This window comes from Vibrio harveyi NBRC 15634 = ATCC 14126 = KCTC 12724, from assembly GCF_001591145.1.
GTDB lineage: Bacteria > Pseudomonadota > Gammaproteobacteria > Enterobacterales > Vibrionaceae > Vibrio > Vibrio harveyi.
In genome coordinates this window covers 1-92,314 of sequence record NZ_BCUF01000020.1, presented here as the reverse complement: position 1 = coordinate 92,314, position 92,314 = coordinate 1, and the positions used below count along the sequence as shown (strand labels likewise).

Sequence of the window (92,314 nt, the reverse complement as noted above, 5' to 3'; positions counted from 1 at the left end):
GGGTATAGAAATAGTTTTTACACTTTATACGCTACAAAGAATAATCATAGCGGGTTACCCTGATACTAATGGGTTTCGGTGGGATAAATTGGAGAATCGAGACGGCGATCGGGTTTTCTCTGAAGCGATAAAAGAAACAGAGCCCAATGAATGAACATTGGGCTTTGGATATGCGAGTAAAGGTAGGCTAGAAGCCTTTAATGATTGGTTAAGCCGTTTTAAATTGACTTACAATTTCTTGTAGACCAACAGCCAGCTCACTTAAGTCACGACAAGCAACTGCGGTTTGGCGAGAGCCCGTTGCCACTTCACTAGAGAACTGATTGATGTGTTCTACGTTACGATGCAATTCTTCAGTGACTGAGCTCTGCTCGCTACATGCGCTTGCAATTTGAATGCTTTTCTCTGCAATGTTGTCCACGCTTTGCTCGATTTGACCAATGGTTGCACCTGCGTTTTGTGCTTGTTCAACACACACTTGAATCAAATCATTGCTGTTGTTTGTCGCAGACACTGCGCTTTTAGAGCAGTTTTGTAGCTTGCTAATGATGGAGACGATCTCTTCTGTGGATGATTGCGTGCGACTTGCTAGTGTACGTACCTCGTCTGCAACAACCGCGAAGCCTCGACCTTGTTCGCCAGCGCGTGCTGCCTCGATCGCTGCATTGAGAGCCAGAAGGTTGGTCTGCTCAGCAATATCTTGAATCACGTCGACGACAACGCTGATGTTTGATGCGTCTTGCTCAAGCTCGCTGACCATGGTGCCAACAGATTGGATCGCAACAGATGCTTCATTGATTTGCGAGATACACTCTTGAACGACTTCTAAACCTTGTTTCGCATCGTTCGACGCACCATTCGCGGTTTCAGATGCGGCTTCGGTGTTGTTGGCGACATCGTTAACTGTTGCTTGCATCTCGTTCATTGCGGTTGCAATCAGATTAAGCTGTTGTTGCTGCTCGTCCATACCAGATGAAGTTTGTTCTGAAATCGCGCTCACTTCTTCTGTTGCTGTACTTACTTGTGCGGTAGTTGAAGAAATGCTGTCAACCAGACTTAAAAGCTTCGCCTGCATATCGATACATGCATCGGCAAGGATACCAAGTTCATCATTACCAATCTTATTGCGTGGCAGTTGGTAAGTAAGATCACCAGAGGCAATCTTAGACGCCATTTCAACAACATAGTTAAGTGGCGAGCAAATTTGCTTGGTAAGGAATAGCCCTAGAGAAAAACCCAAAGCTAACAAGGCTACAATAGCAATGATGCCGTAAGTAATCGCATCGGTTACCACGATATGCGTGCTGTCGATGTCTTCTTTAATGAAGGTTTGGTTTAGCTCAACAAGAGCGATGATAGCGTTTTGTAGCTCTTGGAAAGCAGGGAAGCCATCAAGCAGCATTGCGTTGGCTTCATCAACTTGCTTGGTTAGAAGCAGTGCGGAGTATTTTTCATTGAAGCTACGGTATTTTTCCCATGCATCGTTGACACGGTTGAAGGCATCACGGTCACGTTGATCCCATAACGACTGACCATACTTTTTAATATAGTTGTCAACTTTACTTTCTGATTCATCTAGACCTTTCAACCATGTTTTAAACTCAGCATGGTTTACATTCGTCAATAAAGAAAATTCATCTTTTCTTAAAATGCCGACTTCGATTTCAATGTTTTTAACTAACAAAATACTCGGAACTGTGGTGTCAGAAAATTCCGACATCTTTCCGTCGATTAATTTAATTTGAGAGTTAAAGAAGAAAGAGAGTGCAATTACGGCGGCGGAGATAATTAATATCAACGCACTAATTTTACTTTTAATACTTAAGTTAGAAAGCTTCATAGACTCACTGCAAATTTGGGGGGCTTGAAAAGTCCGGAGTCTAAGGGGGAGAATAGATATATTGTGTGATGAATGTCGCAAAAAATTTTATCGCAACCTGAATTAAGTTGGAAACTTAATGTTCATCTTTCGTTTGAAAATAAGTTAATAATTAATCGATATTGATGAGGGTGATTATTAATTAAATAATAAATTATTCTAATTCCCAATATGTATTATTGTTGATAACTAAATGGCAATTCAGAATTTACCTATTGTTCAATTTAGTTATTTGTGTATCCAAAACATTATTGAATGATTAAAACAGATTAGACTCGGAAATTTGAGTGTTATTTAGGCAAAATAAAAGCCCAATATTGAACATTGGGCTTTGTTAGGCATGAATCGTTTGGTTAATCGATAGAGGTTATGCCGCAGCGTGAACTTGTGGGAAATCCAACGTAGGGTGTTTGGTCACAATGGAGTGATAGCCGTAAACCTGTTCTATGCGTTCCGGTGTTAATGCGTTCCATGGCGTATCGTCACAGACAAGTTTACCGTCGTGCAGTAGTACAAGGCGATCTGCATACTGGGAGGCCAAATTAAGGTCGTGTAATACGACTACAACCGCTGCGTTGTGCTCTTTTGCTGCTTGACGAGCGATTTTTAATGTATTGTGCTGGTGAGCTAAATCCAATGCAGAGGTAGGCTCGTCCAGCATTAAGATCTTCTTATCACCGGATAGATGAAGTTGTGTTAACACGCGAGCCAAATGTAAACGTTGTTTCTCACCACCAGAGAGAGCAGGGTAGAGGTTATCAGCCAAATGCAAAACATCGGTTTGCTTCATGTATTGCAGAGCAAGCTCTGTGGTCTCTTTATTAGAAATGGACAGAGGAATCGCACCTAGTTCGACCACTTCTCTCGCTAAGAACGGGAAGGTCAGCGTGCTGTGCTGCGGCAACATCGCCACGTGTTTGGCGCTCTCTGAAGGCTCCCAGTCGTTTTTTTGTTTACCAAAGAACTGGATATCATTCTGAGACGGAATCTCGCCACACAATAACTTCAGCAGCGTACTCTTACCCGCGCCATTAGGACCTAATAATGCGGTGACCTCGCCTGCACGAATATCAATACTGATGTCGTCTAGTACCACTCGGCTCCCATATCTCATGGAGATGTTTCTGCCAGACAGAACGATGTCATTCATTACAGAATCTTCCCTTTTTGTTGGAACAGTAAGTAGATAAAGAATGGCGCGCCAATCAATGCGGTTACAATGCCTACAGGCAACTCTGCGGGTGCAACAACGACTCGTGCAAACATATCAGCAGCGGTAAGAAGTAGTGCGCCCATAAGCGCTGAAATAGGCAGCAGCGTGCGATGGTCTGGACCGGCAAGCATACGACCTAAATGCGGAATCACCAGACCGATAAATCCAATTGCACCACAGATACTCACCGTAATACCCACACCAACTGCAGACAACAGGATAAGTTGGCGTTTGAGCTTCTGTACTGGCACACCTAGGTGTTTGGCTTCTGATTCTCCCAAAAGCAATGCATTTAATGACATGGCTTTTCTCTGGAACCAGAACATCAAGACGATGAGAGTCACCGCAGCTAAACCAATCCCTGACCAGTTTGCCCCAGCCAGCGATCCCATCGACCAAAGAGTTAAGTCTCGCAGCATTTGATCATCGGCGATGAAGTTCATAAAACCAATCGCAGCGCCCGAGAGTGCGCTGATTGCAACCCCCGCAAGCAACATGATGGTGACTGACGTACCAAACTTATTCGTACCTAACCAGTAAACTAATACCGTGGTAATTGCACCGCCGAGGAAGGCGAAAAATGGCAAGGCAGCTAAGTTCATTAGTGTCGGGTAGTTTTGACTGAAATCGGCAAATACGACGATTGCAAATGCGCCACCAAGCGCCGCGCCAGCGGAAACACCGATGATGCCTGGCTCGGCTAGAGGATTTCGGAATAACCCCTGCATCACAACACCACAGATAGCGAGGATCGCACCAATAAACATACAAAGAATGGTGCGTGGAAGGCGGATTTCGTTGATGACTAACTGAATATGAGGAGCAAGGTCTGAACCTGCTCCTGTTAAGCTTCTCAGACTGTCTGAGAAGCTAATATTCATTGGGCCTACTGTAATGGACGCTACTGCGATAAAAGCTAAAATGCCAGATAACGCGAGTAGGGTAGTAGATAAAGGAATTCGTCTTAACAGCATTGAATCTCTCTACGGGTAAAGCAACTCGTTTAGGCGCTTCGCCTCTGAAAGGCTCTTAAGTCCTAAACCACCAACAAGCGCATGACCGTCAATTGTCACTATGTTTTTGTTCATACCTGCTGGAGTCGCGGCAAGGAGAGGCATTGCTTTCAGAATGGCATCTGCACCGCCCATTGTTTGATAGCTACGCCCACTCACAAGAATCACGTCTGGTTGCATCTCGACCATAGCTTCTGTTGACAGTGGCTTGTATGAAGAGAGTTTGCTTGCTGCTGGGTTTTCTCCACCTGCAAGTTGAATGATTGCGTCTGGTGTTGTTTCTGACCCCGCTACGTTTGCTGGGCGACCTTCGTGAATCAGTAGGAAAAGTACTTTCTTTTTGTCAGCTTTTGCTGGTTGGTTGCCTTCCAGTGCTTTCACTTGTGCTTCAACTTCAGTTTTTAGCGCTGTCGCTTGAGCTTCGCGATGCATGATGGTCGCAATTTGGTCGATACGATTAACCAAACCTTCCACGTTTGCTTCTGTATTGACGACTTCAACATCAACACCTGCTGATTTCAATTGGTCTAGCGTGGTGTTTGGTCCCATTTCATCTGATCCAATCAATTTAGTCGGGCTTAATCCCAGTAGACCTTCAGCAGAAAGACGACGGTGGTAACCAACTTTTGGTAACTCCATACCTTCCGGTAGTTGGCTTGTTACGTCGACAGCAACAAGGCTATCTTTTGCATCAAGAGCAAGTAACAGTTCAGTGACAGCGCTGCCGGCACTGACCACGCGTTCATTTGATGGAGCTTCGTTGGCAAATAGGCTCGCACTAGCAAGCATAGTAATGGCTGCAGTCAATGCGGTACGAACGGGCGAAAGTGTTTTATTCATTAGTGTGTTCTCAATCTTGTGTTCTTCTATTGCGACTCTTCAGTGAGCAGTTGAGTCGCTTGAATTCCGTTTTCTTGTAAAAAGCCAAGAAGCTTAACCAGTGACTGAATGTCTGCGGTTTTTTCCGCACCAATCACAATAGGTTTGTCGGTTGATTTGCTCTCTTCTAACAGAGCCATCGTAAAGTTTTCCCAATCGATGTACGCCTTACCGTTGATCGCCCAGTGTGGCTCTTCTTTAAGGATGTTCACCGTGATTGATTGTTTGTCCACCTCAGCCACAGCTTGGGAATCGGTGCTTGGTAGGTTCACATCTAGGGAATCTAACTTCACTGCTGCAGTGAGCATCAAAAACACCATTACGATGAAAATGATGTCGAGCAGTGGCGTTAAGTCTGGTGTTAAGCCATGACTGTTGTTGTCTTGTGGTGCCTTAATCATGAACTTCTCGCTTCAACATGATTTGCAACAGTCGCGACTTCTTTGCTGTTTTCCGGAGATACATGCTGTAGAGAAATGCCTTCGAGCCACAGATTTACATAGTTCAGAGTGTGTTCAAGCTTAGCGATAACACGATCTGCCCAAAGACCAATCAGTTGCGCGCCAGAAATAGCAGGTAACGCAATGATCAAACCAGCTGCAGTCGTACGCATCGCAAGACCCAAGCCATCTGCCAAGTCGTTTGGCGTAATGTTACCGGTAGAAGAAGCAATACCTTTAAACATGTCGATAAGACCAAGAACTGTACCTAATAGACCAATCAGGGGGCTGATCACGCCAATCAAGGTCAACAGACGCAGACCTGAGTGCAACTGATGACGTTTTTCTTGAAGCCAAATACCAGCCGCATCTTCACGCAGTGATTTAGAAAAAGAGTGATGCGCAAGCAGCATTGCAACACCACGATATAAAAGAGGTCGTTTACCCGAAAACTCATCCGCTAGTGCTTCGATGTCTTTGTTGTTGGTTGGGTCAAGCTTGGTCAGCTTTTGGCGAATCGCGCGTTTACCGACTCCTAGGCTAATGAATACTTGAAAGAGTCTTTCCGCAATGATCATGACTGTAAGTGCAGAGCAAATAAGTAAAGGCCAAGTCATAAGACCAAATTGGGTTTGTAAATGTTGTAGCTGTTCCATTATCCATCCAACTTAAAACGAACTGGGATTTGAACTCGGTGAGCGACTTTGTGCCCGCCAGAAATATGAGGTGAAAACTGCCATTGTTTAATGGCACGTAGAGCAGAAAGATCGAGCATTTCTGCACCAGATGATTCGATAAGTACTTGTTTAATCTGGTTGCCGTTTTCGTCAAGCCAAATTTCATACAGCGCAACCCCTTCAATACCACGCTTTTGCGCTGAACGTGGGTAACGAGGTTGTACTGGTTGAGAAACAAACGTCGGTTGGTCAATCATCACTGGCTGTGATGTCGCCCCTTTCGATTGATCAGTAGGAGCCGCTTGTTGTGGTTGAGGTTCTTTTGCGACTTTCTCTTCCACTTTTTCTTTTGGTTGCGGATCTTTCTTTGCAACGGGTTTTGGTGGTTGAGGTTTTTTAACCGGTTCAGGTTTCTTTTGGACTGGTTTTTTCTTCACCGCTTCTTTTTTTACGATCGGCTTTTCTACCGTCTTTTTAATCGGCTCAGGCTTTGGTTTTGGCTTCGGAGGCTCAGGTTGTTTCTTTGGCTCCGGGTGCTTCTCTTCCACCACTTCTTGTGGCGTAGGAGCCGCTTGTACCGGTTTTGGCGCTGAGACTAAATTCAAGCTTACCGAGCTGGTGGGATTGCCTGCTGGCATTGCAAACACTTTTGTCTCTTGGGAGACAAAAAGAAGCGCTGCGTGCACCACTAAAGAGGCGCCACCGGCAATGGCATATCTTTTTACGTTCACGGGTAAATCTCGGTAGTAGGAATCATTATCAAGTGGGAAGATTATTGCTCGAAAAGGAAATAAGATCAATTATCAATTGCATTATCATTACGTGCAAATTATGATCTTTACAGTTTTTTTGAAATGAGCCTCAATCCTTTGTGTGGTGGGCTTTAAGTGAGTAAATATGAGCGTCGACATTTATAAATTTGACGAATCAATTCTCGGGAGTGACAGCCCCGATCCGCTGCGTTTTGCGTTTGTGAAAAAACACTCTGCGCACGCGGGTGGTAGCAGTATGCCTGTGCCACCGCCACAACAAGGTGAAATCCTGTCACGGATCACTTCTGAAACAACGCAAAAGAACAATAAGCGTTGCCTGTACATTCATGTGCCATTTTGTCGTGTGCGCTGCACTTTTTGTAACTTCTTCCAAAATGCTGCGAGCCGTAAGCTTGTTGATGAGTACTTTGAAGCGCTGATGAAAGAGCTGAAAGAAAAAGCAGCACTGCCATGGACACAAAGTGGCATTTTTCATGCGGTTTATATCGGTGGGGGCACGCCTACAGATTTATCTGCAGATCAGGTTCGTATTCTTGGTCAGGCAATTCATGACTATTTCCCTTTAGCCGCCGATTGTGAAATTACCCTAGAAGGACGTATTAACCGATTCTCGGACGAGCTGTATCAGGGAGCGCTAGACGGAGGTTTCAACCGTTTTTCATTTGGTGTGCAAAGCTTCAATACCAAAGTACGTCGTAGTGCTAAGCGTTTAGATGATCGTGAAGATGTCTTGAACCGCGTTGCTGAGCTCGCTAAAGAAGACAAAATTCCCGTCATTATAGATCTGCTATATGGCTTGCCTTATCAGACAAAGGAAGTGCTCGAACAAGATTTGCACGACTTTATGTCTACTGGTGCGCACGGTTTGGACCTATATCAACTGGTTGTTGGTGGGACAGCCCCAATGTTGAACCTAGTTGAGAAGGGTAAGATGCCGCCACCGGCAACCACGCCTGAAAAAGCTGGTATGTACGAGCTCGGTGCGAAATTCATGTCGAAACATCATATGAAGCAGCTCAGTGTAAACCATTGGGCGATCGATAACCGTGAACGCAGCTTATACAACAGCTTAGCGAAGACGTATGCAGAAGTGCTTCCGGTTGGTTGTGGTGCCGGCGGTAACATCGGTGGTTACGGCATGATGCAACATCGCACGCTAGACACTTATGTCAAAGCCGTCAATGAAGGGCAAAGCACCATCGCGATGATGATGAAACAGAGCCCGCTAGAGCCACTCTTTGCTGCGCTAAAGTCAGGTTTCGACCGTGGCATTGTTCAAGGGAACAAACTGACAAACTTCATGGGTGAAGACACCTTTAACTTCCTAATGCCGTTGTTCAAAGTATGGCACGACAAGGGCTTGGTCGAGCTTCAAGAGCGTAGCTTAGTGCTAACCCTTGCAGGGAGCTTCTGGGCTGTTTCTCTCGCACAGGCATGTATTCAGGTACTAACGTCGGAAATGAACGAAAACGTACCAAAAGTATCTAACATCTAAAAGAAATGGAAAAACCAATGGAATCAATTAAGCAACAGGTTGAAAGCCTACTAGAACAAGAACCGCAACTGCTACCTGCGGCGATGGCAGAGCGCCTTGGCGTATCGGAATTTGATGTGGTTGCAGCACTACCTCAAAAAATGGTAGCGGTGGCTCCGGGAGAGCAAGCTCAAAGCATTTTAGAAGGTCTTGTAGGCTTTGGTCCTGTAACGACGATTGTTCATTCTTTCGGCTCAATCTTTGAAGTGAAAGCACCGTTCCCGAAAGGCAAAGTGGCACGTGGTTACTACAACTTAATGGGCAAAGAAGGGGAGCTTCACGGTCACCTTAAACTGGATAACGTGAAAAACATCGCGCTAGTAAGTAAGCCGTTTATGGGGCGTGAAAGCCACTACTTTGGTTTCTTCTCTGAGTGCGGTAGCAACATCTTTAAGATCTACCTCGGTCGTAATGAAAAGCGCGAACTGATTGAAGAGCAAGTAACGGCATTTCGCGCAATGCAAGCTGAGTTCAATCAGTAGTTCCAACATAGAATTAATAATGTTAAATGCATACGACGCTTGCTCCATCCGCCAACAGGTGGGGTGGCGTCGTTTATCAAAGAATAACCGAGTTTAAATTCGGAAACACAAAACAAGTAAAGTTAGGTATCAAAATGGATCAGCAAGTTAAACAAGAGCGTTTACAAGGTCGTCTAGGACCAGAAATTAAGGAATTTCGTCAGGAGCGCCGTACGATTCAACTAGCAACAGTTGATGCAGAAGGTCGTCCAAACGTAAGTTACGCTCCATACGTACAAAACCAGGAAGGTTACTTCGTTCTTATTTCTCAGATTGCTCGTCACGCGCGCAATCTGCTTGAGAATCCAAACGTATCTTTGATGATGATTGAAGATGAGGATTCATCTAAGCAGTTGTTTGCTCGCAAGCGTCTAACGTTTGATGCGGTTGCGACAGTTGTAGAACGTGACTCTGAAATGTGGCAGCAAGTTGTTGGTCAAATGAAAGATCGTTTTGGTGAAATCATCGACGGTCTAAGCCAACTAGAAGACTTTGTTCTATTTAACCTAAAAGCAGAACAAGGTCTATTCGTAAAAGGTTTTGGTCAGGCTTACCAAGTGTCTGGTGATGATTTGGTTGATTTTGTTCACCTTCAAGAAGGTCACAAGAGAGTCGAAAAAGCGTAAGCTGGCTTTCTAACTTATGATCGTCTAAACGGATGTGAATGCCCAAAGGGAGTTAGGTTATAATGACTCCCTTTTTATTAGACCAAAAGTACAGAGAAAGAGCATGAGACCAGTAAGTAAGGAACTTGGCGAGATTTGTTACCCATTCATTTATGAAGACAGTCCGGTCTGCGATTTTGAAATTACGGCAGACGAGTTGTGCAGTCGAATTGGGCTTGTGCTATCGATGGAATTAGATGATTTTAGTCGCGACGTCCTAACTCGCATGCAGCCAAACGTGTACCATGTGAACGGCTCTATCCGCGGCAAGCTCGCAATCACAGAAGCGGAAGTTGATGAGTTAAAAGCTGATTACGACGCAATCAAAGCGCGCATTGACGGTGGTTTTAAGGGGTTTGTACTTCCCGGTGGTCACCCAACTTCCAGCCAATTACATTTGTGTCGCTGCCAAGCCAAGAAGGTCGTTCGCGCATTGGTTGCGGTAGAGCATTCAGGTAAGAAACAACCCGCCCCAATTTTGTTCCGCTATTCAAACCTGCTAGCTAACGTGCTTTACAGCTTGGCTTCCTATATCAATCACATTTATCAAGTGGAAGAAACGGAGTTTGTGTCTCGCAGCTACACGATGCCAAGTAAATAACGAGACAAACTAAAGTCGTTATGATGCCATCGCTTTTGCTTCTAGCTCTTTTGCACCGCGCAGCATAGCTTCAATCAATTCTCCTGCATTGAACTTCTCTAACGCTTCATGAGCGCCAACTTGGTGAGCTCGGTCAACACAAATCTCGCTAGAGAGAGAGGTGTGAAGAATACGGTAAGAGTTGTTCAGTGCGGAATCGTTTTGAACTTCAAATGCAAGTTCATAACCGTCCAATCCTGGCATTTCGATATCACTTACTAGAAGATCAATAGGGCGGTTTTCTTCTGCTTCTCGCTTCATTAAATCGAGTGCATCAGAGCCATTTTTGCAAATTTGATAAGGGATATTGATGCGATCCAACGCGTCACTTAACTGTTTGCGTGCAATCGAAGAGTCGTCAACTAAAAGGATACTCAAGGCTTTCAGGCGTTCACGCTCAATGTCTGTCAGCATAGGAATCTTAGTGTTTTCATATTGAGGGTAGATCTTCGAAAGCAGAAGCTCGACATCTAACATTTGGACGATTTTCTCTTCATAGCGAGTAATGCCAGTAACAAAGATGTTGTGACCTGCACTTTCTGGTGGCGTTTCAATTGCTTTCCAGTCACATTCGATGATTTTCTCGATACTTCGTACCATGAACGCAACCACCGTGCGCAAGCAATCTGTCACGATCAGATAGCAGTTTTTGTATTCCTCTTCTTGAATCGGACGGAATCCAATCGCTGCTGCCATATCAATCACTGGTACCGTTAAGTCACGAATCGTGACGGTCCCAATCACGTGGTGATGAGAATATGGAATCTTGGTCGTTGGCATGTAAGGAACAATTTCACGGACTTTAAGTGTGCCAATTGCGAAGTTCTGTTGCAGGGTGAGTTTAAACACCAACATGCCTTGAGATTGGTTCGCTTTACTTGCGACTTTTGCCATGAAAATAACCTTATCAATATCACTGATTTATGTAACTAATCTAATCTTATAAGGCGACAGCTTCAACCGTAGAGCGTGGAAAAATGAGCTTTTTAGGAAATAGAACAAATAAAGAGAGAAATAACGTTCAATAATGGGTAACTTTTCATCAACTTGTCCGCGAGTTCCGATCATTAATGGATGAAGATAGAGCCTGAATTTGAGAAATCATTGCGATATTAAAGCGTTTCGGTAAACTTGCGCCACCCGAACAGTGAGAGACAAACACATGGCAAATACAGCAGCCGCTTTACACATTCTGGTAAAGCACAAAGAACAAGCTGAAGACATCATTAAGCAACTTAAGAAAGGTGCTAAATTCCAGACGTTGGCAAAGAAATACTCAACTTGTCCATCTGGTAAACGTGGTGGCGACCTAGGTGAGTTTCGCCGTGGTCAAATGGTGCCACAGTTCGACAAAGTTTGCTTTTCAGGTGAGGTTCTAACTCCGCACCTAGTAAAAACTAAATTCGGCTGGCACGTTGTAAAGGTTCTTTACCGTACTTAGTTTGAATCGCATTTAAAAAGCACCTTGTTAGGTGCTTTTTTTGTGCCTAAAACGACTCGTTTTGTTACCTCTCTAACAATTAACCGTCATTCATATTGAATGTTGAACTGTCAATGATGTATTAAGTATGCATCTAGTTGTTTATTTTGGTGAAGAGCATGACTGTAAAAGACTTGAAGCACTTGGATGACCACGCACAACCGCAAAGCATTGCCTTTAATTATAAAAGAAATAAAGCAAAAGCTATTTTGACTCTAAAAGGGATTCTAGATGGAATTCATGCTGATAAGCACTTAAACCCTATTGAAGAAATCTATTTGAGAGCGTGGAAAGACAATGACATTTTCAACTTCAGAGATGGGGACTTCGTTGATATTCATGAGCAAATTGAAGACATTTTAGAAGATGGCGTGATATCAGCTTCCGAGTTGAAAGACATACAACAAATGCTTCAAGATATTCTCGACTATGGAGATTTAGAGGATGGAGGCTACGAGAGTACCGTTAATCATCTTCTTGGCTTTTTAAGTGGAATTAGCGCGGATGACACCATTTGTGATATGGAAATTGAACGCCTTTCGAGTTTACTTGAAAAAGATAAAACTCTATCAAGTATCTGGCCCGCTAATGCGATTAAAAAGAGATTAGATGCTATTTTAGCTGATGACTTGGTTGATGAAGACGAAAGGAAAGAACTGTTAGATCTAATAAAAGCAGTCTCTGGTCAATCAATGCTTGATACTGGCTTAGCTTATGGAATGACTGCCGATTTTTCCACTACGCAAGATGGTCGTTTGTGTATCAACGGTAAGCGAGTCTGTTTTACAGGTAAATTCTTGAGTGGTACTCGTAAAGTTCAAGAACAGCGAGCTAATGCTCTTGGTGCTGAAATAAAAGGGACCGTTTCAAAAAGTATAGATATTCTCGTATTAGGATCTATTGCTAGTAGGGATTGGCGCTTTACTAGTTACGGAAGAAAGATCGAATCCGCTCTCTCATTGCGAGACGAAGGAGTAAGCGTGGAAATTATTAACGAGGAACTATGGAATGCGTTAGTAGGCTGTTCAAATTAAGCTTTTACTGCATTCATAACGCTAGTGCTATATCTGACATGGTCTACTTTTACTAAAAGCCAAGCATCACTTGGCTTTTTCTTTAGCTAGTACTCATTGCATACTGAGTTCCTGAATTGAAGTCCTCTAACCGTAGCGATGATTGTTCTGGCTCTTCGACAAAGACAAAGATTTCACCGTCTTTCTTGAGGACCTTCACGCCCATTTGCGATAACTCTAGTGCTAATTGGAATGGGTTGACGTGATAAAAGTGTTCTACATAACTCCATAGTACATAGTTCGTCAGTATTTCCTGCTCACCAAATAACCCTTCTAATGCATATTGCAAAAAGATGTGCGCATCGATCATTGTCTCGCCCGAGTTGTTGGATATCGTGACGATGGCAATTTCATTTAGAGCATCCAGTACTTTCGAAACTTCGTCTTCAAGGTCTGGGTAGGTATCTTTGTTCCCTCTACGGACATTACGTTGAAAGGAGTGAGATTCGTCATTCTTGAACCCAAACGCATGACTTGCTTTGTATGAGAGGCGATACACTGTTGAAACAGAGGCTTCAAACTCTTTTAGCTTATTGAGCACCATCTGGTCGCCTGCTGGTACTTTGGTTGCCGCCAGTGCTTTTGCTTGTTGAACCCGCTGATAGACCTCTTCTCCTGCAGGTAAAATATCGAGACAAGAGGCTTGCTTTTCTGAGCTTGCTTTCCAAGCGCCAAATCGAATGACATCGTCAAGTTTGAACTTAGATAAATCCTCATCGGTTTCTATTTCTAACGTTTCATACCAGTGCTCGCGCCACATTTGCATTTCCTTCATGCGGTATGCTTTGTTGTACCTTAAATGGCAGTATATGTGGTACGAAAAACCAGTCAGAGCAAAAAACCAAGGCAGCCCTAGATATTGATAGTAATGAGATGAGTCACTAAAAATAAGACCGTAGATTAATAACCCGACAGAGGCAAATAGCGCTAGGATAAAGCAGATAAAATTAACGAGGAAAAACATATGTTGGTAATCGTTTTTATCATAAGTTTCTGCTTTAAAAGCAATCCAAGCCGCTACGACCATTCCAAAAATGCCTGCAGTAACCAGCTGAATGCAGATCGCGAATGTAACTCCCCAAAAAGACATGTTTTTCCTCATGCACTCAAAAATAAGCACAAATTGTTGCATATGTAATTTTAAAAGGTGACCACCCTATAACTAGGTGACGACGCGCTTCATAGTTTCATTGCTCTATGTATTGTTGTGTAGTTCTAAAGTGTTGAACTTGATGGATTCTTTTTCCATCTAAAGGGTGATTAAAGGGATAGGTTTCACTTTGAGCGTTTTATTATTCGCACCAACTGTGACGTAAGCAGCAGTTTCACTTTCTTAAATATTTGTTACATATGGTCTTGTTGCGCTCTTTTCTCTCATTCTTATTGAGAAAAGGCGTATTAGCTCGATTAAGCATGGGTTATGATGAGTTCAAAAAAGTATTTATAAAACAGATGCTTAGTGGTTCATGTTTTCATGTCTAGTTATCTCTATGGTGTTAAAGTGCTTTTAAACACACGTTTAACCCTTAACAAGGGATGAGCTACGCCTTGTTTTTCCCCCTAGCAGAAACACAAAAGGGGTGAGGGCGACGCGTCAATAGTTCTTATAATTTCGGCTATTAGATTCGCTCACGACGAATTTGAGTAACAATAGGTGAGCGAACGCGACGAGGAGAGAAACATGAGTGGCTTACAGGAAACACTATCAACAGGTGCAAATGTTATCTTGCACGCTTTTGATTGGAAGTATGCTGACATTGCCCAACGCGCATCGGAAATCAGCGAGCTAGGTTATGGCTCGGTGTTGGTTTCTCCACCGATGAAAAGCGCACAAGACGAACGCTGGTGGCAGCGTTACCAACCTCAAGATTATCGGGTTATCGACAATGCACTCGGTAACACAGTCGATTTCAAAAACATGATTGAAGCACTCAATCATGTAGGCGTACTGGTTTATGCCGATGTCGTTTTTAATCATATGGCGAACGAAGCGCACCTTCGTCCGGATCTACAGTATCCACGTCAAGGCGTGATGGACGACTACCAACAAAATGCGAGCAAGTATCAAGACCTGATTCTATTTGGCGATTTATCTGAGCCGCTATTTGACGAAAATGACTTTGTTGAAGCCTTTGGGATCAAAGATTGGAAAGACAAATGGCAAGTGCAAAACGGTCGAATCACTGGTGGTCCTACCGATCCTGGCTTACCAACTTTGCGTGTATGCAAGCACGTTGTTGAGCAGCAAAAAGCGTATTTAAAGGCGCTTAAGTCAATGGGTGTGAAAGGTTTCCGTATCGATGCTGCGAAGCATATGACCCTAGAGCACCTAAAGCTGGTTTGGACAGAAGAGATCACGCGAGATGTGCATATCTTTGGTGAGATCATCACCGATGGTGGCGCAACAGAAGAAGAGTATGAGCTGTTCTTGGAACCGTATTTGAAAGAGACACGATTGGGTGCATATGACTTTCCGTTGTTCTCAACCATCTTTAAGGCGTTCTCAAAGAAAGGCAGCTTTAAGTCTTTGATCGACCCGTACTGTTTTGGTCAAGCGTTGTCGAACCGTCGAGCCATTACTTTTGCCATCACTCACGATATTCCAAATAACGATGTGTTCTTGGATTTAGTCATGGATGAAGAGAATGAGTGGCTAGCGTATGCCTATATCCTAGGCCGCGATGGAGGTGTACCACTTGTTTACACAGATTTGGATACCAGTGGCATAAAGGGCGCAGATGGTCGACCAAGATGGCAAAATGCGTGGCAAGATGCGCGTATGGCGAAGATGGTAGCGTTCCATAACCTAGTGCATGGTGAACCGATGACGGTGCTTGAAGGTAACGACGATATGTTGGTGTTGCAACGTGGTGAAAAGGGCATCTTAGTGCTGAATAAATCTTCACGAGCGCAATCACTACAACTTACCTTGAATAAAGCCTTGGTAGACATGATGACAGGCGAAGAGATGCCTTGTACTGAAGAGATTAAAGTGGCAGCAAAATCGGCGATGCTGCTTGTAGAGAAATAATACCCCTTGAAGCGCAAACTGCTTTGGAGTTTGCGCTTCCTTTTCCTTTTTGTCGCTTGGGATTGAGTGCTTAGTCGATGAGCTTCGCGACGATTTTTCCGACCGTTCGTTGCTGACGAATACAGACTAGAGCTTGAGCGACGTTTTTTAGTTCTACCACTTCCAATTTTGGCACCATAACCTCTCCGCGTTCTAACATATGCGAGAATTCCACCCCAGCGTTAACCATAGAAGCAAAGCCTTGTTCACCATGAACATGCCCTGAGCCTAGACTCAACTGATGAAAAGTGAGCCCTTGCAGGAAAGCGCCTGGGTATTCTGTTGCGCGAGTTGTTCTTACTAGTTCAACCATTTCACCTTCAAAGCCAAGCACAGAGGCGCATAAGATGTCGTTGTCGCCACCAACGCAATCCAAAGATACTTCCACTCCTAAGTCTTCAGTAATTGACATAACTTGCTCACGTACATTCTCTTGTTTGTAGTCAATTACGTGTGTTGCACCCAACGAACGTACGAAATCATGGTTTGCAGCAGAGCTTGTGGTTATGATGGTTTCTACGCCGAAGAAGCGAGCTAACTGAATAGCAAAACTACCAACGCCACCAGAGCCGCCCGCAATAAAGATACTCTTACGGGTAGAAATGTTCAGCTTGTCGACAAGGGCTCGATAAGCCGTCCAACCTGCACATGGAGAAGCGGCTGCGATTTCTGGATCAACATCAGGATGCGTAACCAGCGTGCGCGAGTCCTGAATTGCGTATTCGGCAAAGCCACCGCTCATTCGACGCATGTTGCCATGGTAGAGTACGCGATCGCCCACCTGCCAACCTGATACCTTGTCGCCAATGGCAACGATTTCCCCCGAAACATCGAGACCACCAACGAATGTATCATCTATCCCGTCGACCATCTCGTGCCAAAGGTTTACTTTTGCATCGACAGGATTGAGCCCAACGGCATGAACTTTCACTAGTACATCGAAGCTGCCGTTTATCTCTGGCGTATCGATGTCAGTATAGGTAAAGGTATCTTGATCTTTTTGATAGGTGATTGCTTTCATTCGTTTCCCCAGAGGGTTTGGAACCCAGATTTATGCAGCCCAACAAAGTTAGAATAGTTGGAAATTTCCATGTTGTTCGATGCGTATTCCCACGCACCTTGAAGTCATTTCGATATGTTAGCCATCACATAAGTGAGCTAAAAATTATCATTTGTTTTGAATGTAATAAATTTCTGTAATCAGAGGTCTCTTAATGAGTGGCACGATTGGCGAGCAAGATGGCATCTTTTGCCAGTGTGTGGCGTGATTGGATTGCATAAACTGTGTCCATACCAACTACGCTGTGACCAACAGCGAATCAGTCAGAACATTAAGAGGACAAGCACATGGCAAATACAGCACTTATTACGGGCGCATCAGGTGGAATTGGTGAAGCGTTAGCACGTATCCACGCAGAGAAGGAGGGGGACTTAGTACTCGTCGCTCGCTCTCAAGATAAGCTCGAGGCGTTGGCAGCAGAACTTCGCGACAAACATAAGGTACAAGTTTTTGTCATTGCAGAAGATTTGACTGAAGCTGAATCTGCTTCACGTGTGTTTGAACAAACCGAAGCGCAAGGGTTGCAAATTGATATGCTCATTAACAACGCTGGCTTTGGTGGTCACGGAAAATTTCATGAACGTGATCTCGTGGCGGACCAAGCCATGATGCAACTTAATATGGTGACGTTAACCAATCTGACTCACTTGTATCTGCAAGGTATGGTGGCACGCAATCATGGTAAGATCTTAAATGTGTCATCAACGGCGTCGTTTATGCCAGGTCCATTGCAAGCGGTGTACTACGCAACTAAGGCTTATGTTACTTCGTTTACCCAAGCGATAGCAGAAGAGCTTAGAGACACCAACGTAACTGCCACAGCTTTGTGTCCGGGTGCGGTAGCGACGGGTTTTGTTGCCGCAGGGGATTTACAAGGAGTGGAAGTCTTCAAAAATGCTAAGTCTCCTCGTTCTGTTGCTGAGTGTGGCTATAGCGCTATGGAACAAGGCAAGTTGGTGGCCTTCAACGAAGGTGGTTTGAAGTTCATGCTTGAATGGATTGTGCCTTTCCTACCAAGAAAATTGGTGCTAAAAATATCGCGTCAAACCATGGAAAAAAGTGCTTAGGAATCAGATATGATCAAGCGAGCGAGTCAGTTCAGCGTACCTCAGAGTTGGAAAGTGCTGCTTAACGATATGGATATCGACCCGCAATTGGTGCTGGCATACGCCAAGTTACCTGTCGACTTATTCAATCGAGAAAAGGCAACGCTTAGCCCAGACGAGTACTTTCAGCTTTGGGTTGGGGTTGAGCAAGCCTCTGGTGAGCGCGAGATGCCGCTACTCCTCGCTGAACATATGTCGGTGGAGGGGTTTGATGCTCCAATTTTTGCCGCTATTTGCAGTCCGAACTTGAACACCGCACTCAAACGGATTCAGCAATATAAGCCGTTAATTGGACCTATGGTAATGACGCTGAACGTTACCGATAAAGAAACAAAACTCAGCATTAGTTGCTATGGCCAACGACAAGCGCTGCCTAAATCTTTGGCTTTGACAGAAGTGGTATTCTTTACTCAACTAGCACGTTTAGCGACGAGAAAGCGGATGCAACCGCTACAGGTTACGTTACCTGAGCGTCCCTATAACCTTGAGGAATACCAAGCTTACTTTGGTTGCCAGTTGGTCAAAGGTGATGGCGTAGAGGTGCGATTTAGCGCTGAAGATGCGGCACATCCGTTCGTGACGTCAAATGCGCAAATGTGGAGCTTTTTCGAGCAAGGCTTGAATCAGAAACTCATCGATCTCGATTCCAGCGCGTCAACCGTTGAACGTGTTCGAGCGGTCTTGATCGAGTCATTGCCTGCGGGGAACAGTACTATTGAAATGGTGGCAGACAAACTAGCAATGAGTAAACGTACATTGCAACGCAAGCTCACGGCCGAAACTGAAAGTTATCAATCCGTGTTACAAATGGTGAGAGCAGAGCTTGCTGATCACTATTTAGAGAAATCTCAAATGTCGCTGGCTGAAATATCGTTCTTGCTTGGTTTTCAAGAAGTGAACTCATTCATTCGAGCGTATAGCACTTGGAGGGGAGTCTCCCCTGGGCATTATCGAGAGCAGTGTCATTGAGTACAAAACGAATAGAAAGGAAAAGCGCCGAGCATGTCGGCGCTTTTTTGAATGGTGCTTTTGTCCACACACCTTTCAAGTTCTGTTTTTTTTAGATAATCAGAGCTATTTCACTAAGTGCTGACCCATTACGCCGTCGCCTTTTTCTAAGCGAGATGAAATGTCACCAAACAGATCCGGTAAGTCGGCTTTGATCGTGTAGTTATGACCGTCATTCAACTTGTTAAAGTCCACTGAGTACTGTGTGTAGCTGTCATCATATTGATAGCGTACGTTCATCACTTTTTGGTCTAAGTTGTACACCAAACCATAGATGGTCGCGTAGCCGCGCATTTCACCATTCACAGGGCGGTTTGCTGCATCCAATGGGATTTTGTAGGTCACACTGTCGAGTTTCGCAATGCCATTGGTGTAGCTACTTGGCTCTTTAAGCTGATCCTTCATATAGCTGTTCCAGATAAAGCGCTGAGCAGAGTTGATGTTACCCGGAATTGGGAACTCACCATTCACATCACTCTTCGCTTTTGGTTGCGCTTCTTGCCAGTTTTTCAAGTGTTGCGCGTACTCTGGGCTGTTAGTCATCACGTCATATTGTTTGCCATGATGCACTTGCCAAGCACCATTAATGTATTCCAATACGGCAGAATCGCCACTTGCATCTTCTAGTGAGTAATGTCCCTTCATTTCAATGCCATTGTGACTGAACTGTTGTATTTGGATTGAATCTAGGTGCTTCAATGCTTCATCAACGGATGCAAAACTATCGATCAGGTAAGCGACAAAGCGCGAGTTTTCAACTTGTTGTTTTCCCGCTTGTGGCGCGCCAGAGTTCTCTTCATCCAAGAACAATGCATTCGCCGCAAATCCTTTCTCGTTAAAGCCGTCAATAATGCCCACGCCGTAGATACTCACACCGATAGAAGCGTATTTCGATGTCCACGTAAGCGCATCGCCTTTATCGTATCCACGGTAGGTTTGACCTGCGTGGCGAACGTCAATAGTTGGCTGATTGGCTTCCATCCAATCCATGGTACGAGAGACAAATACACCGTGGTCTTGAGTCTCCCAAACCAAACGTGAACACGCATTTGCTGCGGTAGAGATGCTGCCGACTGCCATTGCGACTGATGCTGCTAGAAGTACTTTTTTTGCTAAAACCTTTCATTGAATTGCCCTCGTAACGTTTCAATACGAGGTCATTATTACGTGGAATATTCACCATGTAATCTCAGTTATGTTGCAAACTTTGCAACAAAAGAATGTCGGTTGAGCTAAGATAAACGGGTTTATTATTTGAGGATCTTCTAATGCCCAGAGCCAGTTTTGACCAACTTACTGCATTTGTTGCTGTCGCGGAGCATGGATCGTTTAGCCAAGCCGCAAGGGTAATCGGGAAAGACAGGGCGACGCTGCATCACCAAGTCAGCGATCTCGAAATTGATTGGGATGTGATCTTGTTTGAACGCAAAGGAAGAACACCAGTCTTGACGGAAGTAGGGGCGACGTTAGTTACTCAAGCCAAGCACATCCTTTACCAAATGCAGTCTTTAGAACTTTCTTGTGATAGCTACTCTCAAGGGGATGTTCCGGAAATAACGATTTGTCACGACATGTCGGTGCCGTGTGATGCCATCGCAGACATCGACCTGGCTCTGCGCAAGCAATACAAAAATACGGCGATTCATTGGTTACATCGCAGCCGAGATGAAGCGCTAGACATGCTTATGGCGAAACACGCGGATTTTGCGGTGGTACTTAACAGTGGTAAAGCGTTCCCAACTGAAGGGATGTCTTTTATAAACTTGGGCTATCCGAGGTTTACCTTCTATGCGCATCGGAAAAGCTCGATAGCGCAGAACCCCGTTGTGACTCTGCAGGACCTCGCATCACATCACCAATACATTGCAGAGAACTTCAGTACCAGTGCACTTGGCAATCAACAGGTGATGTCACCAAATATCTCCCGAATCAGCAACATTGATGTGTTGATGCGACTATTGAAAAATGATGGCTTTGCCTTGCTTCCTCATCATTTAGTGCAAGCTCATGATGAAAAGAGCGAATTTGTCCCTTTAAACATAGACTTTATGGCGAACGAAGGTCGTGCAGGTTATGTATTATTAAAGCGAGGCAATACGTTAAGCCCTGTGCATCAAAAGCTGGTGGCGTTGGTGACCGAATGGTTTGATAAGCAGGTTTAAAAACTGCTTAGCATTTATCGCAAGAAGAACCGTTTTGGTTGCAATCTGTCATGCGACCTTGTTTATCGAATGAGAAGCTACAACATTCCTCAAACAGCTTTTTCAATTCTACCCGTCCTTTTTGAACACGTGATTTGAGAGTCGAGTAGCTGATGCCTTGCTGTTCTGCGAGCTTCTTTTGGCTCATACCTTCAAGCTCAATAGAAGAGAGCAGTTGCGATTGCTCTTCTGGTAGCGCCTGCACAAACGGTGCAATGCACTTTGACAACTCTTGTTTAAGACTCGCTGCTTGTTCTTCAAACCACAGATCTTCAGCGATGAGGTCATTATCACGCTGGTTTCGTGCACGTTTGCGGTAGAAATCGATGATGGCGTTATTAGCGATTTGGAATAGCCATGACTTGATGCTCGATACATCACGAATATCCCCAAGATTCTGATAAGTCTTAAGCAAGATCTCTTGTTTGAGGTCGTCTACATCATCTTCATTACTGACTTTAGAGCGCAAGAAGGCGTGAATAGCGTGTTCGTATTCGCTCCAAATCGATTCAAGGTTAGCAGTTTTCATTGATACAACACTCGTCACGCAGGAAGCCAATAACCGTATCTAAACATTCATACTCAGCAACACAATACAAAGTACGACCTTCACGACGCTGACTGATTAATCCAGCTGAGGCAAGGCTCGAGATGTGATGAGAAAGAGTAGAAGCTGGAATGCCAAGTTTATCTTGTACGCCACCAACTGCGATACCTTCATAGCCCGCTTTAACCACCTCTTTATAGATACATAGACGGGTAGGGTGTCCTAGCTCTTTGAGCGCTTTTGCTACAGCTTCGAGTTCCATACTGACCTCTTGGAATGACTGACGATAAATACATTTCGATGATAGTGAAAGTGTAGATGAATAGCAAACAAGAAAATTTCAATATCTAATTTATTGATTAGTAAGGGTTAAATTTATATTTCGATATTTATCGAAATATAGTGGTTGACGCATCGATTTTTAATTCTATAATTCGAGAAAAATAGAAATGAAGAATTCAGCTTCATTAGGAAATTTACAGTTACTGATGTGACATCAGTAGGAGATAAAATATGAATCCAGAAATCATGACAATGGTCAAAGAAGCGCTTGATATGTTTGCGTTTCTTGCAACCGAACTAATCATTCTATTCCTAGCAATTAGCTATATCGTGGGTGTGTTGCAAGACTTTCTAACACCAGAAAAAATTCAGTCTATCCTGAGCTCTAAAAAGGGTAAGGGCTACTTTATTGCAGCGTTGCTAGGCTCGATTACGCCTTTCTGTTCATGTTCAACGATTCCTTTCTTAAAAGGATTGTTGCGTGCAAGGGCGGGTTTTGGACCAATGATGGTGTTCCTATTTGCAAGTCCACTGCTTAACCCAGTGATCATTGGCTTGTTTGTGGTGACCTTTGGTTGGAAAGTGGCAGTATTCTACTTTGCTATTGCGATGACAGTATCAGTAGTAGCAGGTTATGTACTTGAAAAACTTGGGTTTGAGCGCTACGTAAAACCAGAAGCATACGAAGCAGTAAGTTCTTCTTCATGCGGTACTTCTTGCGGTGACTCAAGCAAGAAAAAAGAAGAAGCGAAACCAGCATCTAGCTGTGGTACCAGCGCTTGTGGTGAACCAGCTCCAGTTGTGGCGAAAACATCTTGTTGTGGTGATGCGCCAAAAGCTGAACCTAAAGTGGAAGTATCTTGCTGTTCATCAGACGGTACTGCAACAGCGACGATTGTCGAAGAGAAGCAACCAAGCCGTTGGGTTCGTATTTGGCACTCAACTTGGAAAGACTTTAAACAAGTGTTCCCTTACCTAATGATGGGTATTGCGATTGGTTCATTCATCTATGGTTTCATCCCAACGGATCTGATTGCAGAATACGCAGGTGAAGCGAAGTGGTACGCGATTCCGGTAGCAGCAATCATTGGTATTCCATTGTACATCCGTGCAGAGGCAGTGATTCCACTAAGTGCGGCGTTAGTACAAAAAGGTATGGCATTGGGCTCAGTTATGGCATTGATCATTGGTAGCGCTGGCGCAAGTCTTACAGAAGTGATTTTGTTGAAATCTATCTTTAAGAACCAAATGATTGCAGCTTTCCTATTTGTCATCCTAAGTATGGCAATGGGCGCGGGTTACTTATACAGCTTTATCTTTGCTTAATAAAAGTTAGACGGGATAAGCACGATTACTTAAAAACAAAAATCCCCAAGTCATTCAGACTTGGGGATTTTTTATGTTTACCGGATGCGCCTGTCAGGGATAAGGAAACAAAAAGAGCCCATTTAAATACAGCGAAATGGGCTCTTTGTTTTCGGAAGAATGTTCATAGTCGAGGCTTAATTACTATAAGACAATGACTACGGGTTCTTCTGATTCTGCGATTGGCTCTCGCGTAGGATGTGAATATTCCGAGTTTTGAGTAAAGTCATCAGGACTGTTGCCATTTAAAGCGGCACACTCTTCGTCGGTAAGCCATCCAATAAACTCCGAATCTTGATCGAAGCACACTTCTTTGGGCGTAAACGCCGCAGACTGAAATGATAAAAGCATCAAAAGTGACGCAAAAAAGAGTTTTGACATGATTAAATATTCAACCAATTGTTTATTAATAGACGGATAATTATAATTATTGTGATGTTCGTTCACGTTTTTCCGGCTGAAATGATATTGATTGGTTATTTTATTGTCAATGTAACTGAATAAATATTTGCGATAACTATCAATAACTTTTATCGTTCGCCAAGTACTTCGAACTCGTCATAGGTCAGACGAGAAAGACCGTCAGCTTGGATCTCCCATAGTTCTTTATGCACCACACCAAACGCTTTGTTCATCGTCCAATCGGACGTCAGAATGTAACCTTGTTCGCTATCTTGTTCCCATTTCGTGTTGGTGTAGTCCACGCTGTTAAAACCTTGGTCCATGATGTTTTGCCAGAATGCTTGAATTGCTTCACGACCTTCAAATGTACCGAAAGGTTTGGCAACCATGATTGCATCTTCGGCGTATTGTGCTGCGCATCCTGCAGCGTCCTGATTATTAAAAGCGATTTGCCATGCTGAAATGCCTGCTTGAGCGTGTTCTAAAACTGATTGAGTCATCCTGAAATTCCTGTGTTTGGTGTTTGTTTATGTGGCAATCATAGAGGTAGAATTGAATTAGAAAAACAAACGAATAAGAACGGAATGTTCTGATAAATAGAACAATGAGGAAAAGTGATGAATAAGCTGCGTTTGATGTCTCTATTCGTTCATATTGTAGAGTGTGGGTCGATCTCCAAAGCCGCAGAGAAGTTAGAACTTTCTAAATCTGTACTGAGCTCTGCACTCAAACAACTTGAGGGGGAGTTGGATACGTGTTTACTTAAACGCACGACCAGAAAGCAAACGTTGACACACTCTGGTGAGCGCTTTTATCAGCAGTGCGCGAAAATGACGAAGCAAGCTGAAGAGGCGTGGCTAGAAGCAGCAGAGTTGAAGCAAACCCCAGTGGGAGTGATCACCGTGACGGCTCCCAACGCATTAATGCGCTCGATCGTATTACCTGCCTTAACGGCTGCTTTTGCCGATTATCCCGATGTGCATTTAAATTTGATCAGTGATGATAAACATGTCGATATCATTCAGCAGAATATTGACCTTGCGATCCGAGTTGGAGCGTCTGGTGATTCAAATATTAAACAGCGGAAAGTTGGGCAGTTTTGTGACGTATTGTGCCGCGCGAGAGGGGAGCAATCTGACATTGAAGATGCTTCTTATATCGCTCAACATTGGCAGGTCGAACCCATTGTTCATACGTTCTGTTTGGAGAAACAAGACCACCAAGTTCAATACCCAGTGAAGCATCGAGCGAACAGCGTGTTTGATGTGGTGAGTCTTTTAGAGATGGGATTGGGCTTTGGGGTTGTTCCTGATTTTATTCTGGACTCGAATCCACTCCTTGAACCAGTACCTAATGCACAAGCCTCAAAAGTGAATCCAATTTACGTATTACATCCTTATCATGCTCATGTGCCGATGTCTGTGACATTAGCGATTCAAGCAATTGAAGAACGTATTGAGCAAGTGATTACATGCAGAAGCTAAGAGTTTGACTCCATCAAAATTGAGAATGTAAGGAGCATTAATCCGCTGCATTTTTATTCGGGATCAATCTTCATCATTATTTCACCCCACGTTCAAAATCCCTCGTCTACACTGTTTGATGAGTTGTCAGTTGGCAGACCAAGGAGGCAGCCATGATTGCAGTTCATCGAGAGTATTGTTTATCGAATAGCCCAGATTTACACGCCCATGTTGAAGTCAATCCCGTCGGCAAATTGGAAGTCGAAATTGTCGAACTTCAAGAGCACCATACCACCGAGTTTGATGATCTTTCTTTTGAAAGCAGCGGTGCTCAAACTCGTATTTGTGGTAAAGAAGATACGGTCCCATGGCAGTTTAATCTTGCTAAGACCGATGCGTTAGAGCTTTCCCATTTAGTGGATGAAGCGAATGAAGAGTACGAGATCTTAATGAGTGATCTTATGTAACGCGGTTGTTTTTGGGGCAATAAAAAACCTCCCAGTGGGAGGTTTTCGCGTTTATTGAGCGTCTTCTTTTGGAAGGTGAAGTTCTTGAACATTTTCTTCGTTGAAGTCGTCCGCGTACCCTTTTGGTGGTGGTGTCCAACCACGTTCGGAACGCGAAAGTTTATCGTGACGATCCTTCTGCATTTCCTCAGCCATTTTTTCTTCTAGATGAATAAATAACTGACGGAAGTTATTGTCGTAACGTTCGCCTTCCGAATCATCTGCCCACGCTTCATAAAGCATGTCGGACTTACGATCTTCTACTCGTTTGTAAGTCGCTTTTTGTTGCTCAACGAAGAACGGATGAATCCCTAAAGACTTCATCACATGACCGCCCATTTCTAAAGCGGAGTGGTATGTTTCGGATTCAATGATGTCAGCACCCGCCTGTCGAAGCAGATAACCGTGACCACGGTCGAAAGCGCGCGCGATCACTTTCACTTTCGGATAGGTGTGCTTAACGTATTTGACCAATTCAACACTCGCTTCTTGGTTATCTATGGCAACCACAAGTGCTGCTGCGTGCTCAATGCCTGCCGTGTGCAACATATCTGGGCGCATAGCATCACCAAAGTAAGCGCGTGTGCCGATTTGGCGCATGTTATCTACTTGGCTTGCTTGGTGGTCTAATACGACCGTTTGAACGCCGTTAGAAACCAACAAGCGATTGATGATCTGACCAAAACGACCGATGCCCGCAATGATGACTGTGCCTTGTTCTTCAATGGTGTCACTTTCACGCTCATTCGATTCACTCTCGAAGCGAGGAAGAATAACCTTGTCGAATAAGATAAATAAGCCGGGTGTTAGGAACATAGAGATCGCAACGACTAATGCCAGTGTTTGCGAAAGTTCGAACGGAATGACGTGGTTTTGAACTGAGAAGCTCAGCAATACGAAGCCAAATTCACCCGCTTGCGCCAAGCTCAAGGTAAATAACCAACGGTTGCTCCCTTTGATACGGAAGATAAAAGCAAGGATAAAGAGAATCGCCGCTTTCAGGACCATTACGCCAAGCGTCAAGCCGATGATCAAACCAAAGTCGCTGAACAGCACAGAGAAGTCGATGCCAGCACCGACGGTAATGAAAAACAGACCAAGCAAGAGCCCTTTGAATGGCTCAATGTTTGATTCTAACTCGTGGCGGAATTCACTGTTCGCCAATACTACGCCTGCTAGGAAAGTACCTAGAGCAGGGGAGAGACCGACTAAGCTCATTAACGCAGCGATACCGATCACTAGCATCAATGCTGTAGCAGTAAAGATTTCACGTAATCCCGAGCTTGCTACGTAGCGGAACAGTGGACGACTTAAGAAATGCCCACCAACGACTACGATAGCGATGGAAGCCGTAATGACCATGCCGTACGCCCAGCCAGGAAGTCCAGCAACTAAGCTGAGCTCTTCGTGATGCTCCGCCGCAGATTGCGCTGCAGACTGTGCCTGCTCCACAAGTTCAGGGAGTGCCAATAGTGGAATGAACGCCAACATTGGAATAACGGCAATATCTTGGAAAAGCAGTACCGAGAATGCGTTTTGACCCCCTTCGGTTTTGGTTAACCCTTTTTCGCTAAAGGTTTGCAAAACAATCGCCGTGGATGAAAGCGCAAAAATCAGACCGATCGCTAATGCAATCGTCCATGGCTGACCAAAGTAAAGCGCAATCGCCATGATCAGTGCTGCTGTACCACCAACTTGGAGTCCACCTAAGCCCATTAAGCGATTACGCATCGCCCAGAGCATTTTGGGTTCAAGCTCCAAACCAACGAGGAACAGCATCATCACTACGCCAAATTCAGCAAAGTGTTGAATTGTCGTTGTTTCTTCACCAACTAAACCAATGATTGGACCAATAACCACACCGGCGATGAGATACCCAAGCACCGAGCCTAAGCCTAAACGTTTTGCTAAAGGAACGGCTATGACGGCGGCAATAAGGTAAACAAAGGCTTGTAAGAATATCCCTGTCATGACGCTTCCTTAATTAGTTGTGGTAGTGCGCTGTTAAGCTTGATAAGCGAAGCGGCGGCTTCAATGTCTAGCGTGTCGCTAACTAACGCATTGAGCAGTGTTTTGTAGCGTTCAACATGCTGATCGACTCGGTTTTCTTCTTGTGCAGTACGAGAACCAAATAGCGCGAGTGGTGCGATGTAATTCATCCCCGTGAGTGCTGACATTTGCTCGATTGGAGCAAGCAGCTCTCGAATGGTGAAATGGTTATAACCTTCAGCTTTGTACGCTTCCTCTTTACCGCCAGCAGATAACACGCAAAGTAGGGTTTTGCCATGAAGCTCTGTGCCTTCAGAGCCATAAGCAAAGCCATATTCCAACACGAGATCTTGCCACTCTTTTAAAATGGCTGGTGTGGAGTACCAGTACAATGGGAATTGAAAGATCACCACATCGTGGTCACGCAATCGCTGCTGTTCGCGGTCAATGTTGATATTGAAGTGCGGGTATTCTGCGTAGAGATCGACACAGGTCACGCCTTCAACGGTATTAGCTGCTTTAAAAAGAGGAGCATTCACTTCAGAGCGATGCTGGGAAGGATGCGCAAAGAGAATGAGGACTTTTTTATTTATCATGAGGATCCTTGCTAAGCGTCTAAACTATTTTTGCTATAAGAATGAAAGACTTTTAATTGCTGTAACAAACTGTAACTCATAAACCTTATCCTATCTACTTTAGGGATAGAACATCGAAAAGTTTAAAATCACTTTCAACGAAATGAAGATAATCTTAATTCGCGAAAGTGATACTTTTTCTATATGCAGTAGAGCGATTACACGAAGATTTTTCCCTGCATGCAAAGCACACCATCGCCCGAGACTTTTACCTGCTCTGCTTTAACCTCACAATGAAGAATGCCTCCGCGTGTGGAAGCTTGATACGCTACGAGAGAGGTTTTTCCTAGTTCTTCTGCCCACAAAGGTGCCAAGCCGGCATGAATTGATCCAGTTACTGGATCTTCATCACCGCCGTTAGCTGGCCAAAAGTAGCGTGAAACGAAATCATGCTCTTCTCCTTTTGCTGTGACGACAACATCATAAGGAGCAAGTGTTTTAAGCTGTTCGGATTGATATTGAACCTCGAGTATTTCGTCTTGGTTTTCGAGCACTACAAAGTACGCTTGTGGGCTCAATAACACGCGCTCTACTTTGCAGCTTAAGCCTTCAATCAGTGCTTGTGGAATATCGGAAATAGGTTGAGGGATTCGTAAAGGGAAGGTCATTTCGATCTTACCCAATGCGTTTTTTTCTACGCTGAGTGTTCCCACTTCTAACGTATGAAACTCGATTTTTTCCTGTACGCCTAATTTCTCAAACAACACCAGTGAAGCGGCGAGAGTGGCGTGACCGCAGAAATCGATTTCTGTCATTGGCGAGAACCAGCGAATCTCATATTGGTTTTCACCGACAGACTTGAGAAAAGCAGTTTCAGACAGGTTATTTTCAGTAGCAATGCTCTGCATGAGGTCTGGGGTTAACCATTCTTTTAATGGGACGACTGCAGCAGAGTTACCTTTAAACTGAGTGTCAGTAAATGCGTCGACGATATAAATATCTAATTCCATCCGTTCTTCCTTGTTCATTGGTAATGAGCTAACCAGATCAGTCTGTACTCGGTGTCGAGAAGCATTTAAGTGGCTATTTAACTTAAAGTGTCAAAAAATGGCTTAAACTGATTTAGTGTGATACTTATTGAAAGGTTGCTATCTCTATTCGGGAATACACTAATTCCGAACTTAAGAAATAGGAACATTATCATGAAAGCAATGACTAAATCTGTATTGGCACTCAGTTTGCTTACCATTGGTTCGGCTCAAGCGTTTGAGCTGTCGAGTAAAGATATTCAAGAAGGTCACCCAATGGCGAAGACTTTTGAATACAACAGTTGGGGATGTGATGGTGGAAACCATTCACCACAATTGATGTGGAAAGATGCACCGGCTGGTACAAAGAGCTTTGCTATCACGGCGTACGACCCAGATGCTCCAACAGGTAGTGGCTTTTGGCATTGGATTGCATTCAATATCCCGGCGTCAGTAAGTGAGTTACCTCGTGATGTTAATATTGCTAAATTGGGTGGTAAAGAATCTCGCATCGATTATGGAACGGTTGGTTTCGGTGGCGCATGTCCTCCAGAAGCTGACGGCATGCACCGTTACCAATTTACGGTTTGGGCACTGCCAACAGATAAACTGAATTTAGATGAAAATACACCAGCAGCTGTGGTTGGTTTCACACTGAATAGCATGGCGTTAGACAAAGCTAAGCTGACGGCGACTTACACCCGCTAAAGTGCAGCAGAAATTAGGGCGAGGGGAATCGATGAGCCACCAATATCAAGTCACGTTGTTTCGTGCAGAGCAGTTACAAAAACTGCGTAATGTGAGGATTCATTCCCCTAGTATTGTGCAGATCATCACGGGCAGTAAGCGTTTATTTTGGAAAGAGTCGGCACTGGATCTCTCTCATTCTGAATTACTGTTGTGTGAAGCCTCTGCATCGCTGAGCTTTGAGAACTTGCCACAGAAAGGAAAGTTCCTTTCGCGTATGTTCAGTTTCCACTGTTTGCCAACAGAGACCATGCTTGAACTTAGTATGAGCATTGGTGGAGAAGGCGAACAACCGACACTGTTGGCGGATAAAGCATTGGAAGATACGTTAAACGCCCTGTTTTCATTTGACCAGCAGTCGATGAGTCAAGAAACCCAGACCTTCTGGGTGATGGGGTTGTATCAACAACTCGCGGAACGAGGTGTTTTGCACCACTTGTTTGCCAGCGCTAATACCACATTCAGTCAAAAATTAAGCCGTTACTTATCACATTCACCTGGTGAAGAGCACTCACTAGAAGGGGTCGCTGAGCGCTTTGCAATGAGCCGAGCAACCATGATCAGAAAGCTCAAGCAAGAGGGAACGCAATACCGAGAAGTTCTCGCAGAAGTACGCTTAAATCATGCTCTGTATTTAATGCAAAACGGTCACTACAACGTTGCCATGTTGGCACAATTGTGTGGTTACCAATCCGAAGGACGCTTTAGCCAACGCTTCAAAGGGAAGTTTGGACTTACTCCAAGCGATTACATCAAAACGGTTGTTGTGAACTAAATCCGACGACAACATTCAGGTCACTTGAACCCTTGTTGCGGTGGGAGCGGGGTTAAATCGGTTGTAGCGAGTTCTGTTAAGAGTTGCTGAAGTAACTGTGCTGCGTGAACGTTCGCCCTGACTTTATCGGTGTCATTCAGCTTGCTGCTGTTTTCTTCATTCAAGTATTTAATCGTTTCTTGGGAAAGCTTGAGAACAGCATGCCACTTCAGTTTTTTATATTCTAAATTCATACCCAAACTCCTTTTGAATCTTCAATTTAGAACATTGTTTAACCCTCAAGTTAGCATATTAGAATTTGTTGAGCGCGTTATGCCTATTAACACAAACAAAAAACGCCTTTCACATTTATGAAAGGCGTTTTTGAGCGATGATTACGAGTTGTTATTTATAGTATTTCTGCTTCATTTTAAGCGCAACGTTCACCAGAGCAATCAATACGGGTACCTCGATAAGCGGACCAATTACACCTGCAAACGCTTGATCTGAGTTCAGACCGAATACTGCAATGGAAACTGCAATAGCAAGTTCGAAGTTGTTACCCGTTGCGGTGAAGGCAATTGATGCGTTCTTGTCGTAATCGATACCCATTTTCTTACCAACGAAGAAACTCACGAAGAACATCAATACGAAGTAGATTGCGAGCGGAATGGCCACTCGGAATACGTCCATTGGCAGTTCTAGAATCATTTCGCCTTTCAAGCTGAACATCAGCACGATCGTCGCCAGAAGGGCAATCAAAGTAATTGGTGAAATGCGCGGAATAAATACCTCGTTGTACCATTGTTCACCTTTTGCTGCGACCAGCCATTTACGGCTTAGGAAGCCTGCTAAAAATGGAATACCAAGGTAAATTAGCACGCTTTCAGCGATGTCCATCATTGAGATATCAACCACGAAACCTTCGTAACCAAAGACAGGTGGCAAGACAGTAATGAATAGCCATGCCATCACACTGTAAGTCACGATTTGGAATGCACTGTTCAACGCAACCAAAGCTGCACCGTATTCTTTGTTACCACCGCCAATGTCGTTCCACACCAATACCATCGCGATACAGCGAGCAAGACCGATAAGAATAATGCCGACCATGTACCCCGGATGATCACCTAGGAAAGTCAATGCAAGGATGAACATCAAAATAGGGCCGACAATCCAGTTCATGACCAAGGACAGCGTGATGGCTTTTTTGTCTTTAGTCACCGTGCCTAGTAGGTTGTAGTTCACTTTTGCGAGTGGTGGGTACATCATCAAAATCAAACCAATCGCTAACGGTACGTTTGTACTGCCAACAGACATTGACTCGTTCCACTCTGCAATTTGAGGGAATGCAGCGCCAATACCTACACCGATTGCCATTGCCACAAAAATCCAAACCGTTAGGTAACGGTCCAAGAAGCTCATTTTGTCGCTGGCACTATTTAAAACTTGAGTAGTCATAGTGTTCTCTTATTCGTTCATCGTCGAAAGGCGATAGTTAAAGGTATAGTTTATCTTTGTGCGCCGTACCAGCACACAAAGACAATTAGTTAAATAGTTTGGAAAAATCTAGATTGAATTGATCAAACGCGTCGCGCTGAATGCGGTAGCAAACCTTAGGAGGGTTTGGCTCTGCACTGATAAAGCCAGCCTGCTTAAGAATGCGTAAATGCTCTGAAACGGTAGATTGTGCAAGACCAAGCTCAGAGACCAAATCACTGTTTAGGCAACCGCCCATGGTATCAAGCGTATGCAGAATATGAAGGATGCGCAAACGAGCGGGATGTGACAGCGCCTTAGCTTGAGCCGCTAACGCTTGTTCCTTCTCAAGTTGCTGCTGTGTGGTCTCAAAAGCTACGCCGCAAGTTGTGTTGCATTTATCACTCATTGACAAGCCTTAATAGTTAATCGTCGAATTGCGATAAAGTGTACGCCTGCTCTATGTAAGATGCAACAATTCAATGGAAATTTAATCGGGAAATCACGATAAAGAAAAAGTTTAAGAAATATTTCCTTCAAAAACAGAGTTATATGAAAAATCTTAGTAGGTTACTAAAAGTTAACTAATTGCATTGTGGCTCTAGGTTACCATAATAAACCACATGAGGCGCACCACGGTTATCGCGTCATCTTGTGAACTTATTTAAAGGTAATCCCATGAGCAATGTACTGATCATCAATGCACACGAGCCATCTCCATACTCTGAAGGTCGTCTAAACGCTTCTCTTGTCGACAAAGCACAGACGCTTCTACAAGCAAAAGACCATGAGGTTCGCGTTGTGACAATGCAAGATGAAATCAACGTAGAGGAGCAACTCGCGCACTTTGAATGGGCTGATCGAGTGATCATCCAAAGCCCAATAAACTGGATGTCTGTGCCTTGGTCATTCAAAAAATACATGGATGACGTGTTTACTGCTGGCATGGGGGGCGCGCTATGTGCTTTCGATGGACGTAGTGCAGAGGACCCAAAGAAAAACTACGGTACGGGTGGTACTCAAACAAACAGCAAATACATGCTGTCACTGACATTCAATGCACCAAAAGAATCGTTTGATGATGAGAACGAATACTTATTCCAAGGTAAAAGTGTGGACGATTTAATGCTTCATATGCACGCTAACTTCCGCTTCTTTGGTATGGGTGCACTACCGACTTTTGCTTGCTATGACGTAATGAAGAATGGCGACACTGAAAATGATTTTGCTCGTTTCGAAGCGCATATAAACGAAAACTTCTAATTATCCTAGAGTAATCGATGAATTAAGGTGGACTGCTGTATGCGGTCCATTTTTATTTGTTTGCGGCGAGGGAATGTTTTTATTACTCTAAAGCACGAAATGTAACTAACGTACTTTTCGTTACCTAGATTAGGTGCGTATCTTGAGGTGAATCGTGGAAAGTAGAATCAGTGTGGATAACAAAGGTCGCAAGTCTGTGGCGAATGTGTGCTCAGAGCCGTGTGCTATTGAAAAAGGGATGCGCTTAATTGGTGGCAAATGGAAAGGTTCTCTGATTTATCACTTGAAAGATGGTCCAGTTCGTTTCAATGATTTAGCACGAATGCTTGGCGGCGCCAGTAAGAAGATGATTGACCAACGTTTAAAAGAGTTGGAAGCCGAAGGCATGGTAGTACGCCAAGTTATCAGTGACCGCCCAATAGCAGTCAGTTACGAGCTGACCGAATTTGGGCGTACGGCACTTAAGATCCTTGATGATTTGCGAATTTGGTCTGAAACACACCAAATTGAGTTACGAAAGTAATAGCCGAATAGTGGTTTAGCACTACGAATTCACCGTTTAAGCCAATAAAAATGCCAGCGTATTGCTGGCATTTTTTATGTCTGATTGTTGTCTAGCGAGAGGTGTTTAGTAATCTAACGTACCTCGGATAGGGTAGTTATTATCTGGATTACGGATCCAAGCTAAACCACGTGATAACGCCCCAAGTTCTGGTCGAACAAACGGGTTGTTTGAGATATCGACGACATGCAAGTTGCCATGTTCATTCACCACAAACAAACCGGGTTCTGCGAAATTGTGGTCGGTCTCTTGTTCTGAACGCGGTATGGAAATGTACAGACCCAACGTTTTCATTTGCTCTTCGGTGAGTCCGTAAGCAATAGGGAAGCTGATTTCGAGTTTCTCTAGGTGTCCTTCTAGCTGCTCTTTTGAATCGCCTGAAACTGCAAGAATATCAACGCCCGCTTCCGCGAAAGCTTGTTTGTATCCCTCTAACTCGTTGAGGTATTTGGTACACAGAGGACAGTGCTTACCACGATAAACGAATACAGCTTGCCAAGTCGCATCACCTTGCGGCTGACCTAATGTCACGCTTGAACCATCTAGCAAAGTTGCTTGAAGAGAAGGGAAATTGTCGCCCGCTTTAAGTTTTACTGAAGTTGCCATATTGACTCCTGAATCGGTCATTATCCATGAACCTCCTTTCTCAATAGCAGCTATTGGGTTGGAGATTTAAGCTTCAATGTAGACCCTGTTTCGAAGCATTTCAACTAGTTAACTTTTAGTAACCTAGTCGGAAATGGCAAGAATAAAAGATGGGAAAAGAAAAAGCAGAACTTAAAGATACAACGAAGTGGGGGTGTGGTATCAGGAGCTAAGTTCTGCTTGGTGTTGTTCTTTCCGTTATGACCAATTAAACAATTCGATCATGTAAGTCAGAGCTAAAACTTCAAGTTTGTTTTCTGATTGCGCTACGCGCTTTTGGAAATAAGCTGCCATGGTAGGCAACGTTTCAGTCGATTGAGTTGTGCTTCTACATCGCATGACATTTCCTCCTTGTTGCTGATGGATTCAGTATGCAAAGAAAAGAGGAGCTGAAAAAGAGAGTAGATTTCTGGTGTTTATTCCTAATTAGGTGCGGGAAGTGCGCTAAATCACCAATTTTTATTATCAGGGGAGCAAAAAGAGGAACAAAGTGATGGGAAGTTTTCTTATTTTCTACGGATGAAGTTGAGTAAAATAAACTTATACCCACTTATTGAGGGCGCTCGGTGTCTGATCTCAACTTGTTTCGTTATTACCAACGGCTTACTCCACTTGGCATTGGTGGTGAAGTCAAAACCACATTGCAGGAAGTTGCTGACTTGCTGTTTACTTCTCCTCGCCATGCACGCAGCTTGCTGTCTCAAATGCAGGAGCAAGAATGGTTGAGTTGGCAACCAAAAGCAGGGCGAAATCAACGTTCGACGCTTCTGTTAAATATTGAGCTGAGCGCACTAAAGGAAGGTCTCGCATTGGAGCGGATCAAACGAGGGAAATATGAAAAAGCGCTAGCGATCCTTGATGAAGACGAGGCGGCATTTGGTCGACTACTCAAGACCACATCAGGTGCATCCGTTCAAGAAGGTCGACTCAATATTCAGCTCACTTATAAACGCATGTTTGAACGTATTGTCCCGCACCAATTGCACCGCAGCAGTGAACGCTTTTTCTTGCGCCAAATTTATTGCTGCTTGGTATCGAGTGACTACTACGGTGTGGTGAAGCCAGAGCTGGCACACCATTGGCGATATGATGAGAAAAGCTATGAGTGGACGTTTTATCTTCGTCCGGGGCTAACATTCCACAATGGCACACCGATAAATGCCGATACAGTCGTTAGTCTTTTTGCCAAACTCAGTTCACTCGAACTGTATGAAAAAGAACTTGCCCATGTGGCAAACATTACTGCGCCAAATCCTCTAAAAGTGGTCTTTACCCTTAGTAAGCCAGACTTGGGGTTTGCAGGGCTAATCTCTGGTGTGAAATATGGCATTCAACCCGTTAGCCAAGTCAACGTTGCCAACAACAACTTGGTCGTTGGTAGTGGTCCGTTCTCTGTGATTGAGCACAGTGCTCATCGGTTAAAGCTGCAGGCGTTCGATGGTTATTACGCATGTCGAGTACTGACTGATATGGTGACGATCTGGATCGTCAATGACGAGAAGATGGAAAACCCATCCTTAGCCGCAAATCCCCCTCAAAAGCAGGTGGAAAAAGTCAGAGATGAGCTTTCTGAGAGCATGTGTGGGCATTATATGTCGACCCAAGATGCAGAGTCTGCACCTGCAAGCCAACATAGTCGCACAGAGGATGGATGTTTGTTCGCTCTGTTTAATCAGCATGCTAGGCATCCGCTTTCTCAGAGTCAACGTCGCTATATTGCCGAGTTAATCCAACCGGAGCGACTTACGGAGGTCATGCGCAAAGAAAATATTGTGTTTGGAAGCGTGCCTGCTTACAACTTGCTACCGAACTGGAAGCCTGTATTACGTCCGTTTGGTGAAGAGAGCAAACTACCAAAAAACATCACCATTGCCGGCTATAACTATACGGCATTGCGTCGATGCGCGCGTGCAATCGCGAGTCGTTTAGAGGGAACGGGAAGTAAGGTTGATATCGTCATGTACACCTACCGAGAGTTAAGTGAAAAAGCTCGAAATGGTACCCTTGATGAGACGTTAGTGATCACCAATATCAACTTGGATGACAATCGCCACGCTTCGGCGTTTACTAACTTTTTCAGCAACGTCGTATTACATCACACCTTGGGAGAAGAGAATGCCGAATGGTTGAATGAGCAACTAGAGAATGTACGTGGCTATACGGCGTTAGAGGATTATCTCAAAGCGTTAGAGCCGATCGCCTCAACATTGGTCAGTGAGTATTGGATAGCGCCTATGTTCCATCATACGCAAACTTTACGCTTTCAAGGTGTTCTAGAAGACGTTGCCCTAACCAACTGGGGCTGGCCGGATATTCGCTCGGTGTGGTCGGCAGATTAAAGTAAAAAAATCCCACCAATGTGCTTCGCTCGACACTGGTGGGTATGGTCAAAAGTCTTGGTGATGGAGTGGACCATGAATATTAACGGTAACGGTCTGCTCGTCTTCGAAAAGCGTCATCGAAGTGGAGCGTGACAAGGTGGTTATTGCTGACCACTGACAAAATCAGCGCAAACCTAGGTTAGGAGCGTGCTTACTGGATAACAGAAAGCTGCTATCCAATAAGCTGTCAGTTCATTTTGCCAATCAGTTAAAGGCGCGAGCTAAGGTACCCTGACCTTGGCAAACGTATTTCACTGAGTTGCTGCAGACGAATACCGATTCACCCGCTTTCAAAGTGATGTGATCGTCTTGGCTAGAAACCGAGATTTCCCCTTCAATACAAAACAAAATCTCTGCGCTACGCACGAATTGAGTCGTTGCAGTACCTTCAACTGCCATCACTTCAAAACCGAAATCATCCACCGGAATTGGGTAACTAAGCTTGCCTTGTTTATGTACGGGCGCGAGCTTGATTTGTTCTGGGTCAATCGCGTTGAAGATGGTGTTGTCGATAAGCTCAGGAACGTCGATGTACTTCGGTGTTAAGCCAGCGCGCAGCACGTTGTCTGAGTTCGCCATGATCTCCAAACCTGTCCCTTGAACGTAGGCGTGTGGTGTTTCTGCATGGAGGAACATCGCTTCGCCCGGAGCCAGTTCAATCGTGTTCAACATCAATGGCGAAAACAGACCAATATCGTCCGCGTAATGCTGACGGAAGTCTTGAATATAGCCATAGGCTTCTCGTGCCATGGCGGTTTTCGCAGGGCGCTCTAGGCTCGCGTAAAGCTCATTCAAAGCCTGTTGTTTGCGCTCGCTCTCTAACGACATAATTGCTGAGAAGAACACTTTAAGGCCTTCACTGTTTGGTGTGGCTTTCAGTGCGTTGATTTCTGTCTCTAGAGCAGAGATGTTCGCTTGCTCAAACAGAGATAAGATCTGCTCAATTGGACGGAAGCCGTTCATCGCTTTGTAAAATGTCAGCGCGTAAACCAACTCCGGTTTATGGTTTGGATCTTTGTAGTTACGGTTTGCAGCATTAAGCGGGATACCTTGTTCGTTTTCACGAGCAAAGCCCATTTCTGCTTTGTGCTTACTAGGGTGTACTTGGATAGACAGCGGCGTTTCAGCGGCAAGCACTTTAAATAGGAATGGCAGTTCACCAAAACGTGCAGCGGTGTAATCACCCAGCGATTGCGTTTTGTTTTGGTTGATGACTTCTGACAGCAGTTGTTTGGTGTCAGCAAGCTTTGAACAGCCGTTTGGATGAGCTCCCATCCAGATTTCTGCTTGTGGCTCGTTCGCTGGATTGTCGATGCCGAATAAATCATGAATCGACGTGTGGCTACCCCAAGCGTAGTTTTGAATCACATTGTCCAGTTTGAATAGAGCATGTTGCATGGCGATATTCTCTTGATTGGAACGAAAGAAGAGGAGAGGCTTGCTCCACAATTAGAGCAAGCCTGAGTCGGTTTGGACGGGTTATCTAGTTGATGACCTTATCCTGATAACCGGATTAGAACTTCACTTGGAAAGACTTAACCTGACACGGTTTCAGCGTGCCGAACGATGCTGCGTCTACCTCATTTGGTAGCACTTTCTCGTCTAGCTGTGTTTCTTTCCATGACGTTACTTCTGAAGCAAACGTCACTGTGTCGTTAATCACTTCGCTCTCTGATGGGTTGTAGACGCGCAGGATGAGTGCATCCTCGTCTTCCGCCTTCTTCAGTACGCTCAGTACCGCGCCTTCAAGCGATTTGTTTAGCAAGCTGTGCGTTAGCGGTAGGTTTTGCTCGCCTACGTTCAGCTTCATCGCGTTGTAAGGGATCTTGTTGTAGCATTGGATTGGAGTCACGTTGTCACGCGCTGCCGCCATTATGTTTGCTTCGATGTGGTTGCCCGCGAAACCGAATAGTGCGAACTCACAAACGATCTTGCCGCGTACTTGTGAATCTGGCGTCGGGATCTTGATACCAGATGGACGACCCGGACGAAGCAACAACTCTTCTTTACCCAATACGCCGATACCACGCAGAAGGGTTAGGGCGAATGTGTCACGCTCTTCATTGCCTTGGCTTGAAATTACTTCAAACTCACGCAGACCGTTGCTCATCAGCGCCATACCACCTTGTGCGTTCTCAACCGCAGCAAAGTTCATTAGCTGGTAAACTGGCACTGGTGCTTCTTTCCAGCCGTCTGCTTCCCAGTTCGCCATTTCTGGATCGTTCGTTGGGCGAGTGATCAAACCGAACTGGTTGTCCGCTACTACGGTCTCAGACACAAACGGCGTTGGCACCAATACGCGAACGCGGTGGTCGTCAGCTTGGTTATCCAGCTCCATGCGAACTTCAATACGGCGTGTACCTTGTTTTAGAACCACTTGGCAGTTCACGTCTAGGTAACCGTTTTGACCTGTGCGCTCTTCACGTTGTTGTAGATCCTCAGGCAAGTTCATGCGCAGTTTGATGGTTGCCACAGATTGGAAACCTTCGTGCTTCACATTCACTTCCGCGTCGAATTCGTCTGAGTACAGTAGCCACTCTTTACGCGAAGGTGAGTAGTCGTATTCGTCGCCATCGTCAGAGCCGTCTTCAATGCGCAGCGCTTGTTCGAAAAGGTGCTCTGTCTCTTTGTCGAAAATGTTCAGAGTGCCGTTTGCGTTGACGTTGATGCGGTAGAATTCGTTCTCCAGCAGGAACTCTTTCTGCTCCGCCACTTTTTTTGTGCCTTTCTCATTCGCTTGAATGTGTAGGGTAGTGAAGCCCATCGCTGGCACAGTGTGCTTGATTTGAATATCGTATTCGATGAACGGGTCGTAGTTACCGTAGTGAACGATTTGACGGTCAATCTTACCTGGGTCGATTACGCGTTGATCTTGGATGAAGTACTCAACTGGCGTGCCGTTTTCATCAAACAGGTTGAACTGTTCTGCACGAATAGTGATGGTGGTGTTTACCACTTCTTCACGAGCGTATGGCGATAGGTTGAATAGTGCTAGCTTGTCGCAACCTTCGCGTGCAGGCATGTGGTCAACAATCTTACGTTTGTAGAAGTTGATCAGGTTGGTCGCCATGTCGTCCGCAAGGATGTAACGGTTCAAGATCTCTGCGTGTACTTTGTCTGAACAGCAGCAGCCAATCGAGTCGTGAGCGTGGTTCTTCATGCTCTCTTTCCACATCTTCTCGATTAGACCGTGGTGGTATTCAAAACCTAGTGTCCATGCGATAGACGCTAATGGCTCAAGAATGTTGACGATCTTGTTTTCTACTTCTGCGTGGATCAGTTTGATATCCATACGCGTTGAAGAAATAGTACGGTGAACACGCATGTATTTACCGTCGTTGAACTCGCCTTTGATGGTATCAAGCTGATCGCGCTCGGCCTCAATACGCTCGAACACTTCTTCAAAGCGGCTCATTTTGAATTCTTTGTCTGGGTAGATTTCACGTAGCTTATCCATCACCTCGAAGATGTCTTTTTGGATAGGCATTTGGTCATGACCGTTTGGTAGCAGGATGTCTTTGGTTACCGACGGTTTTTCTAGCACTGGGAAGTACTTATCTAGACGTGCGCGCAGACCTTCTTCGTCTTGCGGTAGGTATTTACCAATCGCGTAGCCCAGTGGCAGTACTTGCGCAGAGACTTCGCTGCCATCGTTTGATTGCCACAAGAATTCGGTTTTATCTGTACCGTGACGCTCTGAACAACCACGCCAGAACATCGCGCGATTGATGCCAAAACCGTTGTAGATAGCTGGTAGCTGAGAGCTCATAGAGAATGAATCTGGCAGGTAACCAATCTTCATTGGCTCACCTAGCGCTAGACAGTCACGCAATCCGTAAAGCATGTTACGTACGATAGATTCGCCAGATACTTGCATCGTATCCGTTTGAGAGTACCAAGGGCCAACAATCAGTTTGCCAGCTTGTACTAGCTCACGTACGCGCTCTTTATTTTCTGGCTTGATTGCGAAGTAATCTTCCAGAACTGCGGTTTGACCGTCTAGAACGTAGTATTTGTAGTCTGGATCGTTTTCCAGACGAGTCATGATTTCTTCCATGTTGTTCACTAGCAGAATGCGAGACTCTTCTGTAGTGAAGTACCATTCACGATCCCAGTGCATGTGAGGAGTAATATGAACGCGAGATGTAGTCATAACTTTTACCGTCTTAGGCAATAATTGCCGTTAATTTGTTTTAAATTTGATTGTTTTCTATTCGTTTTTACGGCGTTTATGCTTGCCGACGAATATTTAGGGCGCAGAAATCCCACGCCCAAAGTTTGTGTTGAGCGAATCTATATACCCAAGTGATTTCAAACTGCAGGATTCAGAGCGTTGTCATTGATTCGAGTTCAAGGAAAACAATGCAGTGTAATAGCTCTCTATTTCCAAATTGTTTGAAGCAGAAATCGGGTCAATGACACGCTCCCAAAGGGCGAGTTGCCTTGGCATGTATACTTTGTTGCCGATTTTTGATTTAGACCCACTAGACCTTCAAATCGCCGCCGCGTCTACAAACCAAGTCATTCTCGCTGAACCAAGCAGCTTGAAGTTACTTGGGTATAAATAATTCGAATTAATGTTGAGCAGCAGCCTCAGTGACAAATTTGCCCTTTTTTACTGCGTGTGCTCGCCACATGATGAGAGTGATGGTCGAGATAGTGGCACCAATCAGCGCAGCGCCAAACCAGATTGCCGCAGCAGTGAATGCGCCCAGACCTGCATCGTGTAGTAGGAAGATTGAGAAGATACCAGCCCCCGGAGTCGATAGACCTACGCCAGCAGCACCCACCATTGCGCCTGTTACGACAGAGCCAAGTAGGAACGAGCCAATAACGCGGATTGGGTCTTCGATAGCCATCGGAATTGCACCTTCAGTGATGCCCGCTAGACCAAGCAACCAAGTCGATTTACCCGTCTCGATTTCGAAGTCTTTGAACAGACGAGGTGCAAGCATGGTTGAAGCCGTTACTGTGAACGCAGAGACCATTTTCACCGAACCGAAGATAGCGTATGGGCCGTAAACGCCGTTCGCCATTGCACCCAAACAGAATGCGTAAGCGGCTTTGTTGACTGGACCACCAAGGTCGAACGATACGAATAAACCAATTACTGCGCCTAGAAGTAGGGCGTTGGTGCCAGACATGCCGTTTAGCCAGTCCGTCAAACCTTGGTTTAGCCAAGCAACAGGTTTACCGATAACGAACAGCATCAATGAACCAGCAACCAAAGTACCGATAACCGGGTATAGGTAGAAGGTAAGGAAGCCGTTGAACGCTGGGTTCAGACGTACGTTTTCTTTTACCCAGCGCATGACGTAACCAGCAATCAAACCACCGACAACACCGCCAAGGAAGCCTGAGCCGATAAGGTTCGCAGCGATACCTGCGGCAAAACCTGGACCAAGTGCTGGTTTATCTGCCAGTGAGTAAGCGGTGTATGCCGCCAGTACAGGAACCATCAATGTACCCAGTAGACCACCACCTAGCTTGCGGTACATCCACAGCCAAGATCCTTCTTCTGCATACAAATCTTGTAGGTTGAACATTTGAGCTAATAGCACGGCAACAGCAAGTACGGTACCGCCAGCAACGATAAGAGGAACGGCGTAAGAGATACCTGATAGCAGTGCTTGTTTTAGTTCAGTTTTAAGTGGTAGCTTCTTCGGTTTGTCGTTGGTCGCAACTGCAGCACCAGCGCTTCGACCTGCTTTACCTGCTTCAACCGCTTCGTTAAGAATGCGCTCAGAGTGTTTGATTGGCTCAGCAACTGGCACTTCTACACGAGGAATACCATCAAAACGCTCTAACTCTTTGATTGCCACTTCAGCCGCGAAAACGACCGCTGTTGCACTGTTGAGCTGTTCAGCAGTCAGACGATCTTCAATGCCGTTTGCGCCTTGCTTTTCAACATGCACGTTGTAACCCAGCTTCTTACCTGTCTTCTCTAGGTATTCTGCTGCCATGTAGGTGTGCGCAATACCCGCTGGGCAAGCGGTCACACAAACGATGGTTGGTGCATTTGTATCTAATTGGTCTTGTTTTTCTTCTTGCTCTGCTTGACCATCAAGCAAAGCGAAAATTTGTTCTACATTTGTAGCATTGAGTACCGCTTCACGAACATCGTCATCCACTAGCGTTGTGGTCAGTTCGGTCAACAAGTGCATGTGTGTTGAACCTGCTTCTGCATTTGGAATTGCGATTAGGAAGATCAGGTTTACGTCTTCGTCTTCATCCAGACCTTGCCACTTTAAGTCTTGTTTTAGTGTGGCTACGGCAAACGCCGCCTCTTTTACTGCATCTGTCTTACCGTGCGGTACTGCTAAGCCTTCGCCTAGCGCCGTCGGACCTTGCTCTTCGCGAGCAAACACTGCTTGTAGGTATTCTTCCTTGTTATGCAGTTTGCCTTCCTGGTTTAGCTGGTCGGCAAGTGCACGAATCGCTGCGTCACGACTTTCAAACGTCGTTTGTAGGTTTATCAGCGATGGGTTTGTAAGAGAGGTTAATTTCATAACTTTTGTCCCATTGTCACATTCGACATTGTTGTGCATTCAACAATGATGTGAATAATACCTTTTAAATACAAATGATCCGTGATCAGGATCGCAGTTGAATTAAAATATGTATTATTGTTGTATTGTTTTGGCTTGTTTTTGTATGCCGATATGCGAACAAGTGCTTGTCATGTTGACCTGAATTCGTATTATAGAGTCTATAAACCAAGTCTTTCTTGCAATGATAGTTCACTCTGGTGCGTTCGGTTCTTGAGTTGTCTCAAACAAGCTCACTTGAACGATCATTTGTATTGTTTTTATAGAGGTAAACATGGCAAGACTGCCAATGTATCGCCAGATTGCAGATGCGATTCGTGAAAAGATCAGCGATGGCGAATACGAAGTAGGAACCGCTCTTCCTACCGAAGCCCAGTTACGCGAGGAATTCTCTTGTAGCCGAGTCACGGTTCGCCAAGCGTTAAAATTGCTGATTGAAAATGGTGAACTGGAAAGCGTGCAGGGTAGCGGTACCTATGTGAAAGAGAACAAGGTTAACTACGATATTTACCAGCAGACCAGCTTTGCAGAAAAGTGGGCGCATTTAAATGCGGTGACGCACAGTGACGTGGTTGCGTTCGAGATCACCAAAGCTTCATTAACTATGGCTGAAGCTCTGAACATTAATGAGGACGACAAAATCTTTTACGTGAAGCGTGTTCGTTATCTTGATAACAACCCAATTACAGTAGAAGAAACCTGGCTACCAACAGAGATGTTCCCTGATCTCACCTACCAAGTGATGCAAGGCTCTAAGTATCACTTTATCGAGAAAGAGAAGGGCATGGTGATTGATCGCAGCGAACAAGAAATCATCCCGGTATTGCCGCCGCAAGACATTGCAGACTTGTTAGACATCGACCCAGCACAACCGATCATTGAGAAGCGCACACGTGGTTTCTTACAAGGTGATGTGGTGTTTGAATACAGCCGCAACTATTTTAAATCGACCGACTATAAGTTTACGCTGGTGGCGAAACGTCATAAGTCGTAAGTGCGATACAACTCACTTCTTCTCAAACCCGCCACTCGGCGGGTTTTCTGTATCTGCTATTCACTATCTACTTGCTATTCATTATTTGCTGAAACTAAGCAACGTTTCGATTTCTTTTCGCAAACAAGTGTGATGATTGTCCCTGTTCGAAACGTGTTGGCACCGAATCAGTGGAAAATGAAGTTTGAATTTAATCACGATAAATAGTGAGTCAAGAGTCGTAATGTGATCAAGTTATATTATTGGTAAATTTTAGAAATGTTTGGATTGGTGCGTGGGTTCAAACTATGCCTATTGACATGTTGCTTAAAGAAAATTTGTTGCTAATTTTCTTTGTCTATTTTTGAACTACGTTGATTAAAACAAATTGACAGCTATTTAATTGTGATTTGTTGCACAAAAGGAGCGTGGTTGCGTGGTTTAGCTACTCTTATTGATAATTAACCCATCGAAACCGAACTGTTGATAGGGTTTAAAAATGCTGTATGAATTAATCGACCACGAACTAGTAGATGTTATTAATGACCGCGCTTACCAATGGCAAGACGCAGTTAAAAAGACAACGCAATACCTAGAAGACAAAGGTTACGTTTCTCAGCAATACGCGGATGCCATCATCCAATCGACCGAAGAAAATGGTCCTTACTATGTGTTGTGCCCAGGACTGGCAATGCCACATGCTCGTCCAGAAACCGGTGTGCTAAAAACGGGCTTGGGCATTCATATCTTCCCTTCACCAGTTGATTTTGGTTCGGACCTTGGTCCTGCCAATATTCTTATTACCCTAGCTGCAAAAGACTCTGATACCCACATTGAGGTGATTCAAGCGTTAAGCGAGATGTTTGTGGACGAAGAGAACATTGCAAAGCTGGCACAAGCCTCATCTAAGGAGCAAGTGCTAGACATAATAAAAGCATACTAAAAAGGAATATAACGTGAAACCAAACATGCGAGCCAATGTGCAAGCCTTCGGGGGTCATTTGACCGCCATGGTGCTGCCAAATATCGGAGCCTTTATCGCTTGGGGCTTTATTACTGCACTCTTTATTCCAACGGGTTGGATGCCAAACGAAGCATTTGGTGAACTTGTTGGTCCAATGATCACTTACTTATTGCCGCTGTTAATTGGATATACGGGCGGTCAGATTGTTGGTGACAAACGCGGAGCGGTTGCTGGTGCCATCGGTACCATGGGCGTTATTGTTGGTGCTGACATTCCAATGTTTGTCGGCGCAATGATTATGGGTCCGCTCAGCGCTTGGGTTGTGGTGCAAATGGATAAACGAATCCAACATCGCATCCCTTCGGGCTTTGAGATGGTGGTGAACAACTTCTCATTGGGTATTGTGGGCATGATTTTATGTCTATTCGCCTATGAGATTGTTGGTCCTGCAGTAACGGCGGCTAACTTATTCGTTAAATCGGGCATTGAAGCTTTGGTTGCAACGGGATTCCTTCCTTTGCTTGCGATCATCAATGAACCAGCGAAAGTGCTGTTCCTTAACAATGCCATCGACCAAGGGATTTACTACCCGTTAGGTCTGCAGGCAGCAGCTGAAACAGGCAAATCTATCTTCTTTATGGTGGCATCTAACCCAGGTCCGGGTCTTGGTATGCTGTTGGCTTACGCGAAGTTTGGTCAAGGTCTGTCTAAACGTTCTGCGCCAAGTGCCATCATCATTCACTTCTTTGGTGGTATTCACGAGCTGTACTTCCCGTACGTGCTAATGAAGCCAATTATGATTGTGGCAATGATTGCAGGTGCGGCGACTGGTATCGCAACCTTCAACCTACTGGATGCAGGTTTGGTAGCAGGTCCAAGTCCAGGCTCAATCTTCTCTTACCTAGCTCTTACTCCAAAAGGCAGTTTCCTAGCGACCATCGCAGGTGTCACAACAGCAACAATAGTTTCCTTCCTTGTCGCAAGTGCGATTCTGAAGATGAGCAAAGCAGAAAACAAAGAAGACGAGTTTGAACAGTCTGTCTCTGAGATGAAAGACATGAAAGCGGAAGGTGCAATTAAACCTGCAACGCAACAAGTAAACAAACCAATTTCATTTGTCGCATTTGCTTGTGACGCTGGTATGGGCTCAAGCGCGATGGGGGCTTCAACCTTCAAGCGCAAGTTAGTACAAGCCGGGATTGATATTGAAGTGAAGAACTTTGCCATCGAAAAAGTGCCAAGTGAGGCCGACATTGTCGTGACACACGAAAGTTTAGAAAGCCGCGCAGTAAACGCAACAGGCTTGCCTGTCGTGACAATTAAGAACTTTCTTAATGACCCAGCGCTTGACGAGCTGATGGATAAGATTAAGCAACAAACGGTCGCGACTGAGCAACCAGCCTAACAATGCAGTATGGGGTGGAACATTCCGCCCCATGTAGGAGAGAAATCATGGTACAAACAACGGCAGCAGTTATCTGTGGCGAGAAAGATGTTCAACTAAGAACTTTTGATTTGCCAAACATTTCAGCCGATGAACTTCTGGTTAAAAACATTTCAAACAGCATCTGCCTTTCCACTTACAAAGCGGCATTGCTAGGCAGCAAACACAAACGCGTACCTGAGAACATTGATGAAGTGCCGGTGATGACGGGCCATGAGTACGCCGGTGTGATTGTTGAAGTCGGTGAGAACCTAAAAGACCAATACAGAGCAGGCGATTACTTTGTTCTGCAACCTGCAATGGGTCTGCCTACTGGTTACTCGGCAGGCTACAGCTATGAGACTTTTGGCGGCAACGCAACGTATTCCATCATTCCTAAAATCGCTATCGACTTAGGTTGCGTTTTGCCTTACCACGGTGACTACTTTGCAGATGCGTCTTTGGCTGAGCCAATGTCATGCATCATCGGTGCTTACCATGCTAGTTACCACACTAAACAATACGTGTACGAGCACGATATGGGCATCAAAGAGGGGGGGGCGTTAGCGCTGTTAGCTTGTGCTGGTCCAATGGGCATTGGCGCTATTGATTACGCGATTAACGGACCAGTGAAGCCAAAATTGATCGTGGTGACGGACATCGACGCCGCACGTTTAGACCGAGCAGAGTGCTTAATTCCGGTTGAGAAAGCAAAAGAGCAAGGCGTTGAGCTGCATTACGTGAATACAGCCCAAGTTGATGATCCTGTCACTTATTTGAAAGCGCTTAACGACGGCAAAGGCTACGATGACGTGATGGTATACGCAGCAGTATCGCAAGTATTAGAGCAAGCCGACGAGCTGTTGGGTAACGACGGCTGCTTGAACTTCTTCGCAGGACCTACCGATAAGAAATTTAAAGTACCGTTTAACTTCTACAATGTGCATTACGAGTCAACGCATATTGTGGGCACGTCTGGTGGCTCAACTGGCGACATGGTGGAGTCTATCGACTTGTCTTCACAAGGTAAGATCAATCCATCGTTCATGATCACACACGTTGGTGGTCTGCAAGCTGCGCCACATACGATTTTGAATCAGTTGGATATTCCGGGTGGTAAAAAGTTGATTTACCCGCATATTGACCTGCCGTTGACCGCGATTGATGACTTTTTATCGTTGGCAGACCAAGACCCGTTCTTCGTCGAATTAGACGCAATTTTGAACGCAAACAACTATGTGTGGAATGCTCATGCAGAAAAAGCGTTACTTGAGTTTTATGACGTGAGCTTAACGGTTTAGTTGCAACGAATTTGTGTGGTAGCCTCTGTGCTGCCACATAATGGAGAGGTCATAAGACGTTGTCACGTGAAGATGAATTACTGGAGAAGCTGGACGAGTGCGAAAATGCCACTGCGTTTCTTCAGGTTTCTAACAAAATAATTAACCTCAAGTTAAAAGCACTGCTTCCGAAAGTGTTCGTTCAAGACGACCTCGTGAAGGAGTATGCTGTGGATCCTTTATTGAAAGAAGATGGTCCGTTAGCAACAACCGATGTGGTGTCTAAGTTGATGTTTGCAATGGGCAAGATCTCACTGGAAACTTACGCTGACATTGGGTTGTACGATCAGGTGTTGGAGTTCGCGGTCACTCAGTCGGAAAAGGTCGAGTTTGCCGATGACGTGATTTACGACTTCATCAAAAACCAATCAGTACTCTCTTCCCAGCAAGACAGCTTTTATCTTGAGTCGATCAATCAGCTTAAGTTCTCTTCGTTTGAGTCCTTTTCACAAATGAGATACGAAGCCCTCATCAAAACAGTATTAAAGCTGTCGTGTGAAATGTTGATAGAAAGAATCGAAGGGGAGATAAATCAATAAGGGTTCACCATGAAAGTGAATTTAAACGTCAGTGGTTTTGAGACCGAAGCTACCTTTCCTGAAGCCGACGTAAAGCGAATCCATCAACCTCTTATCGAAAAGTTTACCCGCCTTTATCACGAGAAGCAGGAGCGTATTGTTGTGTTCTTGTGCGCCCCTCCGGGTAGTGGAAAGTCTACGCTAGCAGCCTTTTGGGAATATTTATCAGAACAAGATGAAAACCAAGAGCCACTTCAGGTTCTGCCTTTTGATGGTTTTCACTACCCGAATGAAATCCTCGACAGCAACACCATTGAGCGTAATGGTGAACGTGTTCCACTGCGCAGCATTAAAGGCTCTTACGAGACGTTCAATCTCACGGAGCTTATCGACAAACTGAAACAACTGAAAGTGAAAGACAGTAAGTGGCCTTACTACGACCGCAACTTACATGACCCAGTTGATGATGCCATTCAAGTTAATCGCAACATTGTCGTTGTTGAAGGCAACTGGCTGCTGCTTGATGAACCAGTATGGAAAGAACTGCATCGTTTGGCAGATTTTACGGTGTTTATTGATACCCAAGCGGAGTTTCTACAAGATCGTTTGGTCAATCGTAAAATCCGCGGCGGTACAGACCCAGAAGCGGCATTGGAGTTCTATTTACGTTCTGATGCGGTCAACGTTGATAAAGTTCTGAATCATTCGGTTCCTGCTGACTTATCTTTGTTCCTTAATCAAAACGGCTCGTTCGAAATTCGATAGTTCGTCCACAATCTCAGGAGGTTACCATGGATATCGTGATTGATAGCCACACCCATACTATTGCCAGTGGACACGCTTATAGCACAATTTTAGAGAATGCGTTGGCTGCCAAGAATAAGGGGCTAAAACTTCTTTGTACCACCGATCATGCTCCTGAGATGCCAGGCGCCCCTCACTACTGGCATTTCAATAATCAAAGAATTTTGCCCCGCTTTTTACATGAGGTTGGTATTCTTCGTGGCGTCGAAGCCAACACGCTGAATGTGAAGGGGGAGATCGATTTACCGCCTTCTTCTGATCAACATCTTGATTGGGTGATAGCGAGCTTTCATGAACCCGTGTTTAAGCCTGCATCGGAAGTTGAGCATACCGCCGCTCTTATTAATGCAATCAAAAGTGGCAGAGTGGATGTTCTCGGTCACTTAGGTAACCCGAATTACCCATTCGATATGGAGCAGGTTCTGCGTTGTGCAAAAGAGCACAATGTCGCGGTAGAAGTAAACAATACGTCTTTGACAGGTAAAAGCCGTAAGGGCAGTGATAGTCGCTGTGACCGTATTGTGGAGCTAGGTAAAGAAATTGGCGTTTACTTCACCACAGGATCGGATGCTCACTTCAGTGAAGAGATTTCCAAGTTAGAGTTGGCCATTGCTTTGCTGGAAAAACATGGTGTTGAAGAAGAGAAAATACTCACTACATCAACGAGCCGGTTCTTGAACTTCTTACTGCTGAGGGGCAAGGCGAAAATTCCAGAGTTCGAAGCGCTGTATTGAGAAGCGATTGATCCAAATGGTTATCGGCTAAGCAACATAAACCCGCAGCGTGCGGGTTTTGTTTGTTTAGGATGAAACAAAAAGCACTACAACGGAGGCTCTACCACAACAAATTTGCGCTCGGCTCTGAGTGGTGCAAACCAAGTATTTTTATATTTGAAATAACTTTGCCCGTTAACGACGACAGTTTCTTTAGTGTGAGGCAGCGAGTCTACGATTTCACCAAGTTTATAGTGGCTTGGCTCAGGCTTTGGCGCTGGTGGTATTGGACTCACTCTTGCTGTGTTTGAGCTTAATGATGGCGAAACGATCTGCCTTGAAGGCGGAGTATCATTGGTCGTCGATGACGTTATCACACGGTCATCGCGCAATATGGTGTAGTTACCACTTGGTGGATAACGAACGTACACATAGCGGACACCATCACGACGGTAATAGGAATCTTGAACAATGGCATAAGTAATACCAGCGAAGACAGCAAAGGTCGCAATGTCTACTAAATCACTGTGATAATAATAGTAACGTCCACGATAAGGTGGATACCAATATCCCGGTCTTACATAGATAAACGACGAATGATAACGAGGTGGTCTCACGACATAATGAGGTCGATGATAGTAGGGTGGTCGGTAGTAAGGCGGACGGTAATGGTGCGGTGGCTTAATGGGACGGTAAGGGCGGTTTACTGGGCGTAAATCGTGTTTGTTACCCGGTTGAGTTATCGGTTTTACTGCTGGTTTCACCTGTGACTGTGCAGAAAGGTTTGTTGACCCAACCAAGCAGAGAATGGTGGTGGCGATTACCCAGATGCTTCTCATAGTATATTCCCCCATAATTTGGAGTATCGAAGCGCTAGTCTTTAAGTTTAGCTCACCATAACTGTGTTTGATTCATGCGTCTAGAGCACTACTTTTGGGATGTCTTAGTTTTTTGCTCTAGCACTAAGAAGATAAGCTTGGTCAGCATAGACTGTGCTTCCGGGGGAAGTAATCTTGCCGCAGACGCAACGTCTTCTGCAGAAATGTTATCAACACCTCTTGCATCCAATGCGATGTCTAAATCGGTCAGGTTTAATGCACGCAAAATTGAACGGTATTGTGAGAGTTTTAAATCAGATTCGCCTCGCTCTATTCGCTGATACGTCTTTTCACTCATTCCGGCAATTTTTGCCATTTGTTCGCGTGACACGCCTTTCATTTTGCGTCGCCTAATCAGAACTTCAATCAACGGGTCTACTTGCATCGCTCCTCCTTAGTGGACAGTTTTGTCCTGAAGCACGCAATAACCGGACCAGTTTAACCACCCCATATTTACCCGAATGGATATAGTGATAAGAATGACGTTCCACAAAAAAATAACGTGAATTCAGTCAGTTTCAGAAAATGGAAAAATATCAGTTTTATAAATCAATTTCTGGCGAAGTTAATATTCGCAAAATGCAACGCATTTTAGATCAACTTCTTGATGAAATTCGCAATCGTAGCCGGGATACAAGATTAGATGTTACTTGGCTAACGCGAGAATCCCAAAAGCGATTGATGAACTATAAAGAGCTGTTTTTACACCGCTGTGATATTGAACAACAGGAGTTGGTTCAATCATATGAACACTTGAGTTTGATGGAACGTTCGGTTGCTGATTTGGGGATTGCTGTGCTGACATACATTATTGATGCGCTAGACAAGGAGATGTAATGCGTTGAAGGTTTGGTTCGTTTAACAAAATACGGACGAGCGAAATCCCACAAAGGCGTTTGTGTGAAATAAAAGCACTTGGAATAATTAACGAAAGGATAAAAATGCTGGGGAACCAAACCCAGCATTCGGAACACTCATTTACCTATATTTTCGAACCGTAAATCAGTGTTTAGAGGTATGTGAACCGAAACATGTCGATACGGAGCGAATAATAACGATATTGCTGAATCTAGGCTATGTTCCGGGTTTCTAACACCTTCCAACAAAGTGTACATTTTCATGTACACCTCAAAAATTGAGTGCTATCGCTCACTTTCGATTCTTTATAACGACAAAAGGCTAAATAATCGGCGGTTTTACAACATATCTGTTGCATCAACTGATAGTTGTTAAAATATATGGCTATAAGATGGAGCTTTTGCTTTTCAATCGTCCTATTTATGCCTTACAATCCTTTCGAACCAAATCCATTCAGCAGAGAATGGGATTGACGAAAAAGGATGCGCTGATTTTGCTTCGAACCCAAAGTGAGACGTTCCGTTAATCAAACTCTGCCCGGAAATGATTCCCTACCCCCTTTATATGCTCAGACAGGATAGATCCGTCTTGAGTCTAGGCTTTTTGCATCCTGAATTCCGGCTTCGCGCTGAGTTCTGGGGGCTGTAAGGTAGGGCGTTTCCGTAGATCGTACTTCGAACCAAAGTACGATAAGTCACAATAAAACGGATTAAATTTAGAGGTATTAACCGTGAACCTAAAACTTGTCGGCAGCTCCCTGATCGTAGCAGGTACTGCTCTTGGCGCTGGTATGCTTGCCATACCAATGGTGCTTGCTCAATTTGGCCTTCTTTGGGGCACTCTCCTTATGCTGTTCATTTGGGCAGGTACAACTTACGCTGCACTTCTTCTATTAGAAGCAAGCTGCAAAGTAGGTGGTGGTGTCAGCATGAATGCAATCGCTCGCGAAACCCTTGGTAAAGGTGGTCAGCTTGTTACTAATGGTCTTTTGTATGCACTACTTGTTTGTCTGCTAATGGCTTACATTATTGGTGCGGGTGACTTGGTACAAAAAGTCACCACGTCAATGGGACTACCACTTTCTACGATTTCTAGCCAAGTTGGCTTTACTGTGCTGGTTGGTCTTATCGTATCAGCGGGTACTGGTGTGGTGGATAAGCTAAACCGTGGCTTGTTCATCGGTATGATTGTCGCGCTCATTCTAACGCTATTCTCTCTTGCGCCAAATGTGTCATTTGAAGGTCTAAGTGAAGTGGTAAATGCAGACAAAATGGCATTGATCAAACAGAGCTCAGTTCTATTCACCAGCTTCGGCTTTATGGTGGTGATTCCTTCTTTAGTGACCTACAACAAAGAAGCAAGTAAGAATCAACTGCGCAACATGATCATTGTTGGCTCTACGATTCCTCTTGTGTGCTACCTACTTTGGTTGTTTGCAGTCGTGGGTAACCTACCTCCACACGAGCTTATTCAATTCTCTAACGTATCTGAGTTGATCTCTGTACTTGGTCAACAATATTCGGGTCTAGAATTCATTCTATCGATGTTCACTGGTCTGGCGCTTCTAACGTCTTTCTTGGGTGTGGCAATGGCGTTGTATGACCAAAATGCGGACCTTCTTAAAGCTAGCAAGCCTGTGGTATTTGTGACAACGTTCATCCTACCGCTGCTTGGTGCCGTGTTTGCTCCAGAACACTTTCTCGCAATCCTAAGCTACGCAGGTATTATCCTCGTGTTCTTAGCAGTTTTTGTCCCACTATCAATGACGATGAAAGTACGTCGTGTGCCTGTGGATGATGACAATGTGTACGAAGCAGGTGGCGGTGCGATGGGCATGAGCGTGATCTTCCTATTTGGTTGTTTCCTGTTGTTTGCACAAGCGGTGTAGTATCCACTGATTGATTGACGCTTAAGCGACTCAAATTTTAAAAAGCCGTTTGCCTCGTGGGGTAAACGGCTTTTTTATGCCTTTTGGCGAGTGATACATCTGTAGCTCTTATCGGATTGGCCTTGGCTTGATAAATCGTGATGATATTTGACCATGGGATGAAATTGTCTCGCTAGCGCCTGACAAGAGCGATTGCATCTCTTTTTATCATAACGCCCAAGTTATTAAGAAAAGGGGAATTGAGTGTCGAAGCGACTTTCTCTTACCATGATTGGAATGATGCTTTCGTTAGGAGTGTTCAGCGCTGATGTTTCCGCGCATCCAAAGCATCATCATAATAAACACGGTCATCATCACCATAAACATAAACATAAACACAAGCATAAAAAGGTCGTCGTGGTGAAGCACAAACGACCAAAACATTATTATTATCACTACAAGCGTATTCCACCGCGCAGTACGTATATCCAGATCGGGAACTTTACCTACCTGAAGGTGGATGAGCACTATTACAAGCGTTCAAAAGATCGTTATGTTCATGTGGTGTTGTAATCGATAAAAAAACAGCGAGCACTGTGCTCGCTGTTTTGCATTTGTAAGTAAGAGAAGTGTTACACCGTAAAGCGGTTAAGGATTTCGTCTTGTTTACGAACGTCTTCATTCTGCGCTTGCATTGCATCGTTGGTGCGGTTTGCAGAGTCAGCAACTTGAGTCGATAGATCTTTGATGTTGACCGTGTTGTTGTTGATCTCTTCTGCTACCAAGCTTTGCTCTTCAGCTGCCGAAGCAATCTGCAAGTTCATATCCGAGATACGTTGAATCGCATCGCGGATGCGTTGCAGAGCGTCATTTGCGTGTCCTGCTTTTTCTACCGCTTCTACTGCGCTGCCTTTGCTTTGGTGCATTGCGCTTGCAACAGAAGATGCGCCTGATTGCAATTGCTCAATCATGCTGCGAATTTCGGTCGTAGACTCTTGAGTACGTTGTGCAAGAGTACGTACTTCATCGGCTACCACTGCGAAGCCACGACCAGATTCACCTGCACGCGCCGCTTCGATTGCCGCATTCAGTGCAAGTAGGTTCGTTTGGTCTGCAATATCGTTGATAACTTTAAGAATAGTCTCAATGTTAGCTGTCGCAGACTCTAAACCTTGAACTTCTTCAACCGCTTGATCGATGCTGTCAGAAAGTAGGTTAATCGTTTCTGTCGACTCATTTACGATAGAGGAGCCTTGCATGGTCGCTTCATCCGCTTCTTTCGCTGCACTTGCTGCGCCTTGCGCGTTGTTAGCTACTTCGGTTGCCGTTACTGACATTTCGTGCATAGCTGTTGCAAGTTGCTCTAGCTCTTGAAGTTGAGTCTGAATCGCAGACGCAGAGTCACGTGCACCTTCAGCAGTAATTTGCGTTCCGCTGAGGATCTGATCAGAGATACTCTTCGATTCGATGATCTGGTGCTGCAAGTTCTCCATAAAGGTATTGAAACCTTTTGCTAGTTCAGAGAATTCTTGATCGGTATTGGTGTCCAAACGCTGCGTTAAATCGCCTTTGCCTGATGCGACGGCTTGGATTGCTGTGTTTAGCTCATCAAGAGGGCGCATCAAGGTACGGATAAGGATAGTCAGTGCGATGATAGAGGCAATCACGGCAATCAATGAGTAGATGATTGCACTATTACGCAGCTTACCTACTGCAGAATACGCAATGCTTTCGTCGACAAGCGCGCCTACATACCAATTTTCACCCGCAATGTGCGACAGGCTCGCCATGTATTTGTTGCCGTTAATCTCAATGTGTTGAGCGCCAGGTTTGATCTCGACTTGTGGCAAGTAGCTCGATAGCTTCTCACCATTGTATTTCGCTTCTGGGTGAGCAATCGTCGTGCCGTCTGCAGTAACGAGGAAGAGGTAGCCGGCATCAAATAGATTGACTTGGTTTACCAAGTCAGAAAGGGTGGTCAGCTCCATATCGTAGAACATCGCTGCTAGGAATCGACCGGCTTCGCGAACTGGCGTACCGATAGAAATAATGACCTTCTTAGAAGAGACATCAACATAAGGGTCAGTGACGATAAGTTTGCCCTGTGCTTTTGCAGAGACAAACCAAGGGCGAACACGAGGATCATAGTCGGCACCAGCTTCCCAGCCGTCATCGTTTTCGATTAAGGAACCATCGTGGTCGTATGCGTACCCGATTGCCAAGAAGCTTGATTTTGGCATTGGCTTTTCTAGTACATCTTTTACGTAATCGTGATCGCTTGGATTAATTTCCAAGATCTCGGTCATCGATTGAGCAAGATCTTTCTTCGCGTTCATTTCGGACTCTACAGTGTTCCCCACACTGGAGAGAATTTCGTTCACACTCGTATCAATGTTTTCTTCGATCTGCGAACGGATAGTCATAACCTGTTGTGTCGACAGCAATGCCACAGTAACAAGCAGTAAAATAGAAGAGGCAGTTACAACCTTATGTCTGAATTTCATACTTTTCCCTCTCGAGTCTCCCGGCTGGTTTACTCTGCTTTCACCTCTTCTTCCCTGGGTGATTTCGGCAGATGTGAACACAGAATTGTGTTTGTTATTTTGTTTATCGACAGATTTATCAGAAACCTGAAGGCTATTTACGGCTTTTATTGTCGAAACGGGATAAAAAGCCTAGATGAATTTAAAAGTTGTGACTTTGATCTGAATTGTTGGACTTCGTCATTAAACTGTTAAAAACATAAGAATGGTATCACTGAGCCTTATAGAAACAAGTCTTATCTTGGGTGTCTAACTAATTTAAATAGATGAATTTGAAATGATATTTATAAGTTATGTATCAAAAATGAGACGTAAAGAAAGCGAGGGTAGAACCAAAGAATATGGTAAATATGAGCTAAGAAAACAAACTGATGTTACAAATACAAAAAAGGCCCCGACAGAGCGGAGCCTTTATTAATTGCATCAAATTTAGAAAATAAGATGAGCTACACCTGCAATGACTGGTAGCGTAATCAGCGTGCGTAGAATGAAGATTACGAACAGTTCTACGATGTTCACTGGAATCTTACTACCTAGAAGCAGAGCGCCCACTTCTGACATGTAGATAAGCTGAGTTACTGACATTGCTGCAATTACAAAGCGAGTCATTTCGTTATCGATAGATGCCGCTAGGATTGCTGGGATAAACATATCTGCAAAACCAACAACGATAGTTTGAGACGCTGCTGCTGCCTCAGGGATTTGTAGCAACTCTAGGTAAGGGATAAATGGTTGACCTAGGATCTCAAATACAGACGTGTATTCTGCAATGATTAATGCCACGGTACCAAGGCCCATAACCACAGGAAGTACGCCAAACACCATGTCGATTGCGTTATGTACGCCTTCTTTAAATACCGACTGTACAGAAGTCACTTGACCAGCGCGTTTTAGCGCAAGATCCATACCCCAAGAAAAAGTCGTGTGACCAGCAGGTACTGCGTCCGCATCTTTTTTCGGTTCGCTGCCATCCATGTAACGGTCTTTCTTTAGGCTCAATGGTGGTAGGCGAGGGATGATAATTGCTGCAATAACGCCAGCTAGACAGATTGCGCCGTAGAAAGGCAGGAATAGGTGCTCTAGTTGAACCTGAGCAAGGACAACCAAACTAAAGGTAATCGATACTGCTGAGAAAGTCGTACCTACAACCGCAGCTTCACGTTGAGTGTAGAAGTTGTTTTCGTATTGTTTACTGGTTAGTAGGATACCCACACTACCATCACCCAACCAAGAAGCCATACAGTCGATCGCGCTACGACCTGGCAAGTTGAAGACTGGGCGCATTACTTTACTTAGTAGGGCTCCGAACAGTTCTAATAGACCAAAGTTAAGTAATAAAGGCAGCAATAGACCTGCGAAAATAAATACCGCGAATAGCGTTGGTAGCAGACCTGTAAGAACAAGACCGCCTGTGTTTTCTTCCCAAATTGCTTTTGGACCCACTTGGAAGAACGTCATCAGCACCGCTGCACCACCAATTAGGCGAACCAATAACCAAAGTGGAGACGGATTAAATAGACCGTTCAAGAAACCGTTACGTAGGATTGCTGCTGGCTTGAAAATTTTGCAAAGAACAGAAGCTAGCGCCATGAAAGCAACAATAGCGGTTACGATAGCAATTAAAGTATCGCCAAGAACTGCAGGAATGACTTTTGCCATTACCGCGACAGGGATTGTCAGACCACCATCGTAAGAGATTGGTGCCATGAAAAGTAGAAGACCGATTAGGGATGGGATGAAGAACATCCAAAAGTTGCCCTTAGGCGCTTCAGCAGCATTAGTGTTGTTATGCATTGTTTGTCTCGTGTTACTACTAGTCAATACTCGCCATATTCCATGACATAAATATTCACTAAACATCCGTATTTAATCACAGTGTGCGGAGATTACCCGCAAACTGCATCCATTGCAATACTATTCATTAAATACATCTAGTTATTCAGCCGTTTTTTCGGCTAAAAGTACTAAACCTAGAATCTTGTATATGAATTTGTTGCTCGTGTTAGAAAATTGTAGCACGTAAGCTGCTCAGTGCAGAGTGTTAAGGGGTACAGTGTGACTAGAGCAATAAAAAGCCTAGCAAATGTGATTGGGATCTCAAGCCAATGACAGCGTTTTCTGCCAGTAGATAGGGTTTATAGGCTAACCGAGTGACAAGAGAGATAAGACGGTTTAAGTCGAATGCTTAAACCGTCATTAAAAACTAGACGGTTTGGTTGCGGCTCTGCAAGTAGAGGTAACTCCAATATGCAATGGCAATTATAAAAGCTAACAGAGCCGGGAAGGCTAATGCGTACAGCTCGTAAACGTTAAATAAACCTGCACCAGCTGTACCGCCTAATAAGAAGCCAAGGAAGATAAAGATAAACAGCTTGGCTTTACGTCGGTCAAACTGACGTCCTCGCAAGCTCTCTCCAATCATAATACCGAGGTCAGTAATAATACCGGTCATGTGAGTGGTTCGGACGACAGCTCCGCTGAATGTTGTGATCATCGCATTTTGTAAGCCGCAAGCGGCAGAGGCAAGGTATTGACCATAAACATTACCCTGTACCAGAAAGCCCAAGCTGAGCAACAGCAGGCTACCCTCTATGCAAAGAGCTACACCATAGCGACGACCAAGCTTGAGCGCGCTGCTTTCGATAAAGAATCCACTAAATGCAGAGCCAATCAAAAAGCTAAATACAATAAGGAGCAGGTGAATGGTTGTATCCACACCTGTTAGCAAGCTGTTCCCTAGCTGAGTTACGGTTCCGGAAAGATGCGTTATCGCTTGATGTTGAAAGCCGAGAAGACCCACGGCATTGACGCAACCTGCGAGAAGAGCAAGCAGAAAAGCGCCATATTCCACCCAACGAGGAAGTCTGGAAATCACAATAAAGCCTCACCAAATGTTAGGAGCAGATTATAGCGCTCGTGGCGCGGAACGAAAGTACTTACGCGATTACTTGGTTGATCATTCTCAATAAAGTCTCAACTATTGTTGAGCAAACTCAAATGTTGAGAGAGTTCAAATTCTGCATAACAAATATTTATCTAACGTGTTCCATGGTGCAATCAAAGCTGACCCATCCCTGTTTTCTTTGCTCATAAATGGAAATAGTGGGTTGTGGAAACTCTTTATTGTTAAACAATCCCATTGGGATCACCACGTAGTCTGGGGCGTCTGAAAGCAGTAAGCGCATTGTTGTACCGCATGCCGGGCAAAATTCGTAATGCACTTGATTTCCTGAATCGGCGATACGAGTATAACTGGTGGTATCGCCATCTAATATTACTTGGCCTTTGTGAAAACGAGCTTGAACACCAAACACACTCCCCGTGCGCTTTTGACATTCGAAACAGTGGCAAATAGAAGTGCGAATGGGCTCCGCCGTGCAACGCAGTTGGACTAAGCCACAGGCACACTCGCATGTGTGGGTGATTTTTGTCATCGTTATTACCTATTGGTTGCCCACCAAACAGTTTAGTTTAATTTTGAAACACTTGAGTCAAAATGAACGGATAGGCAGAGCGGTCTTCGCTCTATAAATGGTATATACTCCGAACATAATTCAGAGAACAAGAACACAAGGAAGTCTTCATGACTCGTAAGAGAATCCTACCTATTCCCCTCATTCTCCTGATCCCAATCGTACTGTTAGCTGTGGTTATTATTGCGGGCATTTACCGGTTTAGCCTTTCTGATGATGAGATCATGGCAAAGTTTCCTCAAGCGCAGGCACAATCTAATTCAATCGTAGCGGAAGTACTGGGTATTCAGTCACGAAATCCGTGGACTGTTCAAGTTCCAGAGCAGGGTGCGGTGACTTTTCTTGATGAGTGGGATAAAGAGCATGGTTTTTTAAAAGGTCAGTATGATGCTGGTGCAACAAAAGGCGAGGTACTGGTACCTACCGAGTTTATTGCGCAGCGTAACGTAAGTGAGACCCCTTGGATTGTGGCTCCTGTGATCGTGACAACACAAGGTTCTGGGGCGTTTTACTACATCGGTTTATTTAAGTTTGATGCTGTACCAAGCCGTGTTGTATTGCTTAACAGCGTTTTCATTGGTGATCGAATCAAGATGTCTTCATTGAAATGGAACAGCGATACACAAATTTCGCTTTCATATCTTCAACATGGAGAAGATCAAGCGATGGCAGAACAACCAAATCAATTGATTACAACCACTCTTAAACGTGTAGGTAATAACTTACATATGCAACAGTAATGAATTTTTTTGTCTTCTGTAAAAAATAAGTGTTTTCTGCGCTAGATCTCGTAATTTCATAGTGATTTCTTATGCGGGAATGCATAAGCTATGAGCCTTGTTATAAAGGAGATAGTAATTCCCGTGTCTACAAATGAAATTACAACAAGACGGTTGCCGAATCTGACAAGTCGTAAAGCGCTACTGTTGTACTCCTTGCCAGTATTAGTTGCGATTGGTGTTTCCAACTCTCTCAAAGAGTCTTCCCTTACTAAAACCATCGCCCTTAACTTGCCTGAATCGCGAGTTGTAGAAAATATTCTTGAGGCGACAACAGCAGAAGTTGTCTCTCCCCCAAATTTTGAATACCAAATCCAAGCAGGTGACAACCTAAGCTCCATTTTTAGCCAACTGGGCTTCGGCTACAGTTCGTTGATGAAAGTGATGGAGACGGATTTGAACTTCCTTGCTCTTGATACTTTAAAACCCGGCAACACATTGCGTTTTTGGCGTGATGAGTCGACGGGTGAATTGGAAAAGATGGAGCTTCAATTTTCTATCGCCGACAAAGTCGTTTATCGTCGTAATGCTGATGGCAGCTACGATTTCTCGGACATCTCAATCCCAGGTGTTTGGCATCAAGAACCTTTAGTTGGCGTGATTCATGGTAGTTTCTCGTCATCAGCAAATCGTTTGGGCTTGAGCTCAGCGGAAATCAGCCAAGTGGTGAACCTACTAAAAGAGCAGGTTAACTTCGGTAAAGACTTACGCGCAGGTGACCGGTTCGAAGTGGTTCGTCGTTCTCAAAGTATTGATGGCGTGCCGACTGGCAAGAACGAAATCGAAGCAATTAAGATCTACAACCGTGGTCGTGAAGTGACTGCTTATCTTCATACCGACGGTCAATTCTATAACGCGAAAGGTGAGAGCCTACAGCGTGCCTTCCAACGTTACCCTGTTAGTCGAGGCTGGCGTATCAGCTCAGGCTTTAACCCGAAACGTCTTCATCCTGTAACGGGTCGAGTTGCACCTCATAACGGTACTGACTGGGCTGTGCCTATCGGTACACCAGTAGAAGCAACGGGGGATGGCACGGTTATTATGACACGTAAACACCCATATGCGGGTAACTACGTAGTGATTGAGCACGGCAGTAAGTACAAGACGCGCTATCTGCACCTAAGTAAGATCCTCGTGAAGAAAGGTCAGAAAGTTTCTCGTGGTCAACGTATTGGCTTATCGGGTAAAACGGGACGTGTAACAGGTCCGCACCTTCACTACGAATTGATCGAATACGGTCGTCCTGTTAATGCAATGCGAGCGAAGATCCCGATGGCAAGCTCTGTGCCTAAAAAGGAAATGGCGAGCTTTATTGCTACTCGAGACGAGATGGACAAACTGCTTAAAGACAAAGAACAAGCCGTTTTATAAATCACAAAAAAGACCAAACATTGTTTGGTCTTTTTTTATGCGCTTTTCATCTGCTTTTCGTTGATGATGCCAATTAGCTCGTCAACATTGTGTGGTCTCGAATAAAAATAACCTTGAATATGGTGGCAACCCATTTCAATGAGCTTTTGCAAGGCTCTGTCATCCTCAACCCCCTCAGCAATAAGATCAACCTCAAGCAACTGAGCCAGTTGAGCGATCAGCAAAACGACTTGTTCTGACGTCGTATTTGAGAGCATGTTGCGTACAAATGTCGCGTCGATTTTGATGCTATCGATAGGGTAGTTGTGAATGTAGTTTAAGCTTGAGTAGCCTGTGCCGAAATCATCTAATGCGACCTTAAAGCCTAGATAGCGTAACGAATTCAATACCATCTGTTCTCGACCACTTTGTGACAGCAAGACTGTCTCTGTAAGCTCGATAACAAAGTCTGTAGCTTGGTGATGGTATTTTTCTAGAATCCGAGTAAGGAAGTTCATGTAGCGATTAGAATCAATAAGTTCATGAGCTGAACAGTTAATTGAAAGCTTGACGGTGTAACCCAGTTGTCGTTCTAAGTTTTGTTTTGCGCGGCAGGCGAGTTCCACGATGCGCTCGCCTAGCTCAATGATTAACCCTGATTGTTCGGCGGCTTCAATAAATTCCACTGGCGAGACGTTGCCATAAACGCTGCTGTTCCAACGCGCGAGGATTTCAAAGTAGTCCCAACGGTCACTGGTGATGTCAACAATTGGCTGGACTACGACATAAAGCTCTTCATTTTCATCAATGCTTAAACGAAGCTGCTCACGCAGTGCTTCAATCAGTTGTGTCTGGCGATGGTAAAGTGCACTTAAGTGGGTGTCGTAATGTTGAATACGGGTATCTCGGCGTTTTTTACAGTCTTTTAGCGCAAGGCTCGCATTCAGTATTAAGTCATCACTATTTAGCATATGCACAGGCGCTCTCGCGATCCCGATACTGACAGTGAAAGAAATACGATTGGATTTGTCTGAATAGCCTGCTTCGATTTTATCGAGGATTTCTTGGCAGACGCTAACAGGATCTTCGTCATAGGTAATAAAAGCAAACTCGTCACCTGCGACTCGAAACGCATTGTTGGGCGAGGTTAAGCTTTGTTGAATCGCATTTGCAGTGAACTTAATGATTTGGTCACCGATGTAGTTACCGTTGATGTCATTGATGGATTTAAAGTTGTCGATATCTAGATACGCAAGACTAAAAGGGCGAGTTGCCTGCTGAGTTAAGGTCTCCAACGTATCAGCTAAACAACTGCGATTGAGCAGCCCTGTTAGATTGTCATGAGAGACTTCGTAACTGAGTTGGTTGAGAAGTTTGTCTGAGCGTTCACTGATCCACTTTTCTCGCAAACTATGGATGATGATGTTTGCATAAAAACGGTGATGGAAGATGATTTCTTCGGCTTCAGCTTCACTGATGGAGTGAGTAAATGTTGACACTAAGATGCCTAACACTTCACCTGTATGTGTTTTTAAAGGAAGTCCGATATACGCTTGAATGCCAGCGTCCTGAAACATTTGGTCTTCAGGAAATAGCTTGTAAACTTCATCTTGATAGAAGATGAGTTCGCCAATGTCTTGTGCGACTTGCTCACAAGGAGTGCCTTCTAATCCGTAACACATGCTGTCTGCGATGGTTCCGCCACTAGAGTTGGAAAGCGTCACCGCACAATGTTGTAGGTGTGCTATCTCAACTACGCAAGTACAGTAGCTTTGAAATTGCTGATGGAGCTCAAGCGTTACTCTGTCGAGTAGTGCGCTACCATTGAGCTTTAGAATTTCATCAAGTAACTGGATACTTTTTTGTTCATGATCCATTGAACATTTCACCCGACGTTGTGTTTACCCATATCGTGTTTGTGTTGGCTTTATTACACGATCTTTTCTCATTTAATCGATATGCATCACGTTAACTATTGTTTACTTCAGGTGATTTTTCAAACTCAAGATACGTTTTATTGGTGATTTTCAACCATAGGGTGAGGTGCTAGGGGAGCTAACTCTCATCAAAGTGGTAGTCGCTTTGGAGAAGGCTAGTTACTCTCTAGTACTTGAAGCACCAGAGAGTCAAAAGTTTAGGCACGTTTCTCTTCTTCTAAGCGCGTTTTTAGATAGTCGAGAAACAGTTGAGTTCGGGTGTGTTGATAGTCCAGCTTTGGGTAGTAGGCATATACAGTCGCTTCATCAGCGGTCACTTCCGGAAGAATGGGTACTAAAGCGCCGGATTTTAGGTCTTCTTTGATCATCACGTTGTTAGACAGCAAGATTCCCATGCCTCGTTTAGCACCATGGAAGAGGGCTTCTGGGTTCGTCGTGGCGAAATTTCCCGATAGGCTGACACGTTTTCCACGATTGGTCTTGATTTCTCGTACTGGTTTCTCACCCCAGATTAAAACGTTATGCTGCGACAATTCTTCGATTGTTTTTGGTGTACCGTGTTTCTCTAGATAACTTGGCGCAGCATAAAACTGAGCTTTGTGCTCGAACAATGGGCTGGCTTTAAAGCTGAGGGAATTGAGTTGCTCCAACTCACGGCTGATAAACAAATCTAGGCTAAGTTCTGGTATCTGACCTGGTAGCGTGGTGATCAACTGAAGTTTAATATCAGGGTATTTTTCAAGAAAATCATCAAGATAATGTACTAAAAATTTAGAGCCTACCGCCAAAGTCGCACCAATTTTAAGTAGTCCTGCTGGTGACTGGTTAACAGAGCGGGTTTCATCTAAAACGGATTGCCAAGAGTCGAGTTGGACTTTGGCTCGTTCATAAAACAAAGCGCCTGCTTCAGTTTGGCTGATCGAGCGAGTGGTTCGCTTTAATAATTGAACACCAATCTTGTCCTCTAACCATTGGATACGTTTACTGATGGCGGAGCTGGTGGTGTTGAGTTTTCTCGCCGCTGCGTTAAAGCTACCTTCCTCGACTACGCGAATATAGCTATTAACGCTCTGAATCCAATCCATCTTATTCCATCCTCAGGGGAAATAATCCCTTTCCATTTTGGTTTATTATCATCTTTGAGTATCAAATATACACTGTCTGTCGTGAAACTGTCATGATGTAAGGAGGGTATATTGCATAAAACACCATTATTGTTGGCGATGATGATCATCGCGACTGGTCAAGTAGGCGTCAGTATCTATCTTCCCTCTTTGCCTTTGATTGGTCACGATTTGAATCTTCCTCAGCATACGATTCAAAACTTGGTTACGCTGTTTCTTGTCGGATTTGGTGTCTCACAGCTAATTTATGGTCCTTTATCCGACGCAATTGGTCGCCGTCCTGTATTTATCTTGGGACAAAGTGTGTATCTCGCCGGAACCATCATCTGTATTGCCTTTGCGGACCACATTTTTGCACTTGAGACCGGACGTCTACTACAAGGTCTTGGGGCTGGGAGTGCCTCTGTTCTTGGGCGCTCTGTGTTGCGAGATAGCTATGATGGAGCGCAGCTCACCAAGGCGTTGTCATACATCTCGGTGACTGCTTCTGTGATGCCGATTGTTGCGCCTTTGTTTGGTGGATGGATTGCTTATCACATTAGTTGGCATGCGGTTTTTGTCTTCGTTCTTATTTATCTTACGGCGATCTTTACCCTTGGCTTTATTGTGCTGCATGAAACGTTGCCATACCCCAAACGCCGCTTTGAGCCAAAGCGTGTGATGCGCAATTACTTTGAGTTGTTGACCAACAAACAAGTAATAGGCAGCGCAAGCTACAACTGGTTGAGTTACTTATCAGCTTTGGTGACACTGTCTCTCTATCCGTTCTTAATGCAACAAGAGCTTGGTCTCACTGCTGCCGATTACGGTACCTTGATGATTGTGCCTTCGGCAGGTTTATTGATGGGGAGTTTAGTTCTCAACATCATCAATGCTCGATACAAAGAGCAACAGATCCTTTTGATGAGTTTTGTCATTGTTGCCTTTTCAGGAGTGATGCTTCTTATATTGCCGTTTACAGCGACATCTTTGCTCATTGCCTTTACGTGTTTGAGCTTCGCGCAAGGCATGTCTTTCCCTGTTTCGATCAGTTTACTGCTATCGCCTCATAAACAACAGGCAGGTGCGGTATCTGCATTGTCGGGTTCTATTCAGATGTGTTTAGCAGGGTTATTTGGCGGCTATTTGGTAGAAACTTGGGTAACAACTCAACATCAACTCGGCGTCTTTTATATTTCGATTGCAGTGATTTCTTGCTTGGTGCTGGTGGTTGGACAGTTCCGTACCCCTTCTGGTGGTTTAGTCCAACCAGAGCGTTCTTAGTTGAATGTGGTTGCAAGGGCATGTTGTCCTCTCTAAAATGCGCAACCAATTATTGTGTCGTTATCTACACTCGGTTAATAGTGGCATATCGACAACACCCGTTCATTGTTAGGTGAAATCATGCAACAAAACGAATTTGAAGCTCTACTGAAAGAAATCGGTCAACAAGAAAACCTACCTCAAGCGCTAGAGCTATTAAAAGCATCTGAGGAAGAAGTCGCTCAGGCTGCTGAATCGCTAACAGGTCAATTCGGTCTTGCTGAAGTAGAAGGTGAAAAACGTATTTACCACATTACGGTTCAAGCAGATGAGTCTGGTGAAGAGAAAGAGTTCGTTGAGCATGTAATGAATGAAGGTGACCACCTGATCAAGTTTGCGGCTTGGTTCTTCGAGACTTTCTTTGAAATTAAACCGAAAGACACCTACAAAGCAGCAGGTAAAACATACCAGCAACCTAAACGTTAATTACGTTTCTTATTCGCTAGGATAAAAATCTTTGTAATTAAATTACAGAATAAATGTGACTCATGTCTTGTTTTGTGGTTCATGTGGTGTAAAATTACAACACAAACCAGTTAATTGCTTCTTAGGAGAAGGTCATGGGTTACGAACTTGGTGGTGTTTACTTTGGTCAAATGATGGCTAAAGACGCGATGCACAAAGCGCTTTACGGTAAAGCGAAGAAGAAAAAGCCTTCTATGTTTGCTCGCGTAATGAAAAAACTAGCGAATTAATAAGAAAAGCCCCGATGTCATATCGGGGCTTTTTGCATTCTGGCTCTGGGTATCTCAATCGATATATTTAAGCCGTTTGACTTGGGATCTCGACAACGTTATCTGGCACGCTATCTAATCCTTTCTCAGCCAACCACTTTTCCAGATTATCCGCGCCTCCAATGTACTTACCGTCTAACCATATTTGTGGCACGGTCACTGGTGTTTTTTCACCAATGATGGCTTTCACTTCAGGGATCATACGATATAGGGCTGCGCTGTCTTTCACTACATCGTGATATTTGTAGTCAACGCCAGCTTCATCAAGCAACTTTTTCGCTTTAACACAGTAAGGGCATGTCGCCTTACCATAAACGATGTTGCCTTTAAGCTGATCTCGCTTGGTCCATTCAGCAATGACAGATTGAACAAGCACGCCTCGGTTTAGCGCTTCCCCTTGGCTGACGACTTTGCCTTCAACGACTAGGATAGGGGCATGCCATGCTCCAAGTTTTAATGGCTCCCACCAATGAGACAACCAATCTTTCACTTCTAGCTCGACTGGCACATCTGCTAATTCATTTTCAAATGTGTCAGCAAGAATATCTTTGGTTAATGTACATTCCCCGCATGGGATATTGACTTTGAATGGTCCCCAACTGCCGGCCCAACGATACAATGTAATTTTGATTGGCTGTGTCATAAGATGCTCCTCATTTCCTTTCCTGAAAATATAGAACTCAAAACCGAGAAATTTCTTTCAAATTACTTTCTTTTTTCGCTTCCCAATGAGTAATGAAAGCAATGGAGCCGATAATGATTGCAGCACCAAGCCATAGTCGACCTGGTGGCACCCAGTTGAATACTAGCCAGCCTGCAAAGACATTTAAGGGCAGTTTCGCGTGGTCGAATGGTTGTACAAACGATGCATCAGCGACAGCGTAAGCTTTGACTACTGCCCACTGGGCTAGTGCCGTAAGTATGCCTGCGGCGATTAAGATTCCCCAAATGTTCCAGCCTTCAGGCATTGCAAATGTAGGTGCCGCCAGCAAAATATTAAAGGGCGTGATCAAGAGCAGTAAGTAAACCACCATGGTTGATGGTGGATCGTTCACCGACAGCTTTTTCACCATTAAAGAATAAGATGCCCAGAAAAAAGCCGCGCCGACAGGCAGTAACATTGCCCAGGTAAAAGAGTCTGACCAAGGCTCAAGAATGATCATTGCGCCAATAAAGCCAGTAAGCGTTGCGATCCAACGAGCAACACCTACTTTTTCCTTCAGAATTAAACCTGAACCTACCGTTGCAAACAACGGTGAAGTCATAAGCAAAGCGATGCCTTGCCAGATAGGAACCGGATAAGCGAGAGCCCATAACCAAAGCTGGATACCGATAACCGCCAAGAAGATGCGCAATGCATGCCACCCAAAGTGGTTAGTACGTAGAGACTGACGAATTCCTAATGTTCGCAGATACGGCAAGATAGCGAAAAAGGCGATAGCGTATTGGAAGAGTGCAAATGTCGTGGATGACACACCAAAGTGAATACTTGCGATTTGAGCAAAGCTATTAACGATGGCAAAAGCCAAGCCTGCGGTAAGCATCCAAGATGCTCCTTGGACAGGATGATGATTCAATTGGATATTTCCGGTTTTAAACAATAGATAGGATCATACGTTCTAATGTTGGGGTAGCCAATAAAAAAATGCCTCCCAGAGGGAGGCGACATTACCAATTCAAAGGACGTGCCTACCGAAGTAGGTACAAAGAACGAGAAGCACAAACGCTGCCATGCATTTGCTCGTTTTTAATATTGCAGCTAGTGTGCCAACTTTTAACGTGTTGATTTTTAAAGGGTGAGAAGGGCGCGTCTAACGGCTACTAGAGGAATTGCACTAACTTCGGGAGTAAATGCATTAAAAGAGGGCAGTTAGGTTTAAGTAGAAAAGCTGTCGGTCTTATCTCAATAAATAGAAAATGACCGACACGGAGTGCCGGTCAAAAACTTGCTGCGATGCTGGCTTGGGTAGAAGCCGCAGTTAGAAGTCGTAGCGTACGCCAAGGCGAAGTGTATCTTCGCCTTCGGTTACTTTACCTTCCGCGTCTTTCGCTTCATCAAGTTGGTTCATGTAGTAAGAAAGGTAAGTGCGGAAGTTGCTATTCAGTTTGTAGTATCCCACAAGCTCAAAACCTTCAACTGCATCGTACTTTGCAGCGCCATTTGGATCGTTTTCTTGGAAAGTGTAAAGACCAGCGACGGTAAACTTACTTGCGATCTTGTAGCTTGCAACTAGCTCATAAGCGGTAAAGTCTTCAGAATCTGTCAGTGCACCTTGTGAGTACGTACCTGCAAGGTAGAGGTTATCCAGTGAGTAAGCGATACCACCAAGGATTTGGTCTTCTGAATTGTCTTTGTCTACATCACCGCCTGAGTATGCAAGACCTAGGTCAAGACCGATTGGTAGAGAGTAAAGACCAGAAATGCCGTATTTATCTTGGCTATCCTCGGAGTTAGCTTGGTAAGTGGCTTGAACTTGTAGAGCATCGAATTCACCACGGTAAGCGAAAACGCTATCTTGCTTATCCGAAGATGAGTCAATGACTTGCTGAACGCCAGAAAACTCGGTGATATCCGTCATGTCTGAGATGATAACGGCAGCCATGTCTTGACGACCTACAGAGAAGCTACCTGCATCTGCACTTACTCCTGCGTACATGTAGCGGTTTTTAAATTCGCTCTTACCGGTTTTTTGTTCCGCTTCGTAAACACCAAATGCAGACAGACCGTTACCGATGTCAGCCTTACCTTTTAGGTTTAGACGCGCACGTGACTTATCTTCCATAGAACCGTCTACTTCAGCACCGCCTGAACCAATAAAGTCACCACGAAACTCGACGCGACCGCCAACCTTCAATTCAGTGCCGCCATCTTTGTACACTGTCGCCGCAAAAGATGGTGCTGATACCAATGCTGTTAACACTGCAGTAGTTAGTGCTGCCTTTTTCATTTTCTTATTACCCTAGTTGTAATCGATGAGCTTTCTTGCTCGATGTATTGATGACGCTAAGGTAAACCGAGAAAATTAAAGATAGATTTCTATTAAGTTATGATTTGTTTGCATATTTATTTCAAATGTATGAATGCCTTCTTATTTATGAAAATAAGAGAAAAAGGGGGTTTTATGTTTTTTCATGTTTTTCTAATGACTACCGAACGACATACTTTTAAAAAAGATCCTAATCATTTTTTTCTTCTCGAATTGTAATTCAAGATTTCATGTTTGAATTTTCATTGTTTGTTTTAACAATGATTTAGCTGGATTTTTTGTTGTTACATGTAAACATTTGTTTCCAATTTGGGTGTATTTTTCAGAATTTGTATAAAGAAAAAAGGTAAACGTTTGCGATTTTTCTTTTTTATTACATCTTTTCACTCTGCTCTGGGGAACTTCTGAAATACATTGATTGGCAGTTGTTAATCAAAAGTGACGCACATTGGTGGAGAAGATGCCCCAATCTACTTTTGTATAAAACTGACTTATAAACTAATGAATAAATACATGGATTTTATAATGAACAAAAAATTCCTAGCAGCAGCGATCGCAGCAGCAACATTCGGTACACAAGCAGTAGCAGTGGAGCTTTACAACAACGATGGCACAACGTTCTCTGTTGGCGGTCACGTATCTATTAACGTGAACGGTTCAGAGCAAGGTGACACTGATGTAGGTACTAACTCTCCACGTATCAACTTCACAGCAACTCAGGATCTAGGCAACGGCTTTACTGCTGACGCTCGCGGTGAATGGGCTCTTAACTACCTAGATGGTGGTGACGAAACATTTACTACTCGTCTTGGTTACCTAGGTCTAACTCACGATGTTTACGGTCGTGCAGTTGGTGGTACTCAGTGGGCACCTTACTACGATGTAGCTGGCGTTGCTGATATGCCAATCGCGTTTGCGAACGACTTTATCTACGACGATCACGGTAACCTAGGTACAGGTCGTGCGGACAAGATGCTTTCTTACCGTAACGCTATCGAACTAGGTGAAGCGGGCTCTATTGGTTTTGGTCTAGGTTGGCAAGGTAGCAACGATCAATCAAGCGTAGATGAAGTAATTGTTGATGACGGTAGTGGCAACCCAATTTACGAAACTCAGTACGCTGGTAACAACTACGGTGACCGCGTACAACTTGCTCTTACTTACTCAGTGCTAGGGGCAAAAGTAGGCTACACCTACAACACTGGTGACATCACTGCATCTGCCGCTGCACCAAAGAAAGAAACGGCTGAATCACACCTAGTATCTGCATCTTACGGTTCTTACGGTCAAGGTCTATACGTTGCTGCAGTATACGGTTCAAATGAATACATGAACTTTAACGGTTCACAACGTCTAGTTGAGAGCGATGCGTACGAAGCGCTACTAGCTTACGCACTTCCAAGCAGCCTAAACCTAAGTATCAACTACGAAATGGTTGAAGGTAAAGCAACTAAAGCTAGCTCAACTGAAACAGCTCGTGAAGAGATGGCGGTACAAGCTGAATACAACTTCACTCCTAAGTTTGTTGGCTACGCTGGTTACCAGTTCGACCTAAACGATGCAAACGATCGTAAAACAGATGACAAATGGGCACTTGGTGCTCGTTACTACCTATAATAGTAACCTGTCCTAGTTACTATGGAAGCCAGCTTCGTGCTGGCTTTTTTTTGTCTGTGGTTCTTGCCTTGTCGAAGTTCAATTTAGTGATGATTCACTCAAAACGGGCTGAATGTCTTGTTTTTAACACCTCGAAACGAGAACTAGTGTCAACAACGTAACGTGTTGGATTATTATGCGTTTTTTGTTTTGCAGGGAAGAGCAATGAGCGTCGTTCAGGTTGAAGAGAAGAAAATCAAAGTCGGCAAAGTTCTGTGTGTCGGGCGTAATTACGTTGAGCATATTCAAGAGCTAGATAATGCCGTACCAGAGCAAATGGTAGTGTTCAATAAACCGGCGACTTCCGTTTCAACCAAACTCACCTCATTCCATCAAGAGCCTTTGCATTACGAAGCCGAAATCTGCTTTGTGATCAAAAACGGTCAATACTGCGCGGTTGGGCTCGGCTTAGATCTGACCAAACGCGGTTTACAATCTAACCTCAAAGAAAAAGGATTACCTTGGGAACGTGCCAAAGCGTTTGATGGCTCAGCGGTATTCAGCCGTTTCCGTTCTCTTCAAGGTGTCGATATTGACGATCTCAACTTAGAGCTTTTGATTAACTGTGTTCATGTTCAAAAAGGGCATGTTAAGCAAATGCTTTACCCACCGATGAACATTCTCGATGAGTTGAAGAGCTACACAACGCTAGAAGATGGCGATATCGTGATGACAGGGACACCAAAGGGCGTGGGTGAAGTGCATCAAGGCGATGTCTTCCTTGGACGTTTGAAGTGTGGAGACATCACCTTATTAGAGATTGAATGGTTGGCTGTTTAGTCGCGAGCTTATAGCCAAATTCGAAGCAGTAAAAACGCGACCATACTTACGATGGTGGTGAGCAATACATTCTTTGTGAGGTATGCAATCGCAGCAGCTAATAGGGCAGCCAATAGAAATGGGTTTTGCCATGTGACGCTCAGTTCACCTTCTGGCATAAACACGATAGGAGCCCAGATCGCGGTGAGCACGGCAGGGCTTGCGTAGCTTAATATCTTTTGAGTTCTTACCCCCAATTTAAGCGGCAATTTTGGTTCGAGAAATAGATAACGGCTAGTGAATACCAAGGCTGTCATGGCTAAGATAGACAAAAAGATCATTGGCGTTCCTCCGGTGTATTCTCAATGTTTGAGGCTTTCGTCGTAAACTGTTCGACCAAATAGCCCGTCAACATGGCGAGAATACTCGCGAACATCAAGCTTCCTTCCACTTGGTAATAATTCAGCGTCACTGAGCTAACTAATGCTACCAATACACTGCATAGCACGGGAATGCTTTTTATCGTTGGCACCACAATCGCGATAAAGGTGGCAGCAACGGCAAATTCCAATCCGATCTCATTCAATTCAGGTATCAAACTGCCAGCGACGATGCCAGCAAGTGTTGCGAAGTTCCAAAATAAGTAGAAGCTTAATCCAGCGCCAAGGGCGTACCATCGATCAAATTGCTTATCGGATTGGTGCCCGACGATGGCAAATAGCTCATCAGTGAGTAAGAAGCCAAGTGAAAGACGCCACTTTAAGGGCAATGGCGAAATTTTACTGCGCATCGAAACACTATAAAGAAAATGGCGGGAGGTAATGAAAAAGGTCGTCAGCAACATGGTGGTTAAGCCTGCACCAGCTTTAATCATGCCCATGGCAACAAGTTGTGCGGAGCCAGCAAACAGAATGGCGGAAAGCGCCTGACCTTCCAGCGGGTGTAAGCCAGTATCGATGGCAAATGAGCCCGCAAGTAATCCCCAAGGCAGTACGGCGATGCTTAATGGCATCATTGCGATGGTACCTTGTAAAAAGAGTGAGAATTTTGAGTCTTGATGAGTTGGCAAAGTAGTATCCATAACTTCAACTTGAATAGAAAAACATGCTGTTAAGGTAGGCTGACCTAAGCATGCTGCCTTGTACAAAATTGCTAACAGTGCTTGATGTACTGCCCGGGCGTTACCCCCATGGCTTTTTTAAAATGACGATGCAAGTGGCTTTGGTCGTGAAAACCACATTCTTGAGCAACATCGGAAATCTTTTGTCCTAGCTTGAGCAGCTTTTTCGCCATTCTTAGCCTTTGTTGAATCTGAAACGCGTGCGGCGGAAAGCCAAACTGCTTTTGAAACTCACGCAACAGGTGGAAGGGGCTCAACCCTGCTAACTTCGCAAGTTCTTCTAAAGAGACATCGGTTTGAGAAAAGTCTTCAAGAAATTCTTTGACCAGGTGCAATTGCCTTTGCGCTTTTGTCGTATCTTTAAGGGGAGCTCGATGTGTACTGTGCTTGCTGGCAAGTTTGATCAGTGTGCCGTAGACAAGTGTCTCTCTTAATAAGCGGTTATCGGATTTCTCGAGAGTATCGAACACTAATCGCAGTTGATTCGCGAGCTCTGGATCGTAAACGACGGGCTGCGGGAAGTAGGGCTGAGCGACATTGGGTGCGCCAAGTTCTTCCCCAAGCGTTTGAAACTGCTCAGGTACGGGATACATGGCTTTGTATTCCCAGCCACCTTCTGACGCTGAGTGACCATTATGCACCTCATCAGCGTTTACAAGAATGATACTGTCTTGCGGTGCAATGTGGTTGCCACCGGTACGAAAGAATTGCTGTGCGCCTTTTTCAATCACACCAATGGTGTAGCCTTCATGGCTATGGCGAGAGAAGTTTTGTTTTTCGTATTTTGCATCGAGCAGCTCTAACCCGCCCAACTCTTGAGCAATCTTAAAAGTCGCGATTTCCTTATTCTTTTCTTTCATCTCGGTCCAAATAGCTCAAGCGTAAACAGTAGCACCACATCATTTGGAGTCTACCGGATCCATCCTGCTTATTTTTGTACAAAATTGCTATTGGTATTAAAAATAAACATCAAAAAGGTTAATTGTTTTTAAATTGAGCATTAAACCTTTTGTATTTTCTGAATATTGCTTCGTGGAAAGATATTTGGTCTGGTTGTTATCTATTCATTGGTATAAGATCCGCCGCCTGTTTTAGAAAGCCAGTTCCACCATGATCGATTTATCTGTACTCCCTGTTTATCTCACTGCTGTTGTAGCACTTCTTTTGTTACCTGGACCTGACATGCTGCTGATTGCCAGCTCTAGCATGAGCTATGGTAAGAAAGTTGGTCTGTTTGCGAGCTTGGGCAACGCGACATCCGGTGTGATCTTAACCTTATTGGCAGCAATGGGCGTGTCGACCTTGATTGCCATGAGCCCAATCGCGTTAAAAGTGCTTCATCTACTGGGGGGCGCGTACTTGCTCAAAATGGGCTGGGACTGTCTACGAGCGGACGCTTCTGTTGCACCAGAACTTGACCAGAAAAACAAGATGGCATCGACTTACTATCAACGCGCTTTGATGAGTAATCTGCTGAACCCGAAAGCCTTGGTGTTTTTCGTGATGTTTTTACCTCAGTTTGTCTCTAGCAACATTACCGCATCGTCAGGTGAGCAAATGCTCGCGCTTGGTTTGCTGCTAAACGTATTAGGCTTGCTATTCAATATTTTGTTAGTTGCATTGGCGGGGACATTAGGCAAAGGGTTGCTGGAAAACGATAAATTCCGCATGTACCAAGGTAAGCTAATGGGCTTGGTGTTCGTTATCCTTGCGGTGTGGATGCTCAGTAGCTTCGTGATGTAGTGTGTAGGAACAATCAGATTTTTGAACAAAAGCCAGCACTCGCTGGCTTTTTGTTTTAGTATCACTCTGATTTCCAAGGAGTGGCAGTATGAAACTTGAATTTAAACTCAATCCAGAACAAAACGATCTCGATTTTATCCGTGATGGCATCCGAGCTTATAACAACATGCATCTACCGGATGGGGACGTAGACGCCATTGGCTGTTTTGCTCGTAATGACGAGGGTAAGGTTGTTGGCGGACTCACGGGAGAAATGTTTAATAACACCGTGTTTGTTGAATACCTGTGGGTTGATGCAGAGGCACGCACTTCGGGATTAGGAAGCAAGCTGTTCGCTCTACTGGAAGAGCAAGTGAAACCGCGTGGAGTCACGCATTTGTATCTCGATACCTATAGCTTTCAAGCGCTCGATTTTTACTTGAAATTGGGTTTTGAAAAAGTCGGGCAATATTCAGGCTACCCAGCAGCAGGCATTGATAAACATTTCCTGCAAAAACAGATTGCTTGAGTTGGTTTGAATTGCATAAAAAAGAGGCGCTCGATGCGCCTCTTTTGCTATTTGTAGCTGTCAAAGAATCGATGTTTCAAACTCGAATTACAAGCTTTGTTGATGCGCTTCGATAAGTGCGTTCATTTTCGCTTCCGCTGCTTGGTTAGCTTGCGCGTAATCCATCTCTGCCGGGAACTCGCTGATCACTTCGTAGTAACACTTCAACTTCGGCTCAGTACCAGAAGGGCGAACAATCACACGTGATTTGTCTTCTAAGTGGTAAACCAGTACGTCACTTGCTGGCAAGTTAATCGCTTCTGTTGGACCATCGGTCACAAAGCGAAGTGATGACTTCAGATCTTCAATCACTTCGATACGTTTACCCGCAATCTCTTTCGGTGGGTTTGCGCGAAGTTTGTCACCGATTGGTGGTGATTTAGGGTCAAGTGCAATGCTGCGCTGCGCGTTGAAGTAGAAACCGTGTTGGCGGTATAGTTCTTCTAACTTATCCCACAGCGTTTTGCCTTGTGCTTTCAATTTACCTGTCAATTGAGAGAAAGCGACCAGTGCTGACAAACCATCTTTATCCCATACCTTATTACCTACTGTGTAGCCTAGTGCTTCTTCGTAAGCGAATAGGAATGGGTTCGCTTCAGTTTCTTGTGTCATTGCTACGTTAGTTAGCCATTTAAAGCCAGTTAACGTTTGGTAGTATTCTGCGCCGTGTGCTTTCGCAATACTGCTCAATAGACGAGAAGACACAATGGTATTCCCAACAAGCGCATTTGGTTGACCTTGCAGTAAGTAGTCACCAAACAATGAACCCACTTGGTCACCTGTTAGCATCTGATATTCGCCATCTGGGCGTTTTACAGCCACAGCAAAACGGTCTGCATCAGGATCGTTCGCGCAAGCAATGTCCGCATCGACAGATTTACCCAGTGCCATCACCATGTCCATTGCGCCTGCTTCTTCAGGATTCGGGAAGTTTACGGTAGGGAACGTACCGTCCGGTTCACGCTGTTCTGGAACGCTTGCGACTTTTTTAAAGCCAGCGTCTGCGAGCAACGTTTCTGCCATGTCCGCACCGACACCGTGCATTGCCGTGTAAACAATCGAGATATTTGTGTTGCTGTCCGGTGTTAGCAGGGCATTGTCGTTCATTGTTTTGCGATAGGTTTGGTAGTACTCGTCTTCAAGCCAAACTAACAAACCTTTTTGTTTTGCATCGTCCAGTGACATCAGAGGAAGCGGTTTTGTTGTTGCTTCATCGATTTTTGCAGCAATACCAGAATCGTGCGGTGGAATGATTTGCGCGCCATTTTCCCAGTACACTTTAAAGCCGTTATACTCAGGCGGGTTATGGCTTGCGGTAACAACCACAGCTGCTGCTGCATTTAATTCACGAACACCAAAAGCAACAATTGGCGTTGCTGCTACTTTATAGGTTAGGTAAACCTTGATGCCCAAAGCAGTAAGTACAGAAGCTGTATCGTGTGCGAACTGTTTAGAATCTGGGCGACCATCGTAGCCAATAACAACACCGCGAGATGATGCGTCTTTCACTTGTTCAATCAGATAGTGACCGAGACCTGTTGCCGTCTCTTGAATCACTAAACGGTTCATGCGATTTGGACCCGCACCGACTTTACCGCGCAGACCTGCAGTACCAAATGCTAAGCGTGAACCAAATCGATCTGTCAGTTCTTGTTCGTTATTTGTATCGACTAGGTGTTGAAGCTCTTCACGAGTTTTTGGATCTGGGTCTCGTGCTAGCCATTGAGTAATTTGTGCTGTCATATTCGTCTTTCCTTAGTAGGGGGAGCCTACTTGTTTAGACACTTCTTTGCTTAAAAGCGTCCCAATGTTTTCTTTTAATTAATGTAAATGATTCTCAATTACATTTCAAAGAGGGCAATCGATAAACCGAATTTATTTTTCAGTCTGTACGGAATTTATTCACAGTTAATTTCTTGAAGAACTATTGAACTATAACTAGCCTTTTAACATAAATATAACAAAGAGTGCTGAAATCGTAGTTTTTGTGATTTTTCGTAAATTTGTTCGATATTTGCATCGGGAAGCAAGGAAGCTCGCGCAAGCGCAGCGGCTGAGCAGAGGAGAGATCTTTTGAAAAGATTAGCAACTACTCTAGCCTTATTAACGAATGTGATTTTTATCACGTTTTCTTCGTCCAGTTGGTCAGAGCAGAGTGATTACAACATGACGCGAGGTGTTACGGGGATCAGTGAGCAAGTGTATGAATTACATATGCTGATCTTCTACATTTGTTGCGCTATCGCTTTTGTTGTATTCGGTGTGATGTTCTATTCCATCTTCAAACATCGCAAGTCAAAAGGGGCAGTTGCCGCTAATTTCCACGAAAGCACTAAAGTGGAGATCATCTGGACCGTTATTCCGGTCATTATTCTTATCGCTATGGCGATTCCTGCGACCAAAACGCTGGTGGCGATGGAAGACACCAGCCAATCTGACCTTACTGTGAAGATCACCGGCTCTCAATGGAAGTGGCACTACAGTTATTTCGGCGAGGATGTCGAATTTTTCAGCCTACTTGCTACCAGCCAGAAAGAAATCGATGGCATCGAAGCGAAAGGGGCGCACTACTTGCTCGAAGTGGATAACCCGCTGGTTTTGCCTATCAACCGTAAAGTTCGCTTCTTAATGACTTCTGATGACGTAATTCACTCTTGGTGGGTACCTGATTTCGCTGTTAAGAAAGATACGATCCCTGGTTTCATTAATGAGGCTTGGACCAAGATTGATGAACCGGGTGTATATCGTGGTCAGTGCGCGGAGCTTTGTGGTCGAGCGCATGGTTTCATGCCAGTTGTTGTTCATGCGATGGCGGAAGATGATTTCGACCAGTGGATGGCAGACAAGAAACAAGAAATTGCCTTACAAAAGGCGGCTGCCCAAGAAGCATTGACGCAAGACCGTTCAATGGAAGATTTGATGGGACAAGGCGAGTCGGTTTACACCGCGCGTTGTGCTGTGTGCCATCAAGCGAACGGCGAAGGCATTCCGGGCGCGTTCCCGGCAATCAAAGGCAGCGAGATAGCCAAAGGTCCGGTTGTTGCTCACATCGATGTATTGGTGAACGGTCGAGCTGGCACCGCCATGCAAGCTTTTGCTAACCAACTAAGCGATCAAGAAATTGCCGCTGTAATTACCTATCAACGTAATGCTTGGGGAAATGATACTGGCGATACCGTTCAAGCATCCGATGTTAACGCCTTTAAGGCACAAGACAGTGCCAAGGAGGAAATATGAGTAAGCCAATTGAAAAAGCGGTGAAGTCTGCTCCTGCTGAAGCGCAAACTACTGCAAACACGACCATTGCGATTGAAGACGACCACGATCATCATCACGCACCAAAAGGGCTAGCGCGTTGGCTTTATTCCACCAGCCATAAAGACATCGGTACGCTTTATTTATGGTTTAGCTTTGCTATGTTCCTCACTGGCGGTGCGATGGCGATGATCATCCGTGCTGAGCTATTCCAACCGGGTCTGCAATTGGTGGACCCTCAGTTCTTTAACCAAATGACGACCGTACATGGACTAGTGATGGTGTTTGGTGCCGTCATGCCAGCGTTTACTGGTTTAGCCAACTGGATGATTCCAATGATGATTGGCGCTCCAGATATGGCTTTACCACGGATGAACAACTTGAGTTTTTGGATCTTACCTTTTGCGTTCCTCATTTTGATCGGCTCTTTGTTCTTACCGGGTGGTGGTCCTGATTTCGGTTGGACTTTTTATGCGCCGCTTTCCACAACTTATGGTCCTGATAGTACGGCGTTGTTTGTTTTCTCAGTCCATATCATGGGTATCAGTTCCATTATGGGTGCCATCAACGTTATCGTGACTATCGTAAACATGCGTGCACCAGGCATGACTTGGTTCAAGCTACCAATGTTTGTTTGGACTTGGTTAATCACGGCGTTCTTGTTGATCGCGGTTATGCCCGTATTAGCCGGTGCGGTCACCATGGTTCTGACCGACAAATACTTTGGTACAAGTTTCTTTGATGCCGCTGGTGGCGGTGACCCTGTGATGTTCCAACACATCTTCTGGTTCTTTGGTCACCCTGAGGTATACATCATGATCCTGCCTTCGTTCGGGATTATCTCGGCAATCATTCCGGCTTTCAGTGGCAAGAAACTGTTCGGCTATCATTCGATGGTTTACGCAACCTGCAGTATTGCACTACTGTCATTCCTAGTGTGGGCACACCATATGTTTACGACGGGGATGCCAGTATTCGCCGAACTCTTCTTTATGTACTGCACCATGTTGATTGCAGTGCCAACTGGCGTGAAAGTATTTAACTGGGTGGCGACTATGTGGCGGGGCGCAATGACGTTTGAGACACCGATGTTGTTTGCCATTGCTTTTATTGTCTTATTTACAATAGGTGGCTTCTCAGGCTTGATGTTGGCGATTGTACCTGCGGATTTCCAATACCATGACACTTACTTTGTTGTTGCGCATTTCCATTATGTCTTGGTATCCGGTGCGGTGTTTTCGATTATGGCAGCGGCGTATTACTGGCTACCGAAGTGGACAGGCAATATGTATGACCACAAGCTGAGTCTATGGCACTTCTGGTGTTCAATCATTTCGGTCAATGTGTTGTTCTTCCCAATGCATTTCTTGGGCTTAGCAGGGATGCCAAGACGCATTCCTGATTACGCTATCCAGTTTGCCGACGTTAACCAAATCGTATCGATAGGTGGCTTTGCCTTCGGTCTGTCTCAATTGATCTTTCTGTGGCTAGTCATCAAATGTATTCGTGGTGGTGAAAAAGCAACGGCAAAACCTTGGGAACGTGCAGAGGGTTTAGAGTGGACGGTACCTAGCCCAGCCCCACATCATACATTCACAACTCCGCCAAAAGTCGATTAACCGAAGAGTGAGGTGAGTGAGATGCCAAGTAATTCATCCAATAAGAGACTCACTATCAAGTTGCTGCTAGCGACAGCGCTGATGTTCGGCTTCGGTTTTGCTCTTGTGCCACTCTACGACATCATGTGCGATGCATTGGGCATTAATGGTAAAACCAGTGATGTGGCCGCAATTCAACCGACGGGTATGCAGGCGGATATTACCAGAACGATTCGTGTGGAATTTATGGCGCACGTTAGCCCGGACATGCCTTGGGAGTTCAAACCAAAAGTCGTTTTTATGGATGTTCACCCTGGTGAAGTGATTCAAACCGAATATCTTGCTTTTAATCAGAGCGGTGAAGATTTGGTAGGGCAAGCTGTGCCATCCGTATCGCCGGGTACTGGTGCAGCTTACTTCAATAAAATCGAGTGTTTTTGCTTTAATCAACAGCCATTGGAAGGTAAGCAGCAAGCGAGTATGCCTTTGATTTTCTACATTGAGCCGGATGTGCCGGATTCAATTCATACGTTGACCTTGTCTTACACACTCTACAAATTTCCTCCTCAATCGGGCGAGTCTTCAACAGCTAGCCTCTCAGGGAGCGAGAAACAGACCTTAACGCCGCAAACCAAAGCGCGTCTGTAAGGAGAGAACTTATGAGTAACAAGCCTGAGACCTATTATGTTCCCGCACAAAGCAGTTGGCCAATCGTAGGAGCTTTTGCGCTGTTCCTCGTTGCTGTCGGTGCCGGAATGACCGTTCAAGGTACTCAAAGTGATGGTGCAGTTGGTACGTTAGGCGGCATCATTCTCGCCATTGGTATGTTGTTTTTGCTCTATATGCTGGCAGGGTGGTTCAGCAACGTCATCACAGAGTCTCTTACCGGAAAGTACAGTGCGCAAATTACGCGTTCATTTCGACAAGGGATGAGCTGGTTCATCTTTTCGGAAGTGATGTTCTTTGGTGCTTTTTTTGGTGCTCTTTTCTACGCAAGAATGATTTCCGTGCCTTGGTTAGGTGGTGCAGATAATAACTTAATGACACATGAGGTATTGTGGCCGAGTTTCGAAGCAATCTGGCCACTCACCACCACGCCGGGTGGTGATACGACCCAAGCAATGCCTTGGCAGGGTATCCCATTAACCAACACCATCTTGCTGCTATTGTCATCGATTACATTACATATGGCACACATCAGTTTAGAGCAAGATAAACGAACTGCACTGATTGTCTGGTTGGAAATCACCATCGTCTTGGCGGGCTTCTTCCTCTATTACCAAGCCGTTGAATATGCACACGCTTATCAAGATATTGGGCTGACGTTGCAGTCCGGTATTTACGGTAATACCTTCTTTATGCTCACGGGCTTTCACGGTTTGCACGTTTGTCTCGGTACCATTTTCCTCATTGTGCTGTTATTCCGCATCGCCAAGGACCACTTTTCTCCGAAAGACCATTTCGCATTCCAAGCTGGCAGTTGGTATTGGCACTTCGTTGACGTGGTTTGGCTATGCTTATTTGTTTTCGTTTATGTGCTGTAAAGCTAGTAAGGACGAGGATTTGGGGCTATCCATCCTGCCCCTAACGCTACGAGAAGGAGAATCACGACTAACGCAGAAAACATGACACGACGACCGAGATAGTGGCTCATTGGTTTGCCTTTCTTCGATGAATCCTCTGGGTCTTCGCGAACCATTTCGATAAGCGCTTTTGCGAGGTTAAAGATGATGAAAAGCAGCAAAAGGACAAGCGTTAACTTAAACAGAAATACGGTGGACATGGCACCTCCGGTTTCGTCGTCGATATTATCGAAATGGGTTTGGGTTGCTGTCTTTTTAACTGTGGCTGTGTTTTCTCTGTTGGTCAAACTGGGCTTTTGGCAATTGGAACGTGGTAATGAAAAGCAGCGTTTGGAACAAGCGATTTTAGCAAGGGAAAATACCTCTTATCAGGACATATCTGAAGTACTGGAAAAGAACGATTGGCGAGAAGAAAGTGTTATAGGGATTAAAGTAAAAGCAAATGTGACGCCTGAATCACTCCCAATTATTTTATTAGATAACCAGACCTATCAGGGTGAAGTGGGTTACCTAGCGTTTCAAATCGTATCGATGTCTCATGATCCTGCGACTCTGACGCTGCTTGAACTTGGATTTGTGAAGGGGAAAAGATCCAGAGCCGTACTTCCGAAGGTTGAATATCTGACAACGCCATATGACATCACAGGGCGTTTGTATCGTAAATCTACTAATCCACTAAGTTCAGACCTAATGGCTGAAATGGGCGATACGATAAGAGTGCAAAACCTCAACATTAATCAACTTAGCCAACTGCTTAATATTGAGTTAATGCCTACGGTCATTCAACCTGACAATCTAACGCAATGGTCTTACCCATTTCCTTGGAATCCCTTACCGTTAACCAGTGCAAAGCACTTTGGTTATTCTTTTCAATGGTTTGCTATGTCTGGCGTATTTTTGTTTATCACAATCCTGATTTTTATTCGTTGGATTCGACAACCACGCTCACAAGGAGGTGAGAAATGACAAATGCAGTCACGAAAGGACGAATTGTATTGGTGTCTCTGATTTGTCTATTTGCGCTCCCCGCGATTATTGCCAAGGTTGTATTGAGTCAAGGTTGGTACGAAACGGGGGTAACCAATCGAGGTGAATTGGTTGAGCCATATATCACGCTCGAACAATTAGGTCAGCCATCACCATTAGACGAAAAAGGTTGGCAATTAGCGTACGTGTTGCCTCCGGAGTGTAAAGAACAGTGCCAACAACAAATACATTTGATGCAACAAAGCCACATTGCATTAGGTAAATATCAGGAGCGTGTGGTGCCAGTTATCTGGACTTCGGAAGAGACCAATAATGTTGCCCAGAGCATTGTGGTGATGCAAATGAATGATTCGTTGTCATCGAGAGTGAAAGCAGGGCAGATGTTGATCGTCGACCCTCTCGGGCAACTAGTTATGTCCTATACGCCAGAAGCCAACGAGGATTTGGTGCGGTTAAGTAAAGATGTATTGGCGGACTTACGAAAGCTATTGAAGTTATCACGCGTAGGCTAGGGAGAGTGCAATATGACGTTAAGTCGTTTGGTTAAGTTCAGCCTGTGTCTTACTCTTGTAGTCATTATGTTGGGAGCATATACACGCTTGGCTGATGCGGGGTTGGGATGTCCAGATTGGCCTGGTTGCTATGGTCAGTTATTTGTACCCCAAACTGAAGCTGAAGTTACTAAGGCAAATGCTCTGTTTCCGGAGCGAGCAGTGGAGCAAGGAAAAGCGTGGTTAGAGATGATTCATCGTTACTTCGCTGGAACTTTAGGCTTAGTCATTCTGATGATGGCAATCATGGCGGTGAGAGCAGAGCGAGTTGATCCGACAATTCCGGTTTTGCTTTGCGTTCTTGTTTTGGGCCAAGCGGCATTAGGAATGTGGACGGTAACGTTAAAGCTGATGCCAGTGATCGTTATGCTTCATCTACTTGGCGGCTTTACGTTGCTTGCACTTCAAGCGCTGTTCTACTGCCAATTACAATCTAAAAACAGCCTCTACTTTTCTCCTTCTTCCAAGAGCGTGAGAACGTTCTCTTTGATGGCTTTTGGTGTGGTGTTGTTGCAGGTGTTGCTTGGCGGATGGACATCATCAAATTATGCCGCATTAATGTGTACCACTTTGCCAATATGTGAAGGTAACTGGACAAGCTATTTGTCTTGGAAAGAGGCATTTTCGTTTTGGCAGACAGGTTTTGATAACTATGAGTTCGGTGTCCTAGATTACCCTGCCAGAATGACTATTCATGTGAGCCACCGTATTGGTGCCATTATTACCGCATGCGTGGTGTTGATTTACTGCATCTTACTATTAAAACAAGATTCACATCATTCCCAACGCCTCGGTATCTGGATTGGATTCACCTTGGTATGTCAGATCTTATTGGGCGTGAGTAACGTTGTGTTCCAGCTCCCTATTTATGTTGCGGTGGCACACAACCTCGGTGCTGCCATTATGCTTACACTTATTTGCGTTAGTCAGTTCTACCTATGGCAGGGTAAAGCTTGTTGGGGTCATCAAGCGAAAGGAGTTCGCTATGAGTAAAGAGATCGCGCTACCTCTAGAAAGTGGTAAGAGAAAGATTGGGTCAACCTATTTAAAACTAACAAAGCCAAAAGTCGTCGCTCTTATGTTAATTACGGCTATTGTTGGGATGAGCTTAGCTCCGGTTGCTGACTTTCCTTGGTTACAAGCTGCCATTGGTCTTACTGGTATCGGCCTAATGGCAGGCTCTGCTGCAGCGTTTAATCACCTGATTGATCGCCGTATTGATGCGCGAATGGCTCGCACGCACAAGCGACCTTTGCCTTCCGGTGATACTAACCCTTTGTCTGTTGCGATTTTTGCTACTGCTCTGGGGGGAATTGGGTTTGTGTTGCTTCATGCATTGGTCAACCCACTGACGGCATGGATGACCTTCTTAAGCTTGTTAGGTTATGCGGTGGTTTATACCATGTATCTTAAGCGAGCAACCCCGCAGAATATTGTGATTGCAGGGATTGCAGGCGCAATGCCGCCACTACTCGGTTGGACGGCGGTAACTGGAGAGTTACACGCGCATGCTTGGCTATTGGTAATGATTATTTTTATTTGGACGCCGCCACATTTCTGGGCGCTCGCAATTCACCGTGTCGAAGACTATCGCAAAGTGGATATCCCAATGCTTCCAGTCACTCATGGCATTGAGTACACCAAGACATCAATTCTTTTGTATACGATTCTACTCACGCTTGTCTGTATTTTGCCTGTGCTGGTGGGGATGGTCGGCTCTGTATATTTATTCTCTTCATTGCTCCTCAATGCTGGCTTTATGTATCACGCGTGGAAGTTAAAGTTTTCACCGGAATTAAATAGCGCAATGGAAACGTTTAAATTCTCCATCTATCACTTATTGGCGCTGTTTGTTGCGTTATTGGTGGATCACTATATTGGTGTGTTTTTATGATCTAGAGCCACACAAGGGCAAGCTCACAACTGCACCGAACTCCGGTGCAGTTTTTGTTTGTACGGCGCAATACTAGGGTCTGCTGCTGTCGTTCCCAATAATGTTTATACCCCAGTCAACTCGTCCTTCGGGAGCGTGTGATTGACCCGATTACTGTGTCAAACAACATGGAAAGAACCGGCTATGACACGACCTTGTTTTCCTTACTTACTTTCGGTAATCAAGGGAGCGATGACAATGCTCTGAATTCGGCGTCGTGGAATCATTTGGGTATATTGGTTTTGGAACCAAGAGCGATGAACTATGAGTCTTTGAGAAAACTGCTACTTTTCACCAAACTTGAAATCAAATATTTAATCGAGCGTACCATCAGGTCGCCTTTAGTATAAGAGTCGGAACCAGATAGGATGGAGAAGGGCGAACAGAGAAACTGAATGAGTTTGATAAAGAGTGAAGGGTAAAGCTGAAGCAAACAAAAAGGGATGCCGAAGCACCCCTTAGACTAGATTAGAGCGGGAACTCTTATTCTGGTTGTACCAATTCTTCGTATTGGAACTCAGGTACGACAACTTCAACACGACGGTTCTTCTCGCGACCTTCGTGAGTGCTGTTGTCTGCAACTGGGTTTTCTTCACCCATACCAGTAACTGTGAAGCGGTCTGCATCGATGCCTGCTGCGATTAGGTAATCCGCAACAGATTGAGCACGACGCTCAGACAGTTTTTGGTTGTAAGCTGCTGGACCAGAGCTATCTGTGTAACCAGTGATTTCAACTTGAGCTTGTGGGTACTCGTTCAAGAAGTTTACGAAGTTGTCTAGACGCTCAGATACTGAATCAGTTAGCTTCGCACTGTCGAATTCAAACGTACCTGTACCGTACTCTTCTTTGTGCGTCTTCGTCATCATTACTGGTTCTGGCTCCGCAACCACTTCTTCTGTTACTACTGCTGCAACAACAGGTGCTGCTGCGAACTTGTAGTTAACACCGATACCAAAGAAGTTTGCATCCATATCATCTAGGACATCATCAGAGATATCTTGGTAACGTTGGTATTCAGCACGAACACTCCAGTTTCTATCGATAGTGTATTCAGCACCAAGCGAGCCTGTAGGAACGAAATCTTTTTCGTCACCCGAAATCATGTAAGCACCACCGATTTTCGCGAATAGGTTCCACGTATCGTTTAGATGCCAGTTGAATTTAGGCGCAAGCGTTAATGCCCAAAGATCACCGTCGATCGTATTTACTGTATTAGCCCCTGACTTGAAATTAGCTTCGTAGTCACCTAAGTAATCAACACCGTACTCAAGGCCAATGATATCGGTAAAGTCGTAACCGATGTGCATTCCGGCACCGAAAGCATCATCATCACAAGGGCTGTTTAAATAGCAAGCATCATCTAGCGTAGTCATGCCCACTTTGCCCCCGATATACATTTCAGCTTGAGCAGAGTTAATTAAACCACCAGCTACCACTGCTGCTACTGCAATTGCTACTTTGTTCATAATGTTTCCTTGTATTGATTGCATATTAGTTTCTACTTTGTTTTTACAACTTGAGTAAAACTAGGTAGTTATAAGAAATTAGTTTAATAAGAAATAAGTTTAATATTCATTTAAATTAACATCAAGCAACAATATCTTAGATCTTGCTACACTTTTCGTCGCCAAATACCTCACAAACTTCTGATATTTCTTACATTGTAGACAAGATTTTCAAAGTTACAGGAAAATATATGATAATTTTGAACTTTCCGTGTACATAAAAATTTACGCTGTGTTTTGTTTTGAACGTTAGTAGTTAATTTGCATTTTTTTAAAAAAAGTGATTGCAAGCGGTCGGCGAAGTCGATAAGTTACTTGCATTGACACGATTAAATGAGCCCACAGCCCTTACTATTGCTTGCTTTGTGAACAATGTTGCAGTGAGTAAAGTTTGGGCAAAATAGTGGGACTTGGATAGTAATTAGGAAGTAGAAGTAATGTTTCAAACTGATGATGTAAGAATTAATAAAGTAAAAGAGCTATTGCCACCTGTTGCAGTGCTTGAAAAATTTCCGGCGACCGAAACTGCTTCCACAACTACTTTTGAATGTCGTAACGCCATCCACAATATTCTTGAAGGTAAAGACGATCGCCTACTAGTGATTGTTGGTCCATGTTCTATTCATGACCCAGAGGCGGCGGTAGAGTACGGTAAAAAACTGAAAGTACTTCGTGATGAACTCGGTGAGCAACTAGAAGTTGTGATGCGCGTTTACTTTGAAAAACCACGTACTACGGTAGGTTGGAAAGGTCTGATTAATGACCCATACCTAAACGATACTTACAAACTTAACGACGGTCTTCGCATTGGACGTAAGCTTCTGCTTGATCTAACTGATATGGGGCTTCCAACGGCAAGCGAGTTTCTAGATATGATCACGCCGCAATACGTTGCCGACCTGATCAGTTGGGGGGCGATTGGTGCTCGTACAACAGAGTCTCAGGTTCACCGTGAGCTTGCGTCTGGTCTGTCTTGCCCTGTTGGCTTTAAAAACGGTACAGATGGCAACATCAAGATCGCAAGTGATGCAATCCGTTCGGCAAGCGCATCTCACCATTTCTTGTCAGTCACTAAGTACGGTCATTCTGCTATCGTTGAAACGGCAGGTAACCCTGATTGCCACATTATTCTGCGTGGTGGTAAGGAGCCAAACTATAGCGCATCTCATGTAGGTCAAATTAAGGATGAGCTGGATGCTGCCGGTCTGCCTAAGAAAGTGATGATCGACTTCAGCCACGCGAACAGCTCTAAGCAATTTAAACGCCAAATGTTAGTTTCTGATGATGTGTCAGAGCAAATTTCTGGCGGTGAAGATGCTATTTTCGGTGTGATGATTGAGTCGCATCTTGTTGAAGGTCGTCAAGACTTGGTTGATGGCAAAGTTTCAACTTACGGTCAATCGATTACTGATGCATGTATCGGCTGGGAAGATACGGAAACAGTTCTACGTCAGCTATCCGACGCAGTAAAAGCGCGTCGTGCCAAATAAAAATTGAGCGAATAACACTCACAAAAAGCCAGCTTCTCGCTGGCTTTTTTAGTTTAAGTAGAGAGTAGTTAGCTATGTCATGGCTTAACCTGTCGCACATAACCCATGTGTTTTAGCCTTAAATCCGTTAAGGTGTCTGGGTAGATTAAAAAACACTCAAGGAATGAGATGAATAGAAACGTCTGGCTATTATCACTTTGCCAAGCCTTATTGATGACGGGAAACATACTTCTGATTTCTGTCATTGCGCTTATCGGTAAACAAATTGCGCCTTCTTCAAGCATGATCACTTTGCCAGTAGCGTTGCAGTTTCTCGGATTAATGTCTGCGACGATCCCGGCGTCCTTAATTATGGGAAAGCTGGGACGCCGTCTGGGTTTTAGCTTAGGTAACATCATAGGTATAGCTGGAGCGTCGTTGGCAACCTATGCGCTATCTCTGCAAAACTTTACTTTGTTTTGTGCTTCCACCTTTTTGCTAGGGGTAGGGATTGGCTTTGGTACTTTATATCGATTTGCTGCGATAGAAGTGTGTGATGAATCAGCACGGCATCGAGCGATCTCGATTTCTATGGCAGGTGGCGTGCTAGCTGCCGTTTTGGGACCAAACCTCGCTATCTATTCGCAAAAGTGGTCGACAGATGGGTTTTATATTAGTGCTTTTGCTGTACTCATTGTCTTGTATATAACGGCATTAGTTTTACTACAGACGATACGATTTCCAGCGGCGCATACGCAAAATTGCTATGCAAAACCAGACTCTCTCAAGAACATTATTTATCGTCCTAACTTTATGATTGCGGTGTTAGCAGCGATGGTTGCCTATGCCGTGATGAATATACTAATGACAGCGACACCGTTAGCCATGATTGGCTGTGGGTTTGATTTCACAAGAGCTGCTGGGGTTATTGAATGGCATGTATTGGGCATGTTTGTGCCTGCTTTTTTTACTGGTCGGTTAATTGAACTATTCGGTGCAAAGAAAATGATTTTAGCTGGTGGTGTGCTGTTCATCGCGTGCATAGCAATTAACATGCATGGGTTATCTATATGGCACTTCAGTACGGCGTTGATCTTACTTGGTGTTGGATGGAATTTTATGTTCATTGCCGCAACCAGTTTGTTTAGTCAGAGCTATGAAGTGAAAAATAAAAGCAAAGCGCAGGCGTTCAACGAGTTCTTCGTATTTAGTTGCGTCACCATTACTGCACTTTTGTCTGGTTGGTTGGAGTCGACAGTAGGGTGGCAAAATTTGAATTTGTACGTCTTACCTTTTGTCTTATTGGTGATGGCAATCTTTATTGTTAAAACGAATAATAATTCTGAATCTCAAATTGCATAAACTGAGTTCAAAATTTTATAAGACCCAGCTATTAAGGCTGGGTCTTTTTTGTCTATCAGCTCACACCCCGTAACATTATTGATTAATTATTGTTATCTAAGTGAGTTTTTTGGGCTTTAAATGTCGCATCGGTAAGATTTTTTCTCTAGCATTTTGTAATAAATATAACAATCGTGTATATATCCTGTCGCAATTTAATAAAAACTATAGAAGTCTCATCTATGTCAGCCTCAACTTCCAATAAAGCTCAAGAAAACCTCGTAGGAGATTCTGACGAACTGGTCTCCACCACCGATCTCAAAGGTGTTATCACTTATTGCAATGATGCGTTTTGCAGAATTGCTGAATACAGTCACGATGAACTGCTCGGACAAAACCACAATATCGTTCGCCACGGAGATATGCCCAAAGCCGCTTTTGGTGATATGTGGGCTCGCCTAAAACAAGGTAAAGCGTGGCGCGGAATTGTAAAAAACAGTACGAAGTCGGGTGGTTACTATTGGGTCGATGCTTACGTAACTCCAATTTATGAAGGCCATCAAGTTGTGGGTTATCAATCGGTTCGTGTTAAGCCCAAGCGAGAGTGGGTGGATATCGCTTCTAAAGCGTACCAAGGGCTTCTAAAAGCAGAGAAATCCGGTCGAGCGTGGGCGTTGAAGTTAAATGACACCTTGCGCTATGCAATTCTTCTTGGTGCGTTAGTAGCACCAGTAACGAGCTTGGCTCTGTCACTTGAAGGTCCTCTTGCTTGGTTAACGACATTGTTACCGGCAGGTGTTTTAGCTGTTCTCTTCCGCCAGGAACTTGTTGATACGCCTCTGCAATTTAAAAGGTTACAAGCGCAGTACGACAGTGTAAGTCGTCTGGTGTATTCCGGAAATAAACCATTCTCGATTGCAGATTTCCATATCAAGATGCTCTCTGCCCGTATTCGCACCGTGTTAGGACGTATGACGGACTCAGCTCTGCCTTTACAAAGTTGCGCGGAAGAGCTTAGCAGCACGACGGCAGAAGTTTCATCAGCGCTAACTCAGCAGAACATAGACATTCGGCAAGTTCGCGATGCGACAGAGTCGATGGAAGCGTCTGCAAATTCAGTTTCATCCAGCACTAACGACGCGCATCTACTGATAGACGATACGCTGCAGTCATGTCTGATGGCGAAAGAGACCATCGACCAAACTCATACCAACTTAGCGCAACTTAGCTTACAAGCTGAGAAAGCGACGGAAACGACCTATCAATTGAGCGATCAAGCGCAAAAGGTAAGCCAATTAATGGAAGAGATTGGCGGGATTGCCGACCAAACTAATCTGCTAGCACTTAATGCTGCAATTGAAGCTGCGCGAGCGGGTGAACAAGGTCGTGGTTTTGCTGTTGTTGCTGATGAAGTAAGAGCGCTCTCAGGGCGTACTTCGAATGCGACTGAGCAAATTAAAGCATCCATTGAAACCATGCTTACAACGATTCAAGGTTGGCAGAAAGACATTATTGCCAACAAAGAACAAACGGACACTTGTTCAAATGTTGCAGAGCAAAGTGCATTGCGATTATCTGAAGTCGAGCAGATGATGCAAACCATGAGTGGTTTGATGGTGAATGTCGCGGACTCTGCTAATAAGCAGTTGCAGCTTTCTAGCGACGTAAATCAGCACATTCATTCTATTGCTTCGACAGCAGAGCAGAACTTAGCGGCAACACATTCTGTAGAGCAAAACAGTAAGCAGTTGAAAGAGCAAGTCCAAGATTTCTATCGACTAGCTATTCAGTTTGAAGAGAAGTGATTCCAACCAGTTAGCTGAATCGTTGTTGAAAAATGATTAGATAAAATAAAGCCCCGCCGAAGCGGGGCTTTTCAGTTTTCAAATTCGCAATAGAGAAAACTGATAATACTAAGCGATTAAGCTAGC

The 92,314-nt window shown here is 44.6% G+C and carries 90 protein-coding genes and 1 pseudogene; 48 read left to right on the top strand and 43 right to left on the bottom strand.

Annotated elements, in window-relative coordinates:
• Positions 1-208 precede the first annotated feature (208 nt).
• The 7 genes from VHA02S_RS12355 to VHA02S_RS12325 all read right to left on the bottom strand — a co-directional run bounded on the left by VHA02S_RS12355 (position 209) and on the right by VHA02S_RS12325 (position 6,832).
• Positions 209-1,840 (bottom strand): methyl-accepting chemotaxis protein, encoded by a 1,632-nt coding sequence (locus VHA02S_RS12355; protein ID WP_038899166.1) that lies wholly within the window; start codon positions 1,838-1,840, stop codon positions 209-211.
• A gap of 406 nt (positions 1,841-2,246) precedes the next feature.
• A complete protein-coding gene (locus tag VHA02S_RS12350; RefSeq protein ID WP_009696422.1) occupies positions 2,247-3,029 on the bottom strand; it encodes a heme ABC transporter ATP-binding protein in 783 nt (260 codons plus the stop codon).
• The gene (locus tag VHA02S_RS12345) at positions 3,029-4,066 is read right to left on the bottom strand and encodes a FecCD family ABC transporter permease (protein ID WP_005452535.1); all 1,038 of its coding nucleotides are present in this window, start codon (positions 4,064-4,066) and stop codon (positions 3,029-3,031) included. Before VHA02S_RS12345 ends, VHA02S_RS12350 begins: the two co-directional genes overlap by 1 nt.
• A gap of 9 nt (positions 4,067-4,075) precedes the next feature.
• Positions 4,076-4,945 carry a heme/hemin ABC transporter substrate-binding protein gene (locus VHA02S_RS12340; protein WP_038899167.1) on the bottom strand — a complete coding sequence of 290 codons (870 nt, stop codon included), beginning with the start codon at positions 4,943-4,945 and terminating at the stop codon, positions 4,076-4,078.
• A gap of 26 nt (positions 4,946-4,971) precedes the next feature.
• Positions 4,972-5,385, bottom strand: coding sequence for an ExbD/TolR family protein (locus tag VHA02S_RS12335; protein ID WP_005452533.1), 414 nt, complete (start codon positions 5,383-5,385; stop codon positions 4,972-4,974).
• Positions 5,382-6,080, bottom strand: a complete 699-nt coding sequence (locus VHA02S_RS12330; RefSeq protein ID WP_009701465.1) for a MotA/TolQ/ExbB proton channel family protein — start codon at positions 6,078-6,080, stop codon at positions 5,382-5,384. The genes VHA02S_RS12335 and VHA02S_RS12330 overlap by 4 nt, the downstream gene beginning before the upstream one ends.
• Positions 6,080-6,832, bottom strand: coding sequence for an energy transducer TonB (locus VHA02S_RS12325; protein WP_005452531.1), 753 nt, complete (start codon positions 6,830-6,832; stop codon positions 6,080-6,082). Before VHA02S_RS12325 ends, VHA02S_RS12330 begins: the two co-directional genes overlap by 1 nt.
• 166 nt (positions 6,833-6,998) lie before the next feature.
• Between VHA02S_RS12325 and hutW the strand changes: the two genes are divergently transcribed.
• From hutW to VHA02S_RS12305, 4 genes are all read left to right on the top strand, one after another.
• Entirely contained in the window at positions 6,999-8,369 is a 1,371-nt protein-coding gene (gene hutW / locus VHA02S_RS12320) for a heme anaerobic degradation radical SAM methyltransferase ChuW/HutW (protein WP_038899168.1), read from the top strand.
• Between the two features lie 17 nt (positions 8,370-8,386).
• Positions 8,387-8,890: a heme utilization cystosolic carrier protein HutX gene (hutX, locus tag VHA02S_RS12315; RefSeq protein WP_038899169.1), complete on the top strand. Its 504-nt coding sequence runs from the start codon at positions 8,387-8,389 to the stop codon at positions 8,888-8,890.
• Between the two features lie 134 nt (positions 8,891-9,024).
• Positions 9,025-9,555, top strand: coding sequence for a heme utilization protein HutZ (gene hutZ, locus VHA02S_RS12310; protein WP_005452526.1), 531 nt, complete (start codon positions 9,025-9,027; stop codon positions 9,553-9,555).
• Positions 9,556-9,658: 103 nt separating this feature from the next.
• Positions 9,659-10,195, top strand: coding sequence for an ATP:cob(I)alamin adenosyltransferase (locus tag VHA02S_RS12305; protein ID WP_005452525.1), 537 nt, complete (start codon positions 9,659-9,661; stop codon positions 10,193-10,195).
• Between the two features lie 18 nt (positions 10,196-10,213).
• Here VHA02S_RS12305 and VHA02S_RS12300 read toward each other — a convergent pair whose 3' ends face one another.
• The gene (locus tag VHA02S_RS12300) at positions 10,214-11,128 is read right to left on the bottom strand and encodes a chemotaxis protein (RefSeq protein ID WP_005452523.1); all 915 of its coding nucleotides are present in this window, start codon (positions 11,126-11,128) and stop codon (positions 10,214-10,216) included.
• 253 nt (positions 11,129-11,381) lie between these two features.
• On the opposite strand from VHA02S_RS12300, the gene ppiC reads away from it, so the two are divergent.
• Both ppiC and VHA02S_RS12290 read left to right on the top strand, forming a co-directional pair.
• Positions 11,382-11,675, top strand: a complete 294-nt coding sequence (gene ppiC / locus VHA02S_RS12295) for a peptidylprolyl isomerase PpiC (protein ID WP_079722410.1) — start codon at positions 11,382-11,384, stop codon at positions 11,673-11,675.
• A 158-nt stretch (positions 11,676-11,833) separates the two neighbouring features.
• A complete protein-coding gene (locus tag VHA02S_RS12290) occupies positions 11,834-12,748 on the top strand; it encodes a BRCT domain-containing protein (RefSeq protein WP_017818602.1) in 915 nt (304 codons plus the stop codon).
• A gap of 82 nt (positions 12,749-12,830) precedes the next feature.
• Here VHA02S_RS12290 and VHA02S_RS12285 read toward each other — a convergent pair whose 3' ends face one another.
• Positions 12,831-13,877: a hypothetical protein gene (locus VHA02S_RS12285; protein WP_038899170.1), complete on the bottom strand. Its 1,047-nt coding sequence runs from the start codon at positions 13,875-13,877 to the stop codon at positions 12,831-12,833.
• Positions 13,878-14,468: 591 nt separating this feature from the next.
• Here VHA02S_RS12285 and VHA02S_RS12280 point away from each other — a divergent pair.
• Entirely contained in the window at positions 14,469-15,818 is a 1,350-nt protein-coding gene (locus VHA02S_RS12280; protein ID WP_038899171.1) for an alpha-amylase family protein, read from the top strand.
• 70 nt (positions 15,819-15,888) lie between these two features.
• Here the strand turns inward: VHA02S_RS12280 and VHA02S_RS12275 are convergent, their stop codons facing one another.
• A complete protein-coding gene (locus VHA02S_RS12275; RefSeq protein ID WP_038899172.1) occupies positions 15,889-16,878 on the bottom strand; it encodes a zinc-binding dehydrogenase in 990 nt (329 codons plus the stop codon).
• A 326-nt stretch (positions 16,879-17,204) separates the two neighbouring features.
• On the opposite strand from VHA02S_RS12275, the gene VHA02S_RS12270 reads away from it, so the two are divergent.
• Positions 17,205-17,984 carry an SDR family NAD(P)-dependent oxidoreductase gene (locus tag VHA02S_RS12270; RefSeq protein ID WP_038899173.1) on the top strand — a complete coding sequence of 260 codons (780 nt, stop codon included), beginning with the start codon at positions 17,205-17,207 and terminating at the stop codon, positions 17,982-17,984.
• Between the two features lie 9 nt (positions 17,985-17,993).
• Entirely contained in the window at positions 17,994-18,992 is a 999-nt protein-coding gene (locus VHA02S_RS12265) for an AraC family transcriptional regulator (protein WP_080640396.1), read from the top strand.
• Between the two features lie 105 nt (positions 18,993-19,097).
• Here the strand turns inward: VHA02S_RS12265 and VHA02S_RS12260 are convergent.
• Positions 19,098-20,214 (bottom strand): annotated as a pseudogene (locus tag VHA02S_RS12260) (linear amide C-N hydrolase).
• A gap of 85 nt (positions 20,215-20,299) precedes the next feature.
• On the opposite strand from VHA02S_RS12260, the gene VHA02S_RS12255 reads away from it, so the two are divergent.
• Positions 20,300-21,193, top strand: a complete 894-nt coding sequence (locus VHA02S_RS12255; protein ID WP_038899174.1) for a LysR family transcriptional regulator — start codon at positions 20,300-20,302, stop codon at positions 21,191-21,193.
• Positions 21,194-21,200: 7 nt separating this feature from the next.
• Here VHA02S_RS12255 and sigZ read toward each other — a convergent pair whose 3' ends face one another.
• Positions 21,201-21,761, bottom strand: a complete 561-nt coding sequence (gene sigZ / locus VHA02S_RS12250; RefSeq protein ID WP_009703482.1) for an RNA polymerase sigma factor SigZ — start codon at positions 21,759-21,761, stop codon at positions 21,201-21,203.
• Positions 21,748-22,041, bottom strand: a complete 294-nt coding sequence (locus VHA02S_RS12245; protein WP_005433559.1) for an ArsR/SmtB family transcription factor — start codon at positions 22,039-22,041, stop codon at positions 21,748-21,750. The genes sigZ and VHA02S_RS12245 overlap by 14 nt, the downstream gene beginning before the upstream one ends.
• 251 nt (positions 22,042-22,292) lie before the next feature.
• On the opposite strand from VHA02S_RS12245, the gene VHA02S_RS12240 reads away from it, so the two are divergent.
• A complete protein-coding gene (locus tag VHA02S_RS12240) occupies positions 22,293-23,387 on the top strand; it encodes a permease (protein ID WP_038899175.1) in 1,095 nt (364 codons plus the stop codon).
• A 183-nt stretch (positions 23,388-23,570) separates the two neighbouring features.
• Here the strand turns inward: VHA02S_RS12240 and VHA02S_RS12235 are convergent, their stop codons facing one another.
• Complete coding sequence (locus VHA02S_RS12235; protein WP_005452502.1) at positions 23,571-23,807, bottom strand: hypothetical protein; 237 nt, start codon at positions 23,805-23,807, stop codon at positions 23,571-23,573.
• A 149-nt stretch (positions 23,808-23,956) separates the two neighbouring features.
• Positions 23,957-24,328 carry a YybH family protein gene (locus tag VHA02S_RS12230; protein ID WP_038899176.1) on the bottom strand — a complete coding sequence of 124 codons (372 nt, stop codon included), beginning with the start codon at positions 24,326-24,328 and terminating at the stop codon, positions 23,957-23,959.
• A 117-nt stretch (positions 24,329-24,445) separates the two neighbouring features.
• On the opposite strand from VHA02S_RS12230, the gene VHA02S_RS12225 reads away from it, so the two are divergent.
• The gene (locus tag VHA02S_RS12225; protein ID WP_038899177.1) at positions 24,446-25,312 is read left to right on the top strand and encodes a LysR family transcriptional regulator; all 867 of its coding nucleotides are present in this window, start codon (positions 24,446-24,448) and stop codon (positions 25,310-25,312) included.
• Positions 25,313-25,464: 152 nt separating this feature from the next.
• Positions 25,465-25,758, top strand: a complete 294-nt coding sequence (locus VHA02S_RS12220) for a hypothetical protein (RefSeq protein ID WP_005452495.1) — start codon at positions 25,465-25,467, stop codon at positions 25,756-25,758.
• A gap of 51 nt (positions 25,759-25,809) precedes the next feature.
• Here the strand turns inward: VHA02S_RS12220 and VHA02S_RS12215 are convergent, their stop codons facing one another.
• The 3 genes from VHA02S_RS12215 to VHA02S_RS12205 all read right to left on the bottom strand — a co-directional run bounded on the left by VHA02S_RS12215 (position 25,810) and on the right by VHA02S_RS12205 (position 29,371).
• On the bottom strand, positions 25,810-27,768 hold the full coding sequence (locus tag VHA02S_RS12215; RefSeq protein WP_005452494.1) for a monovalent cation:proton antiporter-2 (CPA2) family protein: 1,959 nt from the start codon (positions 27,766-27,768) through the stop codon (positions 25,810-25,812).
• Complete coding sequence (locus tag VHA02S_RS12210) at positions 27,765-28,382, bottom strand: NAD(P)H-dependent oxidoreductase (protein WP_038899178.1); 618 nt, start codon at positions 28,380-28,382, stop codon at positions 27,765-27,767. Before VHA02S_RS12210 ends, VHA02S_RS12215 begins: the two co-directional genes overlap by 4 nt.
• Before the next feature lie 197 nt (positions 28,383-28,579).
• The gene (locus VHA02S_RS12205; protein WP_038899179.1) at positions 28,580-29,371 is read right to left on the bottom strand and encodes a PhzF family phenazine biosynthesis protein; all 792 of its coding nucleotides are present in this window, start codon (positions 29,369-29,371) and stop codon (positions 28,580-28,582) included.
• Between the two features lie 192 nt (positions 29,372-29,563).
• Here VHA02S_RS12205 and VHA02S_RS12200 point away from each other — a divergent pair, with 192 nt between their 5' ends.
• Both VHA02S_RS12200 and VHA02S_RS12195 read left to right on the top strand, forming a co-directional pair.
• Positions 29,564-30,097, top strand: coding sequence for a YbhB/YbcL family Raf kinase inhibitor-like protein (locus VHA02S_RS12200; RefSeq protein WP_005452491.1), 534 nt, complete (start codon positions 29,564-29,566; stop codon positions 30,095-30,097).
• A gap of 31 nt (positions 30,098-30,128) precedes the next feature.
• On the top strand, positions 30,129-30,911 hold the full coding sequence (locus VHA02S_RS12195; RefSeq protein WP_017190784.1) for a helix-turn-helix transcriptional regulator: 783 nt from the start codon (positions 30,129-30,131) through the stop codon (positions 30,909-30,911).
• A 20-nt stretch (positions 30,912-30,931) separates the two neighbouring features.
• Here the strand turns inward: VHA02S_RS12195 and VHA02S_RS12190 are convergent, their stop codons facing one another.
• The 3 genes from VHA02S_RS12190 to VHA02S_RS12180 all read right to left on the bottom strand — a co-directional run bounded on the left by VHA02S_RS12190 (position 30,932) and on the right by VHA02S_RS12180 (position 32,778).
• A complete protein-coding gene (locus VHA02S_RS12190) occupies positions 30,932-31,144 on the bottom strand; it encodes a hypothetical protein (RefSeq protein ID WP_005452486.1) in 213 nt (70 codons plus the stop codon).
• A gap of 151 nt (positions 31,145-31,295) precedes the next feature.
• A complete protein-coding gene (gene arsB, locus VHA02S_RS12185) occupies positions 31,296-32,351 on the bottom strand; it encodes an ACR3 family arsenite efflux transporter (RefSeq protein ID WP_017818618.1) in 1,056 nt (351 codons plus the stop codon).
• An 85-nt stretch (positions 32,352-32,436) separates the two neighbouring features.
• Entirely contained in the window at positions 32,437-32,778 is a 342-nt protein-coding gene (locus VHA02S_RS12180; RefSeq protein WP_005452482.1) for an ArsR/SmtB family transcription factor, read from the bottom strand.
• A gap of 269 nt (positions 32,779-33,047) precedes the next feature.
• Here VHA02S_RS12180 and VHA02S_RS12175 point away from each other — a divergent pair, with 269 nt between their 5' ends.
• Together VHA02S_RS12175 and VHA02S_RS12170 are read left to right on the top strand one after the other, a co-directional pair.
• The gene (locus tag VHA02S_RS12175; RefSeq protein ID WP_038899180.1) at positions 33,048-33,632 is read left to right on the top strand and encodes an NAD(P)H-dependent oxidoreductase; all 585 of its coding nucleotides are present in this window, start codon (positions 33,048-33,050) and stop codon (positions 33,630-33,632) included.
• A 154-nt stretch (positions 33,633-33,786) separates the two neighbouring features.
• Positions 33,787-34,155 carry a winged helix-turn-helix transcriptional regulator gene (locus VHA02S_RS12170; RefSeq protein ID WP_017190783.1) on the top strand — a complete coding sequence of 123 codons (369 nt, stop codon included), beginning with the start codon at positions 33,787-33,789 and terminating at the stop codon, positions 34,153-34,155.
• A gap of 105 nt (positions 34,156-34,260) precedes the next feature.
• Here the strand turns inward: VHA02S_RS12170 and VHA02S_RS12165 are convergent, their stop codons facing one another.
• Together VHA02S_RS12165 and VHA02S_RS26170 are read right to left on the bottom strand one after the other, a co-directional pair.
• Entirely contained in the window at positions 34,261-34,800 is a 540-nt protein-coding gene (locus tag VHA02S_RS12165; protein WP_009701413.1) for a redoxin domain-containing protein, read from the bottom strand.
• A 237-nt stretch (positions 34,801-35,037) separates the two neighbouring features.
• Entirely contained in the window at positions 35,038-35,178 is a 141-nt protein-coding gene (locus tag VHA02S_RS26170) for a hypothetical protein (protein WP_009696400.1), read from the bottom strand.
• Between the two features lie 227 nt (positions 35,179-35,405).
• On the opposite strand from VHA02S_RS26170, the gene VHA02S_RS12160 reads away from it, so the two are divergent.
• The gene (locus tag VHA02S_RS12160) at positions 35,406-37,178 is read left to right on the top strand and encodes an SgrR family transcriptional regulator (RefSeq protein WP_038899181.1); all 1,773 of its coding nucleotides are present in this window, start codon (positions 35,406-35,408) and stop codon (positions 37,176-37,178) included.
• Between the two features lie 246 nt (positions 37,179-37,424).
• Here the strand turns inward: VHA02S_RS12160 and manA are convergent, their stop codons facing one another.
• The 3 genes from manA to mngA all read right to left on the bottom strand — a co-directional run bounded on the left by manA (position 37,425) and on the right by mngA (position 43,729).
• Positions 37,425-38,618 carry a mannose-6-phosphate isomerase, class I gene (gene manA / locus VHA02S_RS12155; protein ID WP_038899182.1) on the bottom strand — a complete coding sequence of 398 codons (1,194 nt, stop codon included), beginning with the start codon at positions 38,616-38,618 and terminating at the stop codon, positions 37,425-37,427.
• A 115-nt stretch (positions 38,619-38,733) separates the two neighbouring features.
• Entirely contained in the window at positions 38,734-41,373 is a 2,640-nt protein-coding gene (mngB, locus tag VHA02S_RS12150) for a mannosylglycerate hydrolase (RefSeq protein WP_017818621.1), read from the bottom strand.
• A 421-nt stretch (positions 41,374-41,794) separates the two neighbouring features.
• The gene (gene mngA / locus VHA02S_RS12145) at positions 41,795-43,729 is read right to left on the bottom strand and encodes a PTS 2-O-a-mannosyl-D-glycerate transporter subunit IIABC (RefSeq protein WP_038899200.1); all 1,935 of its coding nucleotides are present in this window, start codon (positions 43,727-43,729) and stop codon (positions 41,795-41,797) included.
• A 313-nt stretch (positions 43,730-44,042) separates the two neighbouring features.
• Between mngA and VHA02S_RS12140 the strand changes: the two genes are divergently transcribed.
• From VHA02S_RS12140 to VHA02S_RS12110, 7 genes are all read left to right on the top strand, one after another.
• Positions 44,043-44,762: a GntR family transcriptional regulator gene (locus VHA02S_RS12140; RefSeq protein WP_009702404.1), complete on the top strand. Its 720-nt coding sequence runs from the start codon at positions 44,043-44,045 to the stop codon at positions 44,760-44,762.
• A 478-nt stretch (positions 44,763-45,240) separates the two neighbouring features.
• Positions 45,241-45,684, top strand: a complete 444-nt coding sequence (locus VHA02S_RS12135; protein WP_005425097.1) for a PTS sugar transporter subunit IIA — start codon at positions 45,241-45,243, stop codon at positions 45,682-45,684.
• A 13-nt stretch (positions 45,685-45,697) separates the two neighbouring features.
• Positions 45,698-47,110 (top strand): PTS mannitol transporter subunit IIBC, encoded by a 1,413-nt coding sequence (locus tag VHA02S_RS12130; protein WP_005452449.1) that lies wholly within the window; start codon positions 45,698-45,700, stop codon positions 47,108-47,110.
• Positions 47,111-47,157: 47 nt separating this feature from the next.
• Positions 47,158-48,429 (top strand): zinc-binding dehydrogenase, encoded by a 1,272-nt coding sequence (locus VHA02S_RS12125; RefSeq protein ID WP_005452448.1) that lies wholly within the window; start codon positions 47,158-47,160, stop codon positions 48,427-48,429.
• Between the two features lie 59 nt (positions 48,430-48,488).
• Complete coding sequence (locus tag VHA02S_RS12120) at positions 48,489-49,007, top strand: MltR family transcriptional regulator (protein ID WP_029788584.1); 519 nt, start codon at positions 48,489-48,491, stop codon at positions 49,005-49,007.
• 9 nt (positions 49,008-49,016) lie between these two features.
• On the top strand, positions 49,017-49,751 hold the full coding sequence (locus VHA02S_RS12115) for a nucleoside/nucleotide kinase family protein (protein ID WP_005452446.1): 735 nt from the start codon (positions 49,017-49,019) through the stop codon (positions 49,749-49,751).
• Between the two features lie 26 nt (positions 49,752-49,777).
• Positions 49,778-50,524: a phosphatase gene (locus tag VHA02S_RS12110; RefSeq protein WP_005452445.1), complete on the top strand. Its 747-nt coding sequence runs from the start codon at positions 49,778-49,780 to the stop codon at positions 50,522-50,524.
• 86 nt (positions 50,525-50,610) lie between these two features.
• Here VHA02S_RS12110 and VHA02S_RS12105 read toward each other — a convergent pair whose 3' ends face one another.
• Positions 50,611-51,342, bottom strand: a complete 732-nt coding sequence (locus tag VHA02S_RS12105; RefSeq protein ID WP_038899183.1) for a hypothetical protein — start codon at positions 51,340-51,342, stop codon at positions 50,611-50,613.
• An 88-nt stretch (positions 51,343-51,430) separates the two neighbouring features.
• On the bottom strand, positions 51,431-51,766 hold the full coding sequence (locus tag VHA02S_RS12100; protein WP_017818627.1) for a helix-turn-helix domain-containing protein: 336 nt from the start codon (positions 51,764-51,766) through the stop codon (positions 51,431-51,433).
• A 140-nt stretch (positions 51,767-51,906) separates the two neighbouring features.
• Here VHA02S_RS12100 and VHA02S_RS12095 point away from each other — a divergent pair, with 140 nt between their 5' ends.
• The 3 genes from VHA02S_RS12095 (at position 51,907) to VHA02S_RS25340 (ending at position 54,679) form a co-directional block, all read left to right on the top strand.
• A complete protein-coding gene (locus VHA02S_RS12095) occupies positions 51,907-52,218 on the top strand; it encodes a hypothetical protein (RefSeq protein ID WP_038899184.1) in 312 nt (103 codons plus the stop codon).
• 751 nt (positions 52,219-52,969) lie between these two features.
• Positions 52,970-54,127, top strand: a complete 1,158-nt coding sequence (locus tag VHA02S_RS12090) for an amino acid permease (protein ID WP_005452440.1) — start codon at positions 52,970-52,972, stop codon at positions 54,125-54,127.
• 243 nt (positions 54,128-54,370) lie between these two features.
• Positions 54,371-54,679, top strand: coding sequence for a VPA0510 family protein (locus tag VHA02S_RS25340; protein WP_080640397.1), 309 nt, complete (start codon positions 54,371-54,373; stop codon positions 54,677-54,679).
• Between the two features lie 59 nt (positions 54,680-54,738).
• On the opposite strand, the gene VHA02S_RS12080 is transcribed toward VHA02S_RS25340, so the two are convergent.
• The 4 genes from VHA02S_RS12080 to VHA02S_RS25335 form a co-directional block, all read right to left on the bottom strand.
• A complete protein-coding gene (locus VHA02S_RS12080; RefSeq protein WP_009696385.1) occupies positions 54,739-56,610 on the bottom strand; it encodes a methyl-accepting chemotaxis protein in 1,872 nt (623 codons plus the stop codon).
• A 468-nt stretch (positions 56,611-57,078) separates the two neighbouring features.
• Positions 57,079-58,443: a YjiH family protein gene (locus VHA02S_RS12075; RefSeq protein WP_005452434.1), complete on the bottom strand. Its 1,365-nt coding sequence runs from the start codon at positions 58,441-58,443 to the stop codon at positions 57,079-57,081.
• A gap of 409 nt (positions 58,444-58,852) precedes the next feature.
• Positions 58,853-59,524: a YoaK family protein gene (locus tag VHA02S_RS12070; RefSeq protein ID WP_005452432.1), complete on the bottom strand. Its 672-nt coding sequence runs from the start codon at positions 59,522-59,524 to the stop codon at positions 58,853-58,855.
• Positions 59,525-59,681: 157 nt separating this feature from the next.
• Positions 59,682-60,083 (bottom strand): GFA family protein, encoded by a 402-nt coding sequence (locus VHA02S_RS25335; protein ID WP_080640398.1) that lies wholly within the window; start codon positions 60,081-60,083, stop codon positions 59,682-59,684.
• Between the two features lie 149 nt (positions 60,084-60,232).
• Between VHA02S_RS25335 and VHA02S_RS12065 the strand changes: the two genes are divergently transcribed.
• Positions 60,233-60,862, top strand: coding sequence for a hypothetical protein (locus VHA02S_RS12065; RefSeq protein ID WP_005452429.1), 630 nt, complete (start codon positions 60,233-60,235; stop codon positions 60,860-60,862).
• 153 nt (positions 60,863-61,015) lie between these two features.
• Positions 61,016-62,272 (top strand): peptidoglycan DD-endopeptidase ShyA, encoded by a 1,257-nt coding sequence (shyA, locus tag VHA02S_RS12060; protein WP_017818632.1) that lies wholly within the window; start codon positions 61,016-61,018, stop codon positions 62,270-62,272.
• 35 nt (positions 62,273-62,307) lie between these two features.
• On the opposite strand, the gene VHA02S_RS12055 is transcribed toward shyA, so the two are convergent.
• Together VHA02S_RS12055 and VHA02S_RS12050 are read right to left on the bottom strand one after the other, a co-directional pair.
• Positions 62,308-64,128 carry a putative bifunctional diguanylate cyclase/phosphodiesterase gene (locus tag VHA02S_RS12055; RefSeq protein ID WP_005452427.1) on the bottom strand — a complete coding sequence of 607 codons (1,821 nt, stop codon included), beginning with the start codon at positions 64,126-64,128 and terminating at the stop codon, positions 62,308-62,310.
• A 257-nt stretch (positions 64,129-64,385) separates the two neighbouring features.
• On the bottom strand, positions 64,386-65,273 hold the full coding sequence (locus VHA02S_RS12050) for a LysR family transcriptional regulator (protein WP_017190772.1): 888 nt from the start codon (positions 65,271-65,273) through the stop codon (positions 64,386-64,388).
• 111 nt (positions 65,274-65,384) lie between these two features.
• On the opposite strand from VHA02S_RS12050, the gene VHA02S_RS12045 reads away from it, so the two are divergent.
• The 3 genes from VHA02S_RS12045 (at position 65,385) to VHA02S_RS26345 (ending at position 67,309) form a co-directional block, all read left to right on the top strand.
• Positions 65,385-66,575, top strand: a complete 1,191-nt coding sequence (locus VHA02S_RS12045; RefSeq protein ID WP_038899186.1) for a multidrug effflux MFS transporter — start codon at positions 65,385-65,387, stop codon at positions 66,573-66,575.
• 120 nt (positions 66,576-66,695) lie between these two features.
• Entirely contained in the window at positions 66,696-67,040 is a 345-nt protein-coding gene (locus VHA02S_RS12040) for a hypothetical protein (RefSeq protein WP_038899187.1), read from the top strand.
• A 134-nt stretch (positions 67,041-67,174) separates the two neighbouring features.
• The gene (locus VHA02S_RS26345) at positions 67,175-67,309 is read left to right on the top strand and encodes a hypothetical protein (protein WP_005452414.1); all 135 of its coding nucleotides are present in this window, start codon (positions 67,175-67,177) and stop codon (positions 67,307-67,309) included.
• A gap of 67 nt (positions 67,310-67,376) precedes the next feature.
• On the opposite strand, the gene VHA02S_RS12035 is transcribed toward VHA02S_RS26345, so the two are convergent.
• The 3 genes from VHA02S_RS12035 to VHA02S_RS12025 all read right to left on the bottom strand — a co-directional run bounded on the left by VHA02S_RS12035 (position 67,377) and on the right by VHA02S_RS12025 (position 70,296).
• Positions 67,377-67,991, bottom strand: coding sequence for a glutaredoxin domain-containing protein (locus VHA02S_RS12035; protein WP_005452412.1), 615 nt, complete (start codon positions 67,989-67,991; stop codon positions 67,377-67,379).
• 37 nt (positions 67,992-68,028) lie between these two features.
• A complete protein-coding gene (locus VHA02S_RS12030) occupies positions 68,029-68,892 on the bottom strand; it encodes a DMT family transporter (RefSeq protein ID WP_050567834.1) in 864 nt (287 codons plus the stop codon).
• A 435-nt stretch (positions 68,893-69,327) separates the two neighbouring features.
• Positions 69,328-70,296: a porin gene (locus tag VHA02S_RS12025; RefSeq protein ID WP_009696380.1), complete on the bottom strand. Its 969-nt coding sequence runs from the start codon at positions 70,294-70,296 to the stop codon at positions 69,328-69,330.
• Positions 70,297-70,860: 564 nt separating this feature from the next.
• On the opposite strand from VHA02S_RS12025, the gene VHA02S_RS12020 reads away from it, so the two are divergent.
• Positions 70,861-71,952: a porin gene (locus VHA02S_RS12020; RefSeq protein WP_038899188.1), complete on the top strand. Its 1,092-nt coding sequence runs from the start codon at positions 70,861-70,863 to the stop codon at positions 71,950-71,952.
• A 204-nt stretch (positions 71,953-72,156) separates the two neighbouring features.
• Positions 72,157-72,771, top strand: a complete 615-nt coding sequence (locus VHA02S_RS12015; protein WP_017818634.1) for a fumarylacetoacetate hydrolase family protein — start codon at positions 72,157-72,159, stop codon at positions 72,769-72,771.
• A gap of 8 nt (positions 72,772-72,779) precedes the next feature.
• Here the strand turns inward: VHA02S_RS12015 and VHA02S_RS12010 are convergent, their stop codons facing one another.
• From VHA02S_RS12010 to VHA02S_RS12000, 3 genes are all read right to left on the bottom strand, one after another.
• Positions 72,780-73,091: an AzlD domain-containing protein gene (locus tag VHA02S_RS12010; protein ID WP_009696378.1), complete on the bottom strand. Its 312-nt coding sequence runs from the start codon at positions 73,089-73,091 to the stop codon at positions 72,780-72,782.
• Positions 73,088-73,831: an AzlC family ABC transporter permease gene (locus VHA02S_RS12005; protein ID WP_038899189.1), complete on the bottom strand. Its 744-nt coding sequence runs from the start codon at positions 73,829-73,831 to the stop codon at positions 73,088-73,090. The genes VHA02S_RS12010 and VHA02S_RS12005 overlap by 4 nt, the downstream gene beginning before the upstream one ends.
• A 71-nt stretch (positions 73,832-73,902) precedes the next feature.
• Positions 73,903-74,730 carry an AraC family transcriptional regulator gene (locus VHA02S_RS12000; protein WP_038899190.1) on the bottom strand — a complete coding sequence of 276 codons (828 nt, stop codon included), beginning with the start codon at positions 74,728-74,730 and terminating at the stop codon, positions 73,903-73,905.
• Positions 74,731-74,980: 250 nt separating this feature from the next.
• Here VHA02S_RS12000 and VHA02S_RS11995 point away from each other — a divergent pair, with 250 nt between their 5' ends.
• Positions 74,981-75,613, top strand: a complete 633-nt coding sequence (locus tag VHA02S_RS11995; RefSeq protein WP_038899191.1) for a LysE family translocator — start codon at positions 74,981-74,983, stop codon at positions 75,611-75,613.
• 88 nt (positions 75,614-75,701) lie between these two features.
• Entirely contained in the window at positions 75,702-76,121 is a 420-nt protein-coding gene (locus tag VHA02S_RS11990; RefSeq protein ID WP_038899192.1) for a GNAT family N-acetyltransferase, read from the top strand.
• Between the two features lie 87 nt (positions 76,122-76,208).
• On the opposite strand, the gene VHA02S_RS11985 is transcribed toward VHA02S_RS11990, so the two are convergent.
• Positions 76,209-77,903 (bottom strand): phospho-sugar mutase, encoded by a 1,695-nt coding sequence (locus VHA02S_RS11985; protein WP_038899193.1) that lies wholly within the window; start codon positions 77,901-77,903, stop codon positions 76,209-76,211.
• Positions 77,904-78,233: 330 nt separating this feature from the next.
• Here VHA02S_RS11985 and coxB point away from each other — a divergent pair, with 330 nt between their 5' ends.
• The 4 genes from coxB to VHA02S_RS11965 are packed head-to-tail and all read left to right on the top strand — an operon-like array spanning position 78,234 to position 82,557.
• Positions 78,234-79,397: a cytochrome c oxidase subunit II gene (gene coxB, locus VHA02S_RS11980; protein ID WP_038899194.1), complete on the top strand. Its 1,164-nt coding sequence runs from the start codon at positions 78,234-78,236 to the stop codon at positions 79,395-79,397.
• Positions 79,394-81,034 (top strand): cytochrome c oxidase subunit I, encoded by a 1,641-nt coding sequence (gene ctaD, locus VHA02S_RS11975; RefSeq protein ID WP_005452395.1) that lies wholly within the window; start codon positions 79,394-79,396, stop codon positions 81,032-81,034. The genes coxB and ctaD overlap by 4 nt, the downstream gene beginning before the upstream one ends.
• 21 nt (positions 81,035-81,055) lie before the next feature.
• Positions 81,056-81,661: a cytochrome c oxidase assembly protein gene (locus VHA02S_RS11970; protein WP_017190764.1), complete on the top strand. Its 606-nt coding sequence runs from the start codon at positions 81,056-81,058 to the stop codon at positions 81,659-81,661.
• Between the two features lie 11 nt (positions 81,662-81,672).
• Positions 81,673-82,557, top strand: a complete 885-nt coding sequence (locus tag VHA02S_RS11965; RefSeq protein ID WP_005452393.1) for a cytochrome c oxidase subunit 3 — start codon at positions 81,673-81,675, stop codon at positions 82,555-82,557.
• 2 nt (positions 82,558-82,559) lie between these two features.
• Here VHA02S_RS11965 and VHA02S_RS11960 read toward each other — a convergent pair whose 3' ends face one another.
• The gene (locus VHA02S_RS11960) at positions 82,560-82,796 is read right to left on the bottom strand and encodes a DUF2909 family protein (RefSeq protein ID WP_005452392.1); all 237 of its coding nucleotides are present in this window, start codon (positions 82,794-82,796) and stop codon (positions 82,560-82,562) included.
• Between VHA02S_RS11960 and VHA02S_RS11955 the strand changes: the two genes are divergently transcribed.
• Genes VHA02S_RS11955 through cyoE form a run of 4 tightly spaced genes read left to right on the top strand, consistent with a single transcriptional unit; the run spans position 82,795 to position 86,028 of the window.
• A complete protein-coding gene (locus tag VHA02S_RS11955) occupies positions 82,795-83,562 on the top strand; it encodes an SURF1 family protein (RefSeq protein WP_005452391.1) in 768 nt (255 codons plus the stop codon). The genes VHA02S_RS11960 and VHA02S_RS11955 overlap by 2 nt on opposite strands.
• Complete coding sequence (locus tag VHA02S_RS11950) at positions 83,559-84,095, top strand: redox-active disulfide-containing membrane protein (RefSeq protein ID WP_009696370.1); 537 nt, start codon at positions 83,559-83,561, stop codon at positions 84,093-84,095. The genes VHA02S_RS11955 and VHA02S_RS11950 overlap by 4 nt, the downstream gene beginning before the upstream one ends.
• 12 nt (positions 84,096-84,107) lie before the next feature.
• A complete protein-coding gene (locus VHA02S_RS11945) occupies positions 84,108-85,127 on the top strand; it encodes a COX15/CtaA family protein (protein WP_017190761.1) in 1,020 nt (339 codons plus the stop codon).
• Positions 85,120-86,028, top strand: coding sequence for a heme o synthase (cyoE, locus tag VHA02S_RS11940; protein WP_005452385.1), 909 nt, complete (start codon positions 85,120-85,122; stop codon positions 86,026-86,028). Before VHA02S_RS11945 ends, cyoE begins: the two co-directional genes overlap by 8 nt.
• Positions 86,029-86,550: 522 nt before the next feature.
• On the opposite strand, the gene VHA02S_RS11935 is transcribed toward cyoE, so the two are convergent.
• Positions 86,551-87,534: an OmpA family protein gene (locus VHA02S_RS11935; protein ID WP_005452383.1), complete on the bottom strand. Its 984-nt coding sequence runs from the start codon at positions 87,532-87,534 to the stop codon at positions 86,551-86,553.
• A 476-nt stretch (positions 87,535-88,010) separates the two neighbouring features.
• Here VHA02S_RS11935 and aroG point away from each other — a divergent pair, with 476 nt between their 5' ends.
• The 3 genes from aroG to VHA02S_RS11920 all read left to right on the top strand — a co-directional run bounded on the left by aroG (position 88,011) and on the right by VHA02S_RS11920 (position 92,188).
• Complete coding sequence (gene aroG, locus VHA02S_RS11930; protein WP_009696367.1) at positions 88,011-89,063, top strand: 3-deoxy-7-phosphoheptulonate synthase AroG; 1,053 nt, start codon at positions 88,011-88,013, stop codon at positions 89,061-89,063.
• Positions 89,064-89,231: 168 nt separating this feature from the next.
• Positions 89,232-90,404: an MFS transporter gene (locus tag VHA02S_RS11925; RefSeq protein WP_038899195.1), complete on the top strand. Its 1,173-nt coding sequence runs from the start codon at positions 89,232-89,234 to the stop codon at positions 90,402-90,404.
• 221 nt (positions 90,405-90,625) lie between these two features.
• Positions 90,626-92,188 carry a methyl-accepting chemotaxis protein gene (locus tag VHA02S_RS11920; RefSeq protein ID WP_009696364.1) on the top strand — a complete coding sequence of 521 codons (1,563 nt, stop codon included), beginning with the start codon at positions 90,626-90,628 and terminating at the stop codon, positions 92,186-92,188.
• Positions 92,189-92,314 lie beyond the last annotated feature (126 nt).

What these genes read in the sequence shown, in the direction of transcription:
- VHA02S_RS12005 (WP_038899189.1), bottom strand. Translation starts at nt 73,831, where the DNA reads ATGGATACTACTTTGCCAACTCATCAAGACTCAAAATTCTCACTCTTT.
- manA (WP_038899182.1), bottom strand. Translation starts at nt 38,618, where the DNA reads ATGCAACATGCTCTATTCAAACTGGACAATGTGATTCAAAACTACGCT.
- VHA02S_RS12220 (WP_005452495.1), top strand. Translation starts at nt 25,465, where the DNA reads ATGATTGCAGTTCATCGAGAGTATTGTTTATCGAATAGCCCAGATTTA.
- VHA02S_RS12135 (WP_005425097.1), top strand. Translation starts at nt 45,241, where the DNA reads ATGCTGTATGAATTAATCGACCACGAACTAGTAGATGTTATTAATGAC.
- VHA02S_RS12300 (WP_005452523.1), bottom strand. Translation starts at nt 11,128, where the DNA reads ATGGCAAAAGTCGCAAGTAAAGCGAACCAATCTCAAGGCATGTTGGTG.
- VHA02S_RS12140 (WP_009702404.1), top strand. Translation starts at nt 44,043, where the DNA reads ATGGCAAGACTGCCAATGTATCGCCAGATTGCAGATGCGATTCGTGAA.
- VHA02S_RS12050 (WP_017190772.1), bottom strand. Translation starts at nt 65,273, where the DNA reads ATGGATTGGATTCAGAGCGTTAATAGCTATATTCGCGTAGTCGAGGAA.
- ctaD (WP_005452395.1), top strand. Translation starts at nt 79,394, where the DNA reads ATGAGTAAGCCAATTGAAAAAGCGGTGAAGTCTGCTCCTGCTGAAGCG.
- VHA02S_RS12000 (WP_038899190.1), bottom strand. Translation starts at nt 74,730, where the DNA reads ATGAAAGAAAAGAATAAGGAAATCGCGACTTTTAAGATTGCTCAAGAG.
- VHA02S_RS12270 (WP_038899173.1), top strand. Translation starts at nt 17,205, where the DNA reads ATGGCAAATACAGCACTTATTACGGGCGCATCAGGTGGAATTGGTGAA.
- VHA02S_RS12175 (WP_038899180.1), top strand. Translation starts at nt 33,048, where the DNA reads ATGAGCAATGTACTGATCATCAATGCACACGAGCCATCTCCATACTCT.
- VHA02S_RS11965 (WP_005452393.1), top strand. Translation starts at nt 81,673, where the DNA reads ATGAGTAACAAGCCTGAGACCTATTATGTTCCCGCACAAAGCAGTTGG.
- VHA02S_RS12125 (WP_005452448.1), top strand. Translation starts at nt 47,158, where the DNA reads ATGGTACAAACAACGGCAGCAGTTATCTGTGGCGAGAAAGATGTTCAA.
- VHA02S_RS12195 (WP_017190784.1), top strand. Translation starts at nt 30,129, where the DNA reads ATGAGCCACCAATATCAAGTCACGTTGTTTCGTGCAGAGCAGTTACAA.
- VHA02S_RS12015 (WP_017818634.1), top strand. Translation starts at nt 72,157, where the DNA reads ATGAGCGTCGTTCAGGTTGAAGAGAAGAAAATCAAAGTCGGCAAAGTT.
- VHA02S_RS12180 (WP_005452482.1), bottom strand. Translation starts at nt 32,778, where the DNA reads ATGAGTGATAAATGCAACACAACTTGCGGCGTAGCTTTTGAGACCACA.
- VHA02S_RS26170 (WP_009696400.1), bottom strand. Translation starts at nt 35,178, where the DNA reads ATGCGATGTAGAAGCACAACTCAATCGACTGAAACGTTGCCTACCATG.
- sigZ (WP_009703482.1), bottom strand. Translation starts at nt 21,761, where the DNA reads ATGAAAACTGCTAACCTTGAATCGATTTGGAGCGAATACGAACACGCT.
- VHA02S_RS12265 (WP_080640396.1), top strand. Translation starts at nt 17,994, where the DNA reads ATGATCAAGCGAGCGAGTCAGTTCAGCGTACCTCAGAGTTGGAAAGTG.
- hutZ (WP_005452526.1), top strand. Translation starts at nt 9,025, where the DNA reads ATGGATCAGCAAGTTAAACAAGAGCGTTTACAAGGTCGTCTAGGACCA.
- VHA02S_RS11935 (WP_005452383.1), bottom strand. Translation starts at nt 87,534, where the DNA reads ATGAACAAAGTAGCAATTGCAGTAGCAGCAGTGGTAGCTGGTGGTTTA.
- VHA02S_RS12290 (WP_017818602.1), top strand. Translation starts at nt 11,834, where the DNA reads ATGACTGTAAAAGACTTGAAGCACTTGGATGACCACGCACAACCGCAA.
- VHA02S_RS12055 (WP_005452427.1), bottom strand. Translation starts at nt 64,128, where the DNA reads ATGGATCATGAACAAAAAAGTATCCAGTTACTTGATGAAATTCTAAAG.
- VHA02S_RS12340 (WP_038899167.1), bottom strand. Translation starts at nt 4,945, where the DNA reads ATGAATAAAACACTTTCGCCCGTTCGTACCGCATTGACTGCAGCCATT.
- VHA02S_RS12275 (WP_038899172.1), bottom strand. Translation starts at nt 16,878, where the DNA reads ATGAAAGCAATCACCTATCAAAAAGATCAAGATACCTTTACCTATACT.
- aroG (WP_009696367.1), top strand. Translation starts at nt 88,011, where the DNA reads ATGTTTCAAACTGATGATGTAAGAATTAATAAAGTAAAAGAGCTATTG.
- VHA02S_RS12330 (WP_009701465.1), bottom strand. Translation starts at nt 6,080, where the DNA reads ATGGAACAGCTACAACATTTACAAACCCAATTTGGTCTTATGACTTGG.
- hutW (WP_038899168.1), top strand. Translation starts at nt 6,999, where the DNA reads ATGAGCGTCGACATTTATAAATTTGACGAATCAATTCTCGGGAGTGAC.
- VHA02S_RS11955 (WP_005452391.1), top strand. Translation starts at nt 82,795, where the DNA reads ATGGCACCTCCGGTTTCGTCGTCGATATTATCGAAATGGGTTTGGGTT.
- VHA02S_RS12010 (WP_009696378.1), bottom strand. Translation starts at nt 73,091, where the DNA reads ATGATCTTTTTGTCTATCTTAGCCATGACAGCCTTGGTATTCACTAGC.
- VHA02S_RS12335 (WP_005452533.1), bottom strand. Translation starts at nt 5,385, where the DNA reads ATGATTAAGGCACCACAAGACAACAACAGTCATGGCTTAACACCAGAC.
- VHA02S_RS12210 (WP_038899178.1), bottom strand. Translation starts at nt 28,382, where the DNA reads ATGATAAATAAAAAAGTCCTCATTCTCTTTGCGCATCCTTCCCAGCAT.
- VHA02S_RS12205 (WP_038899179.1), bottom strand. Translation starts at nt 29,371, where the DNA reads ATGGAATTAGATATTTATATCGTCGACGCATTTACTGACACTCAGTTT.
- VHA02S_RS11995 (WP_038899191.1), top strand. Translation starts at nt 74,981, where the DNA reads ATGATCGATTTATCTGTACTCCCTGTTTATCTCACTGCTGTTGTAGCA.
- hutX (WP_038899169.1), top strand. Translation starts at nt 8,387, where the DNA reads ATGGAATCAATTAAGCAACAGGTTGAAAGCCTACTAGAACAAGAACCG.
- VHA02S_RS25335 (WP_080640398.1), bottom strand. Translation starts at nt 60,083, where the DNA reads ATGACAAAAATCACCCACACATGCGAGTGTGCCTGTGGCTTAGTCCAA.
- VHA02S_RS12235 (WP_005452502.1), bottom strand. Translation starts at nt 23,807, where the DNA reads ATGTCAAAACTCTTTTTTGCGTCACTTTTGATGCTTTTATCATTTCAG.
- VHA02S_RS12350 (WP_009696422.1), bottom strand. Translation starts at nt 3,029, where the DNA reads ATGAATGACATCGTTCTGTCTGGCAGAAACATCTCCATGAGATATGGG.
- VHA02S_RS12240 (WP_038899175.1), top strand. Translation starts at nt 22,293, where the DNA reads ATGAATCCAGAAATCATGACAATGGTCAAAGAAGCGCTTGATATGTTT.
- VHA02S_RS11990 (WP_038899192.1), top strand. Translation starts at nt 75,702, where the DNA reads ATGAAACTTGAATTTAAACTCAATCCAGAACAAAACGATCTCGATTTT.
- VHA02S_RS12190 (WP_005452486.1), bottom strand. Translation starts at nt 31,144, where the DNA reads ATGAATTTAGAATATAAAAAACTGAAGTGGCATGCTGTTCTCAAGCTT.
- VHA02S_RS12115 (WP_005452446.1), top strand. Translation starts at nt 49,017, where the DNA reads ATGAAAGTGAATTTAAACGTCAGTGGTTTTGAGACCGAAGCTACCTTT.
- VHA02S_RS12245 (WP_005433559.1), bottom strand. Translation starts at nt 22,041, where the DNA reads ATGGAACTCGAAGCTGTAGCAAAAGCGCTCAAAGAGCTAGGACACCCT.
- mngA (WP_038899200.1), bottom strand. Translation starts at nt 43,729, where the DNA reads ATGAAATTAACCTCTCTTACAAACCCATCGCTGATAAACCTACAAACG.
- VHA02S_RS12080 (WP_009696385.1), bottom strand. Translation starts at nt 56,610, where the DNA reads ATGAAATTCAGACATAAGGTTGTAACTGCCTCTTCTATTTTACTGCTT.
- VHA02S_RS12095 (WP_038899184.1), top strand. Translation starts at nt 51,907, where the DNA reads ATGGAAAAATATCAGTTTTATAAATCAATTTCTGGCGAAGTTAATATT.
- VHA02S_RS12065 (WP_005452429.1), top strand. Translation starts at nt 60,233, where the DNA reads ATGACTCGTAAGAGAATCCTACCTATTCCCCTCATTCTCCTGATCCCA.
- VHA02S_RS12025 (WP_009696380.1), bottom strand. Translation starts at nt 70,296, where the DNA reads ATGAAAAAGGCAGCACTAACTACTGCAGTGTTAACAGCATTGGTATCA.
- VHA02S_RS11960 (WP_005452392.1), bottom strand. Translation starts at nt 82,796, where the DNA reads ATGTCCACCGTATTTCTGTTTAAGTTAACGCTTGTCCTTTTGCTGCTT.
- VHA02S_RS11945 (WP_017190761.1), top strand. Translation starts at nt 84,108, where the DNA reads ATGACGTTAAGTCGTTTGGTTAAGTTCAGCCTGTGTCTTACTCTTGTA.
- cyoE (WP_005452385.1), top strand. Translation starts at nt 85,120, where the DNA reads ATGAGTAAAGAGATCGCGCTACCTCTAGAAAGTGGTAAGAGAAAGATT.
- VHA02S_RS11925 (WP_038899195.1), top strand. Translation starts at nt 89,232, where the DNA reads ATGAATAGAAACGTCTGGCTATTATCACTTTGCCAAGCCTTATTGATG.
- VHA02S_RS12305 (WP_005452525.1), top strand. Translation starts at nt 9,659, where the DNA reads ATGAGACCAGTAAGTAAGGAACTTGGCGAGATTTGTTACCCATTCATT.
- VHA02S_RS12225 (WP_038899177.1), top strand. Translation starts at nt 24,446, where the DNA reads ATGAATAAGCTGCGTTTGATGTCTCTATTCGTTCATATTGTAGAGTGT.
- VHA02S_RS12110 (WP_005452445.1), top strand. Translation starts at nt 49,778, where the DNA reads ATGGATATCGTGATTGATAGCCACACCCATACTATTGCCAGTGGACAC.
- VHA02S_RS12100 (WP_017818627.1), bottom strand. Translation starts at nt 51,766, where the DNA reads ATGCAAGTAGACCCGTTGATTGAAGTTCTGATTAGGCGACGCAAAATG.
- VHA02S_RS12020 (WP_038899188.1), top strand. Translation starts at nt 70,861, where the DNA reads ATGAACAAAAAATTCCTAGCAGCAGCGATCGCAGCAGCAACATTCGGT.
- mngB (WP_017818621.1), bottom strand. Translation starts at nt 41,373, where the DNA reads ATGACTACATCTCGCGTTCATATTACTCCTCACATGCACTGGGATCGT.
- VHA02S_RS12035 (WP_005452412.1), bottom strand. Translation starts at nt 67,991, where the DNA reads ATGACACAGCCAATCAAAATTACATTGTATCGTTGGGCCGGCAGTTGG.
- VHA02S_RS11950 (WP_009696370.1), top strand. Translation starts at nt 83,559, where the DNA reads ATGACAAATGCAGTCACGAAAGGACGAATTGTATTGGTGTCTCTGATT.
- VHA02S_RS12280 (WP_038899171.1), top strand. Translation starts at nt 14,469, where the DNA reads ATGAGTGGCTTACAGGAAACACTATCAACAGGTGCAAATGTTATCTTG.
- VHA02S_RS11970 (WP_017190764.1), top strand. Translation starts at nt 81,056, where the DNA reads ATGCCAAGTAATTCATCCAATAAGAGACTCACTATCAAGTTGCTGCTA.
- VHA02S_RS12345 (WP_005452535.1), bottom strand. Translation starts at nt 4,066, where the DNA reads ATGCTGTTAAGACGAATTCCTTTATCTACTACCCTACTCGCGTTATCT.
- VHA02S_RS12230 (WP_038899176.1), bottom strand. Translation starts at nt 24,328, where the DNA reads ATGACTCAATCAGTTTTAGAACACGCTCAAGCAGGCATTTCAGCATGG.
- VHA02S_RS26345 (WP_005452414.1), top strand. Translation starts at nt 67,175, where the DNA reads ATGGGTTACGAACTTGGTGGTGTTTACTTTGGTCAAATGATGGCTAAA.
- VHA02S_RS12040 (WP_038899187.1), top strand. Translation starts at nt 66,696, where the DNA reads ATGCAACAAAACGAATTTGAAGCTCTACTGAAAGAAATCGGTCAACAA.
- VHA02S_RS12255 (WP_038899174.1), top strand. Translation starts at nt 20,300, where the DNA reads ATGCCCAGAGCCAGTTTTGACCAACTTACTGCATTTGTTGCTGTCGCG.
- VHA02S_RS12215 (WP_005452494.1), bottom strand. Translation starts at nt 27,768, where the DNA reads ATGACAGGGATATTCTTACAAGCCTTTGTTTACCTTATTGCCGCCGTC.
- VHA02S_RS11920 (WP_009696364.1), top strand. Translation starts at nt 90,626, where the DNA reads ATGTCAGCCTCAACTTCCAATAAAGCTCAAGAAAACCTCGTAGGAGAT.
- arsB (WP_017818618.1), bottom strand. Translation starts at nt 32,351, where the DNA reads ATGACTACTCAAGTTTTAAATAGTGCCAGCGACAAAATGAGCTTCTTG.
- VHA02S_RS12105 (WP_038899183.1), bottom strand. Translation starts at nt 51,342, where the DNA reads ATGAGAAGCATCTGGGTAATCGCCACCACCATTCTCTGCTTGGTTGGG.
- VHA02S_RS12355 (WP_038899166.1), bottom strand. Translation starts at nt 1,840, where the DNA reads ATGAAGCTTTCTAACTTAAGTATTAAAAGTAAAATTAGTGCGTTGATA.
- VHA02S_RS12030 (WP_050567834.1), bottom strand. Translation starts at nt 68,892, where the DNA reads ATGCTTACCGCAGGCTTGGCTTTTGCCATCGTTAATAGCTTTGCTCAA.
- VHA02S_RS12200 (WP_005452491.1), top strand. Translation starts at nt 29,564, where the DNA reads ATGAAAGCAATGACTAAATCTGTATTGGCACTCAGTTTGCTTACCATT.
- VHA02S_RS11985 (WP_038899193.1), bottom strand. Translation starts at nt 77,903, where the DNA reads ATGACAGCACAAATTACTCAATGGCTAGCACGAGACCCAGATCCAAAA.
- VHA02S_RS12075 (WP_005452434.1), bottom strand. Translation starts at nt 58,443, where the DNA reads ATGCATAACAACACTAATGCTGCTGAAGCGCCTAAGGGCAACTTTTGG.
- VHA02S_RS12165 (WP_009701413.1), bottom strand. Translation starts at nt 34,800, where the DNA reads ATGGCAACTTCAGTAAAACTTAAAGCGGGCGACAATTTCCCTTCTCTT.
- VHA02S_RS12285 (WP_038899170.1), bottom strand. Translation starts at nt 13,877, where the DNA reads ATGTCTTTTTGGGGAGTTACATTCGCGATCTGCATTCAGCTGGTTACT.